General features: G+C 66.2%; 97 protein-coding genes, 4 tRNA genes, 1 rRNA gene and 3 pseudogenes (1 of these 105 running past the window's edge). 38 read left to right on the top strand and 67 right to left on the bottom strand.

The genetic code is table 11. The annotated features are described in order from the left end of the window. Positions 1 to 2,000, bottom strand: partial view of an ABC transporter permease gene (locus JS531_RS08235; RefSeq protein ID WP_214314964.1) — the 5' portion only. 442 nt of this gene lie to the left of the window's left edge; the window shows 2,000 of its 2,442 coding nt (coding positions 1-2,000); its start codon is at positions 1,998 to 2,000; its stop codon lies beyond the left edge, outside the window. A 17-nt stretch (positions 2,001 to 2,017) separates the two neighbouring features. Beyond that, complete coding sequence (locus JS531_RS08230) at positions 2,018 to 2,719, bottom strand: ABC transporter ATP-binding protein (protein ID WP_214314962.1); 702 nt, start codon at positions 2,717 to 2,719, stop codon at positions 2,018 to 2,020. A gap of 156 nt (positions 2,720 to 2,875) precedes the next feature. On the opposite strand from JS531_RS08230, the gene JS531_RS08225 reads away from it, so the two are divergent. The 3 genes from JS531_RS08225 to JS531_RS08215 all read left to right on the top strand — a co-directional run bounded on the left by JS531_RS08225 (position 2,876) and on the right by JS531_RS08215 (position 5,963). Beyond that, positions 2,876 to 3,475: a TetR/AcrR family transcriptional regulator gene (locus tag JS531_RS08225; protein WP_214314960.1), complete on the top strand. Its 600-nt coding sequence runs from the start codon at positions 2,876 to 2,878 to the stop codon at positions 3,473 to 3,475. 156 nt (positions 3,476 to 3,631) lie between these two features. Then, the gene (locus JS531_RS08220; protein WP_214314958.1) at positions 3,632 to 5,020 is read left to right on the top strand and encodes an MDR family MFS transporter; all 1,389 of its coding nucleotides are present in this window, start codon (positions 3,632 to 3,634) and stop codon (positions 5,018 to 5,020) included. Positions 5,021 to 5,084: 64 nt separating this feature from the next. After that, positions 5,085 to 5,963: a LysR family transcriptional regulator gene (locus tag JS531_RS08215; protein ID WP_240542118.1), complete on the top strand. Its 879-nt coding sequence runs from the start codon at positions 5,085 to 5,087 to the stop codon at positions 5,961 to 5,963. 47 nt (positions 5,964 to 6,010) lie between these two features. Here the strand turns inward: JS531_RS08215 and JS531_RS08210 are convergent, their stop codons facing one another. Beyond that, complete coding sequence (locus tag JS531_RS08210) at positions 6,011 to 6,409, bottom strand: cupin domain-containing protein (protein ID WP_214314956.1); 399 nt, start codon at positions 6,407 to 6,409, stop codon at positions 6,011 to 6,013. A 109-nt stretch (positions 6,410 to 6,518) separates the two neighbouring features. On the opposite strand from JS531_RS08210, the gene JS531_RS08205 reads away from it, so the two are divergent. The 3 genes from JS531_RS08205 (at position 6,519) to JS531_RS08195 (ending at position 8,340) form a co-directional block, all read left to right on the top strand. After that, positions 6,519 to 7,427, top strand: coding sequence for a hypothetical protein (locus JS531_RS08205; RefSeq protein ID WP_214315002.1), 909 nt, complete (start codon positions 6,519 to 6,521; stop codon positions 7,425 to 7,427). 108 nt (positions 7,428 to 7,535) lie between these two features. Continuing rightward, positions 7,536 to 8,120, top strand: a complete 585-nt coding sequence (locus JS531_RS08200; protein ID WP_214314954.1) for a sugar O-acetyltransferase — start codon at positions 7,536 to 7,538, stop codon at positions 8,118 to 8,120. A 76-nt stretch (positions 8,121 to 8,196) separates the two neighbouring features. Then, positions 8,197 to 8,340: a hypothetical protein gene (locus JS531_RS08195; protein ID WP_214314952.1), complete on the top strand. Its 144-nt coding sequence runs from the start codon at positions 8,197 to 8,199 to the stop codon at positions 8,338 to 8,340. A 187-nt stretch (positions 8,341 to 8,527) separates the two neighbouring features. Here the strand turns inward: JS531_RS08195 and JS531_RS08190 are convergent, their stop codons facing one another. Next, positions 8,528 to 9,007 carry a flavodoxin gene (locus tag JS531_RS08190; RefSeq protein ID WP_214314951.1) on the bottom strand — a complete coding sequence of 160 codons (480 nt, stop codon included), beginning with the start codon at positions 9,005 to 9,007 and terminating at the stop codon, positions 8,528 to 8,530. A 182-nt stretch (positions 9,008 to 9,189) separates the two neighbouring features. Here JS531_RS08190 and JS531_RS08185 point away from each other — a divergent pair, with 182 nt between their 5' ends. After that, entirely contained in the window at positions 9,190 to 9,387 is a 198-nt protein-coding gene (locus JS531_RS08185; protein WP_214314948.1) for a hypothetical protein, read from the top strand. A 1,099-nt stretch (positions 9,388 to 10,486) separates the two neighbouring features. After that, a complete protein-coding gene (locus JS531_RS11270) occupies positions 10,487 to 10,621 on the top strand; it encodes a hypothetical protein (RefSeq protein WP_276313209.1) in 135 nt (44 codons plus the stop codon). 47 nt (positions 10,622 to 10,668) lie between these two features. Here the strand turns inward: JS531_RS11270 and JS531_RS08180 are convergent, their stop codons facing one another. Continuing rightward, positions 10,669 to 11,028, bottom strand: coding sequence for a cupin domain-containing protein (locus tag JS531_RS08180; protein ID WP_214314946.1), 360 nt, complete (start codon positions 11,026 to 11,028; stop codon positions 10,669 to 10,671). Between the two features lie 134 nt (positions 11,029 to 11,162). Next, positions 11,163 to 11,972 carry a methyltransferase domain-containing protein gene (locus JS531_RS08175; RefSeq protein ID WP_240542117.1) on the bottom strand — a complete coding sequence of 270 codons (810 nt, stop codon included), beginning with the start codon at positions 11,970 to 11,972 and terminating at the stop codon, positions 11,163 to 11,165. 136 nt (positions 11,973 to 12,108) lie between these two features. Between JS531_RS08175 and JS531_RS08170 the strand changes: the two genes are divergently transcribed. The 3 genes from JS531_RS08170 to JS531_RS08160 are packed head-to-tail and all read left to right on the top strand — an operon-like array spanning position 12,109 to position 13,329. After that, a complete protein-coding gene (locus JS531_RS08170) occupies positions 12,109 to 12,444 on the top strand; it encodes an NAD(P)H-dependent oxidoreductase (protein WP_214314942.1) in 336 nt (111 codons plus the stop codon). Positions 12,445 to 12,486: 42 nt separating this feature from the next. Continuing rightward, complete coding sequence (locus JS531_RS08165) at positions 12,487 to 12,723, top strand: hypothetical protein (RefSeq protein ID WP_214314940.1); 237 nt, start codon at positions 12,487 to 12,489, stop codon at positions 12,721 to 12,723. Between the two features lie 57 nt (positions 12,724 to 12,780). Beyond that, positions 12,781 to 13,329, top strand: coding sequence for an NAD(P)H-dependent oxidoreductase (locus JS531_RS08160; protein WP_214314937.1), 549 nt, complete (start codon positions 12,781 to 12,783; stop codon positions 13,327 to 13,329). 77 nt (positions 13,330 to 13,406) lie between these two features. On the opposite strand, the gene JS531_RS08155 is transcribed toward JS531_RS08160, so the two are convergent. Next, complete coding sequence (locus JS531_RS08155) at positions 13,407 to 14,816, bottom strand: MFS transporter (protein WP_214314936.1); 1,410 nt, start codon at positions 14,814 to 14,816, stop codon at positions 13,407 to 13,409. A gap of 413 nt (positions 14,817 to 15,229) precedes the next feature. Here JS531_RS08155 and JS531_RS08150 point away from each other — a divergent pair, with 413 nt between their 5' ends. Next, positions 15,230 to 15,754, top strand: coding sequence for an NAD(P)H-dependent oxidoreductase (locus JS531_RS08150; RefSeq protein ID WP_214314934.1), 525 nt, complete (start codon positions 15,230 to 15,232; stop codon positions 15,752 to 15,754). A gap of 192 nt (positions 15,755 to 15,946) precedes the next feature. On the opposite strand, the pseudogene JS531_RS08145 reads toward JS531_RS08150, so the two are convergent. The 5 genes and pseudogenes from JS531_RS08145 to JS531_RS08125 form a co-directional block, all read right to left on the bottom strand. Next, positions 15,947 to 16,264 (bottom strand): annotated as a pseudogene (locus JS531_RS08145) (two pore domain potassium channel family protein); the annotation flags it as partial. 9 nt (positions 16,265 to 16,273) lie between these two features. Next, positions 16,274 to 16,987 carry a GNAT family N-acetyltransferase gene (locus JS531_RS08140; RefSeq protein ID WP_240542116.1) on the bottom strand — a complete coding sequence of 238 codons (714 nt, stop codon included), beginning with the start codon at positions 16,985 to 16,987 and terminating at the stop codon, positions 16,274 to 16,276. A 27-nt stretch (positions 16,988 to 17,014) separates the two neighbouring features. After that, positions 17,015 to 18,316 carry an MFS transporter gene (locus JS531_RS08135; protein ID WP_240542125.1) on the bottom strand — a complete coding sequence of 434 codons (1,302 nt, stop codon included), beginning with the start codon at positions 18,314 to 18,316 and terminating at the stop codon, positions 17,015 to 17,017. A 300-nt stretch (positions 18,317 to 18,616) separates the two neighbouring features. Continuing rightward, a complete protein-coding gene (locus JS531_RS08130; protein WP_214314928.1) occupies positions 18,617 to 19,582 on the bottom strand; it encodes an L-lactate dehydrogenase in 966 nt (321 codons plus the stop codon). Between the two features lie 63 nt (positions 19,583 to 19,645). Continuing rightward, positions 19,646 to 20,491, bottom strand: coding sequence for a methyltransferase domain-containing protein (locus tag JS531_RS08125; protein ID WP_240542115.1), 846 nt, complete (start codon positions 20,489 to 20,491; stop codon positions 19,646 to 19,648). A 121-nt stretch (positions 20,492 to 20,612) separates the two neighbouring features. Between JS531_RS08125 and JS531_RS08120 the strand changes: the two genes are divergently transcribed. Beyond that, positions 20,613 to 21,176 (top strand): DUF3592 domain-containing protein, encoded by a 564-nt coding sequence (locus JS531_RS08120; RefSeq protein WP_214314926.1) that lies wholly within the window; start codon positions 20,613 to 20,615, stop codon positions 21,174 to 21,176. Between the two features lie 30 nt (positions 21,177 to 21,206). Here JS531_RS08120 and uidA read toward each other — a convergent pair whose 3' ends face one another. Next, entirely contained in the window at positions 21,207 to 23,042 is a 1,836-nt protein-coding gene (gene uidA / locus JS531_RS08115; protein WP_214314924.1) for a beta-glucuronidase, read from the bottom strand. A gap of 104 nt (positions 23,043 to 23,146) precedes the next feature. Next, positions 23,147 to 24,550 carry an MFS transporter gene (locus JS531_RS08110; protein ID WP_240542114.1) on the bottom strand — a complete coding sequence of 468 codons (1,404 nt, stop codon included), beginning with the start codon at positions 24,548 to 24,550 and terminating at the stop codon, positions 23,147 to 23,149. A gap of 262 nt (positions 24,551 to 24,812) precedes the next feature. Between JS531_RS08110 and JS531_RS08105 the strand changes: the two genes are divergently transcribed. Further along, complete coding sequence (locus JS531_RS08105) at positions 24,813 to 26,141, top strand: serpin family protein (RefSeq protein ID WP_214314920.1); 1,329 nt, start codon at positions 24,813 to 24,815, stop codon at positions 26,139 to 26,141. A gap of 38 nt (positions 26,142 to 26,179) precedes the next feature. On the opposite strand, the gene JS531_RS08100 is transcribed toward JS531_RS08105, so the two are convergent. Together JS531_RS08100 and JS531_RS08095 are read right to left on the bottom strand one after the other, a co-directional pair. After that, positions 26,180 to 27,205, bottom strand: a complete 1,026-nt coding sequence (locus tag JS531_RS08100) for a HAMP domain-containing sensor histidine kinase (RefSeq protein WP_214314918.1) — start codon at positions 27,203 to 27,205, stop codon at positions 26,180 to 26,182. Between the two features lie 17 nt (positions 27,206 to 27,222). Next, entirely contained in the window at positions 27,223 to 27,987 is a 765-nt protein-coding gene (locus tag JS531_RS08095; protein WP_214314916.1) for a response regulator transcription factor, read from the bottom strand. Between the two features lie 143 nt (positions 27,988 to 28,130). On the opposite strand from JS531_RS08095, the gene JS531_RS08090 reads away from it, so the two are divergent. From JS531_RS08090 to JS531_RS08080, 3 genes are all read left to right on the top strand, one after another. Next, positions 28,131 to 28,973 (top strand): ATP-binding cassette domain-containing protein, encoded by an 843-nt coding sequence (locus JS531_RS08090; RefSeq protein ID WP_214314998.1) that lies wholly within the window; start codon positions 28,131 to 28,133, stop codon positions 28,971 to 28,973. Next, positions 28,970 to 29,770 carry an iron export ABC transporter permease subunit FetB gene (gene fetB / locus JS531_RS08085; protein ID WP_214314914.1) on the top strand — a complete coding sequence of 267 codons (801 nt, stop codon included), beginning with the start codon at positions 28,970 to 28,972 and terminating at the stop codon, positions 29,768 to 29,770. The genes JS531_RS08090 and fetB overlap by 4 nt, the downstream gene beginning before the upstream one ends. 160 nt (positions 29,771 to 29,930) lie before the next feature. Further along, the gene (locus tag JS531_RS08080) at positions 29,931 to 31,550 is read left to right on the top strand and encodes a DNA polymerase III subunit epsilon (protein ID WP_240542113.1); all 1,620 of its coding nucleotides are present in this window, start codon (positions 29,931 to 29,933) and stop codon (positions 31,548 to 31,550) included. Positions 31,551 to 31,584: 34 nt separating this feature from the next. On the opposite strand, the gene JS531_RS08075 is transcribed toward JS531_RS08080, so the two are convergent. Next, entirely contained in the window at positions 31,585 to 32,118 is a 534-nt protein-coding gene (locus tag JS531_RS08075; RefSeq protein ID WP_236034327.1) for a helix-turn-helix transcriptional regulator, read from the bottom strand. Between the two features lie 262 nt (positions 32,119 to 32,380). Between JS531_RS08075 and JS531_RS08070 the strand changes: the two are divergent. Continuing rightward, positions 32,381 to 33,019 (top strand): annotated as a pseudogene (locus JS531_RS08070) (NADPH-dependent F420 reductase); the annotation flags it as partial. Positions 33,020 to 33,109: 90 nt separating this feature from the next. Here JS531_RS08070 and JS531_RS08065 read toward each other — a convergent pair. Then, the gene (locus JS531_RS08065; RefSeq protein WP_214314910.1) at positions 33,110 to 33,640 is read right to left on the bottom strand and encodes a PadR family transcriptional regulator; all 531 of its coding nucleotides are present in this window, start codon (positions 33,638 to 33,640) and stop codon (positions 33,110 to 33,112) included. Between the two features lie 97 nt (positions 33,641 to 33,737). Beyond that, positions 33,738 to 35,099, bottom strand: coding sequence for an MATE family efflux transporter (locus tag JS531_RS08060; protein ID WP_214314908.1), 1,362 nt, complete (start codon positions 35,097 to 35,099; stop codon positions 33,738 to 33,740). A gap of 255 nt (positions 35,100 to 35,354) precedes the next feature. Between JS531_RS08060 and JS531_RS08055 the strand changes: the two genes are divergently transcribed. The 3 genes from JS531_RS08055 to JS531_RS08045 all read left to right on the top strand — a co-directional run bounded on the left by JS531_RS08055 (position 35,355) and on the right by JS531_RS08045 (position 36,380). Then, the gene (locus tag JS531_RS08055) at positions 35,355 to 35,705 is read left to right on the top strand and encodes a hypothetical protein (protein ID WP_214314906.1); all 351 of its coding nucleotides are present in this window, start codon (positions 35,355 to 35,357) and stop codon (positions 35,703 to 35,705) included. Between the two features lie 176 nt (positions 35,706 to 35,881). After that, on the top strand, positions 35,882 to 36,115 hold the full coding sequence (locus tag JS531_RS08050) for a hypothetical protein (RefSeq protein WP_214314904.1): 234 nt from the start codon (positions 35,882 to 35,884) through the stop codon (positions 36,113 to 36,115). Further along, positions 36,108 to 36,380 carry a DUF4160 domain-containing protein gene (locus JS531_RS08045; RefSeq protein ID WP_214314902.1) on the top strand — a complete coding sequence of 91 codons (273 nt, stop codon included), beginning with the start codon at positions 36,108 to 36,110 and terminating at the stop codon, positions 36,378 to 36,380. The genes JS531_RS08050 and JS531_RS08045 overlap by 8 nt, the downstream gene beginning before the upstream one ends. Positions 36,381 to 36,407: 27 nt before the next feature. On the opposite strand, the gene JS531_RS08040 is transcribed toward JS531_RS08045, so the two are convergent. The 3 genes from JS531_RS08040 to JS531_RS08030 all read right to left on the bottom strand — a co-directional run bounded on the left by JS531_RS08040 (position 36,408) and on the right by JS531_RS08030 (position 41,237). Beyond that, positions 36,408 to 38,987: an excinuclease ABC subunit UvrA gene (locus JS531_RS08040; RefSeq protein ID WP_240542124.1), complete on the bottom strand. Its 2,580-nt coding sequence runs from the start codon at positions 38,985 to 38,987 to the stop codon at positions 36,408 to 36,410. Between the two features lie 82 nt (positions 38,988 to 39,069). Beyond that, the gene (locus JS531_RS08035; protein WP_214314898.1) at positions 39,070 to 40,752 is read right to left on the bottom strand and encodes a serine/threonine-protein kinase; all 1,683 of its coding nucleotides are present in this window, start codon (positions 40,750 to 40,752) and stop codon (positions 39,070 to 39,072) included. Positions 40,753 to 40,793: 41 nt separating this feature from the next. Next, positions 40,794 to 41,237 (bottom strand): helix-turn-helix domain-containing protein, encoded by a 444-nt coding sequence (locus JS531_RS08030; RefSeq protein ID WP_214314987.1) that lies wholly within the window; start codon positions 41,235 to 41,237, stop codon positions 40,794 to 40,796. A 352-nt stretch (positions 41,238 to 41,589) separates the two neighbouring features. Here JS531_RS08030 and JS531_RS08025 point away from each other — a divergent pair, with 352 nt between their 5' ends. Continuing rightward, positions 41,590 to 42,789: a DUF6591 domain-containing protein gene (locus JS531_RS08025; protein WP_214314891.1), complete on the top strand. Its 1,200-nt coding sequence runs from the start codon at positions 41,590 to 41,592 to the stop codon at positions 42,787 to 42,789. A 114-nt stretch (positions 42,790 to 42,903) separates the two neighbouring features. On the opposite strand, the gene JS531_RS08020 is transcribed toward JS531_RS08025, so the two are convergent. The 5 genes from JS531_RS08020 to JS531_RS08000 all read right to left on the bottom strand — a co-directional run bounded on the left by JS531_RS08020 (position 42,904) and on the right by JS531_RS08000 (position 45,253). Then, positions 42,904 to 43,410 carry a helix-turn-helix transcriptional regulator gene (locus JS531_RS08020; RefSeq protein ID WP_214314884.1) on the bottom strand — a complete coding sequence of 169 codons (507 nt, stop codon included), beginning with the start codon at positions 43,408 to 43,410 and terminating at the stop codon, positions 42,904 to 42,906. A gap of 79 nt (positions 43,411 to 43,489) precedes the next feature. Further along, positions 43,490 to 43,645, bottom strand: a complete 156-nt coding sequence (locus tag JS531_RS08015; RefSeq protein WP_214315001.1) for a hypothetical protein — start codon at positions 43,643 to 43,645, stop codon at positions 43,490 to 43,492. A 39-nt stretch (positions 43,646 to 43,684) separates the two neighbouring features. Next, the gene (locus JS531_RS08010; RefSeq protein ID WP_214314882.1) at positions 43,685 to 44,368 is read right to left on the bottom strand and encodes a haloacid dehalogenase-like hydrolase; all 684 of its coding nucleotides are present in this window, start codon (positions 44,366 to 44,368) and stop codon (positions 43,685 to 43,687) included. A 692-nt stretch (positions 44,369 to 45,060) separates the two neighbouring features. After that, a tRNA-Asn gene (locus JS531_RS08005) sits at positions 45,061 to 45,133 on the bottom strand. 47 nt (positions 45,134 to 45,180) lie between these two features. After that, a tRNA-Asn gene (locus tag JS531_RS08000) sits at positions 45,181 to 45,253 on the bottom strand. A gap of 185 nt (positions 45,254 to 45,438) precedes the next feature. Here JS531_RS08000 and JS531_RS07995 point away from each other — a divergent pair. Both JS531_RS07995 and JS531_RS07990 read left to right on the top strand, forming a co-directional pair. Next, on the top strand, positions 45,439 to 45,960 hold the full coding sequence (locus tag JS531_RS07995; protein WP_214314880.1) for a peroxiredoxin: 522 nt from the start codon (positions 45,439 to 45,441) through the stop codon (positions 45,958 to 45,960). A 98-nt stretch (positions 45,961 to 46,058) separates the two neighbouring features. Next, a complete protein-coding gene (locus JS531_RS07990) occupies positions 46,059 to 46,718 on the top strand; it encodes a hypothetical protein (protein WP_214314878.1) in 660 nt (219 codons plus the stop codon). Positions 46,719 to 46,760: 42 nt separating this feature from the next. Here JS531_RS07990 and JS531_RS07985 read toward each other — a convergent pair whose 3' ends face one another. The 3 genes from JS531_RS07985 to leuS all read right to left on the bottom strand — a co-directional run bounded on the left by JS531_RS07985 (position 46,761) and on the right by leuS (position 52,427). Beyond that, positions 46,761 to 48,572: a ComEC/Rec2 family competence protein gene (locus JS531_RS07985; protein ID WP_214314876.1), complete on the bottom strand. Its 1,812-nt coding sequence runs from the start codon at positions 48,570 to 48,572 to the stop codon at positions 46,761 to 46,763. After that, on the bottom strand, positions 48,569 to 49,267 hold the full coding sequence (locus JS531_RS11320; RefSeq protein ID WP_214314874.1) for a helix-hairpin-helix domain-containing protein: 699 nt from the start codon (positions 49,265 to 49,267) through the stop codon (positions 48,569 to 48,571). Before JS531_RS11320 ends, JS531_RS07985 begins: the two co-directional genes overlap by 4 nt. Before the next feature lie 217 nt (positions 49,268 to 49,484). Further along, positions 49,485 to 52,427, bottom strand: a complete 2,943-nt coding sequence (leuS, locus tag JS531_RS07975; RefSeq protein ID WP_214314872.1) for a leucine--tRNA ligase — start codon at positions 52,425 to 52,427, stop codon at positions 49,485 to 49,487. Between the two features lie 170 nt (positions 52,428 to 52,597). On the opposite strand from leuS, the gene JS531_RS07970 reads away from it, so the two are divergent. Next, positions 52,598 to 52,909: a hypothetical protein gene (locus tag JS531_RS07970; RefSeq protein ID WP_214314870.1), complete on the top strand. Its 312-nt coding sequence runs from the start codon at positions 52,598 to 52,600 to the stop codon at positions 52,907 to 52,909. 106 nt (positions 52,910 to 53,015) lie between these two features. Here the strand turns inward: JS531_RS07970 and proC are convergent, their stop codons facing one another. Both proC and JS531_RS07960 read right to left on the bottom strand, forming a co-directional pair. Next, positions 53,016 to 53,861: a pyrroline-5-carboxylate reductase gene (gene proC, locus JS531_RS07965; protein ID WP_214314868.1), complete on the bottom strand. Its 846-nt coding sequence runs from the start codon at positions 53,859 to 53,861 to the stop codon at positions 53,016 to 53,018. Between the two features lie 148 nt (positions 53,862 to 54,009). Further along, positions 54,010 to 55,497 (bottom strand): alpha/beta fold hydrolase, encoded by a 1,488-nt coding sequence (locus tag JS531_RS07960; RefSeq protein WP_214314866.1) that lies wholly within the window; start codon positions 55,495 to 55,497, stop codon positions 54,010 to 54,012. 153 nt (positions 55,498 to 55,650) lie between these two features. Between JS531_RS07960 and JS531_RS07955 the strand changes: the two genes are divergently transcribed. Together JS531_RS07955 and JS531_RS07950 are read left to right on the top strand one after the other, a co-directional pair. Further along, complete coding sequence (locus JS531_RS07955) at positions 55,651 to 58,095, top strand: histidine kinase (RefSeq protein WP_214314864.1); 2,445 nt, start codon at positions 55,651 to 55,653, stop codon at positions 58,093 to 58,095. A gap of 19 nt (positions 58,096 to 58,114) precedes the next feature. Further along, complete coding sequence (locus tag JS531_RS07950; RefSeq protein ID WP_214314862.1) at positions 58,115 to 58,828, top strand: response regulator transcription factor; 714 nt, start codon at positions 58,115 to 58,117, stop codon at positions 58,826 to 58,828. Positions 58,829 to 58,950: 122 nt separating this feature from the next. Here JS531_RS07950 and JS531_RS07945 read toward each other — a convergent pair whose 3' ends face one another. The 3 genes from JS531_RS07945 to JS531_RS07935 form a co-directional block, all read right to left on the bottom strand. Next, positions 58,951 to 61,623, bottom strand: a complete 2,673-nt coding sequence (locus JS531_RS07945) for an FtsX-like permease family protein (protein ID WP_214314860.1) — start codon at positions 61,621 to 61,623, stop codon at positions 58,951 to 58,953. A 25-nt stretch (positions 61,624 to 61,648) separates the two neighbouring features. Then, entirely contained in the window at positions 61,649 to 62,452 is an 804-nt protein-coding gene (locus JS531_RS07940) for an ABC transporter ATP-binding protein (RefSeq protein WP_240542111.1), read from the bottom strand. 382 nt (positions 62,453 to 62,834) lie between these two features. Continuing rightward, complete coding sequence (locus JS531_RS07935) at positions 62,835 to 64,151, bottom strand: O-acetylhomoserine aminocarboxypropyltransferase/cysteine synthase family protein (protein ID WP_214314856.1); 1,317 nt, start codon at positions 64,149 to 64,151, stop codon at positions 62,835 to 62,837. Positions 64,152 to 64,466: 315 nt separating this feature from the next. On the opposite strand from JS531_RS07935, the gene JS531_RS07930 reads away from it, so the two are divergent. After that, positions 64,467 to 65,348, top strand: a complete 882-nt coding sequence (locus JS531_RS07930) for a bifunctional hydroxymethylpyrimidine kinase/phosphomethylpyrimidine kinase (protein WP_214314854.1) — start codon at positions 64,467 to 64,469, stop codon at positions 65,346 to 65,348. A 22-nt stretch (positions 65,349 to 65,370) separates the two neighbouring features. Beyond that, a complete protein-coding gene (locus JS531_RS07925; RefSeq protein WP_240542110.1) occupies positions 65,371 to 65,730 on the top strand; it encodes an MGMT family protein in 360 nt (119 codons plus the stop codon). Positions 65,731 to 65,752: 22 nt separating this feature from the next. On the opposite strand, the gene JS531_RS07920 is transcribed toward JS531_RS07925, so the two are convergent. The 3 genes from JS531_RS07920 to JS531_RS07910 all read right to left on the bottom strand — a co-directional run bounded on the left by JS531_RS07920 (position 65,753) and on the right by JS531_RS07910 (position 69,233). Beyond that, positions 65,753 to 67,105, bottom strand: a complete 1,353-nt coding sequence (locus JS531_RS07920; protein ID WP_240542122.1) for a DNA-processing protein DprA — start codon at positions 67,103 to 67,105, stop codon at positions 65,753 to 65,755. Positions 67,106 to 67,266: 161 nt separating this feature from the next. Then, the gene (locus JS531_RS07915; RefSeq protein ID WP_214314850.1) at positions 67,267 to 68,805 is read right to left on the bottom strand and encodes a YifB family Mg chelatase-like AAA ATPase; all 1,539 of its coding nucleotides are present in this window, start codon (positions 68,803 to 68,805) and stop codon (positions 67,267 to 67,269) included. Further along, positions 68,805 to 69,233 (bottom strand): YraN family protein, encoded by a 429-nt coding sequence (locus JS531_RS07910; RefSeq protein WP_214314982.1) that lies wholly within the window; start codon positions 69,231 to 69,233, stop codon positions 68,805 to 68,807. Before JS531_RS07910 ends, JS531_RS07915 begins: the two co-directional genes overlap by 1 nt. Positions 69,234 to 69,449: 216 nt before the next feature. Between JS531_RS07910 and JS531_RS07905 the strand changes: the two genes are divergently transcribed. The 3 genes from JS531_RS07905 (at position 69,450) to JS531_RS07895 (ending at position 73,213) form a co-directional block, all read left to right on the top strand. Further along, a complete protein-coding gene (locus tag JS531_RS07905) occupies positions 69,450 to 71,348 on the top strand; it encodes an FAD-binding protein (RefSeq protein WP_214314849.1) in 1,899 nt (632 codons plus the stop codon). 126 nt (positions 71,349 to 71,474) lie between these two features. Then, positions 71,475 to 72,404 carry a 2Fe-2S iron-sulfur cluster-binding protein gene (locus tag JS531_RS07900; RefSeq protein WP_214314847.1) on the top strand — a complete coding sequence of 310 codons (930 nt, stop codon included), beginning with the start codon at positions 71,475 to 71,477 and terminating at the stop codon, positions 72,402 to 72,404. Between the two features lie 137 nt (positions 72,405 to 72,541). Further along, positions 72,542 to 73,213 (top strand): methyltransferase, encoded by a 672-nt coding sequence (locus JS531_RS07895; protein ID WP_214314845.1) that lies wholly within the window; start codon positions 72,542 to 72,544, stop codon positions 73,211 to 73,213. A gap of 6 nt (positions 73,214 to 73,219) precedes the next feature. On the opposite strand, the gene JS531_RS07890 is transcribed toward JS531_RS07895, so the two are convergent. The 17 genes and pseudogenes from JS531_RS07890 to JS531_RS07810 all read right to left on the bottom strand — a co-directional run bounded on the left by JS531_RS07890 (position 73,220) and on the right by JS531_RS07810 (position 92,076). After that, entirely contained in the window at positions 73,220 to 73,939 is a 720-nt protein-coding gene (locus tag JS531_RS07890) for a TIGR00730 family Rossman fold protein (RefSeq protein WP_240542121.1), read from the bottom strand. A gap of 217 nt (positions 73,940 to 74,156) precedes the next feature. Beyond that, a pseudogene (locus tag JS531_RS07885) lies at positions 74,157 to 75,455 on the bottom strand (Na+/H+ antiporter NhaA); the annotation flags it as partial. A gap of 107 nt (positions 75,456 to 75,562) precedes the next feature. Next, a tRNA-Arg gene (locus JS531_RS07880) sits at positions 75,563 to 75,636 on the bottom strand. 34 nt (positions 75,637 to 75,670) lie between these two features. Further along, positions 75,671 to 75,747 (bottom strand) — tRNA-Arg (locus JS531_RS07875). 106 nt (positions 75,748 to 75,853) lie between these two features. Continuing rightward, the gene (gene clpX / locus JS531_RS07870) at positions 75,854 to 77,188 is read right to left on the bottom strand and encodes an ATP-dependent Clp protease ATP-binding subunit ClpX (protein ID WP_214314832.1); all 1,335 of its coding nucleotides are present in this window, start codon (positions 77,186 to 77,188) and stop codon (positions 75,854 to 75,856) included. 123 nt (positions 77,189 to 77,311) lie between these two features. After that, positions 77,312 to 78,013 (bottom strand): ATP-dependent Clp protease proteolytic subunit, encoded by a 702-nt coding sequence (locus tag JS531_RS07865; RefSeq protein ID WP_214314830.1) that lies wholly within the window; start codon positions 78,011 to 78,013, stop codon positions 77,312 to 77,314. A 5-nt stretch (positions 78,014 to 78,018) separates the two neighbouring features. Next, positions 78,019 to 78,633 (bottom strand): ATP-dependent Clp protease proteolytic subunit, encoded by a 615-nt coding sequence (locus JS531_RS07860; protein WP_214314828.1) that lies wholly within the window; start codon positions 78,631 to 78,633, stop codon positions 78,019 to 78,021. A gap of 142 nt (positions 78,634 to 78,775) precedes the next feature. After that, a complete protein-coding gene (locus JS531_RS07855) occupies positions 78,776 to 80,077 on the bottom strand; it encodes a DUF4143 domain-containing protein (protein WP_214314826.1) in 1,302 nt (433 codons plus the stop codon). A 246-nt stretch (positions 80,078 to 80,323) separates the two neighbouring features. Next, the gene (locus JS531_RS07850; protein ID WP_214314824.1) at positions 80,324 to 81,652 is read right to left on the bottom strand and encodes a chloride channel protein; all 1,329 of its coding nucleotides are present in this window, start codon (positions 81,650 to 81,652) and stop codon (positions 80,324 to 80,326) included. A gap of 198 nt (positions 81,653 to 81,850) precedes the next feature. Further along, entirely contained in the window at positions 81,851 to 83,218 is a 1,368-nt protein-coding gene (gene tig, locus JS531_RS07845) for a trigger factor (protein WP_214314822.1), read from the bottom strand. 53 nt (positions 83,219 to 83,271) lie between these two features. Then, positions 83,272 to 84,585: an HRDC domain-containing protein gene (locus JS531_RS07840; protein WP_214314820.1), complete on the bottom strand. Its 1,314-nt coding sequence runs from the start codon at positions 84,583 to 84,585 to the stop codon at positions 83,272 to 83,274. Then, a complete protein-coding gene (locus JS531_RS07835) occupies positions 84,569 to 85,189 on the bottom strand; it encodes a DUF3000 family protein (protein ID WP_214314818.1) in 621 nt (206 codons plus the stop codon). The genes JS531_RS07840 and JS531_RS07835 overlap by 17 nt, the downstream gene beginning before the upstream one ends. A 56-nt stretch (positions 85,190 to 85,245) precedes the next feature. Next, complete coding sequence (gene pflA / locus JS531_RS07830; RefSeq protein ID WP_214314816.1) at positions 85,246 to 86,124, bottom strand: pyruvate formate-lyase-activating protein; 879 nt, start codon at positions 86,122 to 86,124, stop codon at positions 85,246 to 85,248. 135 nt (positions 86,125 to 86,259) lie between these two features. Then, positions 86,260 to 88,635 carry a formate C-acetyltransferase gene (gene pflB / locus JS531_RS07825; protein ID WP_214314814.1) on the bottom strand — a complete coding sequence of 792 codons (2,376 nt, stop codon included), beginning with the start codon at positions 88,633 to 88,635 and terminating at the stop codon, positions 86,260 to 86,262. Positions 88,636 to 88,905: 270 nt separating this feature from the next. After that, a complete protein-coding gene (locus JS531_RS07820; RefSeq protein WP_214314812.1) occupies positions 88,906 to 89,109 on the bottom strand; it encodes a hypothetical protein in 204 nt (67 codons plus the stop codon). Positions 89,110 to 89,189: 80 nt separating this feature from the next. Continuing rightward, positions 89,190 to 90,887, bottom strand: a complete 1,698-nt coding sequence (locus JS531_RS07815) for an NAD+ synthase (RefSeq protein WP_214314809.1) — start codon at positions 90,885 to 90,887, stop codon at positions 89,190 to 89,192. Between the two features lie 37 nt (positions 90,888 to 90,924). After that, the gene (locus tag JS531_RS07810; RefSeq protein ID WP_214314807.1) at positions 90,925 to 92,076 is read right to left on the bottom strand and encodes an amidohydrolase; all 1,152 of its coding nucleotides are present in this window, start codon (positions 92,074 to 92,076) and stop codon (positions 90,925 to 90,927) included. A 103-nt stretch (positions 92,077 to 92,179) separates the two neighbouring features. On the opposite strand from JS531_RS07810, the gene JS531_RS07805 reads away from it, so the two are divergent. Continuing rightward, the gene (locus JS531_RS07805) at positions 92,180 to 92,989 is read left to right on the top strand and encodes a Cof-type HAD-IIB family hydrolase (RefSeq protein ID WP_346427772.1); all 810 of its coding nucleotides are present in this window, start codon (positions 92,180 to 92,182) and stop codon (positions 92,987 to 92,989) included. 174 nt (positions 92,990 to 93,163) lie between these two features. On the opposite strand, the gene JS531_RS07800 is transcribed toward JS531_RS07805, so the two are convergent. From JS531_RS07800 to JS531_RS07770, 7 genes are all read right to left on the bottom strand, one after another. Beyond that, complete coding sequence (locus tag JS531_RS07800) at positions 93,164 to 93,703, bottom strand: peptidylprolyl isomerase (RefSeq protein WP_214314803.1); 540 nt, start codon at positions 93,701 to 93,703, stop codon at positions 93,164 to 93,166. 716 nt (positions 93,704 to 94,419) lie between these two features. Next, the gene (locus tag JS531_RS07795) at positions 94,420 to 95,100 is read right to left on the bottom strand and encodes a methionine ABC transporter permease (RefSeq protein ID WP_214314801.1); all 681 of its coding nucleotides are present in this window, start codon (positions 95,098 to 95,100) and stop codon (positions 94,420 to 94,422) included. A 2-nt stretch (positions 95,101 to 95,102) separates the two neighbouring features. Then, positions 95,103 to 95,882 (bottom strand): ATP-binding cassette domain-containing protein, encoded by a 780-nt coding sequence (locus JS531_RS07790; protein ID WP_214314799.1) that lies wholly within the window; start codon positions 95,880 to 95,882, stop codon positions 95,103 to 95,105. A 132-nt stretch (positions 95,883 to 96,014) separates the two neighbouring features. Continuing rightward, a complete protein-coding gene (locus JS531_RS07785) occupies positions 96,015 to 96,854 on the bottom strand; it encodes a MetQ/NlpA family ABC transporter substrate-binding protein (protein WP_214314981.1) in 840 nt (279 codons plus the stop codon). 190 nt (positions 96,855 to 97,044) lie between these two features. After that, positions 97,045 to 99,375: a bifunctional (p)ppGpp synthetase/guanosine-3',5'-bis(diphosphate) 3'-pyrophosphohydrolase gene (locus JS531_RS07780; protein ID WP_214314797.1), complete on the bottom strand. Its 2,331-nt coding sequence runs from the start codon at positions 99,373 to 99,375 to the stop codon at positions 97,045 to 97,047. Positions 99,376 to 99,458: 83 nt separating this feature from the next. After that, a complete protein-coding gene (dut, locus tag JS531_RS07775) occupies positions 99,459 to 99,941 on the bottom strand; it encodes a dUTP diphosphatase (RefSeq protein ID WP_214314795.1) in 483 nt (160 codons plus the stop codon). Continuing rightward, positions 99,941 to 100,234 (bottom strand): DUF4193 domain-containing protein, encoded by a 294-nt coding sequence (locus JS531_RS07770; protein WP_034530006.1) that lies wholly within the window; start codon positions 100,232 to 100,234, stop codon positions 99,941 to 99,943. Before JS531_RS07770 ends, dut begins: the two co-directional genes overlap by 1 nt. A 153-nt stretch (positions 100,235 to 100,387) precedes the next feature. Here JS531_RS07770 and sepH point away from each other — a divergent pair, with 153 nt between their 5' ends. Continuing rightward, complete coding sequence (sepH, locus tag JS531_RS07765) at positions 100,388 to 101,407, top strand: septation protein SepH (RefSeq protein WP_214314788.1); 1,020 nt, start codon at positions 100,388 to 100,390, stop codon at positions 101,405 to 101,407. A gap of 75 nt (positions 101,408 to 101,482) precedes the next feature. Here the strand turns inward: sepH and JS531_RS07760 are convergent, their stop codons facing one another. Continuing rightward, a complete protein-coding gene (locus JS531_RS07760) occupies positions 101,483 to 102,760 on the bottom strand; it encodes an alkaline phosphatase family protein (protein ID WP_214314786.1) in 1,278 nt (425 codons plus the stop codon). A 131-nt stretch (positions 102,761 to 102,891) separates the two neighbouring features. On the opposite strand from JS531_RS07760, the gene JS531_RS07755 reads away from it, so the two are divergent. Continuing rightward, the gene (locus tag JS531_RS07755; RefSeq protein WP_214314784.1) at positions 102,892 to 105,630 is read left to right on the top strand and encodes a DNA topoisomerase IV subunit A; all 2,739 of its coding nucleotides are present in this window, start codon (positions 102,892 to 102,894) and stop codon (positions 105,628 to 105,630) included. A gap of 71 nt (positions 105,631 to 105,701) precedes the next feature. On the opposite strand, the gene JS531_RS07750 is transcribed toward JS531_RS07755, so the two are convergent. Beyond that, a complete protein-coding gene (locus tag JS531_RS07750) occupies positions 105,702 to 106,211 on the bottom strand; it encodes an LURP-one-related family protein (protein WP_214314782.1) in 510 nt (169 codons plus the stop codon). A gap of 730 nt (positions 106,212 to 106,941) precedes the next feature. On the opposite strand from JS531_RS07750, the gene JS531_RS07745 reads away from it, so the two are divergent. Both JS531_RS07745 and JS531_RS07740 read left to right on the top strand, forming a co-directional pair. Next, positions 106,942 to 107,499, top strand: a complete 558-nt coding sequence (locus JS531_RS07745; protein ID WP_214314780.1) for a hypothetical protein — start codon at positions 106,942 to 106,944, stop codon at positions 107,497 to 107,499. Positions 107,500 to 107,591: 92 nt separating this feature from the next. Continuing rightward, positions 107,592 to 109,442: a DUF262 domain-containing protein gene (locus JS531_RS07740; protein ID WP_240542109.1), complete on the top strand. Its 1,851-nt coding sequence runs from the start codon at positions 107,592 to 107,594 to the stop codon at positions 109,440 to 109,442. 405 nt (positions 109,443 to 109,847) lie between these two features. Here the strand turns inward: JS531_RS07740 and JS531_RS07735 are convergent, their stop codons facing one another. Then, positions 109,848 to 112,001: a DUF2075 domain-containing protein gene (locus tag JS531_RS07735; RefSeq protein ID WP_214314778.1), complete on the bottom strand. Its 2,154-nt coding sequence runs from the start codon at positions 111,999 to 112,001 to the stop codon at positions 109,848 to 109,850. 71 nt (positions 112,002 to 112,072) lie between these two features. Here JS531_RS07735 and JS531_RS07730 point away from each other — a divergent pair, with 71 nt between their 5' ends. Continuing rightward, a complete protein-coding gene (locus JS531_RS07730) occupies positions 112,073 to 112,432 on the top strand; it encodes a nucleotide pyrophosphohydrolase (RefSeq protein ID WP_214314976.1) in 360 nt (119 codons plus the stop codon). Positions 112,433 to 112,588: 156 nt separating this feature from the next. Here the strand turns inward: JS531_RS07730 and JS531_RS07725 are convergent, their stop codons facing one another. Together JS531_RS07725 and rrf are read right to left on the bottom strand one after the other, a co-directional pair. Next, complete coding sequence (locus JS531_RS07725; protein WP_214314770.1) at positions 112,589 to 113,836, bottom strand: sigma factor-like helix-turn-helix DNA-binding protein; 1,248 nt, start codon at positions 113,834 to 113,836, stop codon at positions 112,589 to 112,591. A gap of 135 nt (positions 113,837 to 113,971) precedes the next feature. After that, positions 113,972 to 114,088, bottom strand: a 5S ribosomal RNA gene (rrf, locus tag JS531_RS07720). Between the last annotated feature and the right edge of the window lie 7 nt (positions 114,089 to 114,095).

Genomic DNA, 114,095 nt, shown 5'->3' with positions numbered 1-114,095 from the left:
GAGCTCGTCACGGACAGGTATTCGTCCTGCGAGGCGAGCCGATTGGCGAACGCGATCTGCGCGTCGTCGTCGCCCTTCACCGTGATGAGGTCGGCGTTGGGTGCGTAGTCGGCGTCGAACGCCTTCTCGTATGCGGACCGGGTCATGAACACGACGTTGCCGGTGTAGTACTGGGCGAGCGCGTGTACGCGCGGCGTGGCGGAGTCCGCCATCGCGTCGGCCATGTCGACCTTGTCTCCCGCGACGAGCGCGAGCTTTTTCGCGGCGTTCGCGGTGACGACGATGCCGTCCGCGTCGCGCAGCCCGATTGGCGCGCCGTCCGTCGTGTGCAGGTCGATGTAGCCGTCAAGGGATTCCCCGTCGGGGATGACCATGAGCTGCGCGGCGATCTTCCCGCCGTCCGAATCCGGGGAGGACAGGGTGGCGGAGCCGAGCTGCAGGGGCAGCGTGGATTCCACGTCCCTGTCCTTGTCGAGGTCCTGCTGCGCCTTGTCGTGGTCGACGGCGGAGGTGACGGCCATCACGTCGTAGAGGGAGATCTCGCCGTGCTGGCGTGGCATGAGCGTCAGTGCGGACGAGCCCATGCCGAATCCGGCGGTCATGAGCGCGGTGCAGCCGAGAACGCCGATGATGACCATGAGCGCGCGGGACTTGTAGCGGAACAGGTTGCGCGCGGTCACCTTGCCGAGGAAGCTCAGGTGGTTCCAGATGAATCCGATACGCTGCAGGATGATGGTCCTGCCGGCCTTCGGCGCCTTGGGGCGCATGAGCTCGGCCGGCTGGAGACGCAGCGAGCCCGCGCATGCGGCCGTCGCGGCGCCGGTGATGACGGCGACGAACAGGAGCACGCCGCCGACGGCGAGACGCCAGTCGACGAGCAGCGGATATGAGGGCAGCACGTAGATGTTCGTCAGCATCCTCCGCGTGAACGCGAACGGCAGCCCGACGAGTCCCAGCAGGTCGCCGATGACTCCGCCCAGCAGGCAGGCCGCGCACGAATACACGAGGTACTTCACCATGATCTCGCGGCGTGTGTAGCCGATCGCCTTGTACGTGCCGATGAGCTGGCGGTCCTCCTCCACCATGCGTGTGATGGCCGTGAGGCTCACCAACAGCGCGATGACGAGGAACAGCACGGGGAACAGGGTGCCGAGGCGGGAGATCATCTCGCTTTGCGTCTTCACGTCCTCATAGCTGGTGATGGCGCCGCGGTCGTTGACGATCCATTTCGCGTTTGCGGGGGCGGCGTCTTCGATGGCCGTCTTCGCGGCGTCGACCTTGTCCAGATAATCGTCGGCGTAGGTGTTCATCGCCTTAGCGCCCCTGACGGCGACGGCGGCGGATGCGTACGGCATGGCGTCGTTCGCGACCGCGTCGGCCGCGACGAACATCGGGTAGACGGTCTTGGCGCCGGAGACAAGGGCGAGCGGGCCGGACGGGTTCACGATGTCGTTCGGGTCGGTGACGACGCCGACGATCGTGTACGCGCCGTCCTCGAACGTCGCCGTAGCGGACGCGGCGTACGCCGCGGAATCGTCGGGCGAGAACGTGACCTTGTCGCCGATCCGCTTGCCGGAGTCGTCGAGGTACTGCCGTGTGACGACGATCTCGTGCGCATGCTTCGGCAGGCGTCCGTCGTTCAGGTACGGCTCGTCGATATGGCGGTCGTTGAGCGCCGTGACCGTGGCCGACGCGCTTTTGCCGTCGACTCTCGTCGTCACGCCCTGTTCACGCACGCCGGCCGCGTCGGCGATGCCGTCCGCCTTGCGCAACGCGGCGATGTCGGCGTCGTCGAGGCCGAGCGTGGAGACCACGGACACGTCGTGCATGCCGGTCGTGTCGAAGAAGTCGTCGAGGCCGGCGCGGATGTCACGTCCGACGGCGTTGAGGCCGCCGAGCATCATCACGCCGACGGCCACGATGATCGCGATCGCGGCGAACCGTCTGCCGTTGCCGGAGATGGTGCGCCATGCGTCCTTCCAGAGTGCGGTCTTCCTCATTGTCGGATGCGCCTCCCCTACCATTCGATGTCGGCGATGGGAGTCGGGTCCGGGTTCGTCGTGATCTCGGTGACCTTGCCGGAACGGAAGCGGATCAGACGGTCACCCATCGGCGCGAGCGCGGAGTTGTGGGTGACGAGCGCGACCGTGATGCCATGGCTGCGGCAGGAGTCCTGCAGCAGCTGGAGCACCTCCTTGCCGGTGTTGTAGTCGAGCGCACCGGTCGGCTCGTCGCACAGCAGCAGTTTCGGGTTCTTGGCGAGGGCACGTGCGATGGACACGCGCTGCTGCTCGCCGCCGGACAACTGCGCGGGGAAGTTGTTGAGACGGTTCCCGAGACCCACCTTCTCCAGGGTTTCGCGGGCGTCGAGCGCGTCGGGGCAGATCTGGCTGGCGAGCTCCACGTTCTCGAGGGCCGTGAGGTTGGGCACGAGGTTGTAGAACTGGAACACGAAGCCCACGTCGAAGCGGCGGTAGTCGGTCAGTTCCGCCTCGCCCGCCTTCGTGACGTCCCGCTCCCCGAGCCTCACGCTGCCGGATGTGGCGCGGTCCATGCCGCCGAGGATGTTCAAGGCCGTGGATTTGCCGGCGCCGGATGCGCCGAGGATCACGGCCAGTTCGCCCTGCTCGATGTCGAAGGTTGCATGGTTCAGGGCCAGCACGGCGGATTCGCCGCTGCCGTACCGACGGACCACGTCATGGAATTCAAGGAAGCTCATCGTTTCACCTCTCTGATGCGGCCCGGCACCGTCTTCCGTGCTTTCGCCGGGCACCTGAGAGCGTAACCCATCACACCGTAGGGTTAAATCCCCATATTTCGATACAGTGTGGGGTTAACGAACCGGAATGACGGACGGAAAGACGAAGGAGGACGCATGGCACGGCCGAAGGCCACCGAACGGACGGCGCCGGAGAAGATGCAGGAGGCGTTCTGGACGCTGCTGGAGCGTAAGCCGTACGTGCAGATCACCATCAGCGACATCACGCGCGAAAGCGGATTGAACCGCAGCGCGTTCTACTACCACTACACCAACATCCCCGAGCTCGCCGACGATGCGATCGCGGCGATCTACGAGCAACCGGACGTGACCGCGTTCATCGCGCACATCATCCGGCAGGACGAAAACATCGACGCATTGCGTGAGTATGCGCTCCGGTTCGTGGACGCGCCGGAGCGACTCGCCAGTATCCGTCGTCTTTCCCTGATCGCGGGTCCGCATGGGTCGACGGGTCTTGCCTCGCAGCTGAAAAGCTACGTCGTCGGCATTTGGCTGTCGGTGCTCAGCCTTGACGAGTCACGGTTGAATCCCGGGCAGCGCATCGTGCTGGAATACGCGTCCAGCGGCATGCTCGGCATCCTCGGCAAAGCGCAGACCCTGCTCACGCCGGACAGCATTGAATGGCTGGCACGATCCGCGGTGCCGGACACCATCTCCCAGCTCATCAACTCGCTGAAGGACGGACGCGAGCATTGACGGGAACGACGGGCGCATGTCCCGCGCGACGGTACACTGAGGCTGTCACGCCGGCAGGGGCTACGGCGTCGCGCATCCATGTTTCCCACGCGCGGCGACGACCGAAATCAGCCGGATCCGTTTTCCGACAGATTCGAGGTTCCCATGGATTCCGTCATGCCCGGACGCGCATCATCGAAGCGTTCCGTCATTCCGATCATTGTGATGATGGTCGGCAGCTTCACCGCCATCCTCAACCAGACGCTGATGACCTCCGCCCTGCCGCATCTCATGCGCGAGTTCGGGGTGACGAGCAACACGGCGCAATGGCTGAGCACCGGGTTCATGCTCACCAACGGCATCATGATCCCGGTCACCGCGTTCCTCATCCAGAAATTCACGACGCGCCAGCTGTTCTTCTACGCGATCGGCATGTTCCTGTTCGGCACGCTCGTGTGCACGTTCGCGCCCGGCTTCTGGGTGCTGCTCGCCGGCCGCGTGCTGCAGGCGACGGGCGCGGGCATCCTCATGCCGCTGCTGCAGACCGTACTGTTCCTCACGTTCCCGCCGGAGAAGCGCGGCGCGGCGATGGGCTGGTTCGGTCTGGTCATCGCGTTCGCCCCGGCCCTGGGCCCCACCCTGTCCGGCCTCATCATCGATTTCCTGCCGTGGCGTTTCCTGTTCGTGCCGCTGATCGTCATCGCCGCCGCCGTGCTCGCCGCCGCGGTTCCGACCGTGCGCAACGTGACCACACGCACCGACCCGACCATCGACGTGCCGTCCATCGTCCTGTCGACGCTCGGATTCGGCGGCCTGCTGCTCGGCTTCAGCCTCGCCGGCCAGGAGGGGTGGGCGTCTCCGCAGACGCTCGGTTCGCTCGCCGTGGGCGCTCTCGCCCTGTGCGCGTTCATCCACCGTCAGCTGCATCTGACGCGTCCGATGCTTGACTTCCGCGTGTTCGCCAAGCCGATGTTCGCCCTGTCGATGCTGGTCATCGTGCTCGTGTTCGTCACGTTCATCTCGACGATGAACATCCTGCCCATGTTCATCCAGGATTCGCTGGGGATGACCGCGTTGCAGTCCGGTCTCCTGCTCATGGGCGGCGGCGTGGCCGAGGGCGTGTTCAACCCGATGGCGGGCCGGCTGTTCGACCGTGTGGGCATACGCCGCATCGCGCCGCCGGCGATCGCCGTAGTCGCCGTCGCCGCGTTCGCGCTCTCCCGCATGGACGCGGATACGCCCGCATGGTGGCCGGCCGTGTTCTTCACGCTGATGATGACGGGCGTCGCGTTCTGCCTGATGCCGCTGACCACCACCGCGCTCAACCAGCTGACGGGCCCGATGCTGCCGCACGGCACGGCGATGAACAACACGCTGCGTCAGACGTGCGCGGCGATCGGCATCGCCGTCAACTTCACCATCATGACCACGAACACGCAGCCCGCATCCGCCGCCGGTTCCGCGGCCGCGGGCCTCGCCCACGGTGTGGACGCGGTGTTCGTCACGGCGACCGTCGTGGCGTGCATGGCGTTCGTGCTGTCGCTGTTCGTGCGCGACCGGCGCTGAGCCGCTGCCGCCTCGCAGCCCTCTACAATGGTGGCGTAGCGGACGAATCCCGGAACGAATCCCCATGCCGGAGGACGGAACCATGGAACTGCGCGTGCTCAGGTATTTCCTCGCGGTGGCCGAGGAAGGCAACATCACGTGGGCGGCGCAACTGCTGCGCATCTCCCAGCCGACGCTGTCACGCCAGTTGAAGCAGCTGGAGGAGGAGCTGGGCGTCACGCTGTTCGAACGCGGGCCGCATGCAATCACGCTCACCGAGGAGGGCCGTCTGCTGCGCGACCGCGCGCAGACCATCATCTCCCTCGCGGACAAGACGGAGGTCGACTTGAAACGTTCCGCCGGGGATCTCTCCGGCGACATCACGGCCGGCTGCGGCGAGGTGGGCGGCATGTCGTATCTGGCGCAGCGCATGGCCGAATTCCGCAAGACCCATCCGGCCGTGCGGTTCCATGTGGTCAGCACGACGGCCGACGTGATCCAGGACCAGCTCGAACAGGGGCTCATGGATTTCGGTCTGCTCGCCGACCCGGTGGACACCGAACGGTACGAGTATCTGCGTACGGGCATCAGCGACCATTGGGCGGCGATGGTGCCTGACGGGCATCCATTGCAGACCCGCGACTCGTTGACGCCGTCCGATCTCGTCGGCGAACCGCTGCTGCTGCCCTCGCGCGAACCGGTGCGGCGCGTGGTAATGCACTGGTTCGGCTCGCTCGCCCCGCAGGCCGTCATCGCAGGCACATGCAACCTGCCGGCGAACGGCGCGGCGATGGCGGCGAACGGATTGGGCCTGTATCTGTGCCTCGATTACGGTGCCTCGTATCCGGGCGTGCGCGCGGTGCCGCTCGCGCCCATGTTCGAAAGCAGCTCTGTGCTCGTATGGAAGAAGCAGGGCGTCTCCTCCCCCGCGGCCGGTGCGTTCGCCCGGTTCCTGCGCGCATGATGGTGTCCGGCCGGCGGCACCGCCGGTCCGGGACGTCCGGTGGGCGCTCAGGCGAGGCTGTGGTACGTCTCCTCGTCGACCGGCTCGAGCCACTCGTTGCTTGCGCCCTCCTTCTTCGGCATGATGGCGACGTGCGCGAACGCCTCGTGCGGGGAGGCGCCGTGCCAGTGCTTGGTGTCCGGCGGGATGTAGGCCACGTCGCCGGGCTTGAGCTCGACCGGCTCCCGGCCTTCGATCTGGTAGTAGCCGCGCCCGCCCACGGCGAGCAGGATCTGGCAGATGCCGTGGTGGATGTGCCAGTGGTTCGTGCAGCCCGGTTCGAACGTCACGTTCGCGACGTTGACCTGATCGTCGCCGGCGAGCGGCGCGAGGTAGCTCTGCCCTTCGAAGTATTGCGCGTAGGCATCGTTCGGCTGCCCCATCGGGAATGCGCTCGGGTTCTCCATGATGTTTCGTCCTTTCATCGTTGTCGGTATCCATTACACGACCGTCGTCGCGTCCGCGCCAATAGCGTCGCCCCATACGCATCCATGCCTCAGGCGTATGGTTTGAAGCATGCGCATCATCGAACGGTTCTGCCGGGGCAAGCATGCCGACCAGTCGTTGAACGAGGACGGTCTCGTCGTCACGGAGGATTACGCCGCCGTGGTGGACGGCGTGACCGGCAAGAGTCTGCGGCATCTGTGGAAGCCGAGCGGCGGCGTGGTCGCGAAGGACCTGCTGGCGAGCGCTATCGCGGGTCTGCCCGGTGAGGCTTCGATGCGCGAGGCGCAGCGGGCGCTTGATGGCCGGCTGCGTGATGAGTATGCGCGGTTCGCGGCCATGCATGGCGACATGCCCTCGGACGATGGGTCTTCGCACGTGTTCGAAGTGGAACCGTGGGAGCGTCTTCAGGCGAACGCCGTCATCTACAGCGCGTTTCGGCGTGAGGTGTGGCTGTTCGGTGATTGTCAGGTCATGATGAACGGGGTGCAGACGCCGACGCTGAAGCGCGTGGACGAGTTGCTCGGGGAGCTGCGTTCGTTCGCCACGCAGGCGTTGCGGCTGCGGGAGGAGGCGGAGGCGCGGTGCCCCGACGATCCGGAGACCGTGACGGCGGATGGTTCCGCACGTTCCTCCCGAGTCGTCGGCTCCGGCGATCCGGCACGCGACCTGATCATGCCGTTCCTGCGGTTGCAGTCGGAGTTCGCGAATCGTCGTGGCGAGTATGGGTATTTCGTGTTCGATGGGTTCGCCGATCCGACGTATCCGATTCACATCGCGCCGGTGCAACCGGGTGCCGAGGTGGTGCTTGCGTCGGATGGGTATCCTCTGTTGCGTTCCACGTTGGCCGGGTCGGAGGCGGAGTTGGCGCGTCTGCGTCGTGAGGATCCGGGGCTTGTGCGTGAGTTTCGGAGCACGAAGGGGTTCACGGCGGGGTTGGAATCGTTCGATGACCGCACGTATCTGCGGTTCATTGCGTGACGTGCGGCCCATATAGCCGACGGGCATGGCGGCGTATCGAACGACACTATTGGATGGTTCTTTCCGACCGCGGTTCAATGGGACCGACTTTCGGAAAGGACCGCAATCATGAGTGCCATCACGGCCGAACCAACGACCGATATCCTCGTCCGCGACAAGGGCGGCGAGCCCGTCGACCCCACCGAACCGGAGTACGCCGCCATCGGTGCAATCATCGCCGAGACGAAACGGCTGTGCGTCGAGCTCAATACCGGCGGCTATCACGAGCCGGACGAGGTCCATGCGATGTTCGAACGTATCGTGGGGCATCCGGTGGATGCGTCGTTCCGTCTCAATCCGCCGTTCTACACGGATTTCGGCCGGAACATCGAGGTCGGACGCGACGTGTTCATCAACTGGGGATGCACGCTCATGGACCGCGGCGGCATCTCCATCGGCGACGGCTCGTTCCTGGGGCCGAACGTGCAGCTCGTCACCATCAACCATATGCGCGACCCGATGCGGCGGGCGACGACCGTCTCCAAACCCATCCGCATCGGCGAGCACGTGTGGATCGGCGCGGGCGCGATCGTCCTGCAGGACGTGACGGTAGGCGACGGCGCCATCGTCGGAGCCGGCACGGTCGTCACGCACGACGTGCCCGCCGGTGCGATCGTCGCCGGGGTGCCGGCCAAGGTCATCGGACACGTGTAACGGACGCCGCGACGCGGCAGACTGTTGGCTGCTCGCGCAAAAGCCGTGGATCGCACCGATCCCCGGCACGAAGCACGTGGACCGTCTGCGCCAAAACCTGGGCGGCACGGCCGTCACGTTCACGCCCGACGAACTCGCCGACATCGACCGCACGCTCGACTCGATCACCATCAAGGGCGCCCGCTACCAGCCCACGCAGGAGGCCCTCACCAACCACTGACAGGACCGCGGGACGCCGGCGAGGCGCATACGACCCCACCGGATGACACAGTTCAGACGGTATGCGCAGGTCCGGTGACCCATATCGCTATCTTTCGCGCGATGCCGGCCACCGGACCTGCGCGTTCGTCCGTTGGGTCATTATTCGAATGCGATGCCGTATGCCGCCTTCCGGCCGTCCTTCGTCATCACAGGTTCAGACCGTCGACCCACTTGACGAGTTTGGCCTCGCTTTCGGAGGCGGCGATGCGGCGACCCGGCACCCAGTGCGCGGTTGGCGCTGAATCATGCAGCTGCACGCCGTCGGCGCCGCGCGTGCTGGAACCGGACGTGGCGAACGTCACGATGGTCTTGCCCGCCCAGTCCTCGCTTTCGAGGAACGTGCGCACCACGCGCGGCGCGGTCTCCCACCACAGCGGGTAGCCGACGAACACCACGTCGTAGGGCTTCACGTCGATCGGCCCGACGAGCGCCGGGCGCATGTCGCGATGCGCGTGCTCCACGCTGGAACGGCTGGAGGCGTCGCGCCAGTCGACGTCGGCGGCCGTGTAGGGCTGGGCCGGCACAATCTCCTTGAGATCCGCGCCGATGGCGTGCGCGAGGCGTTCGGCCACGCCGCGCGTGGTGCCGGTGGCGGAGAAATAGGTGACGAGCATACGCTTGCCCATGATGGTTCCTTTCCCTCTGAGGACTATGTCCGCGCTCCACGGGCCTCGAATATGAAAGGCCCGTGGCCCTATTCCGTATTACACCGCGACCACACTGTGATGACCAATAGTGTCGTTCGATGTCCTGCCATGCGTCGCGGGCATGGGGTTCGTATTCCCGGCCGGCCTATACGATGGCGCGTATGCAGTTGACGGTGAAACGGTTCGAGGAATTGAGCGTGGCGGAACTCTACGAGATCTACCGGGTGCGCGTGGTGGTGTTCGTGGTGGAGCAGCGGTGCACCTATCAGGAGGTGGATGAGGCGGACCGGCATTGCTGGCATGTGTTCCTGCATGACGAGGACGGCATCCCCCACATCGGCATGATGTGGCGGGCGTAGCAGTCGGCAGTGACCGTGTATGACGTACGAAACCTCAATCCCGATTCGGCGCGTGCATCCAGACGCAATACCGTCGCGCCGCGATTAGACCACGGCACACCGCCCGAAAGCAGTCAGGCAGCAGCGAATTCGCGAATCAATGCGTGACGCACAATCGCGTCAGCCGACACACCGCGTCGCTTCGCCACGGAATCCAACATCGCTGACATGTCCGTGCTAAGCGAAAACGTTCGGCTCACTGAATCAGCCGGCGAAACATCGGACACCGGACCTGAAAACACCAGGTCTGGCGCACCGGTCGACGCATACTCAGCCAGATAGGCATTAAATCATGCCCAGCAGATTGACGCCCCTGCTTTGGGCCACAGTCGCAGCCGCGGCGTAAGCCGGCAGACTCTCAATCATCGTCATAGCACATCACCTTCCACCAGTAGTTTTCCAGTGTATCCCGTTTACCTCGGAACGCACCATAGGTTCATGCCCACGATATGAAGACGCAAAGTGAAGGTAGCTGAAGGGCACGTGCTCGCACGTATGATTGACGTTCGGACCAATGGCAGGCCAGTGTCTGATAAGACACTCCATGTCTACTTGAGAGCGTTAAGGCTTCTACCTATCTTTCGAACCCGTTATTGGCTCTGGGGTCTGAGAAGCTTCCGTTTCATGGTAGTATCTCCCTTGGAAACTATGGCGGCCGCAAATCGTAAGACTTGCGGCCGCGGCTTTTACCCCACCACGGTTATGGTGGGGTCGAAATCTATCAATCGCAACGGGGGTTATCCCCTTCTGACAGGCACCCAGGGGAATAGTGCCTATAGGAACTGCTGCTTACCGTTGATGGCTCATGGGACGAAACACCCGTTATTCCAGATTTACAGTGTTGGATGCCCGTTTCATGGCTGCCTGAACGGGCATCTGACGCTGCAAAGAGCAGATAGCGGGTGTTTGGTACCCCGATTCACGGGAGTGTCTCGGGGTGCGGATGTTTTATCGGACACCGGATTGCCAGTGGCCGGCATCGCATAGGGAGACACCATGGGGCTTGATGCTTCGGCATCATCGGCAGGGAGTTCGACATTGACTGTCGGAGGTGTCCGTCATGAGGACGTTGGCGCTGGTGTTCCATCCGGATCTCGAGGGAGCGTCGCGCGCAAGCAAGGCGTTGGCCGGGGCGGCCCGCGGACTGCCCGTCGACGCGGGTCGGTGCTATCGCGGGACGCTGCTCGCCGAATAACCTGAGATTCCATCTTATCGACGGAAACGCGCCACCTTCCGCCAGCATCAACGCCGCATCATGATGAGCATCATTTTGGACGCTTCCTCCGCGTACACCGCGTGCGGCAGTCGGGTCGGGAAGTGCAGGATGCCGCCCGGCACGAGATCCACGGTTTTGCCGCCGCCGGTGACCTTGAGATGGCCTTCGAGGCATTGCACAAGCACCGGCATGGCGGCGGTGTGCTCGCTCAGCTCCTGCCCCTTGTCGAAGGAGAAGAGCACCACGTTGGCGCCCTCCACCTGCATCACGGTTCGCGAGACGGTTGCCTCGGGCTGTACTTCGACCATCGGTTTCAGGTCATCAATGAATTCCATCACTTCAGCCGTCTTCGGCTCGTTGGCCCCATTCGTCTGTTCGCTCATCATCGAACTCCTTCAGTCCATCGTCATGCCGACATGGCGGCACAGGCCTGCACTGCCAAGTCGGCGCGACATTCATCGCGCGGCGGCCGGTTCACCGTCGCCCATGCCTTTCAAGCGTATCGGATTGCCGGCAGACGCTATCGCCGGCGCGCCACGAACGCGACGCCAGTCAGCATGTCGCCGTACGTGTCGAATACGCGTCGCATCTGCAGCACGCGAGCCCGCAGGTCACGGTGGGTCAGCACATTGCGTACGATCCGCAGCACGCCAGCCACGCCCTCGTCCGCCAGATTGCGACGCATCTTGAGCAAAGCCATCGGCTCGCTGCCGCTCCACAACACTTCGAACCCCTCGGATTCGAGCAACGATCGCCATTCGGCGTCGGTCAGCGGCCTCGCGTTGACTTTGATCGCCCGGGCGAGATCCTTGCGGATTGCATCCTTGACGGATTCTTCAAGATCGTCTGGCGCGAGACCCATCTCATGGATCGCATACAGGCCGCCCTGCTTGAGCAACCGATGCGCTTCGGCGATAATCGCCCGCTTGTCCCGTTCGGATTGCATGGTGAGCATGGCCTCGCCGATCACCGCATCCGCGGAATCGGACGGCAATCCCGTGTCCGCGGCGTCAGCTTGCACGCAAGCGCCGTTTACCGCGGCCGCCAACGGTCCGATGATATCCACCACGCGCCCGTCCCGGTCGACACCGGTATATGCCGAGGGTTCGGCCGCCATGATCAGCCGAGTGGTGCGGCCCAGCCCCGGGGCGAACTCCACCACACGTCGGCCGGCGATCGTCACGTGCGCGAGCATGCGCTTGGTAAGCCGTTCGCCGCCCGGTCTGAGCACCCGTTTGCCGAGTTGGGCCAACACCCAATGTCCCTGCATATGCTCCGCGTCACGATCGGCCTGCGGCAGACGGGATGCCGGAATGTCCGACGCCGTCATGGCATGCTCCGTCCGCCCGTTCATATCATGTTCGTTCATCCGCCCCAGCTTACGGGATATATCCGCCCGCCAACAGACTATTCTTTTGCTGCGGATTGTGATATAAGGCCACTTTGTCTTCCGCATGTTCTTATGGATGGCGCGGACATGCGGGTCCGCGGCGGACGGCATCGTCATCGCCACGCCGACCTATTGGATGCAGTTCTCCGCGCAAATCAAGGCGATGATGGACCGCCTACCGTTCGACGCGCACGACGACCTCGCCGGCAAGAAGTCCGCGCTGCTGGTCGCCGGAGCCAGCCCCGAGGAGGTGCTCGCGAAGAACGTCCTCAGCTACTACGAGATGTGCTTCGGCGAAAGCCTCGGATGGAAGATCAAGGGCTCGGTGATCGCCGCCGGCGTGTTCGCGCCCGGCCAGGTCGCCTCCACCCCGTACCTCGACAAGGCCCGCGAACTCGGCCGCGACTTCTGAACCACACGCTCTGAACGGCATTTCAGAAAAGAACGTCGCATCATGCAGATCGCGCTCATCACCGGCTCGGGTCGCAAGAGCGGCCTCGGCTACGAGACCGCACGCCAGCTCGGCGAGACCGGTTACCACATCATCCTCGCCACACGTCGGCCCGACCGGCGGCTTCTTCCGCGACGGCAGACCCTTGCCGTGGTGACGCGGACTGCGATCGGGAAGATCCGCGTCTCGTCGGCGCGTCCCGTCGGTACGGGCCGACGAGACGCGCGTACGGTACAGTAGTGGCGATACGCGCGGACATTCGTCCGCCGCAGTCATTGACGTCGAAGGAGACACACGATGAAGACCCTGATTCTCGTATTCCACCCCGATCTGAGCCGTTCCCGCGCGAACGCCGCACTTGCGTCGGCCGCACGGCGCCGTCCCACCGACAACGTCACCGTACGCGACGAATACGCGCTCTACCCGGACGGCCATATCGACGTCAAGGCCGAACAGCAGCTCGTGGAGACGCATGACCGCATCGTGCTCCAATTCCCGATGTACTGGTACTCCTCCCCCGCCCTGCTCAAGGAATGGGAGGACAAGGTGCTCGAATTCGGCTGGGCGTACGGCCCGGGCGGCGAGGCGCTCAAGGGCAAGCAGATCATGGTCGCCACCACGGCGGGCGGCCCGGAATCCGAATACGTGGAGGAGGACGACGGCGCCACGATGCGCGAGGTGCTCTCACCTTACCGGATGATGGCCCGCTACACGCACGCCGTCTGGCTGAAGCCGTTCGTCGTCTTCGAATCGATGGAGCTCTCCGACGAGGCGTTGGCCGAAGCCGGACGGCGGTATCAGGAGGCGCTGCTCGCCGAATTGCCGCACGCGTCCACGACCCGATGACGGCGGCGACGCGTGCGCCCGCCGGCCGGACCGATATCCGATGAGCGGGCGCACGTTCCCATCCGTTCGTTGACGGATCACCGCTTTCCGGAAACGCTCCTACGTGACAACGCGAGCACGTACCAGGCGACAGGAAGGGTGAGCAGGCCGCCGGCGACGAACACCCAGACGATCGGAATCACGTCGGCGAGCGGTGCGAACACGAGCATGCCCAACGGCATGCCGAGCGTGGAGAGCATCGTGTCGAGGCCGAAGACGCGACCGGTCATCGACTCGTCGGACTCGGACTGCATGACCGTACGCATCGGGCCGACGCAGACGGCGGAGGCGACGCCGTTGAGCACGTCGATGACCAGATAGACGAGCAGGTTCGGTGCGACGCCGAGGCCGACGACGGTGATGCCGACCATGGCGATGCCGAATGCGATCGCACGCATCTGGGCCAACGCGCCGTTCAGCAGCCTGGGCCCGATCGCGGACATAAGCGCGCCGCCGAGCAACATGCCGACGCTCAACCCCAGCTCGTTGGCGGCGAGCTTGTCCGAAGCGGTCGTAAGATTCACGAATCCGAGGTTCAAGTCGATGCCCTCGTACTCGCGCGTCATGAGCAGCAGCGTCAGGTTCATCGGCGCGACCGACATGAGGCAGGTGAGCGCATCACCCAGCACGGCGCCCTTGAGGTACGGATGCCGCATCGTGTAGACGAAGCCGGCCTTGAGGTCGGCGAACGTGCGTCGCAGCACGGCGAGCGGCAGCGGTTCCGTCGGCGGGGCCGCGGTCGCGTCGGCTTCCGTTCCGGCCTCGCCCGCCGTGGCCTTGGATTTCGCCGGCACGCGGATCAGCGCGACGAAGCCGACGCCGATGACCGCAGTCGTCACGTCGACCAGGAGGATCGACCACAATGGCGCCACATTGACGAGCACGGCGGCGATCGCCGGCGCCGCGATACGGTTCGCCGAACCGATGACGCCGAATATCGAGTTGATGCGCAGAAGCCCCTTCTCCGGAACGACGTCCGGGATGAACGACTGCACGGCCGGCTCCTGTATGCCGGCTCCGGCCGAGCGGACAAGCAGCACCACGAAGATCAGCGACAGGCTCGCCCAGCCGGTCGCGAACGCGACGGACAGCACCACGGTGACGGCCGCGATGACGAGGTCGGGCAGGACGATCAGGGCCTTGCGGTTGTAGCGGTCGGCCATCGGCCCACCAAAGACGGAGACGAGCGCCTGCGGCAGCACACCGAACAGGGTGGCCAACAGCATGGCCGAGCCGGTGCGGGTCTGCAGCACGATCCACCACCAGATGGCGAACTGGACGACGCTGGACCCGAGCAGTGAGAACGCCTGACCGGTGAGCAGCAGCGAGGCGCGGCGCACCCACCCGCGTTCGCGCGGATCGGACGTCGCATCGGTGGCACCGGTCACGCCGTCCACTGGGGCGACGGGAACGGTTCCGGCATGGGTTTCCGAAATATTCTGAGACATGGGTATATGTGTTCCTGTTTCCATTCGCACGCGCCGGGAAGGATGGACGGACACGCCCACCATCCGTATGATTGCGCGGCATCGATGTACATACGACGAAATGGGCGTACCCGCTCACAGGCACGCCGGGCCCCCGCATCGGGTCCCCTTCCCCGTCAAATCGCGGGCTTGGACGCGAAACGCGCCATCGTCATCATGCAATACGAACACATGGGGCTCGACTGTAGGCCTCGGGATGGACGTGACGGCCAAGGCGAACCGCCGCCCGCTGTTCGCTGTTCGCTGTTCGCCGAGAACGTAGTCGACGACAAGACGGCGCATCTTCTGCGACGATGGTATCGAACGACAAAATCACTCGTTTCGAGATATTCCATATCGAAGCGAACCGGACCATACAGCAAGGAGACAACACTATGAAGAAGACGCTGGTGCTCGTGTTCCACCCGTCCCTGAACGGCCAGTCCCACGTCAACAAGGCGCTCGCCAAGGCCGCCGAAGGACTGGACAACGTGACCGTGCGCGACGAGTACGCGCTCTACCCGGACGGCCGCATCGACGTCAAGGCCGAGCAGGCGGCGGTCGAGGCCGCCGACCGCGTCGTGTTCCAGTTCCCGCTCTACTGGTTCTCCTCCCCCGCCCTGCTCAAGGAGTGGGAGGACGAGGTGCTCGAGCACGGCTGGGCGTACGGCTCCGAAGGCCATGCGTTCGAGGGCAAGGAGTTCGCCGTCGCCGTCTCCACCGGCTCGCCGGAGTCGAAGTACCAGCCGGAAGGCGACAACAAGTTCACCATCGACCAGGTGCTCGTCCCGTTCGAAGGCACGGCCAACCACATCAACGCCACGTGGGTCAAGCCGTTCGTCACCTTCGCTTCCTTCGGCATCACTGACGAGGCGCTCGCCAAGGCCGTCGAGGACTACAAGGCTTTCCTGACCAAGTAATTCCCATTCAATCGGTTCCGCAGCAAAGAACGGCTCTCATGGTCCGCCCATGAGAGCCGTTTCGCGTCGAGGGTCCGCCGTTCCCAATCCCCGGGCCACGACGGACCATCGCGCCGCCGTTTGGCCGTGACGCATCTACCGGTCGCGCGACGCGAGCTCCTCGCGCAGGGCGGCGACAGCCGCGGTGAGCTCGCGCACCGCCATGCCGGAGGTGCGGTTGAGCACGTGGAGCACGGTGAGCAGACGCAGCAGGCGCAGCGGTCTGAGCATGGGCAGGGCGATGGTCGCGAGGGCGAACAGGTTGCGCGTGAACCATCGCCACCGGTCTTCGGCGAGCCATAGCGAGACGGCGTAGTCGATGACGAACATGATCCAGATCGCGTTGATGACGGTCTCGCACAGGAGGATGTGCGTGCCGGCGAGGATCTCCCACGAGTAGGCGACGAGGAACATGACGGATAGCGCCATCAGCGGCCATTCCGTCCATCGCTTCCATGCCTTGAGCCTCATGCGACGATTCTACCGGCCGGGGTGGTGTCCGCCACTCCGTGGTTCCCGCACCTCGTCTTCGTAGAGGTAGTACGCGTCGGCGGTGCCGTCGGGGTGTTCCCGTCGTTCCTCGCGGATGCGGGTCAGGCCGCGATGGTCGTAGAAGCCCGCATCGCATGTGGTGTCGGTGAACAGGAAGTACCGGCGTGCGCCTTGCGCGTGGAATCGTCCGATCGCGTGGTCGAACAGCAGGCGTCCCACTCCCTTGCCGCGCATCCGCCCGTCGACGAGGAACAGCACCACTTCCGCGTCGTAGCGTTTTCCGAGCCCGCGCATCAGCCGCCTGTCTACGGCGATCAGGTCGAGCGCGTCGCGGATGCCGCGCCTGCCGTCCGCCGTGAACGGCAGCGGCAACGATTCGCGTATCACGCGGCGGACGTGCCGGTTGAACGGCGTGGATCGCAGGAGCGACGCCTTCGCGTCGACGCGTGCCAGGATCATGCCCACGACCCTGCCGCCGTATACGGCGACGGTCGCGATGGTCGAGCAGGACAGTCCGTGATGCAGGTCGATGGTCGCAAGCCGGCGCGCGCAGTCGTCGCCCATCGCGGGGTCAGCGTACCACATGCGTCGCATCATCGCGATGAGCGCCGGGTGGTCGTCGCGTCGCAGCGGCCGCAACGTCACGCCGACGCTTGGGGGCACGGGAGCCGCGGGAGTCATACGGTCCGCAGGATCATCCATACGCATACGTTCCATTCTTGCATCCGTTCACCGGACGCGCGCCTGTCCGAGCACGTACCAGGCGACGGGCAGGGCGAGCAGGCCGCTGGCCACGAACACCCACGCGATCGGGATCAGGTCGGCGAGCGGCGCGAAGATGAGCATGCCGAGCGGCATGCCGAGCGTGGCGAGCGTCGTGTCGAGGCCGAAGACGCGGCCGACCATCGACGGATCGGATTCGGATTGCATGACGGTGCGCATCGGCGCGGCGCACATGCCCCAGGCGATGCCACACAGGATGTTGATGACGAGGTAGGCGAACAGTCCGGGGGCGAGCCCGAGGCCGATGATCGTGACGCCGACCGCGGCGATGGCGTATGCGGCCACGCGCATGTTGTCGCGGATGACCTTCACGCCGATGGTGGACATGATGAGGCCGCCGAGCAGCATGCCGGCGCTCCAGCTCAGCTCGTTGGCGGCGAGCTTGTCGGAGGCGGTCGTGAGGTTCACGAACCCGAGGTCCAGGTCCAGCCCGTCGTATTCGCGGGTCATAAGCAGGAGCGTCAGGTTCATCGGCGCGACCGCCACGAAACAGGTGAGCGCGTCGCCGAACACCACGCCTTTGAGGCGCGGCTGCCGCATCGTGTAGACGAGGCCTGCCTTGAGATCGGCGAACGCGCGGCGGACGCCGGAGACGAGCGGATTGCCGTCCGTCACGTTCGACGCGGCCGCCGCGGCGGCTTCCCCGCGTCGTTCCGGCACGCGGATGAGCGCGACGAAGCCGACGCCGATGACCGCGGTCGTCACGTCGATGAGCAGGATCGGCCACAGGGGCATCACGTTGATGAGCACGGCGGCGATGGCGGGCGCGACGAGCATGTTGGCCGAGTTGATCATGCCGTAGATCGAGTTGACGCGCAGCAGTCCGCCGGCCGGCGTGATGTCGGGGATGAACGATTGGATGGCGGGCGTCTGCACGCCGCCGCCGGCCGAGCGGATGAACAGGACGACGAACAGGATGGCCAGGTTCGCCCAGCCGTGCGCGAAGGCGAACGACAGCATGACGGTGACGCCGGCGATGATGAGGTCGGGCAGCATGATGAGCGGCTTGCGCCGGTAGCGGTCGGCCATCGACCCGCCGAAGATCGACACGAGGGATTGCGGCATGACGCCGAACAGGGTGGCGAGCAGCATGGACCAGCCGCTTCTCTCCTGCAGTACGATCCACCACCAGAGGGCGTACTGCACGATGTTGGAGCCGAGCAGGGAGAATGCCTGTCCGGTGAGCAGCAGGGCGACGCGACGCGTCCAGCCGAGCTCGCGCGAATCGGGCTGCGGCTCGAAGGGCATGGTCGGTTCAGGGGTATCAGTCATACGGGTGTTCCTTCGCTTCATCGTTCCGCACGGTCGTCCGTTCCGTACCGTGCATGGCATGCATACGGTCGAACCGGCATGCCGCGCCGACCGTCCGTCGTGGACGGTGCGGTGACGGCATGCCGGGACCGTATGTCAGATGAAGCCGGGCGCGTACACCGGGGCGTTGTTGTCCGGCGACGAGGCGCAACACAGGGAACACATGGTTCCAGACATTAGCCGGATTCGCCGACAACGCCGGTCTACGCTACAGTCGCCCGCATCCGCCTAAGTCACCTACAGCCGGTCGGCGATGAGACGGCAGTGGTCGCGCACCACGGCGGCGGACCTATGGAACTTTGCGAGCTCGTCGCCGCTCAGGTGCAGGTCGACGAAGTCGCCCACGCCGTCGCCGTCGAGCGCGACGGGCAGGGAGAGGAACACGTCGCGTTCGCCGTACTCGTATTCGCCATCGATGAGCGTGGACACGGACACGACGCCACGCTCGTTCCACAGAATCATGCGCACCAGACCCGCAACGGTGGCGGCGATGCCGTAGCTGGTGCCGCCGCGCAGGCCCTTGATGTCAAGACCGCGGCGGCGCGTCTCCTCCTCGATGCCGGCGAGCGTGACACCCGGATAGCGCGAACGGTTGTCCTCCAGATACCGTGCGAACGACTTGCCGATGAACGAAACCGTGGACCACGGCACGAACTGGCTGTCGCCATGCTCGCCGATCACGTATCCGGAGACGAGACGCGGGTCGAGGCGCGTGGTCTCGCCGATGATCGTCTTCATACGCGACGTGTCGAGCGCCGCACCCGAGCCAAGCACCTGCGCGCGCGGCAGTCCGGTGCGTCTCCACGCGAACCAGCTGAGCACGTCGACCGGGTTCGACACCATGATCAGGATGCCGTCGAACCCGGAATCCTTGATATGGCGCAGAATCGGATCGACGATGTCGATGGCGGCGCCGAGCTCCTGCATGCGCGTCTCCCCCGGTTTCGGCTTCGGGCCGGCGGTGACGACGACCACATCGGCATGATGGCAGTCCTCCCATCCGCCCGCGCGGATCGTCACGAACCTGCCGAGGAACTCGCTGCCATCGGCCAGATCCATGGCGAGTCCCTCCGCCTTCCGCGGATGATGGTTGACGAGCACGAGCTCGTTGCACAACCCCTGCTGGACGATGGCGCTCGCCACCGCCGCACCGACGCTGCCCGTACCCACGACGACCACGCGGCTTCTGTTCGCGGTGACCATGATGCGGTCTCCCTTCCTTTCGAAATGCTGTGTCGTCTGTTGCGTCGTCGCTGTTCCCGGTTCTCACCGCACGGCGGTGAAGAAGAACCTCGGGAACGGGAAGATGATGCTGCCGTCGGATTGGGTCGGATAGGCCTCGCGCACACGGTTGAAAACCTCGTCCTCGAACGCCGCGCGCGCCGCGTCGTCGGGCAGCGCCTGCAGGTACGGGCGCAGCCCGGTGCCGCGGTACCAGTCCATGATCGCCTCATGCGAGGGCAGCGTGTGCATGTACGTGGTCGTCCACATGCGGAAATGCGCAGCGTGCGCGTGCAGCAGCTCCCAGTATTCGGGCGGCGTGAGGTTGAAGAACTCGCGTGCCTGCGGGAGCTTGTCCGCGTACGCCGGCGAGTGGACGATTCGGGCGATGATGCGATGGATAGGCTCCTCGTAGTTCATCGGCGTCTGCACGGCGAGCGTTCCGCCCAGCTTCAGCAGCCCCAACAGCGAGGAAATGAGATGCGCGTGGTCCGGCACCCATTGAATGCACGCGTTGGAGAACACCACGTCGAAGTCCTGCTCCAGTGCGGCGAGCTCGTCCGGCTTCGACACGTCGCACAGCGCGAAATCGATGTCCGGGTGGGCTTCGCGGGCGGCCGAGACCATCTCGGGGGAGCTGTCCACGCCGAGGATCTCGGCATTCGGGTACCGTTCGCGCAGCACGGCAGTGCTGTTGCCCGGCCCGCAGCCGATGTCGATGAGGTGCGTGGCGGAGCCGTCGTCCGGCGGCAGCTGCATCGCAAGGTCCCGCGACGGCTGCGTGCGTTCCTTCCTGAACCGAAGATACTGCTGTGAATCCCATACGACCATGCGGCTCACGCTAATGCCGCCGCCGCGATGCGTCCACGCCACCATCCGCATTCCGGACATGCGGACGCCGTGCCCGTCGCCATCGCTGGTGCCGGCGCACCGGCACGGTGCGATAATGGTGCATGCCTGCCGGAACCTCCGGTCGGCGACCCGTCGCTTCGAGATCCGAGGAGGGACATCAGTGTCCAGAGACATCACGTGGCGTCAAGCGTTGCTCATCGCCTCCGCCCCCGGCGTGCCGGGATTGATCCTGTTGGTCGTCGGCATCGCTCTGGCGGTGTATGCGAAAAGAACAGCCGCCAGATGCACGGCGGTGACCACGGGCGTCGTCACGGACTACCGGTTCTTCGGCAACGGGGACAACAACGACGGCATCGCCCCGCTGGTCTCCTATCAGGTCGACGGGCGCACCTACACGGTGATGCGCCGGTTCCGCGGCGTCTCCTCGTTGTCGATACGCGCGCCGTGGCTGCCGGACGGCGAGGCGCAATTATGGGTCACGCCCGACGACACGCTCCACGTGCGGGCCAAGGGCGGCCGCTCCATCAACTACGGCAGGGCCGCCAGCCGGCTGTGGCCACTCGGCAGCCCCATGCAGGTGCACTACGACCCGGACAAGCCGTGGCGCGCGTACGCCGAAGTCCGGCACGCCGGCGCCGCGACCACGCTGGCGGTGATTTTCATCGCCGTGGGCGCGAACCTGCTGTTCTTGCTTGCGCCGGCGCTGTTCTTCCTGCTCCCCTAGCGGCAGGGAGGCATCCGGAGAACGCTCCGCCTACATGGTCTCCCAGCGGCGTTTGAGCAGGAACGCGGCGGCCTTGGGCTGCCGGTCGCGCGTGAACACGCCCTTCCGGTTGCCGTCGACACGCATGATGCCCTCGCCGGTCTGGAAGTCGCACAGGTTCCATACCTGTTCGCCGACGACCGCGTCGTACCTGTCGAACACGCGGTGCTGCATCTCCAGGTATTCGCACTGGTATTCCTCGCTCCACTGCACGCTGGGCAGCTTGTGCACGCCGGCCTCGGTGTCCGCGCCGTATTCGGTGAAGACGAACGGCTTGTCCGGTTCGAGCTCCATCCACCGGTCCATCTCGTCGATGAACGCCTTTTCGGCGCCGGCCAGCTGGTATTCGCCCTGCACGTACCAGCCGTAGTAGCGGTTGAGGCAGATGACGTCCGCGAACCGGTGGCAGCGGTCTTTGCCGGCGGCGGCCATCATCAGGTTCGTGTAGGTGAGCGGGCGGTGCTGCGGGTCGAGCGTGCGCGCGGTCGCGAAGATCTCCTCGAAGTACGGGACGGCGGACTCGGCGGCGGAGTCGGGTTCGTTCATCAGGCTCCACATGATGACGCTCGGATGGTTGCGGTCGCGTTCGAACAGTTCGCGCAGCGCCGCCTTGTGCACCGCGAGGGTCCTCTCCTGCACGTCGGGGTCGTCGAAGAAGCCGCGACCCCTGTGCGGATTGGAGTCGTTGGCCGCGTCGATGAAGTTCATGAGGCTGGCCATGAAGCCGACGGCGGCGCATTCGTCGATGACGAGGAATCCTTCGCGGTCGGCCATGCGCAGGTCCTCCTCGCTGTACGGGTAGTGCGAGGTGCGGAAGGAGTTCGCACCGGTCCATTCCATCAGCGCGTAGTCGCGGGCGATGACGGCGAGGTTCTCGCCCCGCCCGTTGACGATGCTGTCCTCGTGACGTCTGAATCCCTTGAGATGGACGGGTTTCCCGTTGACGAGGATGCGCCGTCCCTCGACTTGGACCGTGCGGATGCCGATTTCGTCGTCGTAGCGGTCGATGATGCGGGCCTCGTCGGACGTCGCGTCGTCGACGATGGTGAATTCGATGCGGTACAGGTATGCGGCGCGCACGTTCCAGAGGTGCGCGTCCGTCATGTGCAGCACGCCTTGTCCGCCGGACGCCTGCGCGACCATGACGCCGTCGGCGTCGTAGAGGCGTGCCTCGACCGCGTGCGTGCCGTTCGTCTCCACGTCGTACCGCACGTCGGCGGACCCGTCGTCGTGGATGTCGTACGTGGTGGCGTATCCGGTGACGGCCTCCTTGGGTACGGCGATGAGCCGCACCGGACGTTGGAGCCCCGCGTAGTTGAAGAAGTCGAAGTATGGGCCGTTGATCGGGGTGCCGTCCGGCAGTGTGCCGGTGGTGCCGGCGGGCAGGCTCGTATGGCTGAGTTCGTTGTTCACCCTGACCGCCACATGGTTACGTCCGTTCCAGCGGACGACGTCGTCGATGCGGACCGCGAACGGCGTGAACCCGCCTTCGTGGGAGCCGACGTGCGTGCCGTTGACGAAGACGTCGGCGCGATGGGTGGCGGCGTCGAAGCGCAGGTAGAGGTCCTTGTCTCGCCATTCGCCGGGCACGAGCACGTCGGTCTCGTACCAGAAATCGCCGGCGTATTCGCGCGACGCCTTGTCGGTGACGATGTCGTTGAAGCTGGCGGGTACGGGCATGGGTCTCGGATCGGGCAGGCCGTCCTTCGGCCATCCGTTCCGCTCCCCCTCGCCCGCGGGGTCGAACCGGAACCCCCACATGCCGTCCATGTCCTGGATGCGCCGTGTGGCGGTCACACGCGGATACAGCAGTGCGCCATCGGTCATCGTCCTGCCTCCTTCGGAATCGTCGGACCATTCCCGCGGCACAACTGTACGCCGTCGCCACGCCCGGGCAGCATCCCGCCCCAGCGACGGGGGCGGGACGCCGGTCACCGTTCCCGCCAGCGCAGGAGCTCGAAGGCGAGGACGTAGGCGAGCAGGAGCGCGGAGGCGAGGAACACGACGCGCAGCGCCACGTCGAGGGAGGGCAGGAACGTGGCGACGACGCCGAACACGGCCACGCCGATCGCGCCGCCGACCTGGCGGAACGTGTTGAACATGGCGGAGGCGATGCCGGCCTGCGCGGCGTCGACGGAGTGCAGGACCACGCCGGCAGCGGCGGGCGTGGTGATGGCCGCCCCGAATCCGACGACGCTCAGCCCCGTGGCCACGACCCACACCGGGATCGGCGCGGGGGTGAGGAATTCGAACAGGAACCCGACGATCATGATCGACAGTCCCAGCGTGATCGAGAATCTTGCGCCGCGCGCGGTGATGATACGCCCGCCGAACAGGTTGCCGAAGATCGTGACGAACGCGGAGGGCACGAACACGAGCCCGGCCGCGAACGCGCCCATGTGCCGTTCGTTCTGCAGGAACATCGTGCAGATGAACACCATGCCGTACCAGTTGAAGATCATGATGAATCCGATCTGCAACGCGACCTGCATGCCGCGCACGTGGAAGAGCCCAAGCGGCATCATCGGGGCGACGACCTTCGTCTGCGAGTACGCGAACGCGACGAGCGCGACGAACCCCACGCCGAGCAGTGCGAGGGTCGCGGGCGCGCCCGCCCCGATCGAACCGACCTCGATGATGCCGGCGACGAGCGCGGCCAGGCCGATCAGCGCCAGCGTCTGGCCCACCCAATCGAATCGGATGGGGCGGCGCGGCGAGGTCGCGATGCGTGGCGCGAGCGCAAGGATGAGCAGGCAGAACGGCACGTTGATTGCGAACACGAGACTCCAGTGGATCGGCGTGAGGAGTCCCCCGAGCAACGGTCCCACGGCGGAGGCGGAGGCGCCGCCCGCACCCCATAGGGCAAGCGCCCATGCGCGGCGGCGCGGGTCCGGGTTCGCCTCGTTGATCAGGGACATGGAGGCCGGCAGGATCAGCGCCGAGGCGACGCCGAGCAGGCAGCGGCCAACGACGAGCGCCGCCATCGACCATGCGAACGAGCAGAACAGCGAGGCCCAGCCGAACAGCGCGGCGCCGACGAGGAACACGCGCTTGGCGCCGAACCGGTCGGCGAGGCTGCCGGCGAGCAGCAGCAGGGCCGCGAACAGCAGCGTGTACCCGTCGACGACCCACTGCTGGACGGCCATGTCGCCGCCGAGGTCGGCTGCGATGGTGGGCAAAGCGACGTTGACGATGAGCACATCCATGCCCGCGAGGAACGAGGCAACGGATGCGGCGACGGTGACCGCCGCCGAGGCCCGCCCCTGCCGCGCCTCGGCGATCCGGGAGACCGAAGAAGCAGAAGAAGCCGGAAGTGATGTCGGAGTCGATGCCATACCTGTCGCCATTTCCTTTGCATGTAATCCATTCGTTCCATGAACCGACAGTCATGATAGGCCTGCGGCTGTCCGCAGGATTGACGTCCGTACCTGATTCTGGTTTACAGCGCATGAACCAATGGTTCACACATCGGACATAGGGGCAACGGGAGGACCGTATGCACGACATCCTGGAAGGGTCTTCCGCACGCTGATACGATGGAAGTCGACAGCCGCACATCGACGTGCGCGCGTCGACCCATCGGTGAAGGAGGACGTCATGTCCACGCAACTCGACCGCAAGACGCCCGCCGGCCGCACACGCAATCGCAGGGCGTTCTCGAGAAAGGCCCGCACCATCGTCGCCGCCACGGTGACCGTCGTCGTGGCGCTTGGCGCGGGCTTCGGCGCATGGTGGCATTTCGGCGACGGAAGGACCACGATCATGACCATGCTCAAACCGGCCGCGACGCCCGCCACCGAACGTATCGCCGCCTCCGTCACGGATTTCGCCTACTCCTCCGCGCCCGGATTCCTCGCGAAGACGAACGGCGACGCGCACGGCAACGTCAACTACTCCCCCACGTCGCTGTGGATGGCGCTGGCGCTGGCCGCGCAGGGCTCGGACGGCGCCACACGCGGCCAACTGGACGAGGCGCTGGGCTCCGCGAAATTCACCGATGACGACTACCGTTCCCTGATACGCTCCGTCAACGGACGGTACGACGATTCGAAGTCGACGATGGAGCTCCACGACTCCGTCTGGATCGACAAGGAATACCGGCTCATGGATTCCTACGAGAACGCCGCGAAGGACACGTTCGACGCCGAGGTCAACTCGCTCGACATGGACCGGCATGCGGCGGAACGGATGGGCCGCTGGGTCGCGGACAACACCCACGGCATGCTCAGGCCGGACATCGAGCTCGACGAGGACACCATCCTGACGATCATCGACACCGTGTACGCGGACGGCCGCTGGGAGAGCCCGTTCGAACCGGAAGACACGATGGACGACACGTTCCACGGCGTCACGGACGAGTCCGAAGTGCCGATGATGATGCGGTCGTTCGACGGGCTCGACTACGCCGAAGCCTCTGACGGCTCGTGGCGGCGCGCGTCGATCCCGTTCGACAACGGCGGGGCGCTCACGATCCTCCTGCCGGAACGTGCGGCCTTCGACGAGATCGCAGGCGACCCCGACCTGCTGCGCGAGGCGATGACGGCGGACGCCGCACAGGCGGAGGTGGCCATGACGCTGCCGCGTTTCACCGTCGACGGCACGTTCGCGTCGGATACGATCATGGGCGTTCTGCGCGGTCTCGGCGTCGAGGATGCGTTCTCCTCCGACGACGCTGATTTCTCCCGCATGGTCGAACAGGACGGGCTGCCCGGCAATCCGTTCATCGGCGAGGTCATCCAGGGCACGCGCATCGAGGTGAACGAGCATGGCGCGAAGACGGCGGCGTTCACGCAGATGAATGTGGACGCCGCAGGCGCTCCCGCGGAGGAGAAGTGGGTCGATTTCACCGTGGACCGTCCGTTCCTCTACGAGCTGTCCACACCGGACGGCGTCCCGTTGTTCGTCGGCGCCGTACGCAACCTGTGACGCCACCGGGCGTCACGCCCGCCACATGGCGAAGGACGTCACGACGTCAACGGCAGCGTGAGCCGCATCGTGGTGCCGTTCGCGGACGTGGATTCGACGTCGAGCGTTCCGCCGTAGCGGTTCGCCACGTCGCGCGCCAAAGCGAGTCCCAGACCGTAGCCCTGATGGGCGGTGCCGTCGTCGTCGCGCGCGAACCGGCGGAACAGCCGCTCGGGGTTCCCGCCGATGCCGGTGCCGTGGTCGCTCACGCGGATGACGGCGTCGCCGCGGTGGTGGTAGCCGAGCGAGACGGTGACGCGTGTGCCGTCGGGCGCGTGCGCGACGGCGTTGTCCAATACGGCGACGAGGCAGCGTGAAAGCCCCACGGCGTTGCCGCGCACGATGAGATGCGCGGGGTCGCCGTCGACGTGCGTGTCGATGGTGACGCCGCGCTTGTCGGCGAGCGGGCGGACCGCGTCGACGGATTGGTCGACGACGCCGGCGAGCGACACCGGTTCGGCGTCGACGGCGCCTCGGGCGGCGACGAGCAGGTCGGTGATGATCGCGTTCATGCGGTCCACGTCGCCTCTGAGGTCGGCGAGCGGCGCGTCGATGGGTTGGCCGTGTGCGCGCCGGAAGTCGATGAGGTCGATGCGTGTGGCGATGACGGCGAGCGGCGTCTTGAGCTCGTGGCTGGCGTCGGCGACGAAGTCCTTCTGCAGTTCGAACGCGTGTTCGAGCGGCGCGACCTCCTTGCGCGAATAGTATCGGCCGACGAGCGCGACCGCGGCGACGACGCCGAGCACGAACAGGACGGTGAAGCCGATGGCCTTACGCGTGTCGATGACCATCATGCCGGAGCCGAATTGTTCGGTGACGCTCATGGCGTTCGGGTCGAGGCCGCGTTCGGTGAATTCGTGGCGCGATCCGAGCAGCACGCCTAGGATGTACAGGATGCCGCCGACGACGGTGATGACGGCCATCGCGACGGTCATGCGCAGGCTGATGAGTCCGGCGACATGTCCGCCTCCGGCGATGCGGCCGACGTGCGCCGTTCCGGCCCCGTCGTTCCCATGCTTCTTCATGATGCGTTTCTCCCGTCTCATCCGCGTGGGTCGCCGATGCGGTAGCCGCGGCCGCGCACGGTGTCGATGATGCGGCGCGTGGTCTTGCCGCGCACGTACGAGACGTACACGTCGACGGCGCCGATGTCGCTGCCATCGGAGAACGCGGCGCGCAGGATCTCCTCGCGCGGGAACACGTGGTCGGGCGAGGAGGCGAGCGTGGCGAGCAGTTTCGTTTCGGTTTCGGTCAGGGGCGTGGACCGTCCCTCCGGATCCTCGATGAGATTGCCGCCGGGTTTGAGCAGCCAGTCGCCGATCATGATGGATGAGGCCTGCGCGTGGAAGCCACGCAGGAGGGCGCGCAGCCGGGCCTCGAGTTCGGCGAAGTGGAACGGTTTGGTCAGGTAGTCGTTGGCGCCGGCGTCGAGTCCGTCGACGATGTCGTCGACTTCGGCGAGCGCGGTGAGCATGAGCGCGGGCGTGGTGACGCCGGCGGCGCGCAGGCGTCTGACCAGGTCGAGGCCGTCGCCGTCGGGCAGGCGACGGTCGACGACGAGCGCGTCGTAGCGGTTCGACGACAGCAGGTCGCGCGCCTCCCCTTCCGTTTGCGCCCAGTCGACGCGATGGTCGGCGCCGAGCATTTCGGTGGTCATCGCCCCGAGGCTCGGATCGTCCTCGACGAACAGGACCGCGGGCAGTAGCAGGCGTTCGGGGTCCGTCACGGCATGGGAGGCCATGTCTCCCGCCATGCCGTTTCCTGCCGTGCGGTCCGTGTCGGCGTCAGCGGCCTTCCGTATCGTCATCGTCGTCTCCTCGTCCGTTCACGGCGCCATCGCACCTGTTCCTACGGTTATATCAGACCTCCGAACCGCTAAGGCCGCGCTAAGAAACGCTCGGGGATTGGCTTGGGGCCGCGCTTGGACGTACCGTGCGCGATATGAGTGGAATGCATGTGTTCACCGCCGAGCGGGTGTCGTGTACGGTGCCGTCTCCGGACGGCGACCGTACGGTCTTCGCCTGTCTGTCCTTCGCGATCGACGCGGGCGAGATCGTCGACCTGGTGGGGCCGTCCGGTTCAGGCAAAAGCAGTCTGCTGACGGCGTTCGCGCTGCTGAACCCGCATGCGACCGGTTCGTTCGCGCTTCAGGGCCGCGATTCCGGTGGGTTCACGCCGCAGCGTTGGCGGCGGGAGGTCGCGTATCTGCCGCAGAAGCCGATTCTCCCCGGCGCCACGGTGGCCGACGCGATCCGCCTGCCGTACATGCTGGCGGTGCGCGCCGACGAAGCCGTCGACGCCGCCGGTCCGGCGGCGTCGACGCGGCGTCCGGGACCGGTCGCCAGGTTCGCACGCCTGTTCCGCGATGATGCGGCGAAGGCGCGCGAACTGCTGCCGGAGGAGCGCATCCGCGCGACGCTGGATGCGATGGGCTGTGAGGACATCGACCTGACGCGCGCCCCGCACGACCTGTCCGGAGGGCAGGCGGCACGCGTCTCGTTGGCGCGCACGCTGCTCACCCGTCCGAAAGTGCTGCTCGCCGACGAGGTGGATGCGGGGTTGGATGACGGGAACGCAGAGAAAGTCGCCGAGATCATGGCGGACGCGGCCGCGCACGGCATGGCAATCGTCCGCATCCGGCATCGGCCGCCGGACGGACGGGCCGCACGCATCGTCACCCTGGCCAACGGGGTGTTGAGCGAGTCGGAGGCGGAACCGGCCGCTGTGACGGACGGAACGGCGGCCGACACGGCGGACGGAACGGAGCGCGGACCTAAGGAGGAGCGGGCATGAGCGGCAACGCGTACGACATCGACGTCTGGGGCCTCATGGTGGCCCTCGCCATGGTGGCGGTGGCCGCGGGCGTGAGCGGGCTCATGCGCATGGGCATCGGCAGGTCGCTGCTGTGGTCGGCCTGCCGCGCCCTGCTGCAGCTGTGCGCGATGGGCTTCGTCATCGGCTACGTGATCCGCGCAGACAACGTGTTCCTCGTGTTCGCGACGATCGGCGTGATGCTCGTCGCCGCCGTGCAGATCACCCTCTCGCGCGCCAAAGGCATACCGAAGGGATTGGCCGGACCGGTGCTGCTGAGCCTGACCATCACGATGCTGCTCATGATCGCGCTCGTCACCGAACTCGTGGTGCGCCCCCACCCGTGGTATGCGCCGCAGCTGGTCGTGCCGCTGACCGGCATGCTGCTCGGCAACACGGTCTCCGCCCTGGCGGTGGGCCTGAGCCGCTTCTACGAGAGCATGGACGAGCGGCGCGACGAGATCGACACGATGCTCGCGTTGGGCGCCACCGCATGGGAGGCGTCCAGACCGTCGATCGTCTCGTCGATCCGCCTTGGCCTCCTGCCCACGATGGCGACGCTCGCCTCCTGCGGCATCGTCACCATCCCCGGCATGATGGCCGGCCAGGTCATCGCCGGTGGCGACCCGCTGGAGGCCGCCAAATACCAGTTCGTCGTGTTCGCCGCAATCTCCGCGCTGACGCTCATCGCCGACGGATTGATCATGGCGATGGTGTACCGCACCTGCTTCACCACCCTCGACCAGTTCAGGCCGCAGGCCATGCGCGGAACCCGCTGACCGCCGTGACGGGTAGGGGTGGGCGGCGGTACGGCTTCACGTGGACGCCGTCCCGCCGCCCTTCGTTTTCCCATTGTTTTCCGGCGATTCCCCCGACCCGCCGCACACGGGCGCTACCATGGTGGCTGACGGGACGTGGCTCCCGCAGGTATGAATGAGTATGAGTAGCGAAGAAAACAGCGACAAGACAATGGAAAACAGTGGATATGCGATCGACCGCTCGTGGCTGACCGAGGCGAAGGAAGGCATCAGCCAGTGGTCGTACATCATGTTGAAGGACGCGGACGGCAACGACATCGATTGGGATTGGGTGCGTTCGCTCGACCTGGAGCACGGCATCGGCGTGGCCTCCCCGGACGACTACGAGCCCGGCGCCACGTCCAGCGCGCACGACCTGCTCAAGGCCGATCTGGGGATTCGCGACCGCCTCGAGGCGATCATCGCGAAGATGAGCATGACGTTCATGCGCGACTTCGACCGGCGCATCAAGACCTACGACCTGCCGCGTGCACTCGCCTACGCGGACCGCAGGCTCAACGACCAGATCGCGCTGCTGCGCGACCGCGGCATCGCGGAAGGGCTGTGGACCGTCGAGGACGAGGAGCGCGAGCGCGTCACCGTGCCGGTGCTCACCGCCGCGAAGGACGGCGTGGTCGTCGACGACATCCAGGACCGCACCGCCGAAATCGTCAACGCGCGCGCCGAACAGCGCAAGGCCGACCGCGCCAAGCGCGAGGCCGCGCGGCTGCACCGCGAGCACGCCCTGTTCGAAGCGGACGAAGTGAAGGACGGTTCCGTCGAAGCGGGACCGGACGAATCGGCGCCTGCGGATTCGAGTTCGGATCAGGGCAGCCCCGACTATCTCATCGAGGGACAGCCGGTCATCAACGACGACAACCCGGCCGTGCCGTCCGTCGAGCAGGTGAACCGGGACGAGACCGCAGTGCCGGAGGCGCGGTTCGAGAAGTCCCGCCATGCTGCCGCCGAGCATGTGGCCGCCCGCGAGGCGGCGCGCCCGAAGGACTACTGGCGCGAGGTGTTCCTCCCGGGACGCGACGTGGACAAGGTGATGGGCATCGACCTGGAGACGAACGGCACGGAACCGTACCGCGCGTACATCATCGACGTGGGCTTCGAATACATGAACATGAAGTCCCCGCGTCCGGCGGACGCGCCCACCGGCTACGAGTACGACAAGGACTATTACGAGGGCGGAGACGCGTACGACCAGCACCGGTTCTCCTTCGGCGTGACCGACGAGGCGGCGCGCCACGGCAACCCGTTCATCATCCAGCTGACCGGCATCGACATCAGGCAGCGCGTCGGCATCGACTATCCGATGTTCGACGAGGACCAGACCGCGCAGGCCGATCTGCTGAAGCGTCTCACCGCGCAGCCGTTCGTGGCGCACATGGCCACGTTCGAGCACAGCTTCTTCATGCTCAACGTGAAGGGGTATGCGGAGGCGTACCGCAACGGCCATGTGACCATCATCGACACGCTGCCGATGAGCCGCCTGTGGGACGAGGGCTCCATCCCCAGCGAGGAGCATCCCGACGGCGACAATCGTCTCGACGCGTACGCGAAGCGTCAGGGGGCGCTGCACGAGGACGATGCCGAACGCCACCTGGGCCTCGAGGACACACACATCATGCTCCTCGCGATGAAGCATCATCTCAAGCAGCTGCAGGCGGAGGCCCGCGGGCCGTGGGGCCCGAACGGCAAGGCGGGCGTGGGCGGCAAGCGCATCGTCAGCCGTCGCCGTCACTGGAGGCGCTGACCGGAATGACCGTCGGCCGCCACAGGCCCGTCGGTCATTCGAGGACGCCGAGCTCGCGTTCCAGCCACGCGCGTTCGGCGTCGATCTCGGCGTCATGGATGGCGATGACGGCGCGACGGTATTTGTCTTCGACCTTGTCGTTGTCGATGGGGCCTTCGCCGTCGCTGTACAGGCGCCGCACGTCGGCTTCGGCAAGCGAGTCGAGACGTCGGCGCAATACGGCGCGTCTGTCGTCCTCGTCGGGAATGACAGACAGGAACGACATGACGACCGCCCATTTGGTGATGTTGGTGAGCATATATCCGCTCGTGCCCTTGAGTTCCTCGACAAGCGCCTCGCGGCCGGCAGGTTCGAGGTGGAATTCGCGCAGCCGACGGCCGTTGACGACCGTGTAGGTCTCGCCGATGTATCCGGCCTTGACGAAGCGTCCGGTGACGGCGTGGAGCGTGCCGTCGGAGACCGCCTGCATGTATCCCTGCAGTTGCTCCATTTTCTTGCGCAGCCGGTAGCCGCATGCGGGGCCTTCGGTGAGGAACCCCAAGGTCATCAGCTCTATCGTGTTCATCATGCCCACCATGATATCTCTCTTCGAGATATCTCGAAACGACACGCCGACGGCGAACACCTGTCACCGGACTCCCCCGTCGCGGAATTCCGCCATTCTGCAGCCTGTCATACATTGATTCGATATATCTCAGCTTGAAATATATCAATACCTCGAATAGAGTGATGACCAACGCCAGAGCGACGGGAACCCCAATCGAGGGCCGCCGCCGGAGGCGACAAGCGGACAACAGCAACCACACCGCGCATCCACCCCGGACGCACGGCACGACGAAAGGAAAACCACCATGAGCACCATCACCATCTTCGGCGCGGGCAACATCGGATCCGCCGTGGCGGGCATCGCCGCCAAGGCCGGCGCGGCCGTGCAGGTCATCGACCGCAACCCGGACAAGGCCGCGGCCGCGGCCGAAGGCGTCACCGGCGCCAAGTTCGGAGAGGCTGTCACCGGCGACATCGTCGTGCTTGCCCTGCCGTTCCCGGCCTACGAGGAGGTCCTCGCCGCCTACGCCGACCAGCTGGCCGGCAAGACCGTGGTCGACGTGTCCAACCCGATTGACTTCACCACCTTCGACCTGGCGCTGCCGGAGGGCGCGAAGTCCGCCGCCGAATGGCTGGCCGGCAAGCTGCCGCAGTCCAAGGTCGTCAAGGGCTTCAACACCACCTTCGCCGCAACCCTCGCCTCCGGCGTCAACGACGGCGCCCCCACCGTCGTCCAGCTCGCCTCCGACGACGATGCGGCCAAGAAGTCCGTCGCCGCGTTCATCGAGGCCGCGGGTCTGAAGACCGTGGACGCCGGCCCGCTCAAGCGCGCCCAGTACCTCGAGGGCTACGGCGCCCTGCAGATCGTCCTCGGCGTGACCGAGCAGACCCCGTGGACCGGCGGCTTCAAGGTCGTCAAGTAAGCGGTCATCCACGGAGAAACGGCTGGGCCCCGACGCGATACGGTTCGCGTCGGGGCCCAGCCGATTGCCGTAAGAGCAGGTGAGCGGCCCCTAGTCTTCGATGCCGAGCATCGAACGCAGCCACGCGCGTTCGGCCGCGACCTGCGCGTCATGCACGGTGATGAGACCGCGGCTGTACGGGTCGTCGATGTGGTCGATCGACAGCGGATTGCCCGCGTCACAGTAGAAGAAGTGCACGTCGCCGCCGGACAACAGGTCGTAGCGGCGACGCAGCACCGCATCACGGTCGGCCTTGTCCGGCACGACGGACAGGAAGGTGAGCACGACGCGCCACCGGTTGAAATCGGTGAGGATGAAGCCGTCCGCGGTTTTCAACGCCTCGACGAGCGCCTCGCGGCCGGCCGGCTCCAACGTGAACAGGTGGCGCTGGCGACCGTCGCGCACATCCGTCTGCTCGGAGATGAGCCCGGCCTTGGCGAGACGGCCGGTCGCAGGGTAGATGGCGCCGTCGCTGAACTTGCGCATGTCCCCCTGCAGCTGCTCCATCTTCTTGCGCAGCTCGTAGCCGCACATCGTCTTCTCGGACAGGAATCCGAGAATCATCATCTCGATCAGGCTCATACCCTCAGCTCACCTCGTTTCGACATACCCAGCCATGATAGCGGCCGGCACGGATGCCCTTCGCCTGCGGCGGAGCGGGACGCCCATCCGCTCGAATTCAGCGCAGCACCTTGCCGAGGATATGACGCATGAACGGGATGGTCGTGGCGAACGTGAGGATGTCCGCCACCGACTGGGCGGCCTCGACGCCGGTCACGCCGAGGAAGTGCGGCAGGATGAGCACGATCGGCGCCAGATAGAGGCCGGTGCGGCACACGGCGAGGAACGAGGCGATGCCGGTCTGCCCCAACGTCTGGGAGATCATGTTGCCCATCATGTTCACGCCGTTCAACACCACCGTCACGCATTCGAAGTGCAACGCGGCGACGCCGACGGCGACCACGGCCGGATCGGAGCGGAAGACCTCGACCAATTGCGGCGCGGCCACCCAGATGACGACGCCCAACACGAGCAGCACGCATGTGGACAGCTTCACGCAGAACCAGAAGGCCTCGCGCACACGCGCGAACCTGCCGGCGCCATAGTTGTAGCCGCACACCGGCTGGAAGCCCTGGCCGAGGCCGATGATGACCGAGTTCGCGCCGAGCATGATGCGCATGACGATGGCCATGCCGGCGATGGCCGCGTCGCCGAACGGGTTGGCCGCGATGTTCACGCACGTGGTGGCGATCGAACCGGCACCCTGACGGACCAGCGACGGCAGACCGCCGCCCGCGATCTCGCGCAGCAGCAGCGGGTCGGGACGACAGTTGCGCAGCGACAGCTTCAGGACACCGAATCGGGCGCTCATCACGGTGAGGATGATGAAGCTCACCGTCTGACAGATGCCGGTGGCGAGGCCCGCGCCGAAGATGCCCATATGCAGGACGAATATGAACAATGGGGCGAGCAGGAAGTTGAGCAGCGCGCCGGAGACGAGGCCTACCATGCCGAACGCGGACTGACCCTGATAGCGCAGCAGCCCGTTCAGGGCAAACGAGCCGCACACGCATGGCGCGGCCACGAGGATGGGCGTGAGATAGGTCACCGCGTATGGAGCGATGGTCACGGTCGAGCCCAACGCCACGACCAGCGGATGAAGCATGGACAGGCAGACGACGGCCACGATGAGGCCGGAAAGCACGGCGCCCGCGAACCCGATGGCGAGCAGCCGGGACGCACGGTCGTTGTTGCGTTTGCCGAGCTCGCGGCTCATCGAATTGCCCGCGCCGTTGCCGAAGAAGAATCCGAGCGCCTGCAGGATGGTCATGATGGAGAACGCGATGCCGATCGCGCCGGATTGGGACGTGCCCAGCTGGCCGATGAAGAACGTGTCGGTGAGATTGTATGCGGTGGTCACCAGATTCGACACCACCGCGGGGATGCACAGACGCAGAATCAGCGGTTTGACCGGTTTCTCGGTCATCTCATGGTATTTCGCGTCGGCGGTCGCGCGTCTGATCTGCTGTATCTGGGGCACATCCGGACACTGTACTCGCCCATCCGCACGCTTCGGGGGACGCGGCTCACCGTTCGGCTGCGCCGGATTGAAAACCATCCGGACCTCCACGTCCAATGCCCGCATCCGCACGTCGCCCATGCCCGTCATGCATGGCGACATGTGACGACGCTCACGCCGCGGGGGCATGCGCGCGGACGGAAAGTCGGGGATAATCAGTCATGACGGTCGAAGTGGGAGCCGTCACACACTTGTATCAAGGGGTTCGACACCATCATGACCATCGCAACGAAGCGCATCACCACCATCATCGTCGCGTTCATCGCGGCCTGCATGCTCGTCATGGGGCTCGCAGCCTGCGGGTCCCCCGCGGCGCCGGCGCCGTCCACGCCTTCCTCCCCGTCCGGGGAATCGTCGAAGAGCGGGTCGACGGACGACGACGATTCGAATGATGACGACCGGGACGACGACGATGATCGGGACGATCAGAACGACGACTCCGACGATCGGGACGACGATTCGAACGACGACGATCAGGACGACCAAGACGACGACGCCGACGATCGAAATGACGATGATCGGGACGATCAGAACGACGATTCGGACGACGACCACGACGACGACTGACCGACCGGCCTCCTCATGTCCTTCGGAGACATCCGCCGGACTGAGGACCGGACGTTCCGGACAACGTCTACCGCAGATACCGGCCGGTGACGTATTCCGAGGCCACTAAGGATGTCGCTTGCCCGTACGAATCCGACGCATTATCGTGGCAATCGAAACGATATGGGAGGTGCACCATGAACACGGAGAACTCGTTCACGATGATGGGCATCACCACGCAATGGGATGACGACACCATCACCATCACGGAGGTCGGATACCCTCGTACTGCCACATTGAGCAATACCGGCAAGATACTATCCTCCACGTTTGGTCCACAGGGCGAATCGTTCCTCCACCACTGGTTCGACCGTGTCAGGCCCACCGTGGAAGGGTTGCGCGCCATCGACCGGGAATACGCCGATGCCTGAGATCTTCAGTTTCGCCGGCTACTCCATCTATTTCACCGCACTCGACCGCGATCATGGCGTGCATGTGCATGTCGCACAGGGCTCCCGCCATGATTTGGCACGATTCGTACTCGGTTCCGACGGTTCGGTGTCCTTGGCGCACAACAAGGGTGGGCTGTCCTCCAAGGACATTCGCCGTCTCCAGTTCTTCCTGACCGCGAATTACGAGGACATCCTGCTCGCATGGAGCATGTTCTTCGGTCAGGATTATCACTTCGACCGCTGAAATCGTCTTATCCTCTCATCTGCTCGTCTACCGCAGGTACCGGCCGGTGACGCTGTCCGGGTTCGCGGCGACGTCCTCCGGTGTGCCGGCGGCGACGATGCGGCCGCCGGCCGCTCCCCCGCCGGGACCCATGTCGATGATCCAGTCGGCGTTGGCGATCATGTCGAGATCATGTTCGATGACGACGACGGTCGCGCCGCTCGCCACGAGCTGGTCGAACACGCCGAGCAGGACGCGCACGTCCAACGGGTGCAGGCCGATGGTCGGCTCGTCGAACACGAACACGGCGTCCGACTGCACGCGCCCCATCTCGCTGGCGAGCTTCAACCGCTGCGCCTCGCCGCCGGACAGGGCGGGCGTCGGCTCGCCGAGCGTCAGGTAACCGAGGCCCAGATCGTGCAGGGTCTCCAGCCGCGCGTGCACCTTGCGCATGTCGGTGGTCGCCTCCAGCGCCTCGTCGACGCTCATCGCCATCAGCTGCGGCAGGGTGAGCGCACGCCCGTCCTTCGCGACGCGATGGATAGACGCGGCGGCGGGCGCGTAGCGTGAACCGCGGCAGTCCGGGCAGTCGATGCTCACGTCGGGCAGGAACTGCACGTCGAGCGAGATCGACCCGGTGCCGTCGCAGGTGGGGCAGCGCAACCGTCCCGTGTTGTACGAGAAGTCGCCGGCCTTCCAACCGACGGCCTTCGCCTCGTCGGTGCGGGCGAACGCGCGGCGCAGGTCGTCGTGGACGCCCGCGTACGTGGCGACGATGGAACGCACGTTCGCGCCGATCGGCGTCGCGTCGATGAGGTTCGCACGCACGATGCCGGGCGCATCGATCGCATGCACGTGTGATGGAAGCGCCGGCGACGACGCGACATCGCCCATATCCGCACCGACGGTACCGGCACCGTCCGCACGGACGGCGTTCGCGCGCAGCGCGGGAATCAGCGACTCCAGCACCATCGTGGTCTTGCCGGAACCGGACACGCCCGTCACCACGGTGAGCCGTCCGCGCGGGATGTCCACCGACAGCGGCTTCACCGTATGCAGCGGCCCGGTCTCCATGTGGATCGTGCCCGCCTCGAACATGCGCGACGCATCGACCCGCGGACGCACCCGCTTCGGACCGGTTTCGGCGAGGAACGGCGCGATGCGGCTGCCCCGCTCCCTCATGGCCGCCACGTCGGCCACCGTGCCCTGCGCGATCACATGCCCGCCGCCGGCGCCGGCGACCGGCCCCATCTCGATGAGATGGTCGCACGCCTCGAGCACACGCACGTCATGGTCGACGACGACCACCGTGTTGCCGTCCGCCACGAGGTCGCGCATCACGCCGATGAGCCCGTCCACGTTCGCCGGATGCAGGCCGATGGACGGCTCGTCGAGCACGTACAGCACGCCGGTGGTCCGGTTGCGCACCGCGCGCGCCAACTGGACGCGCTGGCGTTCGCCGGTGGACAGCGTCGCGCCCGCACGGTCGAGGGAAAGATAGCCGAGGCCCAACTCGAGCAGTCGCCTAGCCACATCGAGGAACGATTCGGCGATGTTCGTCGCCATCGGACGCATCGGCTCGGGCAGCGTACCGGGCACGTCGCGCACCCACGCGACGGCCTCGTCCAGCGTCATCGCGCTCGCTTCGGCGAGGTTCACGCCGCGCACGCGGGGCGCGCGGGCGGCCTCGCTCAGACGCGTGCCGCCGCAGTCGGCGCACGGCTTCTCCTCGAGGAAGCGCGCGACGCGTTTCAGCCCCTTCTCGTCCTTGGCTTTGGCGAGCGCGTTCTCGACGGTGTACACGGCGTTGTAGTAGGTGAAGTCGAGTTCGGCGAAGTCGTCGCTTTTCTTCGACCGGTAGAGGATGTGCTTCTTGACGGCGGGCCCGTGGAAGACGATGTCGCGTTCCTTGTCCGTGAGTTCGCGGAACGGCACGTCGGTGCGCACGCCCATCGCACGGCACACGTCCTTCATGAGGTCCCACATGAGCGAACCCCATGGGGCGACGGCGCCTTCGTCGATGGTCTTCGATTCGTCGGGCACGAGCGCCTTGAGGTTCACCTCGCGCACCACGCCGGTGCCGGAGCAGGTGGGGCATGCGCCCGCCGAGTTGAAGGCGAGCGATTCGGCGCCGGGGCCGAAGAACGTCTTGCTGCATTTCGCGCAGCGGATGGGCAGTTCGGCGGCCACGTCGAGTGTGGGCTCGTGTCGGGCGCCGCAGTGCGGGCACACGTGCGCGCCGCAGCGGGAGAACAGGAGGCGCAGGCTGTTGAGCAGTTCGCTCATCGTGCCGAACGTGGAGCGGACGCCAGGCACGGCGGGACGCTGGTGGAGGGCGAGCGCGGCGGGCACGTGGCGCACGTCGTCGACCTGCGCGCGCGTCGCCTGGGTGAGCCTGCGGCGCGTGTATGTGGACAGCGCCTCGAGGTAGCGGCGTGAGCCTTCAGCGTAGAGCACGCCCAATGCGAGCGAGCTTTTGCCGGATCCGGAGACGCCGGCCACACCGGTGAGCGTATTCAACGGGACGTCCACGTCCACGTTCTTGAGATTGTGGACGCGTGCGCCGCGCACCTCGACGGCCGTGGGTGCATGCCACTTTCCCGCGTCGATCCGTTCCTTCGCCCGCATGTCCGTCCGTTCGTCTGCCATGCGGCCCATTGTAGATGCCGCATGCGGCGCGCAGGCGAGCGCACGTCCGGTGCCGGTCCGCTCACGAGGTGTGCGCGTGGATCTCGTATGACGCGTATGCGGGCAGGTCGTAGGTTTCGATGGAGAACGCGCGGCTCGTCCCCTTCGCCGGTTTGGCGACGTACTCGTTGCGTCCGAATACGATATGTCCGTTCTTGTCGCGCAGGACGAGCGTGACGATGATGTCGTCCGTGTATACGCCTTTGCCATTGTCGTCGTCGCGGTCGGTCGTCACCTCGCCGGCGAACGTGACGCCGCCGAAGTCCGTTCTGCGTTCCTTCACGTCGTGCACACGGTACGATTCGGCACCGCCCGTGTCGAGAAGATCGTCGGAGGCGGGCGTCCCGACCGCGAAGTCGACGGTCGCGGGTTGCTCCCCGTCGCCGCTCTGCCCGCTGAAGTATGCGGTCTCGCCGGCGAAGACGAGCGGGAAGGTCGGCGTATCGGAGAACATGACGGAGCCGTCCTTGTCCCTGCCGGTGATGGTGACCCGCGGGAACCGGACGGCGTGTGTCGTATTCGTGTTGCGCAGGACGAGCGCGTATTCCACGTACCCGTTTTCCGCGGACCAGCCGGATTCGACGAGTTCGAGCGGGTTGTGCTCCACGACGTCCGAGCCGCCGGCCGTGTCGTCGCCGGAGGTTGCGCCGTCACCGCCCGTCGAGGGCGGCGACGTCGTCGGCGACGTGGCCGTGACGTCGTTTCCGGCGGAGACGAAACGCATCGCCGCGTATCCGACGCCGCCGGCGAGCAGGAGCGCGACGAGACCGGCCGACGTCCACGCGACGACGCGGCGGGAGGCGGAAGCACGACGAGCGACGCCGGTCGACATGTTCGCGCCATCGGTGACGGCACCATCGGTGGCCGTCGGCGGCATGGGCACCGTGAACGGGACGGCGGCCGCCTGCGCCGTGCCTTCCGTACCGTGTTCCGCCTGCTCCAAGGCGTCACGCAACTCATGTACGGTCTGCATGCGCGCACTCGGCTCGAACGCACACGCCTGGGCGATGACGGCGCGCAACGCGGGCGGCGACGCCGTGTCGTCGGCGAGCGCACGGTCGTACACCGTCACGTCGGACGGGTCCACGCCGGTGAGCATGAAGCCGAGCACGCGCCCGATCGCGTACACGTCGGTGCGGGCGTCCGTCGGCGCGAAGCCGTACTGTTCGGGCGCCGCGTACCCCCATGTGCCGAGCGTGGTCGTGTCGCGTGCGCGCGCCGCGTCGCCCGCGACGGTGCCGGCGCGTTCGCGGGCGATGCCGAAGTCGATGAGGTGGGCGCCGTCCGCGGAGACGACGATGTTCGTGGGCGTGACGTCGCGGTGGATGATGCCGTGCGCGTGGAGTTCGCCCACGGCCTCGCACAGTTGAAGGGCGATGGCCGTCGCCTCGGACGCGGCGAGACGCCCGCGCCGTGTCACGTATTCGTCGAGTGTGACGCCGGACACGTAGTCATAGACGACCACGAACCGGTCGGGCAGTTCGTAGGTCGCTTCGACGCGCGGCAGGCGCGGCGACGTGCAGTCGGCGAGCGTGGACCAGAGGCGTCGGCGGGCGAGACGCAGCGGGATCTTCTTGCGCACGAACGGACCGGTGCCGTCCAACGTCACGAGTTCGGTGACGCCGCCCGCGCCGTCGGCGAGCGTGCGTTCGACGTGGTAGGCGTCGTCCAGCATCATGGCGTGCAGCGTCTGCGTGTCATCCATCTGTCCGCTTCGTTCCGTGTCGGTTTCGTGTCGGTCTCGCGTCAATCCTGCGGGGTGAGCGTCGGTTCGTCGAACCGGTAGAGTTCGTCGTCCGTGGCGGCGAGGTCGAGGCCGTTCTCGACGCACCAGATGATGATGGCGTCACGACGTTGGCGACACCAGAGTTCGGAGACGCCGGCGAGGCGCAGCAGGCGTTGCGTCTCGCGCAGGTCGCAGCCACAGCCGAACGCGAGGCGGATGGCGTGGTCCCGTCCGGGGCGGCTTTTGCCGGAGAAGACGTCGTAGACGACGGTGGGGTTGATGCCGGATGCGCGTGCGACGTCGGCGCGTTTGATCCCATGAAGGTCCAGCAGGAAGCGCAGGTAGTCGATGAGCCGGTAGTCCTTCGGCCGTTCCTCGTCGAGGTACGTGTCGATGCTGCCGCTGGCGAGCAGACGATCCAGCAGTTCCTCGGTGAGGCGCCGTTCGCGCCCGGTGACCCGCATTCCCATGCTCTCCGTTATACCCGAGCCGTGGTGAACGGGGAAATCGACGGATTCAGTCGGCAGCTGAAGACGGCCTCGTTTGCGCATCCGACAATGGGCCTGTATCAGTGCGCCGCAGCGGAAGGAAAACCAAACAGCCGATTTTAAATATTTTTGACACTTCGCAAATTTGATTACGCTTTGCTCTTGCATTACATTGATTGTCGTCGACGGCATGGCGCCGCACGCACACGGAGGGACATCATGAACGAACGTTGGCGAACCGCCATCGCAGTCGGTTTGACAGTGACGATAGCCGGACTGGTCGCCTCCGCCGTCACCATCCTGCTTCTGGAGAGAAGGAGATAACATCATGACCGATCCGAACCAGCCCACGCAGCCGATTCAACCTGCGGCCGCGGGACAGACCGCGCCGCCGCAGACTGCTCCGCAGACCACGCCCGAACAGGCGACCACGCCGATGCCGGCGGTGGTCAACCTCGCACCGTCCGCGGGAGCACCCGTACCGCCGCCGACAGCGGTGCCGCCGACCGCGGCCTCCCCTGCACAACCGCCGGCACCGCAATCGGCGAAAAAGACCTCGAAGCTGGCGGTGTTCGCCATCATCGTCGCCGTACTGTTCCTGCTGTCGGCCTTCATGGGCGTGAAGACCTGGAGCATGCTCGTCGGCTTCACCGTGCTGCCGGCGCTGCTGTCCGGCTTCGCCGTGTACGTCACGCGCAAGGACGGCAGGAGACAGGGAAGCATCCTCGCCTACGTGGCGGTCGGCATCACCGTCGTGGCGCTGATCGTCGGCGGCGTGGGCGTCGTCCGCGAGGGCGCCCGACAGAAGGCGGCCGACGAGGCGCTGGCCGAAGCCTCCAAGGTCGAATGCAAGGACATCTCCTGGCCGCAGTCCGACCTGGCGAACCAGCTGCCCAAGCCGGAATCCTCCACAGGCGAGATCGAGACGGACAGCTCGAACGTGTTCTCCGTCAGCGTCTGCGACACCACCAAGGCGCAGTACGACGCGTACGTCACGGCCGTGCAGGGCAAGGGCTTCACCGTCGACTACTCGAAGGGCGACGACACGTTCACCGCCAAGAACGAGGCCGGCTACAGCGTCCACGTCAGCGTCAACCAGGACAACAAGAACGTCATGGACGTCAGCATCCGCGTTCCGGAACAGTCCTCCGCAACGGAAGGCTCCGACCAGTCCGGCGACACGAGCTCCTCCGAAGGCTCCACCGACCAGGGCGCCACGAACGATTCCGGACAGTCCGGGCAGCAGGATTCCGGCACGACGACCAACGGCATCCGCCCCGAATTCAAGGACGCCATGGACAGCTACGAGTCGCTGATGAACGAATACGCGGACTTCATGGACAAGTACGACTCCGCCGGCAAGCCGGCGAGCATGGCCGCCGACTACGCCAAGATCCTCATCAAGTACAACGACGCCATGAAGAAGCTCGACGCCATCGACGAGAGCACGCTGTCCGACGAGGAACTGCAGTACTACACGGAAGTGGTCGGGCGCGTGAACCAGAGGCTCGCCTCCGTCTCCCAGTGACGGAAGACCGCTGAGGATCGGGATAGTCCCGACGAACGATGGGGGTCGGCCACCGCATGGTGGCCGACCCCCATCGTCATATCAACGGCGAAAACCGCCGGAAGCCCGGACAATTCAGCGACGGCCCCCATCCGGGAACATCAGGAACGCGAGGGCGCCGGCCGCGGCGCCACTGGCGAGCGCGCCGGTGACGACCGCGAGGATCCGCATCGCCGCACCAGGATCGGCATGCGCCTTCCCCTCGCCGGCCGCCGGGACCACGGCCGAAGCAGGCCCCCGCATGACCGGCGTCACCTCTCCTGCCGCGTCGTCTCCGGAGGCGCCGCCCTCGGCTTGCTCCTCTTGGACGGGACGCAGCGGGTCATCGACGAGTGTGGTGATGACGCGCGCCAGATCGTGGTTGTCGTGTTCGGCGATCTCCACGTTGAACACGGTGCGCAACGCCAAGTACTGGAGTTTGCTCATCGGCGTCCTGCCGTGTTCGAGGTTCCAGATGGTCTGACGCGTCACGCCGACCTCGTCGGCAAGCTCCTGCGTGGTCCATCCGGCCACTTTCCGCACGATCGACAGGTTCTCCTGGAACCTGTCGATCCAACGGCGTTCGACTTCGGATACGGCCATGGCGACGCTCCTCCTTCCATGCTGTCACCAGCATAGCCGCAAGGACGCGGCGGAAGAAGCAGGCCCCGCTTCCGGAGGCTCAGAAGCGGATGAGCGACTTGATGACCCTGCGCTGGTCCATCGCCTCGTACGCCTCCTGGATGTGGTCAAGGTCGAATTCGCCGGTGAACACGCAAGTGAGGGACGCACGGTCCCCGTGCCGCCCCATCGTGAAGATGCGCTTCGCGATGAGCATGTGGGCGACGGCACGCCGCGCAGGCCGACGCGTCGTCCGTCACTTCACGCGCGTGACGACGTCCCCCTTGACCATGAACCCCTTGCGGGCCATGTCAATCATCGGCTGGTCGAAGACGCTGTCCGTATAGAACTCGTCGATCACCGCGTCCTCCCCCAACACCTGACGCAGGCGCTTCGGCTTGTTCGTATTGAAGTTCAGATACGTCACCTCGAGCGTGTCCGGATCGATGGTGGAGGCGATGAGACGCTTCACGCCGAGTCTGCGGCACGCCTCCCCCACGGTCACATCGAACGACGCGGTGAGGATCACATCATCCGGATGCGGCTCGTACCAGGGTTTGATCTTGCGCATGTTGCGGTCCCAGAACGCGTTGACGAGTGATCTGAGCCCGCCGGTCAGGTCGTCGGCCGCCAGCACCGACGCGTCGGCGGCGAGGACGTCGCCTCCCAGACCGGCCTTCACCACGTCGTCGAACGGACGCATACGCAGCTCGTCAAGACGTTTCGACGTGGACAGGTCCGTGAGATACCCGCGCGCCACCTTGCCCACGCCATGTTCCATCTGCTCGAGCGTGGCGCGACCCAGCTTGTATTTGACGGCATACCGCAGCACCGGCGCGAGGTGGCGGAACACCTTGAGGTCATAGCGGGCGCTGAACAGATACAGGTCGAACAGGCTCTCCCCGTCGTAGATCGTCCCGTCGAAATCGAACACCCTCATGCAGTCCCCCTTGGCTTTCCTTCTCTCACTACCTGCATCAACTATACGGCCCTTCGTTCGGGGCGGAGGCAGTGCGGCTCCGTCATGCCGGGGTGGCGTGTTCGATGCGGAGTGTTCGATGCGGAGTGTTCAATGCGTTATGCCGCATCGCGTTGTTCGCGGGCCGAGGATGAATGGTACGCAACACATGATTACGGCGGCCGAGGTGTTGCGTACCGCCAATCCGGGGTACACGACTCGGCCTCCGGGCCCGTCCGCGTCATGTACCATTCGCTCTGTGAGGGCGTGTCATGCCGGATATTCCAAGAATGTTGGAATTCCAGTCTTTCCACGGAACCCGCGAATGGTACGCAGACGAATCGAGGGCAGTTCGGGAGTTGTGTACCGCAGCGCGGTGGTACGAAACCATGCGGCACGTCGTCACGGCATTGCGTACCACTGATTCCCGGTACGCAAACGTGTTATTGGGCCTTCCCGTGTTGAACCCCAGCAGCACCCGCCAGCCGAGGACGGGAAATGATGTCGGGAATCCGACTGGCCATCCAAGCCCGTCTCCAATCGCCATCCCACACCACAATGTGAAGATTCTGGAAGCCTTAGGCCCGCCGCCATGTTGTCCAGTGTTGTCCGAAAACGAATGAGGCCCGGCATACAACCAGTGAAGAACTGGCGGAATACCGGGCCAAAACAAGCTCCTGCGGCTGGGCTTGAACCAGCGACCGTCCGATTAACAGTCGGATGCTCTGCCAACTGAGCTACGCAGGAATATTCAGTTATCAACCACCCGGACGTTGCCGTCCGACCGGAAGAAGCTCCTGCGGCTGGGCTTGAACCAGCGACCGTCCGATTAACAGTCGGATGCTCTGCCAACTGAGCTACGCAGGAATGCGTTCCGCACTTGATTTCTCTCGTGCGCACAAGACAGATACTTTACAGCATTCGTTGATATATGCAAATCGTTCGCCTATACGGCATGTCGCAAGGTATTGCAACGTTTTTATGCACCCTTGGCAACGTCTTCATCCACGACTTCGAATGCGACGCCATCATCCTGAACGTCGCCGGCTACGATGGGAGCCATGAACGAAACGACCACAACCGCCGCCCTCCTGCCCGAACGACTGGAGGCCGGCGCAAAAGCCCCGGATCTCACGCTGCACGGCATCGGCCCGGACGGTGAGGAGATCACGATCACCCTCTCCGACCTCACCGCGAAGAGAGGCAAGGTGCTGCTGTACTTCTATCCCGCGGCGATGACCCCCGGATGCACCACGGAGGCGTGCGACTTCCGCGACAACATCGCGCGGCTCACCACGTTGGGATACACGGTGCTGGGCGTGAGCAAGGATTCTCTCGCCAAGCTGCGCCGCTTCCACGACCGCGACCACCTGTCCTTCCCGCTGCTGAGCGACCCGGATCTCGCCGTGCACAAGGCGTACGGCGCGTATGGCGAGAAGAAGCTGTACGGCAAGGTGCATGTCGGCGTCATCCGCTCCACGTTCGCCATCGACGGCGACGGGCGCATCCTGCTCGCCCGCTACAACGTGCGTGCGAAAGGCCATGTGGAGTCGCTGCTGAAGCGCTTGGGCTGACGCCGGAAGGCCGCATATGCCGTGCGGATGGTGCATGATGGTGTTGGACGACTCTCCCGCTAGGCACGGGAGGTCTGGCCGCAGAAGGGGGTTCCGCCATGTCCCGTCCTCAGGTTCCGTTCGACGTTCCGTATTCCACGCCGACTCCGCCTGGTCGAGTCATGTATCCCGCGCCGACACCTCCAGGCCGCACCCCGCCCCGTCCTGCTCGTTCCAGGAGCGGGCGCGCGTCCGACGCCATACTTCTCACGCTCGTCATCATCGGACTGGTCCTGTACGGCGCGCAAGCCGTGTGTTCGGGCCTGGCGAACACCCCCGGCCCGAATGCGATGTTCTGGCGTGGCATCGCCTGCTGGTCGATGCTCCTGCTGGCCGTGCCGCTCGCCCTAGGAGCAATCCTGTTCCTGCTACGTCCACGCGGAAGCGTGGCATCGCGTATCCTCAAGGCCGTGGCATGCGCGGTCGTGGCGATCGCGTTCCTCGTATCCGGCGGAGCCCGGGTCCATGACTGGACCTTGGACCGCATGGAGGGACCAGTCACCGATACGGTCACGGTCCTCAGATTCACCGAAGAACGGGGAAACAACCCGAATCACAACCATTCGGATTGGCTGCTGCGCGTACGCACTTCGGATGGCGTAACGCGCGTGTGGCGTTTCGACCGGCGTCCCTGGCCGAAGCCACAGGAGGGCGAGCGGTTGGACGTGTCGTACTACCCGCGCACGGGCACGATCGAACGGCTCGACAGTGCCGGTTGAGGGCCCTTCCGTTTGCCGACGCGTGAAGGCCGGTCCCCGGCATCACGCATCTCCCCGGTTCCACCGTTCCATCATCCCTACCGTGTCGGCCCACCATATGCGGATGCGGTTCCGTGGATTCCGGCCGAACCGCTCCCCCGGCAGCGCGTGCATCCCGTGTGCCGCGTCCCGCCCCAGCCCGAGGCGCCTCCGCACCGTCAGCACCGCCGCAATCAGACTCCCCTCCACCGCAAGCAGCAGCATGGCACCGCCCACGCCGCCGGCCCACGGAATCGTGGCCTGCTCCCCCGAGCCCAGCCACATGGCCACGCGTTCCATCACCTGCGTGCCCCATGACGCCACCCACGCGCATGCGGCGCCCGCGGACGGGCTCGCCCATGCCACGGCCAGTCCGGCCAGTCCGGCCAACGTGGCGAACGTCACCACCGGCGCGGTGAGCAGATTCGCGGGCACGGACCATACGGGCAGGCTCGGTTCCATGAGCACCTGTATGGGCAGTGTGGCCAGTTGCGCGGCCACGGTCATGGCGGTCATGTCCGCGAGCGCGTCGGGCAGGAGCCGGGCGAGCACGCCGGCGATGCCGCGCGCCATGAGGATGATGCCGAGCACCGCCGCGCAGGACAGGGCGAACCCGTAGCTGTACGCCAGCGCCGGCTTCGTCAGCAGCATGCCGATCGCGGTGACGTTCAGCGCGCTCAACGCCTGCGGTCGCCTGCCGAGGAACATCGCCGCGGCGCTGACCCATCCCATGACGAGCGCGCGGCCCACGCTGTCTCCGGGCGCCATGAGCGCGGCGAGCATCGCGCTCGCCCCCATGGTGGCGAGCGCGATGACGCGCCTGTCGGCCAGCAGCCATGCGCCGATGCGTCGTATCAGTCCGGCGATGACGGCGAAGTGTCCGCCGGAGACGGCCATGAGGTGCATGATGCCGGCCGTGCGGAACCGGTCCTCCAGACGGCGCGCGTAGGTGTCGTCGATAGACGCGACGCCGGATGATTCCTCGGTCAGGCGGTCCTGGCCGAGGAATCCCATGGTGAGTCCGGGGACCAGGATGCGTCCTTGCTCGGAAAGTCCTTCGGTCGCGTCGAGGAAGGCTTCCTGGATTCGTTCCCGCCATTGCTCGTATTTGGGTTGGTCCCGTATCCGTTGCGGCACGTTGCCGTCCTCCGTGACGAGCCAAAGTCGGACCGCGCCGATTTCGGCTTGGGAAAGCGTGCCTTGGGCCTGGTATGCGGCGCCGCGGCGCAGATGCGTGCAGGCGTGTCCGGAGGCGAACAGTCGTACGGTCGCCGTCGATGGTTGGATGACGGAGCCGTCCGAAAACGTGCGCAGGCGCAAGTCGGTTTGACAGTCGACGTTCCTGTTTGAGGATGCCTGCGCGCCGCCGAGCGCCGTGCCTTCGACGGCGGCGTACGCTGCGCCGTCGCGTACCGCAGCGGCGGCGGGGTCGGACCATGCCGTCACGTCCGCGCACCATGCAGCGTTCGCGCCGAGCAGTGCCGCCGCCACGCAGACGATGATGAGGACGCGTCCCGTCCCGTTGCGTGCGCAGACGCGTCCGACCTGCCACAGGGCGGCGACGGCGATGATGGTGAGCAGGGCGACGGACAGCGCCCAGGAGTTCGTTACGCCTGTGGATCCGTCGTCCCGACCCGCGCCACCGTCCATCATGGCCATGCCCGCGTCGAACAGGAGATGCGTGCCGAGGCATGAGCCCCAGAGGGCGAGGGCGACGGGCAGGAGGCGCCGGTCGTCGCCGCCGCGTTCGATGCGCTCACGTCGTGCGGCCCGCCCGGAACGTCTGGAACGCCCGGAACGCCCCTGTCGGCCTATGTCGGTCACGATGCGTGTCATACGCGCACCTCCGGCCGTATCTTCTCCAACGTCTTGACGCCGATGCCCGGCACGTCGAGCAGTTGGTCGACGCTGGTGAACCGTCCGATGGAGGCTCGGTAGTCGAGGATCCTCTGTGCGGTGACCGGTCCGATGCCGCTGATGGCGTCCAGTTGGTCGAGGGTGGCGGTGTTGAGGTCGAGTCGCGTGTCCTGCGGTGTCGTCGGCATCTGTGCCACGCCGCCGTCCGTACCACCGTCCGCGGATTCGTCCGTCCCTTGGGTTTCCGACTGCGGGAGATCCGACGCGTCGGCCCCCTCCCCGTCGGCCGCCGCGGCGCTCCCGTCCCGCTGTTCCACCGTGGCGGAACGTGCGGCGGACACGGCGGCATGGTTCATGGATTGGCGTACGAGCAGGGTAAGACTCATGCAGGTGCAGGCCACCATGGCGAGCACGGCGATGAGCGCGTGCCGGCCACCGAACCGCATGCGCGGCCTGCCGTGACGGGCGCGCGCGTCGAAATCGGGGTCCAGATCGCCGGCACGCACGCCGGACAGCTCGCCGAGCGCCGCAAGCCGCACGCCCGTCGTCCGCTCCCGCACGGCCTCGTCGACGGCATCGACGGCGACCTCGCCGGCGGAAACGTCGCACGGACCATCATCGCCGACGACGTCGGCCTGCGTCAGCGGCCAAGGCGGATCGGCAGGCTCAGGCACCGGCGAATCCGGCGGCATCGGAGGTGCCGCGGACATCGGAGGCGGCGGCACAGGCGGCATGATACGAAAGACGTCCATGTCTCCACGGTGAGGGAGACATGGACGTCCTGGCCAGCGGATCGGACCGTTGTGTACGCGACCCCACGGAAATCTTCACATCCTCGTCCGGCGCTTACGCCGGACGAGGATTCCCGGAGACGCGACGGTCCGTGTCCGCTTACTCGGCGGGAACGATCGAGACGATCTTCGGCGCCTTGACGATGACCTTGCGCGGCTCCTTGCCGCCAAGGCGGGCGGCGACGGCCTCGAGCGCGAGCTTCTCGAGCTCGGCCGGGTCGATGTCCGGGGAGACCTCGAGCTTGGCGCGCACCTTGCCCTTGATCTGCACGACCGCGGTGACGGTGTCCTGGCCGACGTACTTGTCGTCGGCGACCGGCCACGGCGCGGCGGACAGGGACTCGGCATGGCCGAGGCGCTGCCACATCTCCTCGCAGATGTGCGGCGCAATCGGGGCGAGCATGAGGATCAGCGGCTCGACGGCGGCGCGCGGCACGGTCTTGAGGGAGGTCAGGTGGTTGTTGAGCACGATGAGCTTGGCGATGGCCGTGTTCGGACGCATGTTCTCCATCTCCACGGTCACCTCGGCGATCGTGTTGTTGAGGAGCTTCAGGGTCTTCACGTCCGGGGTCTCCTCGGAGACGTGGGCCTCGCCGGTCTCCTCGTCGATGACGTTGCGCCACAAGCGCTGCAGGAAGCGCATGCCGCCGACCACGTTGCGCGTGTTCCACGGGCGGGACTCGTCGAGCGGGCCCATGCTCATCTCGTACAGGCGGAACGTGTCCGCGCCGTAGTTCTCGTACATGTAGTCCGGGGTGATGATGTTCTTGAGGCTCTTGCCCATCTTGCCGAACTCGCGGTTGGCGTGTTCGCCGTGCCACGTGAACGTGGGTTCGCCGTCGGCGCCCGCCGGGCCTTCCACGACCTCGTCGGCCGGCACGTACTGGCCGCGGTCGTCGGTGTAGGCGTACGCCTGGATCATGCCCTGGTTGAACAGCTTGTGGAACGGCTCGGCCGAATCCACGTAGCCAAGGTCGAAGAGGATCTTGTGCCAGAAGCGGGAGTACAGCAGGTGGAGCACCGCGTGCTCGACGCCGCCGATGTACAGGTCCACGCCGCCTTCGGCGCCCGAGTACTTGTTGTGCTTCGGGCCCATCCAGTAGTCGAACTCGTCCTTCTCGACCATGTGGGCCGTGTCGGTCGGGTCGATGTAGCGCATGTAGTACCAGCAGGAGCCGGCCCAGTTCGGCATCGTGTTGGTGTCGCGGTAGTAGGTCTTCGGTCCGTCGCCGAGGTCGAGCGTGACCTTCACCCAATCCTCGTTGCGCGAGAGCGGCGCCTCCGGGTTGGATTCGGCGTCCATCGGGTCGAAGGTGCGCGGCTGGTAGTCGGGCACGTCGGGCAGGTTGATCGGCAGCGCGGAGTCCGGCAGCAGATGCGGGGTGCCGTCCTCGCCGTAGACGATCGGGAACGGTTCGCCCCAGTAACGCTGGCGGGAGAACAGCCAGTCGCGCAGACGGTAGGAGACGGTGCCCTTGCCGACGCCGGCGGATTCGAGCCATTCGTTGACCTTGGCGATCGCGTCGTCGACGCGCAGGCCGTCGAGGGAGAGCGCGTCGCCCTTGGCCTTGGTGGCTTCGACGGAGGAGTTGATGACGATGCCGTCGTGGGAGACGAACGGCGCCTTGCCCTCGTAGTTCGCGAGGTCGTCGCCGGATTCGGGCAACGGCTTGACGGTGTAGATGACCGGCAGACCGAACTTCACGGCGAAGTCGTAATCGCGCTGGTCGCCGCCCGGCACGGCCATGATGGCGCCGGTGCCGTAGTCCATGAGAACGTAGTCGGCGGTGAACAGCGGCAGCTTCGCGCCGGTGATCGGGTTGACGGCGTACAGGCCGGTGAACAGGCCGGTCTTCTCGCCGGCCTCGTCGACGCGGTCCTTCGCGGTCTTCGATTCGGCGGCGAGACGGTACGCCTTGACGGCCTCGACCGGGGTGGCGTAGCCGCCCTTCCAATCTTCCGGAGTCTCGGCCGGCCATGCGGCGGGCACATCCTCGAGCAGGTGGTGCTCCGGGGAGACGACGGCGAAGGTGGTGCCGAACAGGGTGTCGGGACGGGTGGTGTAGATCTCCATGTCGCGCGTGCCGTTCGGGGTCTCGACCGCGAAGTGCACGGAGGCGCCGTGGCTTTCGCCGATCCAGTTGCGCTGCATGAGCTTGACCTTCTCCGGCCAGTCGATGCCGTCGAGGTCCTCGATGAGGCGGTGGCCGTACTTGGTGATGCGCATCGACCACTGGCGCAGCTCACGCTGGAAGACCGGGAAGTTGCCGCGCTCGGACTTGCCTTCGGCGGTGACCTCCTCGTTGGCGAGCACGGTGCCCAGGCCCGGGCACCAGTTGACCGGGGACTTGGAGATGTAGGCGAGACGGAAGTCGTTGAGGATGTCCTGCTGCTCGGCTTGCGAGAGGTCGCTCCACGCCTTGCCGTCGGACTCGTGGCCCGGGATGGCCTTCTCGCCGGATTCGAATTTGGCGATGAGCTCCAAGATAGGACGGGCGGAGCCCTTCGTGCCGGACGGGTTCGTGGCGTCCTCGTCGTACCAGGAGTCGTAGATGCGGGAGAAGATCCACTGGGTCCAGCGCACGTAGCCGGGGTCGATGGTGGCGAACGTACGGCGGTTGTCGAAGCTCAGGCCCATGCGGTGCAGCTGGCGGGACATGTTGGCGATGTTCTGCTCGGTGGTAACGCGCGGGTGCTGACCGGTCTGGACGGCGTACTGCTCGGCCGGCAGGCCGAACGCGTCGTAGCCCATGGCGTGCAGCACGTTCTCGCCCTTCATGCGGTGGTAGCGGGAGACGACGTCGGAGGCGAGGTAGCCGAGCGGGTGGCCGACGTGCAGGCCCTTGCCGGACGGGTAGGGGAACATGTCCATCGCGAAGTAGGAGGGGCGTCCCTCGGCGTTGCGGCCCTTGCCGTCCTTCAGGTCGCCGGAGACGTTGGCGGCCCAGAACGTGCCTTCGTCATCCCACTTCTTCTGCCATTTGTTTTCGATGTCCTGCGCCAAAGCGGCGTTGTAGCGGAACTTGGGTTCGGTCTCACTCATACCGCACGATAATACACGCGGGCACACCAACCACGGCCTTGAATCGTACGTATGGTGGGCATTCGGCCGCCTCCCAGGCGGCGCGCGGCCGGCGCCGGTATGATGGGGCGCGGCATACCGGCCGCATGCCGTTCGGCATACCGGCCGCATCTCACATGAACGGGGGTCTTATGAAAGGCATCATCGCGGACATCGACTGGTCGAATGTGGACCTGTCCACGCTGGAACGCGTCGCCGTATGGTACGAGGGTCTGCCGGACGCGGCGAAGACCGTGCTGACCGTCGCCGTCGGCGCGGTCGTCGCGGTCATCGTGTTCAAGATCGTCGCGAAGATCGTCAAGGGGGTGCTCGTCTCGGTCATCGCCGCGGTGCTCACGTTCCTCATCGCCACGGTGCCGGGCAACATGATCCTGTCCCAGACGTACGACCGCATCGAACAGCAGGTCACCTCGTCCGGCATCGTGCAGCAGCTGCAGCAGTGACCACGGGCGCAGGCGGGACCGCGCATGTGAGCACGCACGTCGTCCCGCCCGCGTGAGGCGTCATCGCCATCGCGAGGCGTCGCCACCTCACGCACGCACCGTCACCTCACCCCACGACGGCGTCGACCGCGTCGATGACCACGCCGCGGAACCCGTCCTTCTCGAGCTGGGCGACGCCGCGGATGGTGGTGCCGCCGGGCGAGCAGACGGCGTCCTTCATGGCGCCCGGATGCATGCCCGTCGCCATGTAGAGCGCGCCGACGCCCTCGACCATCTTCGCGGCGAGACGGTAGGCGGTGTCGCGCTGCAGCCCGTACCTGACGCCGGCGTCGCCGAGCGCCTCGATGTACATGTCGGTGAACGCGGGCGCGCAGCCGGCCACGGTCATGGCGATGCCCATGTGCGCGGCGTCGACGCGTTCGATGAGGCTGATCGGCGAGAAGAGCGCCTTGAAGGTCTCCGTCTCCTCCTCGCTCAGCGTGCTGTCCGTCTCGGTGACGAGCACGCCCTTGCCGACGGCCATCGGCGTGTTCGGAATCGTGCACTGGAGGTGCACGTCAGGCGCGGCGGCGTCACCGGCCGAACCGGCGCCGTCCTTCGCGGCGCCCGCAAACAGCTCCCGGTATTTCGCGAGGTCCCAGCCGGCCGCGATGGACACGACGAACCTGCCCGGACGGGCGAGCTCCTCCGCCAGCGGCCCCACGACCGCCTCGATCTGGTACGGCTTGATCGCGACGACGACCACGTCGGCCGCGGCGGCCACCTCGAGCGGGGTGCGCAGCGGCCGCACGCCGAGCTTGGCGGCGTTCCTCTCCAGCTTGTCGTAGTGGGCGGCGCAGGCGACGATGCGCCCGCCGTTCACGACGCCGGCGTCGACGAGGCCTTCGGCGATGGCCTGCGCCATGTTGCCGTATCCGATGAATCCGATGGTGAGATCGGCGATGTCCGTCATATGGGTTCCTTTCCGTCTGGGCGCGGGGTCCCTGCCACGCGCCGGTTCGCATGTCGTCGATTGTGCCGCCCGATTGTTCCGGACGAGTGTCGGGACGGTGTCGGACGGTTCCGGCCCGCCGTGGGCGGAGAATCCGTCCGGTCGCGGCTCAGAACAGCCGCTCGAGGTCGCCGCGGTCCAATGCCTCGCGCCACAGGTGCCGGAACACGGCCGACCCATGCAGGCCGTCGTGCTCAAACTCGTTGGTCACCCAGTAATGGCTGTTGCCCACGCGGGACAGCGTGTCGAGCTGGAGGCCCGAATCCACGTACATGTCGTCGAAGTAGACGGCCGCCTGCAGGGGCACCTCGTTGCCCGCGAGCCGTTCCTCGTCGTAGATGACGCCGAAGCGCATGTCCTCCATGAGCACGTCCATCGCCGCCCTGAACGGCCGCAGCGCGGCCTCCTGCTCGAACATCCAGGGGAACATCGCCTCGCCGGTGAAGAGGAGCGGCCGCTCCCCCACGCCGAATTCGGGGCGGCGGTCGCGCACGCGCTGCGCCGCCCAGCGGATCGGCTCGTCGAGCTCGCCGTTCGCGTAGATGAACTCCTGCAGCGGCCAGTAGAGCGGACGGGAGGAGGTGGCATTCATCACCTTGGCGAGGAACTCGTCGGTCAGCGGCGCATCCTCGCCGGCGGACGGCGTCGAACCGTCGCCGCCGAGGAACGCGTCGTCAAGGATCCAGTGGACGCGTTCGAAGCTGGGCTTCATGCCGAAGTCGGAGCCGAGGCATTGGAGCCGTTCCACGGTCAGCGGGTCGCCGTTGGGCAGCAGCGGGAAGCCATGCGCCTCCATGCCGGCGATCACGCCGAGACGGCGTTCGATGGGGCTTCCCCCCATCGGGTCGAGCACGCCGCCGGTGAGGCCGTCCACGAATTCGGACACCTCCTTCGCGGACGGCAGGCGGTCGGCGAGCGCGGCCATGCGTTCGGCGTCCTGCGGGTAGCGTTCGTAGAACCGGCGGGTCTTCGCCGCCATGCGCGGGAACGTGTGTTCGTAGACCTCGGTGGCGTCGGCGGGCACGTGCGGGATGCCGCCGGTGGTGAAGCTGGCGTCGAGGCCTTCCGGATACAGGGACAGGTAGGTGAGGGTGAGGAACCCGCCGTAGCTCTGGCCGAGCGTCGTCCAGTGGCGTCCGCCGAATTCGGTGCGGCGCAGGTGTTCGAAGTCGCGCACGATGGAGTCGGCGAGGAAATGCTTGAGGTGGTCTGCCTGGGCGCGCGCCGCCGCCTGCGCGTCGTCCTCGTGCGCGGCGGCGATGCGCGCCATGGTGTGCGTGTCGATGCGGCCGGAGCGTCCGGTGCCGCGCTGGTCGGGCAGGATGACGCGGAAGTGCTTCGTCGCCTCCTCGATCCAGCCGTCCGACTGCGGGCTCAGCAGGCGGGGGCCGGCGCCGCCGGGTCCTCCCTGGAGGAAGACGAGCAGCGGCAGGTCGTCGTGCACGTGTTCGGGCGTGGTGACCACGCGGTAGAAGAGCTTGATGGCGGCGCCGTCGAATCCGCGTCCGGGTTCGTGGCCGGTCCAGTCGAGCGGCACGTCGATGGACCGGTCCTCGATGTGCAGTCCGGGCACGTAGTATTCGTTCAGCAGCGTCATGGGTGGCTCCCTTTCGTCCGTTCGTCCGTCCGCTGTGTCGGCGCGTTCCACCGCCCACTGTACCCGCACGCGGCGCACGACCGTGTTCCTGCCTCCCCGTTCTCGTTCTCGGGCATGATGGCGTTCCCTTGTTCCGACGGTAGCCTTGGTGCCATGGTTGTTCGGACGGGTGGGTTCGCGGCGTGGGTCCGCGCGCATGTGCTGGCGGTGGATGCGCTGCTGGCGGTGGTGTTGGTCGCCGTGTGCTTCCCGCTGGTGGGATCCACCGACGAGGCGACGAATCCGGGGCTGCTGCTGCCGGTGACGGCTGATGCGACATACCTGTGGACGGTGGCGTCCGTGGTGCCGTTGGCGATGCGGCGTTGGCGTCCGGAGCCGGCGGCGTGGATGTTCGTCGCCTGGTGCGTGGCCCATCTGCTGCTGGGCCCGGTGGCGACGTATGCGGATGTCTACGCGTTGCTCATGCTGTATTCGGCGCTGGTGTACGGGAATCCGGCGCATACGTTCAGGTTCGTGGCGACGGGCGTGATCATGGGCGTCGCCGTCGCCGTGATATGGGCCGTGACTTTCGACATGGGCCCTGCGTTCGGCGGCTCGCCGTTGCTGTCCGAGTCGTGGTCGTCCTGGTCGCCGACGGTCGATTCGCTGCCGGTGTGCGCCGTGGGCGGCGGATGGCGGCCGTCGGGCGTCTGTCTGGGCAAGACGGCCGCGGATGCGGGCATCATCCTGTCGTGCGTGTGGGCGTGCGTGGCGAGCGTGACCGTCATGGCGTTGTGGCAGCGGGCGCGCCGGTCCGTCGCGGAGGCCATGCGTGAGCGCAACGCGGCGATCGCCGCCCGCGAGGAGGACGAGAAGCGCATCGCCGCGCTGGCGGAGCGGGCGCGCATCGCGCGCGACATGCATGACGTGGTGGCGCACACGTTGTCGACGATCATCGTGCAGGCGGACGGCGGACGGTACGCGGGCGCGCATGACGCGGCGGTGGCGGAACACACGATGGGGACGATCCGGCGCGAGGCCGAACATGCGCGGCGTGACATGGACCGTCTGTTCGACGTGTTCGGCGGGTCGGCCGGCACCGGGTACGCCGACATCCCGGTGCTGCTCGACGGGCGCCCTCCGGTCCCGCGGCGGGTGGATGGGGACGTCCGTCCGGAGCGGCTCTCCCCCGATGCGGACGCCGCCGTGTTCCGTCTCGTGCAGGAGGCGTTGTCCAACGTGCGCAGGCATGCGGGAGAGGGCGCCCACGTGACGCTCGAGGAGACGTGGGGACCGGACGCGTTGCGGATCGTCGTCCGCGACGACGGCGTCGGGGCGGCGGCCGCCGCGGACGGGCATACGCCCGGCTACGGTCTGGTGGGCATGCGTGAGCGCATCGCCGCCGTGGGCGGCCATGTGGATGCCGCTCCCGGAGCGGACGGCGGGTTCGTCGTGGATGCGACCGTGCCGCTGGCGCCGTCGCGGCGGACGGCGCGAGAGGGACGGAGCCCCGCTTCCATGCCGCGAATGCTCGTGCGGCTGTCAACGCTGTGGCGTCCTTCCGGCGTCGCCGAAGGGGATCCCTTCGCGACCGGCGCTGGTCCGCGGATGGGATGGATCGGCCGCGCGTCGCGATGGACGCAACGGCATTATCTGCTGATGGATGTGGCGACCGCCGTCATGTTCCTTCTGCTGCTACGTACCGTCACCTTCCATGACACCGGCCTGTACGCGACGGGGTTCGCACCGCTGGCGGCGCGTCGCGCGCTGGCGACGATGCTGACGGCCGTGTTCCTCCTGCCGTACGCGCTGCGCCGCAGGTTCCCGGAAGCCGCGGCGGCGACGATGGCGGTTCTGTGCGCCGTGGAGCTGTTGACGGCGCCCGACATCCTCACGGTGAGCGTGTTCGCGCTGGCCTCCGTGCATGCCGCGGTGCTCTACGGCCGCGACGGCGCCGCCCATTGGGTGCTGGCGGCGGTGCTGGCCGATTCCTGGTTGTTCGGCGTCAAGGTCGCGGCCGGATGGAACGGGTACCGCACCATATCCGACGCGTTGACGGAGCTCGCGTACGGCATCCCGCCGGCCTGGCTGCCCACCTCCCTGGTGGCCGGCGGCATGATGCTGCTGACATGCCTCGCGTGCATGGCTATGGCCGAATGGCGACGTTCAAGCGATTCGGATGTGCTGGTGCTGCGTCAGCGCGAGGAGGCGCTGCGCGCCGAGGAGTCACGTCAGAAGGTGCTTGCGGCGAACATGGAGAGGGAGCGCATCGCCGTGGCCATGCGCGCGGAGGTCGCCGCGACGCTGGATGCGGTGTCCGCCCGCGCCGATGAGGGGCTTGCGATGCTCGCCGGCGATCCACGTCCCTCGCCGGAGCGCATCGTCGCCTCGTTCGCCGGCATCGCCTCGCAGGGACGCGGGGCGCTGGCGCATATGCGCGGACTGCTCGCCACGCTGCGCGAGACCGGGTTCAGTGACGGGACGCACGCAGGAGAAGGAACGAAGGCGCCGCTCTCCCCCGCGGTGCCGTTGGACGAGCAGATCGCAGGGTCCCGCGCCCCGGACGGCGACGATTCAGGGAGGAATCAGGGTTTCGTTCCCACCGATGACCGGCGATGACCGGGTATGGTTGGTCGGTATGGGTGAGAACGAGAGGATTCGCGTGGTCATCGCCGACGATCAGGAGCTGGTGAGGGCCGGCTTCGCCATGGTCATCGGCTCCCAGCCGGATATGGCCGTGGTCGGCCAGGCCGGCGAGGGAGGACAGGCCGTGGCGCTGGCCGGACGGCTGCATCCGGATGTGGTGCTGATGGACGTGCGCATGCCCGGCATGGACGGCATCGAGGCCACGCGCCGCATCACCGCGGCCGGAGGGGACGCCGTGCATGTGATCATCCTGACCACGTTCGACCTGGACGAATATGTGATGTCCGCCATCAACGCGGGGGCGTCCGGATTCCTGCTCAAGGACACGGAGCCGGAGACGCTGTTGGCGTCCATCCGCACCATCGCCCAGGGCAACGCGATCATCGCGCCGTCCGCCACGAAACGGCTCATCGAGAAGATGGTGCGCGACGGCTACGGGAGCGGCGGCACCGCGAACTCGAACGCGGATACCGGCGCCGCGCCCGAATCCCCCGTCTACACGGACCCGGAACTGGAGCTGCTCACCGACCGCGAGCGCGAGGTCCTCGTCGAGATCGCGCACGGCCTGAGCAACCAGGAGATTGCGGACAAGCTTTTCATCAGCTTGCCCACCGTGAAGACCCATGTGGCGCATATCCTCGCGAAGATCCACGCCCGCGACCGCGTGCAGGCCGTGGTCTTCGCCTATGACAACCGACTCGTCTGAGCCGTGTCGGCGTGACGTGCATCGGCCGCGCCGCGGACGGGGCGCGGACGGGGCGCCGCGGAAATACGCGAGGAGCCTTCCCCAAGCGGGAAGGCTCCTCGCGTCCGGCGTCGTCCACGGCGTCACGCCTCGGCCAACGCCTCGACCGGCGGGGTCCTGACCGCGCGCCGGGCGGGTGCGACGCTGGCGAGCAGCGCGGCCGCGGCGGCGACGGCGAGCACCGTGCCGTTCACGCCCCATTCGAGCGGGAACACGACCGTGCCGTACAGGCTGAACACCATGTATGAGCCGAGCCAGCCGAACCCGGTGCCGATGAGCACGCCGGCCACGCCGGAGACGAGCGACAGCAGCAACGCCTCCACCGCGAGCGAGAGCCGCAGCTGGCCGCGGGTCATGCCGATGGCGCGCAGCGTGGCGGATTCGCGCGTGCGTTCGATGACGGACAGGCTGAGCGTGTTGGCCACGCCGATGAGCGCGATGAGCACGGCCACGGCGATGAGCCCGACGAGCAGGGCCATCATCGCGTCGATGATCGTCTCCCATTGCACGCGTTCGGCGATCGGACCGGACACGGTCACGCCGGCGTTGCCGGAGAACGCTGCCTGCACGGCGGAGAACGTGCCGCTCAGGGACGTGCCGGGGGCGTCCGCATCCACGGCCATGAGCAGCATGCGCCCGTCGGCCTTGAGGGAGCCATCATCGAAATGCTTCGACGAGACGAACGCGACGACCTCGTAGTTCGCGCTCACCCTGCGGTAGTCGACCTGTTCCGGCGTGAGCGTGAGCGTTCCGGAGCCGTCACCCTTGAACGCGACCCCGCCCTTGCCGAACCGCAGCTCCCTGCCGTACGACGAGTATCGGGGCATCAGCACGGAGCCGTCGTCGATGGACACGCCGCTCAGGTCGGCGTGCATGACCTTCCCCAACGCGGCCGCGTCCTTCACGCCGACGAGCAGCACGGCGGTCTCCTCGCCGCCGGCCGTCTTCATGGAGACCATGGCGGTGGGCGCGGAGAGCGCCGCGGTCACGCCGTCGACGTGCTCGGCCTTGCGCACCTGCTCGCCGGTCATGTCCGTTCCGGTCGCCACCATGTCGACGCTGTAGCGGGTGGCGATAGCGCCGGCCATGGTCTGCTTGGCGCTGGCCGCGCCGGTCGCGATGGCGGAGACGAGCGTGACGCCGATGAGGAGCGCGGCACCGGTCGCGGCCACACGCCGCGGGTTCTTCTGGATGTTGGCGTGCGCGACCTTCGCGCTCGGACCGGTCAGGGCGGCGAGCGCGCCGACGCCGCGCATCAGCACCGGCAGCCAGAACACGGCGGACAGCACGAGTGCGAGGAACACGAGCGCGCACCCGCCGATCGCGGCGAGCAGCACCGTGCCGTAATGGTCCTTGGCGAGCGTGTCGCGCCCGGCGTTGAGCCCGTGGATCTGCCATGCGCCGAACGCGCACAGCGCGAGCCCTCCGGCCAGCAGCAGGATGGACAGGACGGCGCGCACGGTTCCGGCGCGACGCGTGTCGGTCAGTTCGATCGGGCGCAGCGCCTCGAGCGGGGTGACGGCGGTGGCGGAGCGGGCCGAACCGAGCGAGGCGATGACGGTCATCACGACGCCGAAGAGGATCGGCACGACGGCCGCCTGCCAGCTCATGATCACCCCGTGGACGCCGGCTTCGCGCATGAGGCCGGTGGCGCCCACCGCGGCCATGAGGCCGATGCCGAGGAGCACGCCGGCCGCGGAGGCGACCAGACCGAGGATTCCCGCCTCGAGCAGCACGGAGGCGTACAGCTGGCCCTTGCGCGCGCCGATGGTGCGCAGCAGGGCGAGCGTGCGGCGTCGTTGGGCGACGAGCACCTGGAAGGTGTTGGCGATGACGAGCGCGGCGACGAGCATCGCGAGCACGCCGAAGCTCAGCAGGAACGTGGTGGTGATGTCGGTGCCGCTCTTGCTCAGGCCCTTGACGGATTCCGCGGCCGCCTCGGCTCGCGATTGGACCGTGTAGTGCTTGGGCAGGAGCGTCCTGATGCGTGCGAGGGTGGCCTCGGCGGCCTTGTCCGAACCGTCCGCGACATGCAGGTAGACGCCGGTGACGTTCATCGAGCCGAAGTCGTCGGCGCCGGACATGGCGGCGAGCTCCGCGTCGGAGAGGATGGCGGCGCCGCCGGTGTACGGGTAGGCGCCGTCGGGGTCGGCGGTGAGTCCGACCACGCGCACGGTCGTGGCGCCGTCGGACGAGCCGGACGCATCGGACGACGCATCGGACGACGACACCGTTCCCGCACGTACGGCCTGCGCCGCCGCGGAATCGATGGTCACGGTGTCCCCGATCGTCACGCCGAGCTGCTTCGCGGCATTCTCCGGCAGCGCGATCTCGCCGTTGTCGGCCGGCTGTTCGCCGTCGGTGACGCTGATTGGCAGCATGCCGCGCACGTCGGTGGTGGCGATGGCCTGGATGTTCGCGTTCTTGTCGCCGTGGGTGACGGTCACGGGGGTCACGGCGGCGATGCGGACGCCGTCCACGCCTTCGGTGGCGCGCATGCGGTCGATGTGGAAGTCGTCGACGGTGCGCGTGTACACGGTTTCCAGGGCCTTGTCGTCGAGGCCGTCGGTCGATGGCGTGACCGTGTAGTTCGCCTCGCCGAACTGGGCCGTGGTCTGCCGGGCCAGGGAGGCGGTCATCGCGTTGGAGAACAGGAACGTGGATGCGATGAACGCGGTGCCGATGAGGATGGCGATGCCGGCCGGGATGAGCATGCGCATGCTTTTGCGCATGAGTCTGAAGGTCAGTGACAGCATGATGTGGCTTCCTCTCCTTCCTTCGTCACCGCGCGTGGCGAGCGCCGTCGCGGTGGGCGGGCCTGTCAAGGGGCTCGGCGGCCTCGCGCGCGGCCTTCGCGCGTTCGGCCATGAGCAGCGCGTTCATGCGTTCGGCGGTGGGATGCGTCTCGTCGGCGACGATGCGCCCGTCGGCGAAGACGATGGCGCGATCCGCGTAGGAGGCGGCGACCGCGTCGTGCGTGACCATGATGATGGTCTGGCCGAGCTCGTCGACGGAGCGGCGCAGGAAGCCGAGCACCTCGGCGCTGGAGACGGAGTCGAGGTTGCCGGTGGGCTCGTCGGCGAACACGAGCTTCGGCTTGGTGATGAGGGCTCGGGCGATGGCGACGCGCTGCTGCTGGCCGCCGGACAGCTCGGTGGGTCGGTGGCCGAGCCGGCGTTCGAGGCCGAGCGTTTCGACGAGCGTCCGGAACCAGCGCCGGTCCGGCTTGGCGCCGGCGAGCGTCAGCGGCATGAGGATGTTCTGTTCGGCGGTGAACATGGGCAGCAGGTTGAAGCTTTGAAAGATGAAGCCGATCCGGTCGCGGCGCAGCAGGGTGAGCTGCCTGTCGTTCATGCGGGTCAGGTCGCGGCCTTCGAAGACGATGCGGCCCGAGGTGGCCGAGTCGAGTCCGGCGAGCGTGTGCATCAGCGTGGATTTGCCGGAGCCGGAGGGCCCCATGATGGCGGTGAACCGCCCTTGTTCGAAGGCGACGTCCACGTTGCGCAGCGCGTGCACGACGCCATCGCCGCTGCCGTAGTCCTTGACCAGTCCGATCGCCTGGATGGCGGGGTTCATGTCGTTCATATCGTGTCTCTCCATATCGGTCCGGGCACGTTGCCCGGCGTATGGTTCCACGCTATGACGTCCGCCGCGCGGGCTCCATCGTGCGCGGGGCTGAATGCGGGGCGGCGGCTGGAGGCCGTCTCATCCCCGGGGATTAGGGGCGTCTCCTTAGGGTCATGTCGATGCGGGGAGGCATGGCTCGATACGCGAAAACGGGCGATGCCCGCACCTCATGACGTCGGTGCGGGCATCGCCCGTTCGGGCCTGAGCCCGGAGCCTTCCCCTTCCTTTGCATATGGGACCGTCCGATGCGGCCGTCCCGTCACGTCGTCACCGGCGGACGACGCCCCTTCGACGGGCCGGACGCATCACGGCGTTCCCTCGCGGCCTTGCGGCCGCCGTCTCACTTGGCCAGGCCGGAGGCGCGGACGGCCTCGAAGCCGCCCTTGAGGTCGTCGAGGATGTCCTCGATGTTCTCGGTACCGATGGACAGGCGGATGGTGCCCTGGTGGATGCCCTGGTCCTCGAGCTCCTCCAGCGTCTCCTGGGAGTGCGTGGTGGAGGCCGGGTGGATGACGAGGGACTTGGCGTCGGCCACGTTGGCCAGCAGGCTGAACAGGTGCAGGTTGTCGATGAAGACGCGGGCCGCGTCCTTGCCACCCTTGATGTCGAAGGTGAAGATGGAGCCGGCGCCCTTCGGGAAGTACTTCTTGTACAGCTCGTGGTCCGGACGGCCTTCGATGGACGGGTGGGAGACGGATTCGACCTCCGGCACGGTCTGCAGGTATTCGACGACCTTCAGCGCGTTCTCGACGTGGCGCTCGACGCGCAGGGACAGGGTCTCGGTGCCCTGCAGCAGGAGGAACGCGGCGAACGGGGACAGGGTCGCGCCGGTGTCGCGCAGCAGGATGGCGCGGATGCGGGTGACGAACGCGGCGCCGCCGAGGGCCTCGTAGAAGTTGAGGCCGTGGTAGGACGGATCCGGCTCGGTGAGGGTCGGGAACTTGCCGGGCACTGCGTTCCAGTCGAAGTTGCCGCCTTCGACGATGACGCCGCCCAGGGTGGTGCCGTGGCCTCCGATGAACTTGGTGGCGGATTCGACCACCACGTCGGCGCCGTGCTCGAGCGGGCGGAACAGGTACGGGGTGGCGAACGTGTTGTCGACGATCACCGGGAGGTTGTGCTTGTGGGCGATCTCGGAGATGGCCTCGAAGTCCGGCAGGTCGGCGTTCGGGTTGCCGAAGGTCTCGAAGTAGACGAGCTTGGTGTTCTCCTGGATGGCCTCCTCGAACTCCTGCGGGTTCTCGGCGGAGACGAAGGTGGTGGTGATGCCGTCGCGCGGCAGGGTGTGGCGCAGCAGGTTGAAGGTGCCGCCGTAGATGTTCTTCGCGGCGACGATGTGGTCGCCGGACTGGGTGATGTTGCGCACCGCGTATTCGACGGCCGCTGCGCCGGAGGCGACCGCCAGGCCGGCGGTGCCGCCTTCGAGGGCGGCGATGCGGTCCTCGAACACGCCCTGGGTGGAGTTGGTCAGACGGCCGTAGATGTTGCCCGGGTCGGCCAGCCCGAAGCGGGCCTCGGCGTGGTCGAAGTTGTGGAAGACGTAGGAGGTGGTCGCGTAGATCGGCACGGCGCGGGAGTCGGTGGCCGGGTCGGCCTGCTCCTGTCCCACGTGCAGCTGCAGCGTCTCGAAACGGTAGTTCTTGTTCTTCTCGGCCATGATGTGTGCTCCTTGCTGGTTGGTCGCGAGGTCTTGTTTCTTCGCCACCCGCCTGCCGTGTTCGGCGGTTGGCGAGGTGTTGGTTATGAAGGTACGACCGTGGGCACGCTCGCCGCAAGCCCGACGTTATCGGGCTTGCCTATAGGGTCTTATCAAGCCTTGGCATCATTGACGTCGCGGCGTGCGGCGGCCGTCGAAAAAAGCGGCCGGACGACCGCGACACGCCGTGCATGGCATCATTGCCACGCCCACCGTGCGGCTACAGTCGTGTCCCATACGACGACTTCCCCCGAGACGCATGATTGGAGTCCTGTGATGAGTGACGTGACCCTGTACGACCGTGATCCGGACTACATTCCGCGCGTGGCCGCCGTGCACGACATGTGCGGCTACGGCAAATGCTCGCTGACCGCGGCGATCCCGATCCTGTCCGCAGCGGGATGCGACGTGTGCCCGGTGCCGACGGCCCTGTTCTCCGCGCATACGAAGTACGAGACGTTCACGTTCCATGACACGACCGACATCCTCCCCGGATATCTCGATGCGTGGCGCGCGGAGGACGTGGAGCTCGACGGCGTCTACTCCGGGTTCCTCGGCTCTCCTGATCAAGTGGCGATCATCCAGCGCCTGTACGCCGAATACCCGCGTGCGTTGCGTCTGGTCGATCCGGTCATGGGCGACGGCGGCGAACTGTACCCCACGTACACGCCCGAACTGTGCGAGGCGATGGGAGCCCTGGCGGACGGCGCGGACGTGCTCATGCCGAACCTCACCGAAGCGGCCATCCTCACCGGACACGACTATCCGGGCCGGAACCTCGACGATGCAGCGGTCGACGGGCTGCTCGGCGCGCTGCTGGACCTCGGCGCGAGGAACGTGGTGTTGAAGGGCATCGACCGCGGCGACGGGCTGATCCGCAACTACGTCGTCTCGGCCTCCGTGGGCGTGAATGCGAAGACGGAGATCGCGCACGCCAAACTGCCGTACATGATCCACGGCACGGGCGACGCGTTCGCCTCGGCCCTGTGCGGCGCGGTGATGGCGGGCCGCGGGCTCGCCGAGTCGGCGCGCATCGCCGGCGAGTTCGTGCGGCATGCAATGGGCCACACCAGGAACCAGCCGCACTACGAGGAACGTGGCGTGAGCTTCGAGCTCGACCTGAAGGACCTCACCTCGCTGGTCGCCGCCGACGACTGATTCCCGTCGACGAGATGATGTCATGATGCAGGACGACGTAGTGGACAAGCCGTTCAACGCCCGCGTGTATGAGGTGGTGCGGCGCATCCCGCGGGGCAAAGTCGCCACCTACGGGCAGGTGGCCGCATTGGCGGGCGCGCCGCGCAACGCCCGGTTCGTCGGGTTCGCGCTGCATGCGAACCCCGAGCCGGGCGTGATCCCCTGCCATCGGGTCGTGTTTCGCGACGGCTCGCTCGCGCCCGGGTTCGCGTTCGGCGGACCGGACGCGCAGCGCACGCTGCTCGAGGAGGAGGGCGTCGTGTTCGTTCCTCCGTCCGACGGCGAGGCCGCCGGCGCGGACGGCTGGCGCGTGGACCTCGCCCGCTGCCGTTGGGAGGCGTGACGTCCGTGACGGGCCTTTCCGGCTAGGCGTCCGGCACCCGTCCCTCGACTCCCTTGACGTGTTCGTCCTCCGCCGGTGCTTCCATCGTTTCGCCGTAGGGTCCGGCTCCTGCCCTCATCGACGGCGCGAGACGTTCCCGTGACGTCTGTTTCACGGTTCCCGACGCCTGTTCCGGTGTGGTTTCGATGAGCCGTATGGCTCCGCCACGACGGGCTATGGCGTCGTCCATCTCCAACTCCCCCAGCCGTCCCATGAGTCTCGGCATGGTCCATGACAGTGGTCCGGGACTGCGGTTGAGGATCTCCAGCAGCGTGTCCGCGGTCGCGGGCGCATGCCGTCGCGCGCATGCGCGGATCGCCCCGACGACGGCCTGGCCGTCGTTCCCGTCATGGTCGTCCGGGATGCACGGCCGGTGCCCCGGATGCATGAGTTCGGCGATCTCGCCGGTGGAGGCGAGAATCGTCGCCTTGCCTTCGGCGATGAGCTGGTTGCATCCGGCGTTGTGCGGCATGGTGATGTCCCCGGGCACGGCGATCACGCCACGGCCCAGGTCGCACGCCCAGCCGGCCGTGTTGAGTGCGCCGGACCGCAGCCGCGCCTGGGTCACCACCACCTGGTCGGCGAGCGCGGCGATGATCCGGTTGCGCAGGAGGAACCGTCTCGCCTCGGGGACCGTGCCGGGGCATAGTTCGCTGATCAATGCGCCGCCGTGGGCCACGATCGCCTCGAACAGGCGATGGTTCGAGGGTGGTCCCACATGGTTGAGCCCGCCGGCGAACACGGCCACGGTCCTTCCCGCGCCGCCCGTGCCCGCATGCTCCCATGCGGACAGGGCTCCCCAATGCGCCGCGGCGTCCGCGCCCAGCGCGCCGCCGGATACCACGAGATGCCCCTGTCCGGCGGCGAGCGCCGCGGTCTCCCGCGCCACGCCTCTGCCGTAGTCGGTGGCGCCGCGGGAGCCGACCACGGCCAGCGGCTTGCCGCAGCTGGTGAGCGCCCGCGCGTCCCCCATGCCCCACAGGCACAGGGGCGACGCCCAGTCCTTGCGCGTGGACAGATCCTGCAGCTGATTCGGCCACATCGGGGTTCCGGGGGTGATGATCCATTGGGTTCCGTCCATGGTGAACCAGCCGTCGAGCGTCTCCCAATCTAAGGTGGGCAGCCGGTCGAGGCGTGAGCGCCATTCCCCGGCGGCGTCACGGAATACGCCCATGCCCCGGGCGGTCACCTTGCGTCCCCATCGCGCCAAGCCGAGCGCGAACAGGTGTTCGAGCCTGTTCTGCGCGGTTCCGGCTCCGGCTGTGCCGTCGCGTGAGGCGATAAGCAGTTCCAGTACGGTCGCGGCGTCGCCGGCGCCTTTGACGGCGGCGTACATCAGCGCGTCGGCGCCGTCCAGGCAGAAGGTGAGCGCGGCGCGGGCCAGCGCGTTCCTGTCGGGTCCGGGGTGCGGCGTGGCGTCCGGGCGGGGATGGGCGTCCGTGTTCGTCACGGTGTTCGCCACCGTATGCGTGACGGCGTTCATGAGCGGTCTCCTTGTCAGATGAGCTTGGTGCGCAATGCGATGCCCTGTCCGGTCTCCTCGCGGCCGGGCGAGTCCATGCCGGCCAGGTCGGCGAGCGTCCATGCCAGGCGCATGGCCCGGTCGGCGCCGCGCAGGCTGAGCCGTTCGGTCTCCAATGCGCGGTTGACGGGTTCGAGCGCTTTGGCGGACATGTTCGCCCGCATCCATGAACCGGACGCCTGCGCGTTGCAGGTCCAGCCATGGGCCGCATACCGGGAGACGGCGGCGTGCCGTGCGGCGATCACGCGCGCGCGGATCGTCTCGCTGGATTCCCGGGGTTCGAGCACGTCCTCGTCGCGGATGATGCGTGAGACGGGCGGCACTTCGATCTGGATGTCCACCCTGTCGAGAATCGGTCCGGAGAGCCTCGCGAAGTACCGACGGCGCTCCTGCTGCGTGCAGGTGCATCGTTCGCCGGTGCCGTACGAGAATCCGCACGGGCATGCGTTCGCGGCCATGATCAGTTGGAACGATGCGGGATAGTAGGTGGTGCCCTTCGCCCGGGACAGGGACACGTATCCGGATTCCAGCGGTTCGCGCAGCGTCTGGAGGGCGCGTGAGGAGAATTCGGGGGCCTCGTCGAGGAACAGCACGCCGCGGTGCGCTCGCGTGATGGCGCCCGGCTGCGCGAGGCCGGCGCCGCCGCCCACGAGCGCCGCGGTGGATGACGTGTGGTGAGGCGCCTCGAACGGCGGCGTGCCCGTGATGCCGTACTCGGGCAGGGTGCCGCACAGGGAGCGTATGGACGCCACCTCCAGCTGTTCCTCGCGCGTCAGCGGGCACATGACCGACGGCATGCGCGAGGCCAGCATCGTCTTGCCGGAGCCGGGCGGTCCCACCATGATGAGGTGGTGCCCTCCCGCGGCCGCCATCTCCAACGCCCATTTCGCATGCTCCTGCCCCACCACTTCGCTCATATCGCCCTGCGGAGGCGGCGTCTGGACGTCCACGGGCATGGCAGGGCGCCTGCCGTCCGGCTCCTGCGGCGCCCGGTAGTCGGCGTCCCCGCCCATGAGCTCGATGAGCTCGCCCACGTGGCGGACGCCGCGCACGTCGACGCCGCCGATGAGGTTCGCCTCGTCCATGTTGCCGGCCGGCAGGATCACGCGGCGTACGCCGCGCTCCTGCGCGTGCAGGAGGATGGGCAGCACGCCGTTGATCGGCAGGACCGTGCCGTCGAGGTTCACCTCGCCCATCACCACGGTGTCGATGAGGCAGTCGTGCGGGATGGCTCCGGCGGCGCTGAGCACGGCGGCCGCGATGGCCAGGTCGTGGGAGGAGCCGCGTTTCGGCAGGGACGCCGGCGACAGGTTCACCGTCACCCGAGTCTCCGGCCAGCGGAAGCCGGCCGCCTGGCACGCCGATTTCACGCGTTCGCGCGCCTCGGACAGGGAGGCGTCCGGCAGGCCGATGATGGAGAAGTACGGCAGACCGGGACTGATGAACGCCTGCATGGTGATGACAAACGCCTTCAATCCGATGAGCCCCACGGACAGCGCGTTGCCGATGGCCATCAGAACGCCCCCGGAATGTGGTGAATGCATGGGCGGCCGTCGTGCACCGTCACGGCGACGACGTCGAACCGCACGCCCGCATGCGCGACGCGATGCTCCGGCGCGAGCAGCCATTGCACGCCGGCACGGCGCAGATTCGCCTGCTTGGTGGGGGTGACCGCCTCCTGCGGCGTCCCGTGCCGCATGGTCCGCCGCGTCTTCACCTCGACGAACACGATGCGGCGTTCCGGGGCGAGCGCCACGATGTCGATCTCGCCGTACCTCGACCGCCAGTTGCGGTCGATGACCGTCCAGCCGCGGGAGCGCAGCCAGGCGGCCGCATAGTCCTCGCCGGCCGCTCCCAGCGCGCGGGCGGGCAGCGCCCCGTCCGCGAACGGCCCCGCCGCGGCGTCAAGGTCGGGGACAGAGGGCAGCATGCCGGACGTCATGGTCTCCGGCGTCACCGTCGTCGTTGTGGTGTCCATGGGACCACTGTGCGGCCGCGGCGTCCCGCCGGCAATCGGAGCGCGAAATGTGTACCCGACCCCACCCCTCCCGGCGTGTTGTGGACGGCGTGTGGACAGGCGGACGGTTATCCACCGTTCGTCAAGGGTCTTTGCATTCGCGCGCCCGGCCCGGTCCGCCCTTATGGAACAATGAGGGGTATGAGTCCGAAGCAGTTGGAAGACATGTATGATGCGGTGATCGTCGGCGCCGGAGCGGCCGGCCTGTCCGCGGCGTTGGGTTTGCTCCGCTCCCCCGGAATCGCGGAGCTGAAGGCGAACGGTATCGAACCGAGGATCCTCGTGGTCTCGAAGCTCCAGCCGTTGCGTTCGCATACCGGATCGGCCGAAGGCGGCATCGCCGCCTCGCTCGGCAACATCGAATCCGACGACTGGCATTGGCACTACTACGACACCGTCAAGGGCGGCGACTGGCTCGTCGACCAGGACGCGGCCCAGCTGCTCGCGCAATACGCGCCCGAGACGGTCATCAACCTGGAACGCCAGGGCGTGGCGTTCTCCCGCACCGAGGGCGGGCATATCGCGCAACGCCGCTTCGGCGGTCACACGCGCGAATTCGGCGGCGCGCCGGTCAAACGCGCCGCATACGCGGCCGACCGCATCGGCCACCAGATCCTGCACACGCTCTGGCAGCAGTGCGTGGCCGAAGGCGTCGAATTCGCCGAGGAATGGTACGTGACCGACCTGGTCCTCGCCGATGACGGGACCCGTGCGGCCGGCGTCGTCGCGTTCGACACGCACGCGGGCGTCGTGCACGCCGTGCACGCGCGCAACGTGCTCATCGCCACCGGCGGCGCGGGACGGCTGTTCCACACCACCTCCAACTCGTGGGACCTGACCGGCGACGGCATGGCCCTCGCGCTCGCGGCCGGCCTGCAACTGGAGGACGTCGAGTTCGTGCAGTTCCACCCCACCGGCCTGGCGCACACGGGCATCCTCCTGTCCGAGGCGGCGCGCGCCGAGGGCGGCGTCCTGAGGAACGCGGACGGCGAGGCGTTCATGGAACGCTACGCGCCGGGACACGCGGACCTCGCCGCCCGAGACGTGGTCTCCCGCTCCATCATGGCGGAGATCGACGCCGGACGCGGCGTCGCCGACCCGAAGGATCCGGACGGTCCGAAGGACTGCGTGTGGCTGGACATGACCGGCATCGACCCGGACCACATGCGCGCCGTGCTGCCGCAGGTCGTCGAGACCATCGAGAAGTACGCGAACATCGATCCGTCCAAGAGTCTCGTGCCGATCAAGCCGACCGCCCACTACACGATGGGCGGCATCCCGGTCACCACCGACGGCGAGGTCTACCGCTGGTCCGAGGGCGGACGCCACGTGGTCGACGGCCTGTTCGCCGCCGGCGAATGCTCGTGCGTGTCCGTGCACGGCGCGAACCGTCTGGGCGGCAACTCGCTGCTCGACGCCTGCCTGTTCGGCACGCGCGCCGGCCGTACGATGGCCGCGCGCATCGCCGAAGGTCCGGTGGCCAATCCGATGGCCGCGGACGATTCGGACGTGGCCGCGTCGGACGAAACGCTCGCCGCCGCCGGCGACGACGCGGCGAAGGCCCGCAAGGACGACCTCGACGCACTGCTCGCGGGACCGGCGGACGCCCCGGAGAACGGGGATGGCGCGGACGGAACCGGCGCCGCCGACAACCCTTACGCGCTCATGGCCACGCTCGGCACGGTGATGGAACGCGCCCTCGCCGTACGCTGCAGCGAGGCGACCATCGCCGAAGCGGTCGAACGGCTGGACACTGACATCAGGCCGCGAGCCACGGCCCTCGGGGCGCATGACAAGACCGCCGCGTTCAACCAGGAGGTCACGGCCATCTGGGAGGTGCGCCACCTGCTCACGCTCGCCGAGGCGCTGCTGCACGCATCCGACGCCCGCCACGAATCGCGCGGTTCGCTCAGGCGTCTGGACTTCCCCGAACGCGACGACGAACGCTTCCTGGCGCATTCGATGACCGACGCCGCCGGCGATGTCGCCTGGCAACCGGTGCATATCGTCGACATCCCGCCGAAGGCGCGCGAATACTGACCATGTGAACGAACCGTGCGGACCATGCCGGTGCGACGGTCCGCACGGCCACGGCTTATGCAACAATGGAATGTTGTTTTGGGCCCGATTCCGTCGTATCGGGCGGCACGGACAGAGGAGGCGCGCATGGCGGACGGTTCGAACGTGACCACGGTGACGGTGAAGGTGAACCGTTTCACGCCGCGTGCGGAGCGTGAACGCGACCGGGCGAGGGGCGGCAGCCCGTTCGCCCGGCGCAAGTCGCCGTTCGGCGGATCGTCCGACGCGCCGGCGCGACGTCGCCCGCGCGGCAGGCAGTGGGTGCAGGAGTACACGGTCCCCGCCCGCCCGGAGGACACCGTTCTCGACTGCCTGCTCACCATCAAACGCACCATCGACCCGACGCTCGCCTTCCGCTATTCGTGCGGACACGGCATGTGCGGTTCGGACGCGGTGGCGATCAACGGCACGCCGAACCTGCTGTGCACGGCCACGTTGAAGGATTGGGCCAAACGTCCGAACCCGCTCGCCGAAGCGGACGACGACGGCTTCCGCCACACCGGCGACGCCGACGCGACCGACTCCCCCACCGACGATACGAGCCTCGGCGTCATCGAACTGGCCCCGCTCCCCGGATTCCCCGTGCAACGCGACCTCATCGCGGACATCGACCCGATGCTCGACCAGATCAGGAAGCTCAAGCCGTACCTGCAGGCGCAGGGCACGCTCGCCACCACCACGGAAGGCAAGGTGGACGTGTTCGAATACCTCCAGCATCCGGAGGAGCTCGCGAAGTACGAGCAGCTGAGCAACTGCATCGCCTGCGGCGTGTGCGAGGGGTCCTGCCCCGTGTTCGCGGGCGGCGACGCGTTCATCGGCCCGGCGGCCCTCATCTGGGCGAGCAGGTTCGTCAACGATTCGCGTGACACGCAGGCCATGGCGCGCATGGACGCGATCGACACGGCGGACGGCGTGGCCGCATGCCAGTCGGTGCGCGCCTGCACCCGCCAATGCCCCCGCGGCATCGACGTGGGCGAGGAGATGTGGCAGATCGTGGCGAAGGTCCGCGAACGGTAGCCTCGGCCGCGGCCGCAGCAGCCGGCTGCGGAAAAGCGCGCCCCGGGCGCGGAGGCACGGGAGCGCAGAACGGCACGCACCACGGAACCCGGTCCGCGGCCTGATTCGGGTCGACGGACCATTGTGAAGGAACGAACATGGATAAGACGCAATACATGAATCTGGCGAAGGCCTGGGAGTACGTGGAGGACCATGCCGTCTCCCGACAGACGCCGGCCATGGCGAGCATCCGTCAGACGGCGGAACGGGCCGGACTGCCGCAGTCGGGCGCCGCCCAGGCCGAGGCGCTGTCGATGCTGGTGCGCCTGATCGGCGCGAAATCCATCATCGCCGTGGGCACCGGTTCGGTGATGGACACGCTGGAGCTGGTCCGCGGGCTCGACGGGTCCGGACAGCTCACCGCCGTCGACTCCTCCACGCGCGGCATCGCCCTGATCCGCAAGGCCTTCGATGTGGTGCAGGATTCCACGGCGACGAAGCTGCGCGCCGTGAGCGCCCCCGTCGGCGTATTCCTCCCCCGGCTCAACGGGCAGGACTACGACCTCATCGTCGTGTCCGGCGAAGCGTCCAACTACGCCGCCACCTACGAGCAGGCGTCGCGTCTGCTGCGCGGACACGGCGTCATCGTGTTCACCGACATGCTCGCCATGGAGGGGCCGGACGCGGGTGCCGGCGTACTCGACCCGGCCGACCGTTCCGAGAAGGCCATGGCCATGCGCGAGCTGCTGGACACCGTCGAATCGGACGACCGGTTCCGCGCCACGCTCACGTCCATGGGCACCGGACTGCTCATCGCCGTCAAGAACTGACGCGTCTCAGACCGTCAGCGCGCTCGTCGCGACCTTCACGGCCTCGTCCACGTCGTCGGTCACCGTCACCAGACGCGGGTCCACGCCGGAGATCATGCCGCGTTCCTTCACCGGCCCGTCCAGCCAGTCGAACAGCCCGCTCCAGTAGTCGCGCCCGTACAGCACGACAGGCATGGACGCCACCTTGTGCGTCTGCACCAGGGTGAGCACCTCGAACATCTCGTCCAGGGTGCCGAATCCGCCCGGACACACGATGATGCCGGAGCTGTACTTCACGAACATGAGCTTGCGGACGAAGAAGTACCGGAAGCTCATGCCGAGGTTCACGTAGTCGTTGATGCCCTGCTCGTGCGGCAGTTCGATGCCGAGTCCCACCGACTTGCCGCCGGCGAGCGCCGCGCCCTTGTTGGCGGCCTCCATGATGCCGGGTCCTCCCCCGGTGATGACCGCGGCGCCCGCATGCACGATGCCCGCGCCCATGCGTTCCGCGGCCGCGTAGTCGGGCGTGTCCGCGCCGGTGCGTGCCGAACCGAACACGGCGACGGCGGGGCCGAGTTCGGCGAGCGCGCCGAAGCCGTCGACGAATTCGCTTTGGATGCGCAGGACCCTCCATGGGTCCATGTGCAGCCAGTCGGTGCTTTCATCCGCCTTGAGCAGGTTGGCGGTGGTGCTGTCATGGGGGATCATGTCGCCGCGCATGATGACCGGGCCGCGATGGTAGGTCATGGCGTACGGCGTGTTGCCGGAGTCGTTGCGTGATTCGTTGCCGGATTCGTTGCGTGAGTCGTCGTGCATACGGCGATTCTACCGCTTGGTCGACGTCGTGCGCCGGATGCGGATGCGTGGGGACGGGACGTAGCGTCGGCGTCGTGCGCGGGAGACAGACAGACGCCGGATGCCGGCGCCGCGAATCGCGGCGCGGACGTCAGCGTGCCGCCTCGCGCTCGTAGCGTTTCGACTGCCGGCTGAGCAGCACGCCGGACAGGGCCGCGGCGATGAGCGATCCGACGAGCACGCCGAACCGCGCCTCCGCGGACAGCTCCGGGTTGTCGTAGACGAGCGAAGCGACGAGGAACGCCACGGTGAAGCCGATGCCGCATGCGCATGCGGCGGGGAACATGTCACGCACGCGCAGACCCTTCGCCATCTTCAGGCCGAACACGTGCGTGGACAGCCATGCGGTGGCCATGATACCCAGCGGCTTGCCGACGACGAGGGCGACGATGAGCGCGATGACGAGCGGCGAGAGCATGAGCGCGGGCGTGAGGGATTCGAAGTGGACGCCGGTGGCGAACAGGGCGAAGACGGGCAGGGCGAGCAGGGCGGAGAACGGCTGGAGCTTGGACGCGTACCGTTCGGCACGCGGGGTGGTCTCTCCATGGATCTCGCGCGCGGGGGTGAGCAGGCCGACGAGCACGCCGGCCAGCGTGGGGTGCACGCCCGCTTCGAACATCATGGTCCAGGCGAGCACGCCCACGATGGCGACGAGCGGCCATGGCACGCGTCTGAGGCTCACGAGGAAGGCCCAGACGGCCGCGCAGGCGGCGATGCCGATGAACCAGTACCAGGCGTTGAGCGAGGAGAAGAACACGGCGATGAGGACGATGGCGAGCAGGTCGTCCACGGTGGCGAGGGTCATGAGGAACGCGCGGATCGAGCCGGGCAGCGCCTTGGCGAACAGGGCGAGCACCGCCAGGGAGAAGGCGATGTCGGTGGCGGTGGGGACGGCCCAGCCGCGCGCCATCTCGCCGAACGGGATGACGCTGCCGGTGGTGGTGAGCACGAGGCCGCCTTCCGGTCCGGGGCCGTAGCGCGACATGAGCATGGTGGTCGCGAGGAACAGGATCGGCGGCATGATCATGCCGCCCACGGCGCACAGCATCGGCACGGCGGCGGCCTTCGGGTTGGCGAGCGATCCGGTGGTGAGCTCCTGTTTGAGGTCGAGCCCCACGGTGAGGAAGAAGATGGTGAGCAGACCATCCTGCGCCCAATGTCCGATGGGCAGGTCGATGTTGGTGTGCGGTATGGCAATCTGCGTCTCCGCGACCGTTTCGAACAGGTGCGCGGTGGCGGGCAGGTTCGCCAGAATCAGGCCGAGGAACGCGAATCCCAGCATGATGAGGCCGCAGAGGCGGTCGGAGGCCGCGATGCGGCGTATCGTACGGCGGAGCCGTCCGTCTCGTCGCCTGCGTCCGTCGCGTCCCGCCTGTCCGCCGTTCCGCGTCGTGTCCCGTTCCGTCATGGTGTGCCGCCTTCCACCGTTCCGTGGCGCCGATGACGCGTGCGCGCCTAGGCGAATGCGAATATTGGAAAAGCCCCCGACTCCATACGGAACCGAGGGCTTCAGCGTGCGCCGGACAGGATTCGAACCTGCGACCTGCTGATCCGTAGTCAGCTGCTCTAACCCGCTGGGCTACCGGCGCATACCGCGTGTATTAACCTCCTCGCGGCGAGGAGTGGTGCGCCGGACAGGATTCGAACCTGCGACCTGCTGATCCGTAGTCAGCTGCTCTAATCCGCTGGGCTACCGGCGCATGTTGCTTCAAGCAACTCGAGTTATATTACCCATTGTTTTTTGTTATGCAAGTCGGCGTGTCGCGCCGTGCTGCGTCGTGTGCCGCCATACGACGTCATGTCGCGTCACGCCGCACGCCGACGGCGCGGCTCCGCGGCGGCTGTCCCGTCCGTCACGAGCTTCGGCGCCCCTTCGCCGGTGACGGAGGCCCTGTCGACGATCACCTGCTTGACGTCCGGCATGCTGGGCAGCCGGAACATGGTGTCCTGCAGGGTGCGTTCGATGATGGTGCGCAGTCCGCGCGCGCCGGTCCCCTGCCGTATCGCGGTGGCGGCGATCTGGTGGACCGCCTCCTTGGTGAAGACCAGGTCGACGCCGTCCATGGCGAACAGCTTCATGTACTGTTTGACGAGCGCGTTGTTCGGTTCGGTGAGGATCCGTTCGAGGTCCTGCCCGTCCAGTTCGTCGAGCACACTGATCACGGGGAGGCGTCCGATGAATTCGGGGAGCAGCCCGAATTCCGCCAGGTCGTCGGCGGTGACGTGTTCGAGCAGTTCGTTCTCCGGGATCGGATGCTCGCGCCAGGCGGCGCCAAAGCCGCTTTCGCGCGCGCCGAGCCTCGTCCTGATGATGTCCGGGAGCCCCACGAAGGCGCCGCCGCAGATGAAGAGGATGCCGCGCGTGTCGATCTGGATGGTCTCCTGGTCGCGGTGCTTGCGTGTGCCTTCGGCCGGAACGCTGGCGATGGTCCCTTCGAGGATCTTGAGGAGCGCCTGTTGGACGCCTTCGCCGGACACGTCGCGCGTGATGGACGTGTTCTCCCCGCTTTTGCGGGCGATCTTGTCGATTTCGTCGATGTAGACGATGCCGTGCTCCGCTTTGGACACGTCGCCGTCGGCCGCCTGGAGGAGACGCTGCAGCACGGTTTCGACGTCGTCGCCGACGTACCCGGCTTCGGTGAGGGTGGTCGCGTCGGTGATGACGAACGGCACGTGCATGACCGATGCGAGCGTCTGGGCGAGGTACGTCTTGCCGACTCCGGTCGGCCCCATGAGCAGGATGTTCGATTTGGCGACTTCGACGCCGGCGAGCGGGTCGCGGCGCCGTCCGCCGAGGGCGCGCCGGTGCGTCCGCTCGAGTTGCGTAGACTGCTCCTCGAGTTCCATGTTGACGCGCTTGTAGTGGTTGTATACGGCGACGGACAACGCCCGTTTGGCGGCCTGCTGGCCTACGACGAAACGGTCGAGGTATTCGTTGATGCGCATGGGCGTGGGCAGTGCGAGCGTGTTGGCCGCGGCGTCCTTGCGTCGTTCCTCGGAGATGATGCCGACGCACAGTTCGATGCATTCGTCGCAGATGGCGGCGCCCTGGCCGGTGACGAGCTTGCGCACCTGATGTTCGGTCTTGCCGCAGAAGGTGCAGACCGGCACGTCGTCGCCGTAGCTCACCACACGCCCCATGCTTCCTCCTTGCCGCGATGTCCTGTTCTTCGGACCGCGCGTCACGGCCCTTTGGATAAGCGTACCCCCGGATCGTCCGATCCGGGGGTAGCGCCATGAGGGTTTCCGCGTTCGGCCAATCACCTACTGGCGGTGTTCGAGCACCTCGTCGACGATGCCGTACTCCTTGGCTTCGCTCGCCGTGAGGAACGTGTCGACCTCGATGTCCTTGGCGATCTTCTCCTGGGACTGGCCGGTGTGCTTGGCGAGCGTCTTCTCGAGCCATTCGCGCATACGCAGCATCTCGCGCGCCTGGATCTCGATCTCCGTGGCCTTGCCGAAGCCCTGGTCGATGGCCGGCTGGTGGATGAGCACGCGGGCGTTCGGCAGCATGAGGCGCTTGCCCTTGGTGCCGGCGGCCAGCAGAATGGCCGCGGCGGAGGCGGCCTGGCCGAGGCACACAGTCTGCACGTCGGGCTTGATGTACTGCATGGTGTCGTAGATCGCGGTCATGGCGGTCATCGAGCCGCCGGGCGAGTTGATGTACATCATCACGTCGCGGTTCGGATCCTGGGATTCCAGCACGAGCAGCTGGGCCATGATGTCGTCGGCGGAGGTGTCGTCCACCTGCACGCCCATGAAGATGATGCGGTCCTCGAACAGGCGCGTGTACGGGTCCTGCCTCTTGAAGCCGTACGGGGTCTTCTCCTCGAACTGCGGCAGGATGTAACGGTTCTGCGGGTTGAACGCGGCTTCGCGGCGCGCGGCCGGCATAAAGCCGACAACGCCGGCGGGGCCGGCCAGACGGTCGGCGCGGGCGGCGAACTTCGCTTCCTCACTTGCCATGCTGCTCACTCTCCCTTCGTCATCGAATCGTGCGTGGTGATGATCTTGTCCACGAACCCGTACTCCAGCGCCTCGGTGGCGGTGAACCAGTGGTCGTACTCGTTGTCGCGGTAGATCTCCTCGACCGTGTGGCCGGTCTGTTCGGCGGTGAGCTCGCTCATGGTCTTCTTCATGTCCATGATGAGCTCGGCGTTGATGCGCACATCGGTGGTGGTGCCGCCGATGCCGCCGGAGGGCTGGTGCATGAGCACGCGGGCGTGCGAGGTCAGGAAGCGCTTGCCCTTGGTGCCGGAGCTCAGCAGGAACTGGCCCATGGAGGCGCACATGCCGAGGCCCACGGTCGCCACGTCGGGCTCGATGAGCTGCATGGTGTCGTAGATGGCCATGCCGGCGGTGATGGAACCGCCCGGCGAGTTGATGTACAGCCAGATGTCCTTCTTCGGGTCCTCCGCGGCCAGCATGAGCATCTGCGCGCAGATGCGGTTGGCCATGTCGTCCTTGACCTCCTCGCCCATCCAGATGATGCGGTCCTTGAGGAGCCGGTTGAAGATCGGATCGGCGAATCCGGCCGGCGCGTCCTCGCCCGCCATGGCCGGGAGGGTTGCAAGAGTGTCGCTCACCTTGTTCTCCATTTCGAATACTGTCATAGACAGTGTTCAAGACTACCGCCTTCAAGCGACGGAGGGCGCGTTTCCGCCCGCTTTCGGCTCGACGCGTACTCGTGCACGCCGCATGGCGACCGATACGGTGATTCGCCAATCATCAGACGCCCAGCACGGTGAGGGGAACCACGTACGCGCCCTCCGCCGTTTTCCTCGCATACATACCGTTGCCGACGATCACCATGAGGAACGATGGTTCCCGCTGTTGGGAATAGGGATTCGCCATGACCGTATTGCGGACCCTGATGAGTGAATCGACGCCTTCCTGCGCCTTGTTTTCGCCGAGTTTGATCTCGATGGCGCCCCATCTGCCGTCCTCGAGCTCGATGATGGCGTCGGTCTCCAGCCCTTTGTCGTCGCGATAGAAATACACCTTGGGATGCTCAAGACCGACCCACGCAGAGGTATATACCATGAGATCGCGTATGACCAGGTTCTCGAACGCGTCGCCGAATATCTGTCCATTGGAGAGCAGCCGCGTGGGATTGACGCCAAGGGACGAGACGGCGAGGGAGGGGTCGACGAAATATCGTTTCGGCTTGACCCTCATTCGGTTCCGGGCTTTGATGGGGGCGTCCCAGCAGGGCAGCTCCTCGATGAGGAACTCACGGATCAGCATGTCCACGTAGCTGGTGGTGGTCGCGCGCGCGGGTTCCGTATCCGCGCTTTCGTCATCGGCGTACATGTCACGGCTGATGGTCTTGACCGTGGCCGCTTTGGCATTGTTTCTCGCCAACGACATGATGATCCGTCGGGTCATGGCGGGATTCTTGCCCATGCGCGGAGCGTTGTCCTCGCAGACCGCTTCCAGATATTGTCGGGGAATGTACAGGGCGCTTTCAAGATCGCGGTCCAAGGCGGCCGGCCATCCACCTCGGCAGACCCATTCCGCGATCCGCTCCAGCGACACCTGCGTGACGGCCGGTGAGAATTCGCCGTCGAAGAGCTTACGCAGGGATACCTCGCCGGTGGACAATCCCTGCTCATAAAGGCTCATGGGACGCATGCGCAGATGCGCGATCCTGCCGGCACCGCTATGCTCGTACCGCTCCAGTGGAGGAGCGCTTGAACCGGTGAGCAGATATTGTCCGGGACGATTGGACTCATGGTCGATCGCATGCCGTACCGCATCACGAACGGCGGGAACGGTCTGCCATTCGTCAATCAGATGCGGCTGGTTGCCGAGAAGCGGCATGGTGGGATCGGCTTCGGCCAATGGACGGACACGGTAATCATCCAGACCGGTGACGCTGTTGGCGTGGGACAGTGCACACCATGTCTTTCCGCACCATTTCGCCCCGTCGATCTGGACGGCGCCGAATATGCCGAGCAACTTGGCCACCTGAGCGTCCAGCAAACGAGGCCTGTATGTTTCAGGACGAAGCACCATGTGCACCACCATCTACGCATTCATCATTCTACGCCGTTTTCATTGCACATTTTACACCATGCTCATTGAGCATTTTACACCTTTCGCCGGTCGCTTCGCGAGGCAGCGCTGGCGATGCGGGCGTAGAACGCGTTCGGGCGGACTGCCGGCACGTGGCGGATCGAAAGGATTCCACCGTTGTGATGAACCCGACGAACCCGTTCTGCGAAGTGATGAGGTGAAAGGCGGAACAACCACTCCCCGGTGAGCGCGATATCTTCAGATTGACGTCTTTCCGCGCGGTCTCAGGAACCCATTCAGCAGTCGGTGCGACAGGACGGCCGAAACGGCGACGGCCAATCCGACGGGGACGAAGAGCGTGATGGGGGCTTCGGTGAGCTCCATGACGAGGCACATGGCCATGAGCGGCGCCTGCTGGGAGGCGGAGAGCAGCGCGGCGGCGCCGATGAGCGCGCACACGCCCACCGGATCGCCGGGGAACGCGAACGACCAGAGGATGCCGAGCGTCGCGCCCAACGTGGCGCCGAGCGCGATGCCGGGCTGGAGCACGCCGCCGGACGCGCCGGAACGGATGGTGGCGAGCGTCGTCGCGGCCTTCACAAGGAACGTGACCGCCAGCAGCCCCACGAGCGACCAGACCTGAGCGGATCCCACGGTACCGGCGGAGCCGGCCATGCCGTCGAAGGCGAGCTGGGCGGCGGCGCGGCCGTTGCCCATCACCTGCGGCGCGAACACGGCGACCAGGCCGGTGACGAGACCGGCGAGCGGCATCTGCCACAGGAGCATCGCACCCTTCGGCTGGTGCACGGTCGCCCAAGAGGAACCCTTACGGAACAACGCGCCGGCCGCACCGCATGCAACTCCGCACAACAGTGCGAACAGCATGAGGCTCGGCGTATAGTCGGCGGTCATGCCGGCGACGGCGTAGAACGTGTGACGCCCCTTGACGAGCGAGGCGACGTACGCGGCCGTCGCGGACATGCCCAACGCGAACCCGACCTTCTCGAGCGTCACGTCGGCGAGCAGGATCTCCACGGCGAAGAACATGCCGGCGAGCGGCGCATCGTAGACGCCACCCAAGCCGGCGCCGGCGGCGACGGCGACGACCATGCGCCGGTCGGCGAGACCGGCGGCGTCGCCCTCACGGCCGATATGGAACAGATCGCAGAAACGTTGGGCGAGCATCGCGCCGAGTTCGCGCGGCGCGACCTCACGGCCGATGGACGCGCCGGAACCGACGATGAAGATCTGGAGCACGACGTGCACGACGGTCTGCCACCATGGCATCCGCTCCCCCGCGACCGCTTTCTTCACGGACGGCACCTTCGTCGTCTTCGTGCGCAACAGCCACCAGGCAAGACCCGCGAGCGACAGGCCGACGGTCACGGAGACCGCACGGCGTACGGCCGGCACCGCGAACGGACCGGGCGCGCCGGCACCCTCCACGTACCCGAGCATCACATGCTCGACGCCGTACAGCAGCAGCGTGAGCAGGCCGGCTCCCGCGCCGATCAGCGAGCCCAGCGCGAGCGTCGCGACGACGAGCCACAGCATCCGGTTGACACGGACGTCTTTCCACACCGTCATTGTTCCCTCCCCATCCGAAGCCATCCGAAACCATCTGAAGTTGATCCGACCGAAGCCATATCGATAAACCGCCCTGGCGATCGGCGGCCACGGTCCACGCGTCGTCTCCACGCGGCGTCGCCGCATAACGAAACGGAGGCTTGGAACCCAAGGGTTCCAAGCCTCCGTGCATCACATCACGCTACTGCGCGGCTGGGCTCACTCGCCGTCCTTGGCGGACAGCTCGTCGGCCACGGCGGCGGCGGCGGAAGCGGCCTCGACGGACTCGGCCTCTTCGTCTTCGGCGGCCTCGCCGAGGAAGGCGGACAGGTCGACCTCTTCACCGTTGGCGGTGAACTTGACGGCGCGCATGCCGGCGAGCAGGCCCTTGGAACGACCGACCTCCTGCACGGCGGAGCCGAGCTGGCCGTTCTTGATGATGGCCTGGATGAAGGCGTTCGGGTCCATGCCGTACTGCTGGGCGATGGAGGCGAGGAAGTTGAACACGTCGGCCTGGGAGACCTGGACGTCCATCTTCTCGGCGAGGGTGTCGAGCAGGATCTGGTCCTTGAGCTCCTTCTCGGCGCCCTCCTCGGCCTGCTGCTTCTGCTCGTCGGTGGCCTTCTCCGGATCCGGGGTCAGGCCCTTGAGGTGCTCCTCGACGGCAGCGGCCTTCACGCCCTTCGGCACCGGGATCTCGAGGCCTTCGGCCAGCTTGGCCAGGAAGGCGTCGCGGGCCTCGGTGGCCTGACGGCCCTTGGCGTCCTCGCCGGCGGCCTTGCGGATGTCGGCCTTAAGCTCGTCGAGGGTGTCGAACTCGGAGGCCTCCTGGGCGAAGTCGTCGTTGAGCTCCGGGAGCTCCTCGGCCTTCACGGAGTTGACCTTCACCTTCACGGTGGCCTTCTGGCCCTCGTGCTCGCCGGCCTCCAGCGTGCCTTCGAAGGTGGTCTCCTCGCCGTCGGACAGGCCTTCGAGGGCCTCATCCAGACCGTCGAGCATGGTGTTGGAGCCGAGCTCGTAGCTCACGCCCTCCTGGGAGTCGACGACCTCGCCGTCGATCTCGGCGGACAGGTCGATGTTCGCGTAGTCGCCCTTGGCGGCCGGACGGTCGACGCCCACGAGGGTGCCGAAGCGCTGGCGCAGGGTCTCGAGACGCTTGTCGACGTCTTCATCGGTGACCTCCGGGGCGGCGATGGCGATCTCCATGCCTTCGATCTCCGGCAGTTCGATGTCGGGGCGACGCTCCACGGTGGCGGTGAACTTGAGCTTCTTCTCGTCCTTGGCGGATTCCGGCACGTCCACGACGTCGAACTCCGGCTGGGCCATCGGGTGGATCTTCTTCTCCTCGAGGGCCTTGGAGTACAGCTCCGGCACGCCTTCGTTGACGGCCTCGCCGGCGACGGCGCCGAAGCCGAAACGCTGGTCGATGAGCTTGCCCGGAACGTGGCCCTTGCGGAAGCCCGGCACGTTCACCTGCTTGGCGATGTCCTTGCGGGCGGCATCGAGGTACGGGTCGAACTCCTCCGGCTCGACGGTGATGGTGAGCTTCACCTTGGTGGGTTCGAGGTTACGAACGCTGATCTTCACGCTAAACGCTCCTGAAAAGTCGTTGTGTTCTTATATCTGCCCGAAGGCAACCGTCACAGTATAACGCGTTCCACGGACGCTGCAATGAGCCGCACCTGCCAGCGCCGTGCACCCTGCTCCGTGAGGAACTCCGCCACGTCGCGCGTCTCCGGCTCGTCCGTCCAGCACAGGTTGCGGATGATCTGGGGGTTGACGATGATCTCCACCGGGGTGCGCGTGTCCTCGGCGATCTGGTTGACCACGCTCCGCACGCGCTTGAGGCGCTCCATCCGCTCCGGGTGCCGCTCCCACTGCTTGTTCGAGCGGGGCGCGTTGGCGGCGGGGCCGTCCTTGGGGTCGCGGCCGCCGGGCGTCGACGGCAGTTCGGATGCGGGCAGTGCGAGCGCCTCCTGGATGACGGTCTTCCACAGGGACGGCTTCACCGAGCGCTGGATGGGCGCGTAGCGTTCGAACATCTTGTCCTGCTCGCTGCCGGTGTGCATGCGCACACGCTCGTTGAGGCAGCGCACGGCGCGGAACTCGCGCGCGTTGCGCGGCTTGCGCTTCGCCGCCTCGATGATCGACGAGTCCTCGAGCAGCAGGGGCGGGGAGATGTCGTAGCGGCGGGCCAGCTCGTCGCGCTTCGTCCACAGGGCGCGTGCGACGGCGAGGGCGCGCGGGTCGCGGATGATCTCGGTGATGTGGGAGATGCGCAGCCACGGCACCGGATGCTCGTGGCGGGGCCTGCCTGACGTGCCTTCGGCGAGGATGTGCGCGAACTCCTCCTCGGCCCATTCCTCCTTGCCGGCCCGCCTGAGGTCGGCGCGCATGAGTTCCTCGAGTTCGATGAGCTCCTCGACGTCGAGCGCGGCGTAGTTGCGCCAGTCGCGCGGCAACGGTCGGTACGACCAGTCGGCCGCGGAATGCTCCTTGGCGAGGACGAGCCCGAGATAGTGTTCGGTGACGGCGGCGAGGCCGAACCGGTGCAGTCCGAGCAGGCGAGCGGCCATCTCGGTGTCGAAGAGGCGCTTCGGCGTCAATCCGATGTCGGTGAAGCCGGGCAGGTCCATCATCGCGTCGTGGATGATCCATTCGGCATCGCCCACGGCCGTGTTGAACGTATGCCAGCTGACGCCCGCCTTGGTGAGCGCCACCGGGTCGAGCAGGATGATGCCGGAGTCGCCGCGTTTGAATTGGATGAGCCAATCCTCATGCCCGTAGCGGAATCCGGACGCGCGTTCGGCGTCCGCGGCCAGCGGGCCGGATGCCGAGGCGAGCGCCACGCAGGCGTCCCGGTATCCTTCGCGGGTGTCGGTGACGTCCGGCACTCCCCCGCGTGGTTCGTTGAGCAGGCGTGGCTCCAGATTGCGTTCAATCAACAATGTCATCCTCGTCGAAACGGATGGTGGACCTGATGAACCGGGCCCAGTCGCCGACGGTCGCGCCGGCGTCGAACATCCCTCCGGGCTCGGTCACCGGAGTGAAGGATACACGTATCTCGCAACCTGCGGAATCGTCCACGCCGAGCGAGCCGAACGTCGTGTTCTGGGTGACGGTGACGGTGCCTCCCATGCTGTCGCGGCGGACGCCCCCCATGCGCCGGCACAGGTCGTCCCAGTACATGTCCGGCGCGAGCGACGTGTTCTCCTTCGGCTCGAGCGGGATGGCGGCGAAGGCCACGCAACGCCAGCGCGACCCCCAATCGTCGCGGGGCTCCCTCGCGTGCAGCAGCATGATCCAGCCCGAGACGTGGGGCGACCTGTCGGACCGCGTCTCCATCGACACGCCGATGCCGTAGTCCGCCAGGGTCTGCGGCACCGGTATCTCCCGGTACTCCATGTCCTCGAGCCGGTCCATGACGCGCACCGATTCGACGGCGTTCCAGACGTCGTCGGGCACGCCGTCGGGGCGTTCCGGCAGCGGCGTACGGGAGTCGACGCCGTCCGCCGTCCGCGGTTCCACGCCTATGGGGAATGCGTAAATGTCGGCCATGTCTCCAGCGTAAGGGCGTTCGCGCCGTTTCGGGGTATCGGCACGCGGGAGGCCGGTCAGTAGACGGTGAAGCCGTGCGATTCGAACTGTTTGACGACGCGTTCGCGCAGCGCCGCGTTCGGCCCCTTCTGGTTCTCCAGCGGGTACGGGATGCGCAGCTCGTGCCACTTGGGGCGTCCGAGCTGATGGAATCCGAGCACGTCGATGTGTTCGACGGCGTCGCCGAAGCTTTCGCAGATGCGGGCGACGTTCTCGACGTTCTCCTCGGCGTCGGTGAGGCCCGGCACGAGCACGAACCGCACCCAGATCTTCTTGCCGGCCTTGGAGATGCGCCGGCCGAAGTCGATGGTGGGCTGCAGCACGCCGCCGGTGACCTTGTGGTAGGTCTCCTCGTCGCCGGATTTGACGTCGAGCAGGCACAGGTCGATGTCCTCGAGCATTTCGTCGGTGTAGTTCTCGTTGAGGAATCCGGAGGTGTCGAGGCAGGTGTGCACGCCCATCTCCTTGGCGGCGTGGAACACGCGGGAGACGAACGCGGGCTGCATCATCGATTCGCCGCCGGAGAAGGTGATGCCGCCGTGCGTGGCTTTGAACAGGTCCTTGTAGCGGTCGACCTTCTTGATCATCGCCTCGAGCGTGACGGGCTTGCCGTCGCGCATCTTCCATGTGTCGGGGTTCTGGCAGTACTGGCAGCGCAGCGGGCAGCCGCTCATGAAGACGGTCATACGGGTGCCCGGTCCGTCGACGGACGTGTTGATGTCCCACGAGTGGACGAAGCCGATGTCGCCGGACCTGAGTGCGGCGATGCGGTCCCGTCGGTCCAGCCCGATGGGCGATTCGAAGCCGGACAGACCGCCCATGAGGGTCTGCTTGGCGTAGGTCTTGGATGCGCGCAGCATATGGCGCGTGGTGGTGCGGAACTGGGTGTCGGGCATCGTCGTCCTCCTGTTCCTGGTGATGCGTGGAAAGGATGTTGGTCGTATGTTGATGGTCATGATGAAGGGGTGGGACGAATCCCACCCCTTCATCATCGTTCTACCGCTTCACGCGGTCGCTGTCCGCGACGGGAATCAGTCGGTGACGGCGCCCTGGTGGAAGGTGCGGGAGATCACGTCGAGCTGCTGCTCCTTGGTGAGCTTGACGAAGTTCACCGCGTAGCCGGAGACGCGCACGGTCAGGTGCGGGTACTTCTCCGGGTGCTCGACGGCGTCCTCCATGGTCTCCTTGCGCAGCACGTTGATGTTCGCGTGGTAGAGGCCGTGGCCGTTGCCGGCGTCGAGGATGCCGACGAGGTTGCCGATGCGCTCCTGCTCGTCGCGGCCGAGGCCATCAGGGGTGATGGTGTTGGTCAGCGAGATGCCGTCGAGCGCGTCGTTGTAGTCGATCTTGCCGACGGAGAACATGGACGGCAGCATGCCGTGGGAGTCCATGCCGTTCTCCGGGTTGGCGCCCGGGGCGTACGGGGTGCCCTTCTTGTGGCCGGACGGGAAGGAACCGGTGTTCTTGCCGTACTCCACGTTGGAGGTGATCGTCAGGATGGACTGGGTCGGGACGGCGCCGCGGTAGACCGGCAGGCGCTTGACCTGGCCCATGACCGTGGAGACGACCCACTTGGCGATGTCGTCGGCGCGGTCGTCGTCGTTGCCGTAGATCGGGAACTCACCCTCGGTGCGGTAGCCCACGACCAGGTCGTCGTCGGCGCCCTCGACGTACTCGTACTCGTGGCCCTCGAGGGTCTTGGCCTCGGCGTTGGTGATCGGATACACCTTGGCGTACTTGATCGCGGCGAGGGAGTCGGCGGCGATGGACAGACCGGACATGCCGCAACCCAGGGTGCGGTACACCTCCTTGTCGTGCAGGGCCATCTCGATGGACTCGTACGCGTACTTATCGTGCATGTAGTGGATGATGTTCAGCGCCATCACGTAGGTCTCGGACAGCCACTCGAGAGCCTTCTCGTAGTTGTTCTTGACCTTCTCGTAGTCCAGGGTGCCGTCGGCCTCCGGGAGGATCGGGTCGATGACGCCCTTGTCGATGACCTGCATGCCGGTCATCTCGTCGCGGCCGCCGTTGATCGCGTACAGCAGCGCCTTGGCGGAGTTCACGCGGGCGGCGAAGAACTGCATCTGCTTGCCGACGCGCATCGGGGAGACGCAGCAGGCGATGGCCGCGTCGTCGCCCCAGTGGCCGCGGATCTCACGGTCGGACTCGTACTGGATGGCGGAGGTGTCGATGGAGATCTTGGCGCAGAAGCGCTTGTAGCCTTCCGGCAGCTTCGGATCCCAGAAGATGGTGATGTTCGGCTCCGGGCCGGGTCCGAGGTGCTCGAGGGTCAGGGTGTTGAGCAGACGGAACGAGGTCTTGGTGACCAGCGGACGGCCGTCGTCGCCGAAGCCGGCGTCGGACCAGGTCGCCCAGTATGGGTCGCCGGAGAAGATGGCATCGTAGTCCTTGGTGCGCAGGAAGCGGACGATGCGCAGCTTCATGACGATGTTGTCGATGAGCTCCTGGGCGTCGGTCTCGGTGATCTTGCCGGCCTGGAGGTCGCGCTCGATGTAGCAGTCGAGGAACGCGGAGTTGCGGCCGAAGGACATGGCGGCGCCGTCCTGGGACTTGATGGAGGCGAGGTAGCCCATGTAGGTCCACTGCACGGCCTCCTGGGCGGTCTGGGCCGGACGGGTCAGGTCGAGGCCATACTCGTTGCCGAGGTTGATGAGCTGCTTGAGGGCCTTGATCTGCTCGTCGTGCTCCTCACGGAAGCGGATCCAGTGCTCGATCTCCGGCTCGGTGAAGTCGTTGCGGTACGGCACGGAGTCCTTGTCGCGCTTCTTGAAGGCGATGAGCTTGTTCACGCCGTACAGGGCCACGCGGCGGTAGTCGCCGATGATGCGGCCGCGGCCGTAGGCGTCCGGCAGGCCGGTGAGGATCTTGTTGTGGCGGGCCACCTTGATCTGCTTGGTGTACACGCCGAAGACGCCGTCGTTGTGGGTCTTGCGGTACTTGGTGAAGATCTTCTTGATCTCCGGGTCCGGCTCCTTGCCGGCCTCGCGGATGGCCTGCTCGACCATGCGCCAGCCGCCGTTCGGCATCATCGCGCGCTTGCAGGGGACGTCGGTCTGCAGGCCGACGATCACGTTGTCGACCTCCGGGGAGTCGATGTAGCCGGCCGGGAAGGCATCGATGCCAGCCGGGGTGTGGGTGTCCACGTCATAGACGCGCTGCTTGCGCTCGACGGCCAGGTAGTTGTCGTCGAGGTACTTCCACAGGTGCTTGGTCTTCTCGGTGGCCGGGGCGAGGAAGCTCTCGTCGCCGGTGTACGGGGTGTAGTTCTTCTGGATGAAGTCGCGGACATCGATGTCCTTCTGCCAGTTGCCGCCCTCGAAGCCGGCCCACGCCTTCGCGTCGAGCTCTTCCGCGGTCAGTGCAGCAGATTCAACAGCTGTCATTTCCACTCCTTGGTGTTGTATCTTGTTGCCGACGCACCTTCGTCGTCGTTGGTTTTAAGTCTAGCTGTACGTATCTGGCAAAAGGTTCAAAAAGCGCGTGAGCTATATCACATTGCGTTATCGTTCACACGACTTACCGGAGCAAGACGCCTGCAAACGTTCCCGCAAACGCAACCGGCCGTTCCCGCAACGCCGCGGATATGCCCGGAAACGGCTAGGGCGCCTTGCGAACCGCTTGACACGGCCCGTAAGGCGCCCTGGACGATGCCATCAGCGTCCGTCGTCACCCCAGCGCAGGTTCCACTGACGGTCCTGCTCCTTCCACAGGGTTTCCCGATCCTGGAAAATCTTCCACGCGTCGAGCGCGTCCTCGCGGCTGCGGTACGGCCCCATGCGCTGCTCGATCGGCGATTGGGGGCCGAGCTCCGGCTCCCCCGTGCGGATGTTGAAATACCACTGCTTGCCGTCGGTCATGATCGGCTTCCTTCCCTTCCTTGATGCGTGCGGGCGCGGCCGAAACGGGCATCCGGTCGCGTCCGCCCCGTTCGATCGGGTTATTCGCGGAACGCGTTGGTGATGGGCAGACGACGGTCGCGTCCGAACGCCAGCGCCGTGACCTTCGGCCCGAGCGGATACTGGCGGCGCTTCCATTCGGCCCGGTCCACGAGCCTCATCACGGTGTCGACCGTCGCCTCGTCGAAGCCGTCGGCGAGCAGGTCGGCGCGTCCGTGCGCATGCTCGATGTACGCGGCGAGCACCTTGTCCAGCAGCGCGTATTCGGGCAGCGAATCGGAATCCTTCTGTCCGGGGCGCAGTTCGGCACTCGGCGCCTTCTCGATGGAGGAGACGGGGATCATCACGCCGTCCTTGAGCGGGACGCCGGGGTTGCCCTCCTCGTTGCCGACGACCTTCAGGCCGCCGATGCCGACGCCCGCGGCAGCCGCCTTGTTGCGCCAGCGGGCGAGCTCCCACACGCGGGTCTTGAGCAGGTCCTTGATGGGCGCGTAGCCGCCCACCGCGTCGCCGTAGATCGTGGAGTAGCCGCAGGCGAGCTCGGACTTGTTGCCGGTGGCCACGGCGAGCAGCCCCTTGGAGTTGGAGTAGGCCATGACGATGACGCCGCGGATGCGCGCCTGCAGGTTCTCGGCGGCCACGCCGTCGAGGTGCAGCTGCCGCTGGTAGGCGTCGAACAGCGGTTCGATGGGCTGGACGTCGTAGTGGGCGCTGATGTTCGTCGCGAGGTCCGCGGCGTCGTCCTTGGAACCGTCGGAGGAATACATGGACGGCATGGAGATGCCGTGCACGTTGCCGCCGCCGACGGCGTCCGCCGCCATCGCCGCGACGAGCGCGGAGTCGATGCCGCCGGACAGGCCGAGCGTGACGCCGGTGAACCGGTTCTTCACCATGTAGTCCTTGAGGCCGAGCACGCAGGCGGTGTACACCTCCTCGTCCGGGTCCGGCGCCGGAGCGATGGTGGTCTTCGCCTGGTGGATGTGCTCGCTGTCCAGCGTCCAATAGGACAAGTCCTCCATGAACATGGGGCTGCGTTCGAGCAGTTCGCCCGTGGCGTCCACCACGAAGCTGCCGCCGTCGAAGACGAGGTCGTCCTGGCCGCCCACCTGGTTCACGTAGAGGAGGGGGGCGCCGACCTCGGCGGCGCGTCGACGTGCGAGTTCGGTGCGCACGTCGGTCTTGCCTTCCTCGTACGGGGAGCCGTTGATGGTGACGAGCGCGTCGATGTCGCGTCCGGCGAGTTCGGCCACGGGGCCGCCGTCCTGCCAGATGTCCTCGCAGATGGCCACGCCGAGGCGCACGCCGTCGACGTCGAGCACGACGGAGCGTTCGCCCGCCTTGAAGATGCGGAATTCGTCGAAGACGCCGTAGTTGGGCAGGAAGTGCTTGTCGTAGCCGGCCCAGACGACGCCCTCGTGCAGTACGACGAGGCGGTTGTACGGCTTGTCCGTGGCATGGTCCGTGCCGACGGTACCGACGACCACGTACAGTCCGCCGAGACCGTCGCGTTTGAGGGCGGACGCCAGTTCGTTCGCCTTGTCCCAAGCGGCCTGACGGAAGGTGCGACGCAGCGCGAGATCCTCGATCGGGTATCCGGTGAGGGTCATCTCGGGGAAGACGACGACCTGCGCGTCGCCGCGGGCCGCCTTGCGGGAGTAGTCGAGCACCTTGTCCGCGTTGGCGTCGAGCGCGCCGACGCACGTGTCGATCTGTGCGAGTGCGAAACGAATCTGTGTCATGGTCCTCCAGTGTAGTGCGCCCGGCGTCTGGCGCGGTTCAGCGCAGTTCGTCCAGGACGCGCAGGGCGGCGTTCACGTAGAACTCCACGAACGTGGGGATGGACGCGTCCAATCCCACGAAACGCGGGCTGTGCCAGTCGGCGCATCCCTCCTTGCCGTTCGAGCCGACGAACGCGAACACGGAGCGCGTCACGTCGGCGAACTCGCAGAAGTCCTCCCCCGCCATCGAGGGACGGATCGGCTCGAGCCGCGCGTAGTCGCGCACGTCCTCGGCGACGGCGCGCGCCAGCGGCGCGTCGGAGACGACGGGGTCCTGGAAGTCGTCCCATTCCACGTCGGCCGTGATGCCGAACGCCTCGGCCGTATGGGAGACGATCGCCCTGAACCGGCGTTCGGCGAGCAGGCTGTCCTCCTTGTGGAAGTAGCGCACGGTGCCCTGGAAGCCGGATTCCGCAGGCACGACGTTCCACACGCGGCCGCCGTGCACCTCGGTGACGGACAGGACGAGCGGATGGAGCGCGTTGACGTTCCGGCTGACGATGGTCTGCAGCTCGAGCACCATGGCGGCCATCGCCTCGATGGGCCCGGTGCCCTTGTGTGGGTATCCGGCGTGCGTGCCGTCCGCGTGGAGCGTGACTTGGAAGCGCACGCAACCGGCCATCATCGGCTCGACGCCCACCGCGATCTCGCCGGGCGCATAGTTGGGGTTGTTGTGCGTGCCGATGATGGCGTCCACGTCGTCGAGCAGCCCCGCCTCGATCATCGCGCGGGCGCCTTGGCCGGTCTCCTCGCTCGGCTGGAAGAGGATCTTGACGGATCCGGCGAACCGGTCGCGATGGTCGGCCAGCCAGAACGCGGCGCCGAGCAGGCCGGTCATGTGCAGGTCGTGGCCGCACCCGTGCATGACGCCCTGGTTGACGGAAGCGAACGGCAGCCCGGTGTCCTCCACGATGGGCAGGCCGTCGATGTCGGCGCGCAGCGCGACGCGCGGGCCCTGCCCGCCCTCGCCGCGGATGAGGCCGACGACGCCGGTCTCCAACGGGTTCTCGAGGATCTCCACGCCGTGGGCGCGCAGTTGGTCGGCCAGGTAGATGCTGGTGTCGGTCTCCTTGAAGCTGCGTTCGGGGTGGGCGTGCAGGTAGTGGCGGATGTCGATGAGGCTGGAATCGGTTTCGATGTGTTCGCTCATGCCTCCTACAGTACGCCGCGCATCGGGGATGCGCCGGCCCGGTCCGCCGACCTGTAGACTGGGAGGCGGCAGACATATGGACGATGGAAAACGGAGGTGCGTCGTGGCTGTCGCAGGTTCGGATATCAAAGGCGTGTTCTTCGACATCGACGGCACGTTGACGAGCTTCGTCACGCATGTCGTCCCCGACTCGACGATCGTCGCGCTGCACCGGCTGCAGGCCAAGGGCGTCAAGGTGTTCATCTGCTCGGGACGTGCGCCGAGCCACATGACCGTCGTGCTCGACACGATCCCGATCACGTTCGACGGCATCGTGGGCCTCAACGGCCAGTACTGCTGCGACGACCACGGCTTCCTCGAAAAGCAGCCGCTCGACATGGACGACATCCGCACCATCACCACATGGCTGGACGCGCACCCGGACGTGGTGGCGAACTACTGCGAATCGGACTACGTATACTTCAACCGGATCAACGACGCATTGCGCGAGACGTGGCGCCAACTCGGCAAGACCGCGCCGAAGGTGAATCTGGACGACCCGCACACGCGCCCGCTCGAACACGAGACGTTCCAGATCAGCCCGTACGTGGACGAGGCGACGCAGGCGGAGATCGTCTCCCTGTGCCGCAACATCCAGGGCGTGCGGTGGCATCCGAACTTCGTCGACCTCATCCCGGCGGACGGCGGCAAGCCGCGCGGCATCGAACGGTTCATGCGCCATTACGGCTGGACGCGCGAACAGGTCATGGCGTTCGGCGACGGCGGCAACGACACGACGATGCTCGCGTTCGCCGGCATCGGCGTGGCGATGGGCAACGCCTCCGAGGAGCCGAAACGCGCGGCCGACTACGTCACCGACGACGTCGACCATGACGGCGTGCTGCACGCGCTGGAACATTTCGGCGTGCTGTGACGGACGCGGGCGGACGCACGGCGGATACGCCGTGACGGACGGACATCGGATGCGTACGCATCGGACGCGCACGCATCGGAACGCGTGCGGAAACGTGTGAGGCGGCCCTCCCCCATCGGGAAGGGCCGCCTCACGCATAGGACGCCGCCGAAGCCGTCGGCGTGCGGAATCGGGTCACTTGACCACTTCGACGGACAGGATGCCGGCCGGCTCGGTAGGACGGTCCATACGGTCGGTGGGCAGCGCCTCGAGCTTGTCGACCACGGCCTTGGAGGAGTCGTCGGCGACCTCGCCGAAGATGGTGTGGTGGCCGTCGAGCCACGGGGTGGGCACGGTGGTGATGAAGAACTGGGAGCCGTTGGTGCCGTGGACCTTGCCGTCCATGCCGCGACGCAGACCGGCGTTCGCCATGGCGAGCAGGTACGGGTGGTCGAACTTCAGGGACGGGTCGATCTCGTCGTCGAAATCGTAGCCGGGGCCGCCGGTGCCGGTGCCGAGCGGGCAGCCGCCCTGAATCATGAAGTCCTTGATGATGCGGTGGAAGGTGAGACCGTCGTAGAACGGCTCGTGGGAGGGCTGGCCGGTCATCGGGTCGGTCCACTCCTTCTCGCCGGTGGCGAGGCCGAGGAAGTTCTTGACCGTCTCCGGGGCCTTGTCGTCGAACAGGTTGATGGTGATGTCACCTTCGGAGGTGTGCATGATGATAGTGCTCATAGGTCATGAGTGTGTCATAGCCGCAAGACGGCGATGGCCCCGGCGTCGGCGCATCGACGCATGCCAGGCGCGGGCGTTTCGCCGTTGGGCGGCGACACGGATGTTGCGGAATAACACGGAATGGCACGACCGCCACGGCATGGTATTCTGGCTGTTGAGCTGCAGCATCTGACCACGCTGCACGCTCATAAGAGACGTAGTTCATGGTACTGTCTCCTTGGTATTGAGCGGCCGCAAGTCCTACGACTTGCGGCCGCTACTTTTGCCCCACTACGATTCAGCCATCCATGGCTCAAGCCCGGAACGCGAAATCGAGCCGCATCCGCGTTCCGGACCAACCGTCCCTGGTCCGGAACGCAACCGAGGCCCTCGTTCTCACTCCGGGACCACAAATCAAGAACCCGGAACGCGGAATCACCCGCACACGTCGTTCCGGCCCAACCAAGCACGGGCCGGAACTCAACGACAGCCCCCATCCTCGTTCCGGTGCCACTCATCGCGTCCCGATCCCGTTCGCCGCACGGCAGACACACATCAGCCGCACATCGGACACACCGCCGGAACCGGCGAGGCGAAGCCGCAAGACGGCGATGGCCCGCGTCCCCTCCCGCACGACGTGCGGGAGGGGACGCGGGCCATCGAACCGGATATCCGTAAACGGGGCACGGACCGGACAGCATCCGTCTATCGGCCCGTCCCGGAATAGGCCGTCCCGGTCAGCGCGCGTGATGGTCGATGCGTCGCGCGAACCAGTCGCCGAACGACTGGATGATCTGCACGAGGATGACGCTCAGCACCACGGCGGCGATCATCACGTCGTACTCGTAGCGCTGATAGCCGTAGCGGATGGCGATGTCGCCCAGACCGCCAGCGCCGACGGTGCCGGCCATCGCGGAGTATCCGAACAGGTTGATGAACGTGATGGCCGCGCCGCGCACCAGGGACGGCAGGCTTTCGACGAGCAGCACCTTGGTGACGATCTGCCAGCCGGTCGCGCCGAAGCTCTGCGCCGCCTCGATGAGGCCGCCGTCCACTTCGGCGAGGGACTGCTCTACCATGCGGGCGACGAACGGCGCCGCGGAGATGACGAGCGGCACCATGGCGCCTTCCACGCCGAGCGACGTGCCGACGATGAGGCGGGTGAACGGAATGATCGCGACGAGCAGGATGATGAACGGGATGGAACGTCCGATGTTCACGATCCAGCCGAGCACGGTGTTGACGGCCTTCTGCGGGTGGATGGAGCCTTCGCCGGTGATGGTCAGCAGCACGCCCAGCGGCACGCCGATCACGTAGGCGAGCAGCGTGGAAACGCCCGTCATGACGAGCGTGTCACGCGTGCCTTCGAGCAGCAGCTCGCCGTAGTCGGCGATGAATTGGCTGATGGTCGATCCCATGGTCAGCGCACCTCCCCGTTCTCGTCTTCCTCACGTCCGTTCTGTTCCTCCGCGCTGGCGATGAGCGTCTTGAGGATGTCGCTCTTCGGGTTGGCGAACAGCTCCGCGGTCTCGCCCATCTCGACGATGTCGCCGCCGTCGATCATCGCGACGCGGTCGCAGATGTTGCGCGCCACGGAGAGGGAGTGCGTGATGATGACGAGCGTCACGCCGAGCTCGCGGTTGATGCGTCGCAGCAGGTCGAGGATCTGCACGGTGGTGGTGGAGTCGAGGGCGCTGGTGGCCTCGTCGCACAGCATGATCTTCGGCTCGTTGGCGAGGGCGCGCGCGATGGCGACGCGCTGCTGCTGGCCGCCGGAGAGCTGGCTCGGATAGCGGTCCGCGTACTCCTCGAGGCCGACGAGCTTGAGGAGGCGTTCGGCGCGCGCGACGCGCTGCGCCTTCGGCTTGTGCGCGAGCTCCAGCGGGAACGTGATGTTGCGCAGCACGGTGCGCTGCTGGAACAGGTTGAAGTTCTGGAAGATCATGCCGATCTTCGCGCGCAGCGCCTTGAGCTCCTTGCCGGTAGCGTTGGTGATGTCGACGCCGTCGATGAGGATGCGGCCGCCGGTGGGGCGCTCCAGCAGGTTGATGGTGCGCACCAGCGTGGATTTGCCGGCACCGGAGGAGCCGAGGATACCGAACACCTCGCCGTCGTGGATGGTGAAGTCGACGTCGTGCAGCACCTCGTGGGCGTCCGCACCAACGCCGTAGCTTTTCTTCATATGCTCGAATTGGATCATCGAGTGTTCCTTACCGTATGGTTGTCATGGAATCGGGCCGCATGCCGGAAACGGCGATGCCGCACGTCGGGCGTGCGCCCGTGCCGTGCGGCATTGTATCGGATGGCATGTCTCGTCCGTGGGCTTTCCGGATCAGAAGACCGGGACGACGGCGCCCTTGTAGGTGTCGTTGATGTAGTCGCGCACCTCGCTGGAGTTGAGGGCCTTCTTGAGCTCCTTGGTCTTGGCGGTGTTCTCGTTGCCTTCCTTGACGACCAGGATGTTCGCGTAGGTCTTGGCGGCGAGGCCGTCGGCCTTCTCGATCTGCAGGGCGTCCTTGGTCACGTCGAAGCCGGCCTGGATGGCGTAGTTGCCGTTGAGGGCGGCGATGTCCACGTCCTTGATGACGGTCGGGACGACGGCTGCCTCGAGCTCCTTGAACTGCAGGTTCTTCGGGTTGGAGGTGATGTCCTTCGGCGTGGAGTTGATGTCCTCCGGGTTCTTGAGCTTGATCAGGCCGGCGTCCTGCAGGAGCAGGAGGGCGCGGGCCTCGTTGGTGGCGTCGTTCGGGACGGCCACGACGGCACCGTCCTGGAGGGCGTCGAGGGACTTGGTCTTGCCCGGGTACAGGCCGAACGGCTCGAAGTGGACGGTCTCGACGGACACCAGGTGGGTGCCCTTCTCCTTGTTGAAGTTGTCGAGGTAGGGCTTGTGCTGGAAGTAGTTGGCGTCGACCTCGCCATCCTCGGTGGCGGTGTTCGGCTGCACGTAGTCGGTGAACTCCTTGACCTCGAGCTTGTAGCCGTCCTTCTCGAGCAGCGGCTTGACGGCCTTGTTGAGGATCTCGGCGTGCGGGGTGGGGCTGGCGGCCACGGTGATGGTCTTGTCGTTCTCCTGGCTGGCGGCGCCGGAGGTGTTGCCGCATCCGGCGAGGCCGAAGGCGGCGAGGGTGACGGCGGCCAGCGCGGCCGCGGCGGTCTTGGTGAAGCGCATGATGTGTTCCTCTCTCATTCGTTCCGTGGTGGACGGCATGTGCCGTCCCCCGACGAAACGCCACTATAGCGGCATGGGAAGGGGAACCGCGCGGCGTGGTAATCGACGTTGCTTATAGGGCGTGCAAACCACCCGCCGGCGCAAGACCGGCGCAAGGCCGACGCAAGACCGACGCAGGACTCGGCGGAACCTACTTCATCCTGCGCAGACGCGGCTCGGCGGAGTCCTTCGCGCCGGTGATGCGGTACACGTCGAACACGCCGTCGATCTTGCGCACAGCGGCGAGCAGCGTGTTGAGGTGCTGCGGATCGGCCATCTCGAAGCTGAACTGGCTGGTGGCCACACGGTCGGAGCCGGTGGAGATGGATCCGGAGATGATGTTCACGCCGTGGTCGGAGAGCACGCGGGTCACGTCGGACAGCAGGTTGCGGCGGTCGAGCGCCTCCACCTGGATCTTGACCATGAACACGCCCTTGGTGCTGGTCCATTCCACCTCGACCACGCGTTCCGGCTGGCGGCGCTGCAGTTCAATCATGTTCTGGCAGTCGGTGCGGTGCACGGAGACGCCCTGGTTGCGGGTGATGAAGCCGATGATCTTGTCGCCGGGCACGGGCATGCAGCAGCGGGCGAGCTTGATCCACACGTCGCCCACGCCCTTGACGGACACGCCGGTGGAGCTGTGCGCCTTCTGCCGGCTTTCGACGGGCTTGAGCGGCAGGACCTCCTGTTCGATCTCCTCGTCCACTTCATCGGCGCCCGCGTCCTTGACGAGATGCGAGATGACGTTCTGGGTGGAGATCTGTCCGTCGCCGATGGCGGCGAACAGGCTGTCCGCGTTGGGGAAGTTGAGTTCGTCGGCCACGCCGATGAGCGCTTCGGGGGTGAGCAGCGTGTTGATGGGCAGGCTGCGCTTGCGCATAGCGCGGGTCAGTTCGTCACGGCCCTCCTCGATGGCCTCGGAGCGGCGTTCCTTGGAGAACCATTGGCGGATCTTGTTGCGTGCCTTGGGGCTTTTCGCGAAGCTCAGCCAGTCGCGCGAGGGGCCGGCGGTGTCGGATTTGGAGGTGAGGATCTCCACGGTGTCGCCGTTGTCGAGCTTGGTGTCGAGCGGCACGAGCCGTCCGTTGACGCGGGCGCCCATGGTGCGGTGTCCCACCTCGGTGTGCACCGCGTATGCGAAGTCGATGGGCGTGGCGGCCGCGGGCAGGGAGATGATCTTGCCCTTCGGGGTGAACACGTATACTTCGGCGGAGCCGAGGTCCTCCTTGAGGGAGCCGAGGAACTCGTTGGAGTCCGGGGTCTCGCTGGTCCAGTCGGCGAGCTGCTGGATCCATTTGAGGTTGTCGGCCTCGCTGAGCTCCTGGTTCTCGGAGCCTTCGCGCTTGCGGTCGGACTTGTCCGGCGAGCTCAGCGCACGTCCGGCCTGCCCGTTCTCCTTGTACTTCCAGTGCGCGGCGATGCCGAATTCGGCGCGGCGGTGCATGTCCCACGTGCGGATCTGAATCTCCACGGGCTTGCCGCCGGGACCCACCACGGTGGTGTGCAGGCTCTGGTACATGTTGAGCTTCGGCATGGCGATGTAGTCCTTGAACCGGCCGGGCACCGGGTTCCATCGCGCGTGCACGGCGCCGAGCGCCGCATAGCAGTCCTGGATGGAGTCGACGATGATGCGCACGCCCACCAGGTCGTAGATGTTGGCGAAATCGTGGCCGCGCACGATCATCTTCTGGTAGATGGAGAAGTAGTCCTTCGGGCGGCCGGTCACGTACGCCTTGATGTGCTGGGCGTCGAGGTCCTCGTTGATCTCGGCGAGGATCTGCTTGAGGTAGACCTCGCGCTGGCCGGCCCTGCGGGCCACGAGCACGACAATCTCGTTGTAGATCTTCGGGTAGATGACCTTGAAGCTCAGCTCCTCGAGCTCCGTCTTGATGGCGTTCATGCCGAGCCTGTTGGCGAGCGGCGCGTACACGTCGAGCGTCTCGTGCGCCTTCTTGACGGCGCTGGAGGTCTTCACGTACCGCCAGGTGCGGGCGTTGTGGACGCGGTCGGCGAGCTTGACAACGAGGACGCGCACGTCGCGACTCATGGCGACGACCATCTTGCGGATGGTCTCGGCCTGCGCGGAGTCGCCGTATTCCATCTTGGAGAGCTTGGTGACGCCGTCCACCAGGCCGGTGACGGTGTCGCCGAATTCGGCGCGGCATTCGTCGAGCGTGTAGTCGGTGTCCTCCACGGTGTCGTGCAGGAGGCCGGCGGCGACGACCAGCGGCCCCATGCCGAGATCGGCGAGGATCTGCGCCACGGCGAGCGGGTGGATGATGTACGGTTCGCCGGATTTGCGGCGTTGCGCGGAATGCTGGATGACCGCGCGCCGGTAGGCGCGTTCGAGGATGGTCAGGTCCTCGTCCGGGTGGTGGACTCGGCAGGCCTGCATGATGGGCAGCAGCGGGTTGATCGGATCCGTGCTGACCTCGCACCCGAGCTTTCGTGCGGAATCGAACGTCATGTCACCGTCCGCCATATGCCACCTCCCTTGGTCCATGCGCCGCCATGCCGTATGCGGATGCGGGTCGGCGGCGCGTTCTACGCGTATCCTAGCGCGTGCTATGCCACTCCGGTGGAGCCGAATCCACGTTCGGCCCTGTCCGATCCGGGCAGCGCCGTGGCGGGGACGAACCGGGCCTCCACGTAGCGTTGGATGACCAGCTGCGCGATGCGGTCCCCCACTGCGAAGCGCGCGGTATGCTCCGGGTCGAGATTGATGAGCGGCACCTTGATCTCGCCGCGGTAGCCGGCGTCGATGGTGCCGGGCGCGTTGAGCACGGTGACGCCCTGTTTGACGGCCAGGCCGCTGCGCGGGTGCACAAGCCCCACGTATCCGGCAGGCAAGGCGATGGCGACGCCGGTGGGCACGAGCGCGCGCTGGAACGGCTTGAGTTCGAACGCCTCGGCGGCCCTGAGGTCGGCGCCGGCGTCCCCGGCGTGGGCGTAGAACAGCTGCGCGAGCTCGGCGGGCTGGTCCGGGTCGATGGCCTTGACGAGGACCTCGGTGTTCTCGGGCTCGTTGTACGTGGGGTCGAAGGTCATCAGGCGGCGCACTCCTGGCACACGGGCTGGCCGTCGTCGGTCATGTAGGCGAGCTGGCTGCGGTGCTTGACGAGGAAGCATTCGGAGCAGATGAATTCGTCGCCCTGCATGGGGATGACCGTCACGGAGGAGTCCTCGTTGCTCAGGTCGGCGCCGGGCAGCTCGTAGTCCTCGGCGATGGCGTTCTCATCGTCGTCGATGTCGCTCGAGGAGTTCTGGGAGCCCTTGCCCAGGGCCTGCAGCGATTCCTCGTCCTCGTCCTTGTTGCGGGGGGAATCATAATCCTGGGCCATCGCGCGATCCTTTCTTCTGCGCCGTGGCCGTGGGCCGCGGCTGGAATGCTGGTTATACTCGCCCATAGGATACACGATTTCAAATACCCGTAAAGTTCGACACGTGGGGCATACTGGAATAAGTAGCAGGATTCACAGGAAAGTGGTGCACGCATGCCTGATATTTCGCCACGGGGCGCCCGTCTCGACCATGTCTCCAAGGCGGGCGACCTGGTGTTCGAGGCCGGTGGGGAGCGTTTCATCGTCACCGTGGACGAGACGTTGGAGCGCGCCATGCTGGAGGCGAAGCAGATCCGTCTCGAGCAGCTGAACGTCCGGCAGCCGAGCGCCGCGGACACGCTGCCCATCTCGAAGATCCAGCAGCTGATTCGCGCGGGCGCGGACCCGGCCAAGGTGGCGGAACGTTATGGTCTGGCGGAGGCGCTGGTGCGCCGGTTCTCCGCGTCCGTGCAGACGGAGAAGCAGTACGCCATCGAGCAGTTCAAGCGCGTGCCGGCGCCGAAGGGCAGCCGGGTGCGCACCGTGGAGGAGCTCATCGCCGCCACGTTGGACATGGCGGGCATCGACCGTTCCACGCTCACGTGGGCGGCCACGCGCCGCGGGCATGAGCCGTGGCACATCATCGCGCAGTTCCTGTCCGCGGGACGCAAGGTGCATGCGGAGTGGACATGGAACATGCATGACAACACGGTGGTGTGCCTCAACGCCGCGGCCCGCAAGCTGCTCGGCGAGCAGGAGCTGACCCCGAAGGCCGAGGCGTCGTCCGTCTCCCGCGGCGGGGCGTCCCGTGCGGCGGATGCGCCCGCGGCCGCGCCGGCCACGTTCCCCGTCGACCTGGCGGCCGCCCGGACCGTTCCCGGTCCGGTGCCCGAGCCGTCGCTGCCGCCGATGCGGCCGGACGCCGCGGATGCCGCGCCGCTCTCCCCCGCGGTGACCGGCGACATTCCGCTGGCCCGGCCCGTCGTGTCGTTGCCTTCCCCGCAGGGCGCCCCCGCCGCGCCCGCCGCTTCCGTCACGTCCGAAGGGGATGCGACGCCCGTTCCGGCCGATGCCGGCGCGGCCCCAGCCGCCGAGACCCCGTCCGAGGGCGACGACCGTCCGCGCAAGGCGCCGAAGCGTCGTTCCGGCCGTTCGGCCGTGCCCAGTTGGGATGAGATCCTGTTCGGCGAGTGAGTTCGGCGAACGGGTTCGATAGGTACGGTCCGTCACGTCACGTGACGCCGTCCGCCGACATGGTGTCCGCCGTCGTCACGCCATGTCGATGAGGCAGGGGATGTCCATTTCCAGCATGGTCTGGGAGCCGTGCACGCTGGGCAGGCGTGTGGCCTTGTCCGATTGGGTGCGCGAGTCGACGAGGGTGACGTCGTGCATGGCCTGCACGATGACGTCGCCGAGCATCGGTTCGACGCGTCCGTCCACCGGTCCGAACAGTCCGTCGGCGATGGCCTCGTCCTTCGTGCGCACCAGTGCGAGCCCGTCCAGCCGGTTCCTCCAGCGTGCGGCGATGTCCACGGGGTCCGCGCCCCGTTCGGCGTAGAGCATCAGGGCGCGCGGCTCTCCCCCGACCAGTCTCACGTCCTGCGTGAGCTCCGGATCGCCGGCGATGTCGATGCGTGATTCCGGCGCCGCCGTGACCATGCCGTGGTCGGCGACGATGACGATGAGCGTGCCTTTTGGCGCCTCCCGGCGCAGTTGCGCCAGCCGCGAGTCGATGCGTTCGAACACGCCGATCCACCGGTCGGAGTCCCAGCCGTAGGCGTGCCCGGTCTTGTCCGCGTCGCGGATGTACAGGTAGGCGAGGCCGCCGTCCTTCCGCACGGCCTGCGCGGCGGCCTGGACGCGTTCGCCCGGCAGCACGTTGGACACGTAGCGGCCGCCCCTCAGCGCCGCCTCGGTGAGCGGGGAGCCGTCGAACTTCGCGAGTCCGGAGCTGACGACCGGCACGTCCTGCTCCACGAGACGCTCGAACACGGTGGGTTCGCGCTGCAGGTCGTGCGGGTCCACGATGGTGACGACCCTGCCGGCCGGGTCCTTTGGCACGAGCGGGTCCTTGAACTGGATGAGCTGCACGAGACGCGAGCCGTCGGGCGCGAGCTGCGTGTAGCCGGCCATGCCGGTCAACCCCGGGCAGGTGCCGGTGCCGAATGCGGCCATCGCGGCCACGGTGGTGCTGGGCGCGCAGGTGGAGATGGGCCGGGCGTTGGCGGAATCGCGCAGCAGGGACCGCAGGTAGGGCGCGTGGCCCACGCGCATGGCGAGGTTCCAGAAACCGAGGCCGTCGACGAGCACGACTATGGCGGCGCGGGCTTCGGGCAGTCCCAGGGCGCGGCGCAGCGCCTCCGGATCGTGGTGGACGCGCGTGGCCACCGGATGGCCTATGGCGGCGGAGACGGCCGGAAGCACGGCGGACAAGTGCAGCGCGCCGCCGCGCGGGGCGGGCGCCCCCTCCCCCGGCGTCCAGTCGCCGTATCGCGCGGTCGGGACCAACCGCAGGAGCTCCCTCATGTCCGGTACTTCCACACTCATGCCTTCCCATAGTAGTAGGAGGACGCCGGCGGAGGCGGCGGGCGGAGGACGACCGCCGGCGGCCGGACGCCCCGGTTGCGGCCGCCTGCTAGGATGATGCGGGTTTCAAGAGCGTCCAGGGAGTCCGTCACATGGCATCACATCGCAAGTCCGCCGTCGCCGCGTACGATCCTCGCACGGTGAAGGAGCATATCGTCGAAACGCCGTTGAACGAGGAGATGAGCAAATCGTTCCTCGAATACGCGTATTCGGTGATCTACGCGCGCGCCCTGCCGGATGCGCGCGACGGTCTGAAGCCGGTGCAGCGCCGCATCATCTATCAGATGGGCCAGATGAACCTCACGCCGGACCGTCCGTACATGAAGTCGGCGCGCGTGGTGGGCGAGGTGATGGGCAAGCTGCACCCGCACGGCGATTCCGCGATCTACGAGGCGATGGTGCGTCTCGCGCAGCCGTTCGCGATGCGCCTACCGCTGGTGGACGGCCACGGCAACTTCGGCTCATTGGACGACGGCCCGGCCGCCTCGCGTTACACGGAGGCGAGGCTCGGCCCGGCGGCCCTCGCGATGAACGCGGACATCGACGAGGACACGGTCGATTTCACGCCGAACTACGACAACAAGCTCAAGGAGCCGACGGTGCTGCCCTCGGCCATCCCGAACCTGCTGGTCAACGGCGGCTCCGGCATCGCCGTGGGCATGGCCACGAACATGGCCACGCACAATCTGGGCGAGGTGGTCGCCGCGGCGAAGCATCTCATGGCGCATCCGGACGCCACGCTCGAGGAGCTCATGCGCTACGTGCCGGGCCCGGACTGGCCGGGCGGCGGCATCATCATCGGACGCGACGGCATCCGCGAGGCGTACGAGACGGGACGCGGCACGCTCACCACGCGTTCGAAGACGCACATTGAGAACGTGACGGCGCGCAAGAAGGCGATCGTCGTGACGGAGCTGCCGTTCATGGTGGGTCCGGAACGCGTGCTGGAACGCATCTCCGAAGGCGTGAAGAACCGCAAACTGGACGGCATCACCGGCGCCATCGACCTGACGGACCGTCACAACGGCACGCGCATCGTCATCGAGATCAAGACGGGCTACGAGCCGAACGCGGTGCTCGCGCAACTGTTCAAGCACACGCCGCTGCAGGACAACTTCACCATCAACAACGTGGCGTTGGTGGATGGACGTCCGCACACCATGGGGCTGAAGGAGCTGCTTGAGGTGTGGGTGGAGCATCGCCGCGTGGTGGTGCGCCGCCGCAGCGAGTTCCGCCGCACGAAGGCGTTGGAGCGTCTGCACCTGGTGGAGGGCCTGCTGCTCGCCATGGTGGACATCGACGAGGTCATCCAGGTGATCCGCACGTCGGACGACGCGGATACGGCGAAGAGCCGGCTCATGGCCGTATTCGACCTGGACGAGGTGCAGGCGCAGTACATCCTGGACCTGCGTCTGCGCAGGCTCACGCGCATGAGCCGCATCGAACTGGAGGCGGAGCGCGACGACCTGAAGAAGCGCATCGAGGAGCTGGAGCGCATCCTCGCCTCCGCGGACGAACTGGACCGCGTGGTCGTGCGGGAGATGGACGAGACGGTGGAAAAGTACGGCACGCCGCGCCGCACCGTGCTGCTGGACGAGGGTCCGGACGGCGCGCTCACGCCGGTGAGCGCGAAGGGAGACGATTCCGCGAGATCGCGTGAGGCGTTGGAGGCCGCGCGTGCGGCCGCGACCGTCTCCAACGCGGCGGCGGACGTGGCGGCGGCCACCGCGGCCGCGAAGAAGGCCGGCGAGGACGCGACGGCCGCGGCCGTCCTGCAGATCGACGACGAACCGTGCACGGTGATGATGAGCGCGACGGGTCTCATCGCACGCACGTCGCCGTCCGCGATGGACGTGTTCGAATCGCGTTCCGTCTCCGACGCGCGTGCCGTGGACGACCAGATCACATCGATCTTCCGCACGTCGGCGCGCGCCACGTTCGCGCTGGTCACGTCCGCGGGCCGTCTGGTGCTCGCCCATGTGGCCGACCTGCCGGCATTGCCCGCCTCCACCACGTTGAGCACGGCGGGCGGCGTGCAGGCGGACGAGCTGATCGGCATGACGGAGAGCACGGATCCGATTCCGGGCGAGCATGTGGTCGCCGCCGTCGCGATGGACGCCTCGGACGGCAAGGACGGCAAGGACGGCAAGGACGCGGCCGCAGGCGATGGCAAGGACGGCGACGGCGACGCCGCGCCGCTGCCGCCGCTGGCGATCGGCACGCGCAACGGCGTGGTGAAGCGGTGGAACCGTGAGGCGCCCACCACGATGGACTCGTGGTCCGTCATCGATCTGAAGGAGGGCGACGAGGTGCTCGCCGCGGCGGACGGCGCGGACGAGGACCGTCTGGTGTTCGTCTCGTCCGACGCCTCCCTGCTCACGTTCGAGGCGGGCAACGTGCGCCCGCAGGGCCGTACGGCCGGCGGCATGGCCGGCATCCGCCTGGCGGAGGGCGCGCGTGCGATGTGCTTCGCGGTGGTGCGCGCCGGCAAGGTGGCGTGGACGTACGAGGAGGGTGAGAACGGGCTCACGTCCGCGTCCGGCGCGGTGGTGCTCACCGTGGCGGGCGACGAGGACGCGCTGCCCGGTACGGAGAACGGTTCGGCGAAGGTGACGCCGTTGGAGATGTATCCGACGAAGGGCCGTGCGACGGGCGGCGTGCGTTCGCAGCGGTTCCTCAAGGGACAGAACACGCTGATCCTCGCATGGGTGGGCTCCTACCCGCTCAACGCGTCCACCGATTCGGGCGCGCCAGTGGAGCTGCCGAAGCCGGACATGCGCCGCGACGGCTCCGGCGTGGAGCTGGCCGCGCCGATCGCGTTCATCGGCTGACGGCGGCATTCGTCACGCGGTGGTGACTGCGGTCGCCTGTCGGTGGCCGCAGTCATCACCATCGAGTCACGTCACATCGCGGCGGCGTTGGCCGCGGTCTGTTCGTCGGACTTCACGCAGTCGATGGCGATGACCAGGGCGATGACGAGCGTGGCGTACGTCTCGTCATATACGGCGATCTTGTACGAATCGCCCCATGTGAACCATTGCTCGCTGATGCGCGCGACGGGCGTGCCGGCGCGCGTCACCTGGAAGTCCATGTCCCACCAGTCGCCTTCGACCTCGAGGCCGGCGGCGTCGATGCGGTACCGGTCCTTGAAGAACGTGAACTCCTTGTCGATGGCGGCGACCTCGCGTCCGCCCATGATGACGCTGAAGTGCGGCAGGAAGCTGAACGTCTTCTTCGTGACGGACGCGACCTCCGGATACGATTCATCCGGCCCGGCGTGGAGACGGAACGTCTTGGGCAGTTCGAACACGCTGCCGCGCACGGTGTACCAGACGCGGCCCGCGCCGTCCGTGACGGTGAACCGCTCCCCTATGGAGAACACCTTCTGCTTGATGTACAGGTCCAGCACCATCGCCGCCGCCTTTCCACGTCTCCGGTGACACGATGTCCCGCGGTCACTCCAGTGTACGCCGCGAGGACTTTCGTCTCGGGATATGACGCACGTGGCCCGTCCGCCGTGTCGGATGGCGTGCGATGGTATGTTCGAATGAGGTCGGCAAAGTGCCGACCGGTGGGGTCGATTCTATCAATCACCGTGGGGAGAGCCGGGGCTGCTAACCCCGGCTCCTCACATATTCCGGGCGAATCCGCTTGCTTGCCGATGCCCGTGGTACACAACCGTGTGGAATGCTGCCGACGGTGTTGTGTACCACGAATCCGTGGTACGCGACACCATGACGCGAAGATGTGCGTTTGCATACCAGCGGCTTGTGGTACGCAGCTGCGCGAATGACCTGATTGCACTTGCGTACCATTCGCGGATTCCGCGGAAAGCTTGGAATTCCAACGTTTCGAGAACACCCGGCACAGCAGGGCCTCATGGGGTGATTGGTACGTGACGGGAAAGGAACCGGGAAACGCATTGCGTACCCCGGATTACCGGTACATGACGGCCCGGCCGCCGCGATCACAGGTTACGTACCATTCTTGAGGTCGCCTCCGGCGAGGATGCACATTACAGAGTAGGTTCGGACCGGGTTTTGTAACATTACAGAGCATGTTTTCACCTGTCTGATGCACATTATCAAATCGGCGCGCAGGCGGGGACGGGTGCCGGCCGCGCTCGGCTACACTCGGAGCACATGAGAGAAAACGCTGATAAGGATCCGATGAAGGAACGCTACGAGCATGCGGACCAAGGCAAGGCCACCATGCTCGCCATGATCATCGTCGCCACGATCAGGAAGCGGCTCGCCGATCAGGGCGTCGAACTGACGCTCGCCGACATGGACGATTTGCTCCACCGTGAGGACGTCGTCGACCGGAGTCTGTCGATCCTGCCCGCGCTGGATGCGATGGGCCATGTTCCGGGCGGTGCCGGCGCGACCGCGATGACGCGGATGCTCGCCACGTCGGATCCGGCGGGCACGCCGTTCGAGCTGCATGACGAGCCGGCCGATTCGGATGCGGACACGCTCGCCGCAGGCATCGTGGCCCGCATGAAGGCCGCGGCGTTCCATTCGGACGAGGCGTTGGAGCGTGAGATGATGCGGGTCGAGCAGGAACAGGACCCCACGTACATGCGCGACGTGCTCTACGATGCGATCGGCACGATCCGCGTCGTCCTCGGCATCCAGAAGGGCATGGAGCAACAAGGACGCATGCAGGCACCGAAGCCCTCGGATGACGGGAAAGACTGAGCGCCGCCGAACCTGTTCTCCGGCTCGGCGAGGTAATATCGAAGACACGACGAGCAAAGACAGACGTTGCACTTCCACATTGAATTCGGGCAATGAAACGTCTGATTCGAAGACCGCTATTGGAGGCAAGGATGTCGGGAACATTCAAGTCCAACGATGTACAGGTGTCGGAAATTCTCCGACAGATCGCGGATGGCGAAGTGCAGCTGCCGGATTTCCAACGCGGATGGGTCTGGGATGATTACCGCATCAGGTCGCTGATCGCAAGCATCATGAACGCCTACCCCGTAGGCGCTTTGATGTTTCTCGAATACGGAGGGGATACGGTCCGTTTCAAGTATCGGCCGTTCACCGGTTCCGACGCGGATTGTGCCCCCGAGCAGCTCGTGCTTGACGGACAGCAACGGTTGACATCCATCTTCAATGCCCTCTATTGCAAGACTCCGGTACCTACCCGCAATGAGAAGGGTCAGGCGATCGACCGGTACTACTATCTGGATATCCGCAAGAGTCTGGATGTTTCCGTCGACAAGGTCGACGCCATTGTGGCCGTTCCGGAGGATCGGAAGATCCGTTCGGATTTCGGCCGCACCATCGATCTGGACGTCAGCGAACCGGAAAAGGAATACGAGCATCTGCTGTTCCCGTTGAACATCGTGTTCGACAACATGGCATGGATCAACTGGATGAACGGATGCAGAAGCCATTACGGGTATAATCCCAAACTGATGCAATTGCTGGACGAGTTCCAGGCGCAGGTTCTAATCGCCATCCAGCAATACAAGGTGCCGGTAATCCAGCTGGCGAAGGAGACCCCCAAGGAAGCCGTGTGCCAGGTCTTCGAGAACGTGAACACAGGCGGAGTGTCCCTGACGGTGTTCGAACTGGTCACGGCGTCCTTCGCCGCCGACGACTATGATCTGCGCGGCGATTGGGAAGGCCGAGGGAAGAACCTTGGAAGACGGGAAAGGATGCGCCGCATCGAACGATCGCTGCTCGGCGGCGTCACCGCAACCGATTTCCTCACCTCGCTCACCCTGTTGACCAGATACCGTGCATGGGTGAAGAAGGGCACTGCCGTCAGCTGCAAGAAGAAGGACGTGCTGAGCATCTCCCTGGACGATTACACCAGCAACGCGGACGAACTGGAACAGGCCTTCATCGCCGCCAGCCGGTTCCTCAACGAACAACGTGTGTTCACGATCCGCGACCTGCCTTATTCCAGCCAACTCATTCCATTGTCGGCCCTGTTCGCCCTGCTGGGATCGCGAGCGCAGGATTCGACAGTGAAATCGAAGCTCACCCGCTGGTATTGGTGCGGCGTTTTGGGCGAGATGTACGGCGGTGCCAATGAGACGCGATATGCCGCCGACGTCACCGGGGTCATGGCATGGCTTGACGGCGGGAACGAGCCTGATACCGTCGCCCGCGCATACTTCCAGCCGACCCGGCTACTCACCTTGCAGACCCGTCAGAGCGCCGCATACAAGGGCATCATGGCGCTCATACTCCGGCATGGCGCGGTCGATTTCATGACCGGTCAGGCGATGGACTTCGTGAATTTCACCGAGCAGTCGGTGGACATCCACCACATCTTCCCGGCTGCCTATTGTCAGAAGATGGGGTATGACCGTCGCCAGTGGAACTCCATCGTCAACAAGACAGCCATCACCGCGCATACGAACCGCGTGGTGGGAGGCACGGCCCCCAGCTCCTATATGGGCAAGATCGAGCGGGACGGTCATGTGACCCGAGAGGATCTCGATCGTTTCCTGACCACGCATCTTGTGGACGTGGATGCGATGCGGCAGGATGACTTCCGCTCGTACTTCGTCGAACGTGCCAAGGCGTTGTTGGGTCTCATCTCCGATGCCATGGGCAAGACCGTGACGAATCGCGCCGGAGACGATGTGCTCGCCCTGTTCGGAGCATCACTGGAGTAGTGCCAGACTATCTTCACAGCGTCACACCGCCTATGCGACCGCATAAACGGTGTGATATGGTGTTCGCGGACATGGCATTGTCCCCCTTGCAGGCGGTTGCCACGAATCGTTATCCATCCACGGCCACCGTTTTATTCCGAATCATTATTGCCATGTGGCGGGAGCCGCCCCGCCGATTATTCTCTCTTATGTCTCCGACTGGGGGCTCGTCGGATAGTTCCACACGCGCCATTGGTTTTCAATGCGTGGACTTGGCTCCACTTGTGTGCCAGCGTCCCGTGGTACGCGACCGCGCAGGTTGCTTCGGCGGTGTTGCGTACCACGGATTACCGGTACACGACGGCCCGACCGCAGCAACCGCAGGTTGCGTACCATTCTTGAGGCCGCCTCCGGCGATGATGCACATTACAGAGTAGGTTCGGACCGGGCCATATCGCAGCATTTCCTGAGCCGTTGCTGCAATTGCTCATCCACCGCGAACAGGTACAAACCATGCACGCCGCGTTTGAGCAGAACGTTAAGTTCATTGCGGAGGTTGTCTTGGGAGAAGTCCCCCAGATCCTTGCGCTTGTTGGTGGCAAGGTAGTTCGCGCTGGCCGATGCGTCGAAGATGATGCGTCCATCCCGGTATTTCACCGATGGTCCGATGATGACACCCGCATAGTTCAGGTCGAAGCCTTGGATGGTGAAAATCGAACCTACCTCGTCGAGGGTATACGGCTTCTCGGCCCACGCCAGATCCTTGTCGATCCGCTTGGGATTGGGATCTGGAATCTGGTAGTTCCACGGTTTGCTGAAGACATGCTCCGGTGTGGAATCGTCCGATGTCGGTATCCCCATGATCCATCGACCGTCTGATACGCGATGAAGGTCCACATTCCAGTAGCCATTCGCATCCTTCGCGTTCTTCGTGGCGGAGGAATACGGCCAATCGTAAGTGGCCAAGAGACGGGACAGCCCCACCCCGTTCCATCCGCCGCTCGGCATTTCGGCCTTGCGCTTGATGGCGTCATACAACGCGATAGGCGAATCGAATACCTTCACTTCATAAGGCTTACGCAAAAGGTTTCCTTGCACGTCATGCTCCCCTGCGTCGATCGGCAGTATTCCGATGCCGCGTCCCGCCGCAAAATCGTCAATCCACCGGATGACCGGCTCGCTGGCGGCCATCCGGAACTGCCGACGCAATCGTATGTGCGAAACGCCGACATCGATGCTGGGAAGCCCATCCTCGGCACCAAGCTGGACATCGAGGGAGTCATCCAAGTTCCCGTCCTGCGCGGAGACCTCGCCAGCGAATAGCATGCCATTCGGGAACAAACGTTCCAGCACCTCTGGATGCCACTGTTGTCTTGACTGCAGTATCTGATGGGGATCGAACACGGCGACAACTATTCTGGCTCGTCGCGCGATGTCATACAGTTGATTCTTGCCCGAATAACCTTGATTGCCCTGCGTGGCCAGCAGATGGGCCTCATCGATGAGGACGATGTCCGCCATGCCGCGCGGGCGGTCAGTCAAACCGCGGCCATGTTCGTTGGTCTCGCTGAACCTGTTGATGAATTGGCTCGGCAGCAGCACCACGTCCCCGGACTTTTTCTGCAATCCCAATTTCGTGGCGATTTGATTGTACACGTGGACCTGTTCCTTGTGGTTCACCACGATATACGACTTGAGGCGCTTCGCATCGGACTCTTCCCCGCCGAAGTCACCAGCGGAAGAAGCATCATCATCCATCCCGAGTTCCGTGGCGATTCGATAGAACAGGTGACTGAGCAGCACCGTTTTACCTGTGCCGGCCGCACCTTGGACAAAGATGATCCGCGGCGTAGGATGTTCACGTTCATACGCCGACTCGGTCCTCTTTGCATCTACCAGCGCAACGAGACGATTGAGGATGGCTTCCTCCGCATCGAGCTGTTCCTCGCTCAGCCGATGAAACGGCGATGCCTTGAACAGCGCGGAGTCACGGATGATCTCCTCGGCGGGGAACAGATCCGGATCCTCATGATGCAGTTCCAACCAGATTTGGGAGAAAATCGAATCAAACCATTCTGACGTGTAGTAGTCCCCTTGTGCGTTCGTACGACGGTTGTTCAGTTTGGTGACCGACTCGGCACTGGATAGGTAATGCATGAGACGGTTCTCGACGTCCAATGTCAACGATTTGTTGAAGTATGGATGAGAAATGACGTATTGGTGGTATGCGTCGGGTTTGCGTCGGACCGTTTCGGCTATGTCCGACCAATCATCGCGGGTTCTGGCATCGGCCGTGAGATGCTGGGCTGTCCGATGAATGATGTCATTGGTCTCGCCGATGTATGCAGTGTATTCAGACTTATGCGAATACCGATTGAGTTTGTTCGCATACACCACATAGACCGTAGGATATGCGACGACATATTTCAGCAGCGGCAATGTCCCGTCATAAAGAGGAGACGTCTTGTCCGTTCCTTCCTCGTCCGCGGGAAGTCTGCGTTCAAGGGCTTGTTCGAAAGCTTCCTTGCTGTTATCGCCATACGGCAAATTGATGATGATCGGTTTGCGGTCGATTCCCATACCATCATTATGACGCTCCTTGGATGGCGACTTCCCGAACGATGCCCTGCAACGTCACTACAATGGCTCGCATGATCAGTGACCATGTCATCCAAGCCGTTCGAGCCTTCTCACGGGAACGGGACTGGGAACAGTTCCACACCCCGGACAATCTGGCCAAATCCATATGCATCGAGGCAGCGGAGCTGCTGGAATGCTACCAATGGGCGGAACCGGGCACTTCCGAAGAACAAGACCATGCCGCAGAGGAACTTGCCGACGTACTCACCTACTGCATCATGATGGCCGATGAACTTGACGTCGACATGGACGAAATCGTCCTTGACAAGCTTGAGAAGACCCGGCGCAAATACCCGGTTCCGCTGGTCAAGGGTAATCTCGAAGCGACGCAACGTCTTCATCGGAAATCTCGTGCCGACAATACGCAATAACCATTGCATTCTCGGACTGCCTGTACTTATGACTAGTGAGCCAAGACCACGTCCGCGTTGCGACATGCGCCATCGAAACTGCTGGAATCCGAAGGCTACGCCGTCGTTCCACGGTGACGGAAACGGCTTTTCGGCATCACCGCCGCACAAGCCCGCCTACGCTGTCGCGTCGTGGCTGGATTCCAGCCTGACCGTGCCGTCTGCGACGACGAACGGGGAACGTGCGGCCCTCGAGGCCACGCCGCTCGCGGACACCGAACAGGTCCGCGACACCTCGTCGATCATCTCCTGATACGGCACCGTGCCGCCATGCTCGCGAATCAGGTCCTCGACGGCCCTGCGGATGGAGACGAACTCCTTCATCCCCCAGGATCGCAATCCCCACTGGTGGGAGTCGACGCGCATGATCGCATCGTTCGAATACAGCATCTTCTTGAACGTGCGGACCTCCGCGTCCGGTTCGACGAGCGCGATCAGCTCGTCGGTGGACATGGGCCGGCCTTCGATGTCCAGTATGGCTTCGGCACGGCTTTTCTGCGTGCGGCCGAGGATGAGGTCGCCCTCATGGAACATGAACCCGCAGTATACGGCCCATTCGTGCATCGTCTCGGACGATCTGTCGCCGGCGTACCGGTTCGTCCATGCGGCGAATCCGGCCGCCGGCACGATGCCGCGTCCGTCGGCGATGGACGCCATCGTCTCCTGGAACGCTTTTCTGGCGGCTTCGACCGTCGGGGAGGCGATCCATCCGTCTAGGATCTCGAATCGTCGCCGGGTGAAGCTGCGGATCACCCACAGGTCCGGTATCTGCACGCCCGGCAGGCTCTCCCCCAGTTCGGGCACCGCCTTGTTGGCCTGGTCGAGCCGCATGAACGGCGTGCGCTCGGTGAACAGCGCGTCGATGCGCGCTTCGATGCCGAACTCCTTGAATACGGATTCGATGCGTTGGCGCAGTTGTCCTTCGATCTGTCGGATGCGTTCTCGTGAGACGCCGAACCGTTCGCCCACCTGATCCATGGGTACCGGTTGTTCGCGCATGAAGCGTTGTTCGAAGATGCTGTAGTCGCGTTCGTCGAACGAGGAGATCGCGTATTCGATGGCGGTGCCGAACGAATCGTGGAACCCGCCGTCAAGTTCAGTGTTGTCAGCGATGTCCTGTTCGTCGAAGTCGATGAGCTCGTCGGGCATGAGGTCGTCCATGGTGAGTCCGTTGAGCCGGCCGATGGCCTGTCGCACGTCATCGGGTTGATCGGGGAGCTCGGTGATATGGAACGGATTGTCGTCGGAACGTCCGTGTTCCTTGAACCAGCAGACGACGGCGTCGAGATCGGACCACAGGTCGACGTAGGGCAAGCCGTCAAGGATTTCGGATTCCGGAGACAGCTCATGCGGTTCGTCGTTCATCGCGGCCTTGTCATCCTTTCCTGTCCGTCCACCTGGTCCACGAGCCATCATAACCGTTTCGCGGCAACCGCGGGGTGGGTATAAAAGATTGACCTCGGGAGCGTACTGCTCGACCGAGGTCAATCAATCGTGTGGATGCGGCGGCGTGCTACTCTCCCACACCCTGTCGGGTGCAGTACCATCGCCGTGCAGGGCCTTAGCTTCCGGGTTCGGAATGGGACCGGGCGTCTCACCCTGGCCATGACCGCCGCAAATCTTC

The organism is Bifidobacterium sp. CP2 (assembly GCF_018555635.1).
GTDB classification, from domain to species: domain Bacteria; phylum Actinomycetota; class Actinomycetes; order Actinomycetales; family Bifidobacteriaceae; genus Bifidobacterium; species Bifidobacterium saguinibicoloris.
Note: the sequence above shows the minus strand (reverse complement) of the source record. Positions and strands in the feature narration are given on the sequence as shown.

What these genes read in the sequence shown, in the direction of transcription:
- JS531_RS08165 (WP_214314940.1), top strand. Translation starts at nt 12,487, where the DNA reads ATGCAGATCGCGCTCATCACCGGCTCGGGTCGCAAGAGCGGCCTCGGC.
- JS531_RS07960 (WP_214314866.1), bottom strand. Translation starts at nt 55,497, where the DNA reads ATGACGCTGCTGAACGAATACTACGTGCCCGGACTGCACATCGAGGAC.
- JS531_RS07955 (WP_214314864.1), top strand. Translation starts at nt 55,651, where the DNA reads ATGGTTGTTCGGACGGGTGGGTTCGCGGCGTGGGTCCGCGCGCATGTG.
- JS531_RS08015 (WP_214315001.1), bottom strand. Translation starts at nt 43,645, where the DNA reads ATGCTCATCGCGAAGCGCATCTTCACGATGGGGCGGCACGGGGACCGT.
- sepH (WP_214314788.1), top strand. Translation starts at nt 100,388, where the DNA reads ATGCCTGATATTTCGCCACGGGGCGCCCGTCTCGACCATGTCTCCAAG.
- dut (WP_214314795.1), bottom strand. Translation starts at nt 99,941, where the DNA reads ATGACCTTCGACCCCACGTACAACGAGCCCGAGAACACCGAGGTCCTC.
- JS531_RS08155 (WP_214314936.1), bottom strand. Translation starts at nt 14,816, where the DNA reads ATGTCTCAGAATATTTCGGAAACCCATGCCGGAACCGTTCCCGTCGCC.
- JS531_RS07915 (WP_214314850.1), bottom strand. Translation starts at nt 68,805, where the DNA reads ATGGCCATCGGCAACGCGCTGTCCGTGGGGCTCATCGGATTGAAGGCG.
- JS531_RS07925 (WP_240542110.1), top strand. Translation starts at nt 65,371, where the DNA reads ATGATGCAGGACGACGTAGTGGACAAGCCGTTCAACGCCCGCGTGTAT.
- JS531_RS07865 (WP_214314830.1), bottom strand. Translation starts at nt 78,013, where the DNA reads ATGGCAAGTGAGGAAGCGAAGTTCGCCGCCCGCGCCGACCGTCTGGCC.
- JS531_RS08075 (WP_236034327.1), bottom strand. Translation starts at nt 32,118, where the DNA reads ATGATGAACACGATAGAGCTGATGACCTTGGGGTTCCTCACCGAAGGC.
- JS531_RS07990 (WP_214314878.1), top strand. Translation starts at nt 46,059, where the DNA reads ATGTCCCGTCCTCAGGTTCCGTTCGACGTTCCGTATTCCACGCCGACT.
- JS531_RS08100 (WP_214314918.1), bottom strand. Translation starts at nt 27,205, where the DNA reads ATGAAGAAGCATGGGAACGACGGGGCCGGAACGGCGCACGTCGGCCGC.
- leuS (WP_214314872.1), bottom strand. Translation starts at nt 52,427, where the DNA reads ATGAGTGAGACCGAACCCAAGTTCCGCTACAACGCCGCTTTGGCGCAG.
- JS531_RS07785 (WP_214314981.1), bottom strand. Translation starts at nt 96,854, where the DNA reads ATGCGCTTCACCAAGACCGCCGCGGCCGCGCTGGCCGCCGTCACCCTC.
- JS531_RS07790 (WP_214314799.1), bottom strand. Translation starts at nt 95,882, where the DNA reads ATGATCCAATTCGAGCATATGAAGAAAAGCTACGGCGTTGGTGCGGAC.
- JS531_RS08125 (WP_240542115.1), bottom strand. Translation starts at nt 20,491, where the DNA reads ATGTCCGGAATGCGGATGGTGGCGTGGACGCATCGCGGCGGCGGCATT.
- JS531_RS07750 (WP_214314782.1), bottom strand. Translation starts at nt 106,211, where the DNA reads ATGGTGCTGGACCTGTACATCAAGCAGAAGGTGTTCTCCATAGGGGAG.
- JS531_RS08105 (WP_214314920.1), top strand. Translation starts at nt 24,813, where the DNA reads ATGTCCACGCAACTCGACCGCAAGACGCCCGCCGGCCGCACACGCAAT.
- JS531_RS08090 (WP_214314998.1), top strand. Translation starts at nt 28,131, where the DNA reads ATGCATGTGTTCACCGCCGAGCGGGTGTCGTGTACGGTGCCGTCTCCG.
- JS531_RS08110 (WP_240542114.1), bottom strand. Translation starts at nt 24,550, where the DNA reads ATGGCATCGACTCCGACATCACTTCCGGCTTCTTCTGCTTCTTCGGTC.
- JS531_RS08055 (WP_214314906.1), top strand. Translation starts at nt 35,355, where the DNA reads ATGACCATCGCAACGAAGCGCATCACCACCATCATCGTCGCGTTCATC.
- JS531_RS07780 (WP_214314797.1), bottom strand. Translation starts at nt 99,375, where the DNA reads ATGGCGGACGGTGACATGACGTTCGATTCCGCACGAAAGCTCGGGTGC.
- clpX (WP_214314832.1), bottom strand. Translation starts at nt 77,188, where the DNA reads ATGGGGCGTGTGGTGAGCTACGGCGACGACGTGCCGGTCTGCACCTTC.
- JS531_RS08040 (WP_240542124.1), bottom strand. Translation starts at nt 38,987, where the DNA reads ATGCGGGCGAAGGAACGGATCGACGCGGGAAAGTGGCATGCACCCACG.
- JS531_RS08025 (WP_214314891.1), top strand. Translation starts at nt 41,590, where the DNA reads ATGACCGATCCGAACCAGCCCACGCAGCCGATTCAACCTGCGGCCGCG.
- JS531_RS08050 (WP_214314904.1), top strand. Translation starts at nt 35,882, where the DNA reads ATGAACACGGAGAACTCGTTCACGATGATGGGCATCACCACGCAATGG.
- JS531_RS07900 (WP_214314847.1), top strand. Translation starts at nt 71,475, where the DNA reads ATGGCGGACGGTTCGAACGTGACCACGGTGACGGTGAAGGTGAACCGT.
- JS531_RS07820 (WP_214314812.1), bottom strand. Translation starts at nt 89,109, where the DNA reads ATGACCGACGGCAAGCAGTGGTATTTCAACATCCGCACGGGGGAGCCG.
- JS531_RS07930 (WP_214314854.1), top strand. Translation starts at nt 64,467, where the DNA reads ATGAGTGACGTGACCCTGTACGACCGTGATCCGGACTACATTCCGCGC.
- JS531_RS07755 (WP_214314784.1), top strand. Translation starts at nt 102,892, where the DNA reads ATGGCATCACATCGCAAGTCCGCCGTCGCCGCGTACGATCCTCGCACG.
- JS531_RS07725 (WP_214314770.1), bottom strand. Translation starts at nt 113,836, where the DNA reads ATGAACGACGAACCGCATGAGCTGTCTCCGGAATCCGAAATCCTTGAC.
- JS531_RS08230 (WP_214314962.1), bottom strand. Translation starts at nt 2,719, where the DNA reads ATGAGCTTCCTTGAATTCCATGACGTGGTCCGTCGGTACGGCAGCGGC.
- JS531_RS07835 (WP_214314818.1), bottom strand. Translation starts at nt 85,189, where the DNA reads ATGGCCGACATTTACGCATTCCCCATAGGCGTGGAACCGCGGACGGCG.
- JS531_RS07905 (WP_214314849.1), top strand. Translation starts at nt 69,450, where the DNA reads ATGAGTCCGAAGCAGTTGGAAGACATGTATGATGCGGTGATCGTCGGC.
- JS531_RS08205 (WP_214315002.1), top strand. Translation starts at nt 6,519, where the DNA reads ATGCGCATCATCGAACGGTTCTGCCGGGGCAAGCATGCCGACCAGTCG.
- JS531_RS08150 (WP_214314934.1), top strand. Translation starts at nt 15,230, where the DNA reads ATGAAGAAGACGCTGGTGCTCGTGTTCCACCCGTCCCTGAACGGCCAG.
- JS531_RS08095 (WP_214314916.1), bottom strand. Translation starts at nt 27,987, where the DNA reads ATGACGATACGGAAGGCCGCTGACGCCGACACGGACCGCACGGCAGGA.
- JS531_RS07995 (WP_214314880.1), top strand. Translation starts at nt 45,439, where the DNA reads ATGGGAGCCATGAACGAAACGACCACAACCGCCGCCCTCCTGCCCGAA.
- JS531_RS08175 (WP_240542117.1), bottom strand. Translation starts at nt 11,972, where the DNA reads ATGACGGCGTCGGACATTCCGGCATCCCGTCTGCCGCAGGCCGATCGT.
- JS531_RS07810 (WP_214314807.1), bottom strand. Translation starts at nt 92,076, where the DNA reads ATGAGCGAACACATCGAAACCGATTCCAGCCTCATCGACATCCGCCAC.
- JS531_RS07730 (WP_214314976.1), top strand. Translation starts at nt 112,073, where the DNA reads ATGATCAGTGACCATGTCATCCAAGCCGTTCGAGCCTTCTCACGGGAA.
- JS531_RS07840 (WP_214314820.1), bottom strand. Translation starts at nt 84,585, where the DNA reads ATGACATTGTTGATTGAACGCAATCTGGAGCCACGCCTGCTCAACGAA.
- JS531_RS08080 (WP_240542113.1), top strand. Translation starts at nt 29,931, where the DNA reads ATGAGTAGCGAAGAAAACAGCGACAAGACAATGGAAAACAGTGGATAT.
- uidA (WP_214314924.1), bottom strand. Translation starts at nt 23,042, where the DNA reads ATGACCGATGGCGCACTGCTGTATCCGCGTGTGACCGCCACACGGCGC.
- proC (WP_214314868.1), bottom strand. Translation starts at nt 53,861, where the DNA reads ATGACGGACATCGCCGATCTCACCATCGGATTCATCGGATACGGCAAC.
- JS531_RS08220 (WP_214314958.1), top strand. Translation starts at nt 3,632, where the DNA reads ATGCCCGGACGCGCATCATCGAAGCGTTCCGTCATTCCGATCATTGTG.
- JS531_RS07950 (WP_214314862.1), top strand. Translation starts at nt 58,115, where the DNA reads ATGGGTGAGAACGAGAGGATTCGCGTGGTCATCGCCGACGATCAGGAG.
- JS531_RS07855 (WP_214314826.1), bottom strand. Translation starts at nt 80,077, where the DNA reads ATGGTGGTGCACATGGTGCTTCGTCCTGAAACATACAGGCCTCGTTTG.
- fetB (WP_214314914.1), top strand. Translation starts at nt 28,970, where the DNA reads ATGAGCGGCAACGCGTACGACATCGACGTCTGGGGCCTCATGGTGGCC.
- JS531_RS07800 (WP_214314803.1), bottom strand. Translation starts at nt 93,703, where the DNA reads ATGAGCACTATCATCATGCACACCTCCGAAGGTGACATCACCATCAAC.
- JS531_RS07935 (WP_214314856.1), bottom strand. Translation starts at nt 64,151, where the DNA reads ATGGCCGAGAAGAACAAGAACTACCGTTTCGAGACGCTGCAGCTGCAC.
- JS531_RS07745 (WP_214314780.1), top strand. Translation starts at nt 106,942, where the DNA reads ATGAGAGAAAACGCTGATAAGGATCCGATGAAGGAACGCTACGAGCAT.
- JS531_RS11270 (WP_276313209.1), top strand. Translation starts at nt 10,487, where the DNA reads ATGAGGACGTTGGCGCTGGTGTTCCATCCGGATCTCGAGGGAGCGTCG.
- JS531_RS07740 (WP_240542109.1), top strand. Translation starts at nt 107,592, where the DNA reads ATGAAACGTCTGATTCGAAGACCGCTATTGGAGGCAAGGATGTCGGGA.
- JS531_RS07850 (WP_214314824.1), bottom strand. Translation starts at nt 81,652, where the DNA reads ATGACGGTGTGGAAAGACGTCCGTGTCAACCGGATGCTGTGGCTCGTC.
- JS531_RS08215 (WP_240542118.1), top strand. Translation starts at nt 5,085, where the DNA reads ATGCCGGAGGACGGAACCATGGAACTGCGCGTGCTCAGGTATTTCCTC.
- JS531_RS07770 (WP_034530006.1), bottom strand. Translation starts at nt 100,234, where the DNA reads ATGGCCCAGGATTATGATTCCCCCCGCAACAAGGACGAGGACGAGGAA.
- JS531_RS07945 (WP_214314860.1), bottom strand. Translation starts at nt 61,623, where the DNA reads ATGCTGTCACTGACCTTCAGACTCATGCGCAAAAGCATGCGCATGCTC.
- JS531_RS07910 (WP_214314982.1), bottom strand. Translation starts at nt 69,233, where the DNA reads ATGACGTCCGGCATGCTGCCCTCTGTCCCCGACCTTGACGCCGCGGCG.
- pflA (WP_214314816.1), bottom strand. Translation starts at nt 86,124, where the DNA reads ATGCCCGACACCCAGTTCCGCACCACCACGCGCCATATGCTGCGCGCA.
- JS531_RS07920 (WP_240542122.1), bottom strand. Translation starts at nt 67,105, where the DNA reads ATGTACGCCGCCGTCAAAGGCGCCGGCGACGCCGCGACCGTACTGGAA.
- JS531_RS08160 (WP_214314937.1), top strand. Translation starts at nt 12,781, where the DNA reads ATGAAGACCCTGATTCTCGTATTCCACCCCGATCTGAGCCGTTCCCGC.
- JS531_RS07985 (WP_214314876.1), bottom strand. Translation starts at nt 48,572, where the DNA reads ATGACACGCATCGTGACCGACATAGGCCGACAGGGGCGTTCCGGGCGT.
- JS531_RS08065 (WP_214314910.1), bottom strand. Translation starts at nt 33,640, where the DNA reads ATGAGCCTGATCGAGATGATGATTCTCGGATTCCTGTCCGAGAAGACG.
- JS531_RS07970 (WP_214314870.1), top strand. Translation starts at nt 52,598, where the DNA reads ATGAAAGGCATCATCGCGGACATCGACTGGTCGAATGTGGACCTGTCC.
- JS531_RS08225 (WP_214314960.1), top strand. Translation starts at nt 2,876, where the DNA reads ATGGCACGGCCGAAGGCCACCGAACGGACGGCGCCGGAGAAGATGCAG.
- JS531_RS08130 (WP_214314928.1), bottom strand. Translation starts at nt 19,582, where the DNA reads ATGGTCACCGCGAACAGAAGCCGCGTGGTCGTCGTGGGTACGGGCAGC.
- JS531_RS08020 (WP_214314884.1), bottom strand. Translation starts at nt 43,410, where the DNA reads ATGGCCGTATCCGAAGTCGAACGCCGTTGGATCGACAGGTTCCAGGAG.
- JS531_RS08035 (WP_214314898.1), bottom strand. Translation starts at nt 40,752, where the DNA reads ATGGATGACACGCAGACGCTGCACGCCATGATGCTGGACGACGCCTAC.
- JS531_RS08200 (WP_214314954.1), top strand. Translation starts at nt 7,536, where the DNA reads ATGAGTGCCATCACGGCCGAACCAACGACCGATATCCTCGTCCGCGAC.
- JS531_RS07760 (WP_214314786.1), bottom strand. Translation starts at nt 102,760, where the DNA reads ATGAGTGTGGAAGTACCGGACATGAGGGAGCTCCTGCGGTTGGTCCCG.
- JS531_RS07735 (WP_214314778.1), bottom strand. Translation starts at nt 112,001, where the DNA reads ATGGGAATCGACCGCAAACCGATCATCATCAATTTGCCGTATGGCGAT.
- JS531_RS08030 (WP_214314987.1), bottom strand. Translation starts at nt 41,237, where the DNA reads ATGCGGGTCACCGGGCGCGAACGGCGCCTCACCGAGGAACTGCTGGAT.
- JS531_RS07940 (WP_240542111.1), bottom strand. Translation starts at nt 62,452, where the DNA reads ATGAACGACATGAACCCCGCCATCCAGGCGATCGGACTGGTCAAGGAC.
- JS531_RS07795 (WP_214314801.1), bottom strand. Translation starts at nt 95,100, where the DNA reads ATGGGATCGACCATCAGCCAATTCATCGCCGACTACGGCGAGCTGCTG.
- JS531_RS08210 (WP_214314956.1), bottom strand. Translation starts at nt 6,409, where the DNA reads ATGGAGAACCCGAGCGCATTCCCGATGGGGCAGCCGAACGATGCCTAC.
- JS531_RS08010 (WP_214314882.1), bottom strand. Translation starts at nt 44,368, where the DNA reads ATGAGGGTGTTCGATTTCGACGGGACGATCTACGACGGGGAGAGCCTG.
- JS531_RS08045 (WP_214314902.1), top strand. Translation starts at nt 36,108, where the DNA reads ATGCCTGAGATCTTCAGTTTCGCCGGCTACTCCATCTATTTCACCGCA.
- JS531_RS08135 (WP_240542125.1), bottom strand. Translation starts at nt 18,316, where the DNA reads ATGCCCTTCGAGCCGCAGCCCGATTCGCGCGAGCTCGGCTGGACGCGT.
- JS531_RS08185 (WP_214314948.1), top strand. Translation starts at nt 9,190, where the DNA reads ATGCAGTTGACGGTGAAACGGTTCGAGGAATTGAGCGTGGCGGAACTC.
- JS531_RS07815 (WP_214314809.1), bottom strand. Translation starts at nt 90,887, where the DNA reads ATGACACAGATTCGTTTCGCACTCGCACAGATCGACACGTGCGTCGGC.
- JS531_RS07890 (WP_240542121.1), bottom strand. Translation starts at nt 73,939, where the DNA reads ATGACCTACCATCGCGGCCCGGTCATCATGCGCGGCGACATGATCCCC.
- JS531_RS08140 (WP_240542116.1), bottom strand. Translation starts at nt 16,987, where the DNA reads ATGGATGATCCTGCGGACCGTATGACTCCCGCGGCTCCCGTGCCCCCA.
- pflB (WP_214314814.1), bottom strand. Translation starts at nt 88,635, where the DNA reads ATGACAGCTGTTGAATCTGCTGCACTGACCGCGGAAGAGCTCGACGCG.
- JS531_RS08190 (WP_214314951.1), bottom strand. Translation starts at nt 9,007, where the DNA reads ATGGGCAAGCGTATGCTCGTCACCTATTTCTCCGCCACCGGCACCACG.
- JS531_RS08170 (WP_214314942.1), top strand. Translation starts at nt 12,109, where the DNA reads ATGGCGCGGACATGCGGGTCCGCGGCGGACGGCATCGTCATCGCCACG.
- JS531_RS07895 (WP_214314845.1), top strand. Translation starts at nt 72,542, where the DNA reads ATGGATAAGACGCAATACATGAATCTGGCGAAGGCCTGGGAGTACGTG.
- JS531_RS08180 (WP_214314946.1), bottom strand. Translation starts at nt 11,028, where the DNA reads ATGATGAGCGAACAGACGAATGGGGCCAACGAGCCGAAGACGGCTGAA.